Source organism: Escherichia sp. E14V7 (assembly GCF_004212225.1).
In the GTDB taxonomy this organism is placed as follows: Bacteria; Pseudomonadota; Gammaproteobacteria; order Enterobacterales; family Enterobacteriaceae; genus Escherichia.
This window is the reverse complement of the sequence record NZ_RHJJ01000013.1, coordinates 1-115,343: the sequence shown is the minus strand read 5'-3', so window position 1 is coordinate 115,343 and position 115,343 is coordinate 1. Positions and strand designations below refer to the sequence as shown.

Below are 115,343 nucleotides of genomic sequence, written 5' to 3'. Positions count from 1 at the left end.
GCTATATTTCCGGGCAAATGCCTGCTGATTGCTGTCATCAATATTGGTGCCATTGAAAGATACCCACGAGAACCAGCGGTTATCTTCTTGCGCGTAGCGGCCAAGCCAGTTGATCCACTGCGTGGCGGTCTGCTCATCGGATTGTGTATGTACGCTCGGCATCGAGAAGTCTGACAACAATGCCTGGCGATACAGCGGACTGGTAAAGCCATCTGACGAGAATAAGCCCAACTGATAGCCTTGCTGGTTGAGCGCGGTAATTAACGCCGCAGGCGTACGGGTCGACAGAATACCGTCCATATAGCTTGGCGAGATACCATAGAACAAGCCAAAAATACCGTTGTCGGTGGTGTTGCCGGAACTCAAATGGCGCGTGAACGAAATATTATGTTCGGCAAAACCCGCCAGTGCAGGCATCTGCTTCTCGTAGCGTGAGTAGTTCAGGCCATCGACAGTAATCAACAACACATTTTGCCCGGTGCCCATATCGCGGTAGCGCAATTCGCTTAACGGATACTGTACGGAAACAGCGTCTGGATTGCCTTGCTCGATCAGACGGCGTTGATACTCCTGCGCATCAAGCAGACCATGCTTCTCAAGAAAACGTCGTGCCGTCATCGGGTACGAAAGCGGCAGGTTAGCGCGCTGCATGGTGATAGGGCGATAGAAGTTAGCATCGGCCCAGATATACACCATGTGTGAGGCGATAAAGGCGATAAATAAGAATGCGGCCAGCGGACGGGCGAAGCGTCGACGACGCGTCAGACTGCGCAGCTTTTGCCAGCTCCACGTCGCAAACACCAGTTCAATCAATAAAATAACTGGCACGCTGATAAACATTAGCTGCCAGTCGCGCGCCATCTCATTCTCGTCCGGATTGATAACCAACTGCCAGACGATGGGATTAAGATGGAGATGGAAACGGGTAAAGACTTCGCTGTCGATCAGTAACAGCGTCATTCCCACAGTGGCCAGAATGACGGACAAAAACCTCATTAGCCTCTGTGAGCCGACGATAAAGGTCAGCGGGAAGAGGATCAGCAAGTAGGTGGCGAACACCAGAAAGCTGAAGTGGCCGATAATGCTTACATAGGAATAAATACGACCCGCAAGCGTTGTCGGCCAGTCGGCGATAAACAGGTAACGACTGCCAATGACAAGTGAGAGCAGAATGTTGAACAGTGCAAACCAGTGCCCCCAGCTGACCATCTGGGAGACTTTTTCACGGTAGCGCTGACGATGAGTTACCATAACCTGTTATCTGTTTCCCTTAGTGCGCTTTGTCTTCGTTGATCGAGGACTGCAAAGCGCGGGCAAAAGAGTTGGCAATTGCCTGGCGTTGAGCCGGGGCAATGCTGGTATTGATAAGGTTAGTGACCATGTTGCCTAACACCATCAGGGAAAGGTCGGTCGGAGCCTTATGTTTTTCCAGTACGTTGAGCAGCTCTGCGAGCAATTGTTCAACCTGTTCATCACTGTAGCGGGAAATTTGTGGCATAAATCGAAATCAGTTAGTTGATGAAAGGGCAACATATTACCGTAGCAACGGTTTTTTTTCTGCTTTTTTATGCTTTCAATCATTCTCCTTACGCAGCCTTCTGTAAAATGGCCGCCATCTTTTATTGCGTCGCTTTACCGGTGGTGGTTGAATACCGCCCGGTCTTAAAGGAGAGTTTATCATGAGTCTGGATATCAACCAGATTGCTCTGCACCAGCTTATCAAGCGTGATGAGCAGAACCTTGAGCTGGTGTTGCGCGATTCATTGCTGGAACCGACGGAAACCGTCGTTGAGATGGTGGCAGAGCTGCATCGGGTCTATAGCGCCAAGAACAAAGCCTACGGATTGTTCAGCGAAGAGAGTGAACTGGCGCAGACGCTGCGCTTGCAACGTCAGGGCGAAGAGGACTTTCTGGCATTTAGCCGCGCGGCAACCGGTCGCCTGCGTGACGAACTGGCAAAATATCCGTTTGCTGATGGCGGTTTCGTCCTGTTTTGCCACTATCGTTATCTGGCAGTTGAGTATTTGCTGATTTGCGTGCTGAGCAATCTAAGCAGTATGCGCGTCAACGAAAATCTCGACATCAACCCGACCCATTATCTTGATATCAATCATGCGGATATTGTGGCGCGTATTGATTTAACTGAGTGGGAAACCAATCCGGAATCGACACGCTACCTGACTTTCCTGAAAGGGCGAGTCGGACGCAAAGTGGCGGATTTCTTTATGGATTTCCTCGGTGCCAGCGAAGGGTTGAACGCCAAAGCGCAAAACCGCGGTCTGTTGCAAGCGGTTGATGATTTCACTGCCGAAGCGCAACTGGATAAAGCAGAGCGACAGAACGTGCGCCAGCAGGTTTATAGCTACTGTAATGAGCAGCTGCAGGCCGGCGAAGAGATTGAACTGGAATCGCTGTCGAAGGAGCTGGCAGGCGTCAGCGAAGTGAGCTTCACGGAGTTTGCTGCTGAAAAAGGCTACGAACTGGAAGAGAGCTTCCCGGCAGACCGTAGCACGCTGCGTCAATTGACGAAGTTTGCCGGTAGCGGCGGTGGCTTGACCATTAACTTTGATGCGATGCTGTTAGGTGAACGCATCTTCTGGGATCCAGCGACCGATACGCTGACCATTAAAGGTACGCCGCCGAATTTGCGCGATCAATTGCAGCGCCGGACGTCTGGCGGGAACTAAATCTCCAACGCGAATGTTTCTTTTTAGAGAAACAGTTGCGGGGTAATCACAATTCTTGTCAATCAGTGAGTAAGATAACTTGCTGATTGACCTTTCATTCGAAAATATTTTCTCTGTTATCATATTAAGTGTTGCAGTAAATATTTTTCTCTTCCTCTTTATTCGATAATAAATCGGTCTGGTAACTATTTCCGCCGTTTTTTGTGAGCTGTAACACTGGAAAAAACATTCTGTTTAATTATATTGAGTTTTCCTGGCGTTATATTTTGTTATTTGCTTTGCCTATATAAAATGCAAATATATTTTTAATGTCAATATTATTGCCGTTGTGTTTGACTCATTATATTAATCGTATGAATGATTTTAAGGATTCACCGCATGGAGCAAGAAAATCCTGAAGATAAAAAGTGTTGTCGACCGAATAAAACGTTCTCTTTAACCAGAAAGTTACTGGTATGTTTTATCTTTACCCTCATTGTATTCAGTGGCTGTTTATTTGTCGTCATGAACACGGTCATTCACAACACCAGCACTGACAGCTTTTGCCTGGGTTGTCATGAAATGAAAGACAACATCCTCACCGAGAGCTTCAAAAAATCCATTCATGGCAGTAATCGTACTGGCGTGAAGGTCGCTTGTGCTGATTGCCATATTCCTGATGAATTTGTCCCTAAGATGATCAGAAAAGCCCACGCCGTTAAAGAGGTTTGGGGTCATATGACAGGCGTAATTGATACGGCTGAAAAATTCGATGCACATCGTGGTGAAATGGCAAAAGCGGAATGGGCAAGAATGAAAGCAAATAATTCGCAGGAGTGCAGAAACTGCCACGATATTTCTAAATTACAGAAAAAATTTATGGCGCCGTTCCATGAGGCTTCTCTTAAAGAGGGGAAAACATGCATTGATTGTCATGCCGGCATTGCACATAAATTACCAGCAGTTGCAACAGCAGTTCATTAGTCATTAATACATGAATGTCATGTCTGTTTGGTTTCAAATAAAAACAAGAAGGGTTTCATGTTGATTTAAATTTTTATGCAAAAGGACCATGTTATGAGGAAACTAAAAAGGGGATTCTTATTAGCTGGGGTATTAACGGCGCTTTCCCTAAGCGCCTATGCTGACAGAAATATGAATAAGATCCCGCATATCAATCTGTCGAATCCATCCGTCGAACCAGTTAGTGAGAGAATAATCCAAACAGATGTTGTTGTTATTGGCGGTGGGCTTTCTGGCATGTCCGCAGGGTTGACTGCAGTACAGGGCGGAGCCAAGGTTGTTATTTTTGAAAAACTACCAAGCCTTGGAGGGGCAGGCGTTTATCCTGAAGGCAGTTTAGGCATTGGCACCCTTATGCAGAAAAAAGAGGGGAAAGGTGCCACGCTGAATCAAGCCTTTGGTAAGGCGATCGATTTCCATCACTGGCGAGCCAATGCCAGTGCATTGCACGCATTAATGAAAAACTCAGGCGAAACCATTGATTGGGTTGCCAGTAATGGCGTTGAGTTTACGACCTTAAAAACCACCATTTATCCTCAGTCAGATTCATTATGGACCTGGCATATGTATAAGCATAACGGTGCATCTGTTACTAAAAGCTTTTACAAGAAGATCCTTGATGGCGGTGGTCAAATCTACACCGAAACTCCTGTTAAGAAGATTATTCGCGATAAACAAAGCGGTGATGTCGTTGGCGTCGAAGCGGTTAATAGCGTAACAGGGGAAAAAATCATTGCCTATGGTAAAGGTGTGATTGTGGCGACCGGTGGTTTTGCCAACAACCGTGACATGATTGAAAAATACATCACCGATGTGAATCAGAAAAACATGGTGCCGGTCAAACTACGTGGCCCCCTGATTGATGGACGCGAAGGCGATGGTATCAAAATGGGGCAAGACATTGGCGCTGATACTGCCGGGATGCAAACCATTGCTGGCAATAGCCCATATGTCGATCAAGACCCTCCTATCCGTCAGTTTAATGGCGCGGATTACCAAAAACAGGCCAGAACATCATTAAGCCAGCCATTCCTGTGGATTAACCGACAAGGCGAGCGTTTCTTTGATGAGTCACTCGGTTCCAGTTTTACCCTCGTTTATAACGCTATCACCATGAATGGCGGAGTCATGTATTCCGTCTGGGATGACGCAATGCGTCAGAAGATGGTTAACGAAGGGCCGGTCACGCCGTTTAACGCCATTGTGTTGCCAGGGCAACCGATGAAGGCGCTGGATCAGGCGATCGAGATCGGCATGAAAGAAGGGTGGTTGTTTAAAGGTGAAACGTTGGACGATCTGGCAAAACAGATCAATGTTCCTGCAGACAATCTGAAAGCGACGATTGCGAAAGTAAACAAGTATACGGATGAAGGTTTCGATCCTGACTGGGGGCGCAAGAAAGAGCATCTGTTTAAATTTCAGGATAAAGGACCGTATTACGCCGTGAAAGGTATTCGGGCTTATTTCCTGACGCTGGGTGGTTTGAAAATGAACAGCGATCTGCAGGTCTACGATACCAATGAGAAGATTATTCCGGGTCTGTATGTTGTCGGGCAGGATATGGGCGGTCTGTATGACAGCTCCTATGATTTGGTACTTGAAGGATCGGCTTCTGGCTTTGCGTTGACGTCGGGACGTATGGCAGCGAAACATATTATAAGCACCAGAATGCAGGCACAGGGAGGTGGCAAATGAACAAGCTATTGAAGAACATTGTCACAATCATTCTTGCTGGCGTAATGTGCACCGTTATCGGTATGGTTTCTGCCAGTGCACAAGAGATTGTTGGCATGAAAATGCACAAGACCATTGGTCTGGAATGTAATAACTGCCATGTTGATGATGTTAAAGCCAACAAGAATATGACGCCAACGTGCGTTAGCTGCCATGCGCCTGGTGAGCGTTATTATCATGGTAAGAAGGATTCAGAAGGTAACTCAGTGTTAAAAGAGTATCCGGAGTCGGGTAAAACACGAGTAGCTTCTTTCCATAACTCTCATGGCGGGGAAATTCGCTGTACGGTATGCCATACGTCACATGAGAAGGAACCACAGCCACTCTATTGCAACAACTGCCATCAGTTTGATGTGAAGATTAAGTAGTGCAGGTATTTGTCAGTCGCTAAAAAAGAAAACGGCCCGTAAAGGCCGTTTTCTTTTGTTCAACTTATTCAGCGATTAAGCGCGAACGAAGTCGATGTGCTGCAGCTTCGGTTTGTACGGATGACGCTGTACGTCCTGAGCTTTAACTTTGATTTCTTTACCGTCAACAACGATGGTCAGAACTTCGCTGTAGAATTCAGCTTTAGCTTGCATGTTCATGACTTTGTCGTGATCCAGCTCGATAGCCAGCGGCGCTTCTTTGCCACCGTAGATGATTGCCGGGAACTTGTTAGCGGCACGCAGGCGGCGGCTCGCACCCTTACCCTGCTCTTTACGTACTTCTGCGTTGATAGTAAACATTTCTTTCTCTCTTAAATGATTCCTGCTACAGGCGACCCAGCAACAGGTAAGTGATCTGCTTTGCGTATGCAAAAGCGGGCGAGATTCTATACTCAATCGCCTTATACATCAATCAAAACTACCATTAACCGCGTAATTCGTGCGCCCGCCGAAAACGACCTTCGTAATCGAATATTTTTTCACGCACCTGCCAGTACTGGCCTTTCATTCGTGCGACGACGAAATCCGGATGGCGCAGCAACGCTTGTTGGGCGAGGATATCGGCAGCGGTTATCCAGCGCAAAGGGATGCCCGGTGTACGCGTATGTGGGCGGATAAAAAGTTGTTCGAAGACAGTACGCTGGGCGGGCGTTTGCAGACGGAAACGCTCACTCACATCAGCGCCGTCTTCATCGTAATAGGTGATTTTCAACCATTCGCCTTTCTCGTCGTGCCCATGCTGCAAAGACATGCCGCTACAGCGTAATACCAGGGCGTCTTTCAGTCGTAGCGCCGCTTTTAACATATCATCCGGGTCAACCAGAATGGTGTCACATTCGCGGCAACGGCGGGCGGCAATATCATTTTCTGCGTTACATTGCGGACAATTTTTAAAACGGAAACGGAAGTCACACTGTTCGCGATGACCGTCGCCATCTTCAAACCATCCCTGACAGCGGCGACCAAAGTGTTCAATCAATGTCCCATCGGCGGTCGTTTTGCCCCAAAAGGTGTTGGCAAAGCCACATGCAGGGCAAAAAACCTGCACCGGGACGTTGTCACTTTTGCCTTTCGGTGTACCAACTTCCGGTGCGTAGAGGTCATGAGGATTGCCCGCATAATCGAGAATTAAGCAATCTGTTTTACCCGGCGCCAGACGCAGACCGCGCCCGACAATTTGTTGGTAAAGGCTCACTGATTCGGTAGGGCGCAGAATGGCGATAAGATCGACGTGCGGGGCGTCAAATCCGGTGGTCAGTACCGCGACGTTGACCAGATAGCGAAAACGCTGGGCTTTAAAATTTTCAATTAATACATCGCGCTCAGCGCCGGGCGTGTCGCCAGTAATCAGTGCAGCATCTTCTGCGGGTAGCAAACCGACAATCTCTTTTGCGTGTTCAACCGTCGCGGCGAAAATCATCACCCCTTTACGCTTTTCGGCGAACTCCATAATCTGGCTGATGATGTGCGGTGTAATGCGTTGCTGTTTTTTCAATTCCCGGTTGAGATCAGCTTCGCTGAACAGCCCGTTACTCTGTGCCTGCAAGCGGCTGAAATCGTATTGCACTACCGGCATATCCAGCCGTTCTGGCGGCGTCAGATAGCCATGTTTAATCATATAACGCAGCGGCAGCTCATAAATGCAGTCACGGAAAAGGGCTTTCTCGTCGCCGCGTACCATGCCGTGATAATGGAACTGATAAATCCAGCCTTTGCCCAGTCGAAAAGGCGTGGCCGTCAGCCCCAGCAGGCGTAAGTGGGGATTCACTTTTGTCAGGTGAGTGAGGATTTGCTGATACTGGCTCTCTTCGTCGTCACCAATACGGTGGCATTCATCGACAATTAACAGCGAAAATTCACCCTGAAAGGCATCAAGATTACGGGCGACCGATTGCACGCTGCCAAATACCACTTTACCTTGGCTCTCCTTGCGTTTTAGCCCGGCGGCAAAAATATCGGCTTCCAGCCCCAACGCCTGGTATTTAGCATGGTTCTGCGCCACCAGTTCTTTGACATGTGCCAGCACCAGAACACGACCACGCGCCAGCCGTGCCAGTTCGGCAATCACCAGGCTTTTACCTGCTCCGGTAGGCAGCACGATAACGGCAGGGGTTTTATGACGACGAAAATGGTTGAGCGTGGCATCCACGGCTTCTTGCTGGTATGGACGAAGTGTAAAAATCATGGTTTAGCGTAGGTAGATTAATCTGCTAATAGTATGCCACGGATCTTTTTCCCTTGAGGGAAGTTATTAGACCGCTATACTGGGCAGACAACAGTTCTGATTTTCGGGTCTATGCCCGACCTCCGTTTTTACAGGCAAAATCACACACATGCGACTTGATAAATTTATCGCACAGCAACTCGGTGTTAGCCGTGCTATTGCCGGGCGTGAAATCCGCGGCAATCGTGTCACCGTTGATGGCGAAATCGTCCGCAATGCAGCGTTCAAACTGCTCCCTGAACACGATGTTGCTTATGATGGCAATCCGCTGGCGCAGCAACACGGCCCGCGTTATTTCATGCTCAACAAGCCCCAGGGCTATGTTTGCTCAACTGATGACCCGGATCACCCAACGGTGCTCTATTTTCTGGATGAACCTGTGGCGTGGAAACTGCACGCAGCGGGGCGGTTGGATATTGATACCACCGGTCTGGTGCTGATGACTGACGACGGTCAGTGGTCGCATCGCATTACTTCTCCGCGTCATCATTGCGAGAAGACCTATCTGGTGACGCTGGAATCACCCGTAGCTGACGATACGGCAGAGCAATTTGCTAAAGGCGTACAGCTGCATAACGAAAAAGATCTCACTAAGCCAGCGGTGCTGGAAGTGATTACCCCTACGCAGGTCCGTCTGACCATCAGTGAAGGGCGTTATCATCAGGTGAAACGCATGTTCGCCGCCGTGGGTAACCACGTGGTTGAGCTGCATCGTGAACGCATTGGCGGTATTACTCTGGATGAAGATTTAGCCCCAGGTGAATATCGTCCATTAACTGCAGAAGAAATTGCCAGCGTCGGTTAACACTTTCATTTTATTCAGGAGCCCGTTGTGACCACTCGACAGCATTCGTCGTTTGCTATTGTCTTTATCCTTGGCCTTTTGGCCATGTTAATGCCGCTGTCGATTGATATGTATCTGCCCGCGCTGCCAGTGATTTCAGCGCAGTTTGGTGTGCCAGCGGGCAGCACGCAGATGACCCTGAGTACTTATATTCTGGGTTTTGCGTTGGGGCAGTTAATTTACGGGCCGATGGCGGATAGCTTCGGGCGCAAGCCGGTTGTCCTCGGTGGTACGCTGGTGTTTGCCGCGGCGGCGGTGGCGTGCGCGCTGGCGCAAACCATCGATCAGCTGATTGTGATGCGTTTCTTCCACGGTCTGGCTGCGGCTGCGGCCAGCGTGGTTATCAACGCTTTGATGCGCGATATCTACCCGAAAGAAGAGTTCTCGCGGATGATGTCGTTTGTCATGCTGGTGACCACCATTGCACCGTTGATGGCACCGATTGTTGGCGGTTGGGTGCTGGTGTGGTTGAGCTGGCATTACATCTTCTGGATCCTCGCTGTGGCGGCAATTCTGGCTTCGGCAATGATCTTCTTCCTGATCAAAGAAACGTTACCGCCGGAGCGTCGCCAACCGTTCCACATTCGTACCACTATAGGTAACTTTGCTGCGCTGTTCCGCCATAAGCGTGTCCTGAGTTATATGCTGGCCAGTGGTTTCAGCTTTGCCGGGATGTTCTCGTTCTTAAGCGCCGGACCGTTTGTCTACATTGAAATCAACCACGTTGCGCCGGAAAACTTTGGTTATTACTTTGCGCTAAACATTGTTTTCCTGTTCGTGATGACCATCTTTAACAGCCGTTTCGTTCGCCGTATTGGCGCGTTAAATATGTTCCGCTCGGGGTTATGGATACAATTTATTATGGCGGCGTGGATGGTTATCAGCGCGCTACTGGGGCTGGGATTCTGGTCGCTGGTGGTTGGCGTTGCGGCGTTTGTGGGCTGCGTATCGATGGTGTCTTCTAACGCGATGGCGGTCATTCTGGATGAGTTCCCCCATATGGCGGGAACTGCGTCGTCGCTGGCAGGAACCTTCCGTTTTGGTATTGGCGCCATTGTTGGTGCACTGCTTTCGCTGGCGACGTTTAACTCTGCATGGCCAATGATCTGGTCCATTGCTTTCTGTGCGACCAGTTCCATTCTCTTCTGTCTTTACGCCAGTCGACCGAAAAAACGGTGATCTATTGCACAACGGGGAAGCTAAAAGGCTTCCTTTGTTGATGCATGTCAACCGCAAATCTATCATTCCCCCGATATATGTTTATTTTATGTAAACTCAATTTATGTAAAAAGTCACATCATTGTAGTTAAAAAGGTTGAGTTAGATCGCAGAAACGGGTACATATAGCCCCGCAAACGTGACCACGCCCGCAGATATCATTTAAATCAGAACAATAGCGGCCACGCAGGCGAGGCATCAATCTTTACGATCTGTTGAAGGACAGATTGTTGATGATGTGTTAAAATTAATGTAAATAAATTGTGAAGTAAATGTGCTTCCGGGGAAAATAAGTGACTTCATTACAACTCTCAATCGTCCATCGACTGCCGCAGAACTATCGTTGGTCTGCTGGTTTCGCAGGTTCGAAAGTTGAACCGATTCCGCAAAATGGACAGTGCGGCGACAACAGCCTGGTGGCGCTTAAATTACTTAGCCCGGATGGCGATAACGCATGGTCGGTGATGTACAAACTAAGTCAGGCATTAAGCGATATTGAAGTTCCGTGCTCTGTTCTCGAGTGCGAAGGTGAGCCATGTCTGTTTGTGAATCGTCAGGACGAGTTTGCGGCGACGTGCCGACTGAAAAATTTTGGTGTGGCCATTGCCGAACCTTTCTCAAACTACAATCCATTTTAAGCGTCAGCTCAACGCCAGTAGCTGACGCGTATACTCCTGCTGCGGTGCGGCAAACACGCGCGCGCACGGTCCTTGTTCCACCACTTCTCCCTGTCGCAGCACGATAACCTGATGACATAACGCGCGGACAACGTGCAAATCATGGCTGATAAACAAATAGGCCAGTTGATGCTTTTGTTGCAATGATTTCAATAGCGTCAATATTTGCGCCTGTACCGTTTTGTCGAGCGATGATGTTGGTTCATCAAGAATGATCAGCGAAGGCTTAAGAATCAATGCCCTGGCAATCGCAATACGTTGCCGCTGACCACCCGAGAACTCCGCCGGATAACGGTGGCGCGTTTCAGGATCTAACCCCACTTCATGCATCACGGCTATCACTTGTTCTTCGCGTTGTGCGGCAGAAAGCGTCGGCTGGTGAACCCGTAAGCCTTCCTCAATAATCTGCAAAACGTTGAGTCGTGGGTTGAGCGAGGAGTTTGGATCCTGAAATACCACCTGAATGCGATGACGAATAGGTAACAGCTGGCGGCGATTTAAATTTTGCAATGGCTGACCGTCAAAGACGATGCTGCCCTGAGAGTTAATCAACCGCAGCAGCGCCAGCCCCGTTGTGCTTTTGCCGGAACCGGACTCGCCCACTAAACCCAGCGTTTCACCCGCCCGTAGCGTAAAACTGACGCTTTTCACCACCACATTATGATCGACGACGCGCTTCAGGAGCCCTTTGCGAATGGGGAAGGCGACCTGAAGCTGTTCAACATCAAGCAACGTTGAGGCCGGTTCTGGCAACGGCACCGGGTCGCCTGACGGTTCGCTGTTGAGTAGCTTTTGCGTATAAGGATGTTCAGGGGAGGCAAAGAGCGTAACGGCGTTATTTTGCTCCACACAGCGACCGTTTTGCATTACCGCCACACGGTGGGCCAGTTTTCTGACAATGCTGAGGTTATGAGTAATAAACAGCATGCCCATATTCAGCTCGCCTTGCAGTTCGCGCAAAAGCTGCAAAATCTGCGCCTGGACAGAGACGTCCAGTGCGGTGGTTGGTTCATCGGCAATTAATAATTCCGGTCGCGTTAACAGCGCCATCGCAATCATCACCCGCTGGCGTTCGCCGCCGGAGAGCTGATGCGGGTAATCTGTCAGCCGTTTTGCCGCCTGACGGATACCGACGCGATCAAGGCAGTTAAGAATTTCGCCACGAGCCGCCTCCCGACGCATTCCTCGGTGGAGTGAAAGCACTTCATAAAGCTGTTTTTCCAGTGTATGCAATGGATTTAATGACACCATCGGCTCCTGGAAAATCATGGCAATCTTATTTCCCCGCACGCCACGTAATGTTTGCTCATTGGCATGAAGCAGCGATTCTCCATGAAAACGGATATCGCCAGAGAGATATTCAACCGGCGGGGAAGGGAGCAGACGTAAAATTGACAGCGCGGTAACGCTTTTGCCAGAACCTGACTCACCCACCAGCGCCAGCGTTTCGCCAGCCTCAATCTGTAGTGAAACATCATTCACTACGGTACGAACAGTTTGCTGATGGCGAAAACCCACCGACAAATTTTCAATCGCTAACAGAGTTTGCGTCATGCTACACCGCCTTATTAGGATCAAATGCGTCGCGGACGGCTTCACCAATAAAGATCAGCAAAGACAACAATATCGCCACCGACAAGAAGGCAGTGATCCCAAGCCACGGAGCCTGAAGGTTATTTTTCCCTTGTAGCAGCAGTTCGCCGAGTGATGGTGAACCGAGCGGCAGACCGAAGCCGAGGAAATCGAGCGAGGTCAGGGTGGTTATCGAACTACATAAAATAAACGGTAAAAAGGTGAGGGTCGCGACCATGGCATTAGGCAACATATGACGCAGGATAATACTGCGATCGCTGACGCCAAGCGCCTGCGCCGCGCGGATGTAGTCGAAATTACGGGTACGTAAAAACTCCGCCCGCACCACGCCGACCAGACTCATCCAGCCAAACAAGACAGTAATTGCCAGCAGCCACCAGAAGTTAGGCTGTACGACGCTGGAAAGCAGAATAATCAAAAACAGCGTCGGCATCCCCGACCATACTTCAATAAAGCGTTGCCCCCAGAGATCGACTTTACCGCCGTAATAGCCTTGTAGCGCCCCCGCCAGCACGCCCATCACGCTGGAACAGAGAGTCAGCATCAGGCCAAACAGAACCGAGATCCGCGTGCCATACAGAATGCGTGCCAGCACATCGCCACCGTTGGCATCCGTTCCCAGCCAGTTTTGCCGGGAAGGTGGGGAGGGGAAGGGCTTGTCGGTGGAAAAGTTGATACTGGTAGCGCCAAAGCGAATCGGCGCCCACAGTACCCAGCCTTTATCTTCCAGCCGTTGTTTCAGCCACGGGTCCTGATAATCAGCCTGACTTGCCAGCGGGCCGCCAAAATCACTCTCACTGTAGTTTTTCAGCAACGGGAAATACCAGCTGCCGTCATAACGTACCAGCAATGGCTTATCGTTGGCGATCAGTTCAGAACACAAACTCAAACCAAACAAGATGAGGAAAATCCATAACGACCAGTAGCCGCGGCGATTATGACGAAAACGCGCCCAACGGGCCTGATTGACGGGGCTGAGTCGCGACATTAGCGTCCCTCAAAATCAATACGAGGATCGACCAGCGTATAGCTGATGTCGCTGACAATATTCAGCAGCAGGCCAATCAGGGTGAAAATGTACAGGGTGCCAAACATCACCGGATAATCGCGCGAGACGGTCGCTTCGTAGCCCAGTAAACCGAGGCCATTGAGCGAAAACATCACCTCAATCAGCAGTGAGCCGGTGAAAAACATGCTGATAAAAGTCGCCGGAAAACCGGCAATCACCAGCAGCATGGCGTTGCGGAACACATGTTTCCAGAGAATATTTTTCTCACTTACCCCTTTCGCACGCGCGGTCACCACGTATTGCTTACGCACTTCATCAAGGAATGAGTTTTTTGTCAGCATGGTCAGCGCCGCAAAACCGCCAATCACTGTAGCCAGCACCGGCAGCGTGATATGCCACAGATAATCGGTGATTTTCTGATACCACGGCAGCAAATCAAAGTTAGCGGAAACCAGGCCGCGTAGAGGGAACAGGTCGAAATAGCTGCCGCCCGCGAAGAAGACAATCAGCAGGATGGCGAACAAAAAGGCTGGAATGGCGTAGCCGATGATGATAAATGCGCTACTCCAGACGTCAAAGCGGCTGCCGTTATAAACGGCTTTGCGAATACCCAGCGGAATCGACACCAGATAGATAATCAGCGTGCTCCACAATCCGAGGGTGATGGAAACAGGCAGACTGTCTTTAATCAGCGTCAGCACCGAAGCGCTGCGAAACAGGCTGTCGCCAAAATCAAAGCGAATGTAGTCCCAAAGCATTTTGAAATAACGTTCGTGGATCGGCTTATCGAAACCGTAGCGATGGGTGATCTCAGCGATCACTTCTGGATCTAACCCGCGTCCGCCACGGTAATTACTGTCGCTGATATTGCCGACGCCCGTTTGCGCATGGCTGGCACGAACGCCTTCGCCGCCTGCGCCGGGTAATACTCCGGCATGACCAAACTCAATGGCGGCGATGGCCTGGTCGACGGGACCGCCAGGCGCAATTTGCACGATGAAAAAGTTGATGGTGATAATCGCCCATAATGTTGGGATCACCAGCAACAGACGGCGAATCAGGTAAGCGCCCATCTACTCTCCCTGTTTGCTGGCGGACGGCAGTTTGGCCGCTTTATTGACGTCATACCACCAGGTATCGATACCGAGGCTATAGATGGGGCGCACGGCCGGCTGGGAGAATTTATCCCACCAGGCGAGACGGTCTTCCGCCATGTACCACATCGGCAACATGTAATAATTCCACGTTAATACGCGATCCAGGGCGCGCCCCAGAGGCAGTAATTTTTCCTTATTTCCCTGGGCGGCAATAATTTGGTTAATTAGCGAGTCGATAACCGGGCTTTGCACGCCGGGGGCATTATAAGTGGAGTTGATATATTCCGATGACCAGGAAATCTGTAAATCGGAACTGGGCCACGGCATCGCCCGCCACACGCGCGGCATCATGTCATAGTCGCGGCTGCGCATTCGGTTGGTGATTTGCGAGTTATCCACTTTGCGAATGTCCATGTTGATACCCAGCCGTTGCAGGCTATGTTGGAACGGCAATACCCACTGACTATTGCTGCTTGCAGGAAGCAATAATTCAAAGCTGAGTGGCTGGCCTGTGGTGGCATTAACGCGTTGCTGACCTTTCAGCACCCAGCCTGCATCGTTGAGAAGTTTGTCGGCTTTTAACAGGTTGTCACGGTCGTAGCCATCGCCTTTGGACACTGGTGGCTGGTAGATTTGCGTGAACACTTCTGGCGGTAGATCTTTTTTCATTGGCGCCAAAAGCACCAGCTCAGCGGCGTCGGGGTAATTTCTGGCCGCGTATTCGGTATTCTGAAAATAACTGTTCGTGCGACTCCAGGAATTGTAAAACAACGCCTTATTCATCCATTCAAAGTCAAAGGCGAGGGTGATGGCTTCCCGGACCCGGCGATCGCTGAATACCGGTCGTTGAATATTAAACGCCAGCCAGCGCGTATCCTGGGCTGATTCGTTCTTTTGCTCATCTTTGATAATGTATTTTTTATCGAAATTCTTACCGGTATAGCGCGTGGCCCAGTTTTTGGCGTCGTTTTCCATGCGTAAATCAAAGGCGCCAGCTTTAAACGCTTCGAAGGCAACATTATCGTCGAGATAATAATCGTAGCGAATGGTATCGAAATTCCAGCGACCACGATTTACCGGTAAATCGGCCGCCCAGTAATCTTTCACGCGGGAATAGACAATATTTTGCCCCATTTTCCAGGACGTAATGCGGTACGGACCACTGGCAAGCGGAGGCGTAGAGAGCGGGTCGCTAAGTTTATGATCCTTCCAGTACTTTTCTGGAAATACCGGCAGCGAAAACAGACTCAGCATATCTTCTTTGCCTGGTTTGGCTAATTCAATACGCACGGTTAATGGCGCTATGGCTTTGACCGTAGTGCCTTTGTATACCAGGCGAAACTGTGGCACGCCCTCGGTCATAAATTTTTGAAAAGTAAACTCAACGTCGCGTGCGGTAATCGGCGAACCATCATGAAAACGGGCGCGCGGATTGATAGCGACTTCTACCCAGGAATAATCGTCAGCATAGCGTGCGCTTTCGGCAATCAGCGGATAATAACTGCCGGGTTCGTCATCGGAAGTGGTAAATAGCGTGTCGTACAGTTGCTCGGTGCGTGCGCCGGGGTTTCCGCGTAGTGCATAGCGGTTAAAATTATCGAAGGTACCAATGGAGGATAACGTTATTTGCCCGCCCTTCGGCGCAGCGGGATTCACATAATCAAAATGGTTGAAATTAAAAGCATACCGGGGTTCTCCCAGCACCGCAAAGGCATAGCTTTCCTTGATAGCTTGCGCCTGCGCACCGAAGGTGAACAGGGTGATAAACAGCAGCAGTATGCGCACAATCATCTGCAACGGATTTCCTTTTACTCATCATTAGCCGCAATCCGGCATGCTTCAACTATGAATAATAAGGGACACAAGCACACCTTACCACTGCGGCGTATGCGGTTTCTCCAGCCAGCGGACAAAATCATCTATCGGTAAGGGGCGGCTAATCCAATAGCCTTGCAGGAAATTAACACCGCGCTCACGTAGCCAGCGCGCCTGTTCCGGTGTTTCGACACCTTCAGCAACCGTCAGCATATTGAGACGTTTCGCCAGCGTGAGCACCGCGTCAAGCACCGGAGATGTGACCGTTTCCGTACCTATAGCATTGATAAATCCACGGTCAATTTTCAGATACTCGAGCGTGAAGCGTTCCAGATAGATAAGCGCGCTGTGTCCGGTGCCGAAGTCATCAATAGCAATTTCCACGCCGACAGAGTGCAGCCAGGCGAACAGTTTCGTGGCTTCATGCTCTTTCAGCATATCGCGTTCGGTTATCTCCAGTACAATCTGGAAATGGTGCGCGGGTAGGGAGGCGAGCAGCCGATGTATATCCGCTTTAAAGCTCTCGCTGTGCAGATGTTCCGGTGCGATATTAATGCCAAACTTTATGCCCACCGGCAGTACGTTTTGTAATTCAGCCGCATCACGGGCTATAAGCTCAAACAGATGCTGGGTTAGCGGCACGATCATCTTTTGCGATTCGGCATATTGAATGAAGGCATCCGGCGGGATTTCACCTGCAACAGGGTGACGCCAGCGTAGCAGCACTTCCAGGCCCGTGACCCGCAGCGTTGGTGTATCAACCACCGGCTGATACACCAGGTAAAATTGCTCACGTTTGATGGCAGCCATAATTTCTCTGCCAGGGCGCATACGCACACTCATCAGGTAATAGCAGAGCAGGCCAACGACAGTTCCACTCATACCGCCCAGTAAAAACGCATACCACACATCGTTCCATGTCCAGTCATCAGCATAAAGACGCACAGTCAGCGGAATGCCTGTTATTTTGGTTTCGCGTACTGGTTTGCCGGATAACTCACGGACGTTCATCAAATGCGACGAAAATGTCGAAAGCACGGTATCGCCAATAATGAGTGCGATTCCGTCGAAATCTTGCTGACGAGAGCTATAGAGAAGATATGGCGTCAGGTGCAGGTTTAATGCTGCAAAAACGCCGCTATTTTTCAATAAAGGGTTGCGATACCAGATGACGATAGCGGGTTTGTTGGGCACCATTGGCGTGCCAGGCAACATCGCCATATCGACGTCTTTGTTAATATCGAGCGCCGGGATCAACTCATTGAGCGGTATATCCATCTCCCCCGTCGCTGATGAACAAAAGCTCTTTTTATCTTTCACCAGCACAAATGTGCGAACATTCATGCTAAACGCCGCGCGGGCAGTTAGTTCAGGGTTAGCCTGCTGACAGGTATCTAAGGTGAGCGGCTGTAGGCGGTCAGTGGTTAATTTCAGGTCGGCGAAGTAGGTATCGAGATACTTTTGTACGTCGGTAATCAGTGTATCGTATTTGACTTCGTGTTTATGCCAGGCAACCAAAAACTGAAGACAGCTGACCAGTATTGCAATCATCACGCCCGCAATAATGCAGGTAAGCAGGATCTTACGTCCGGAAGAGGGAGCGCGTATGAACATGGTTCCGTTAATATTCCCGAGATTACGACAACGCTGAAGTGGAAGAGAATGACGGGACTATAGCCTGGTTCAAGGCACGGAAACATCATTTTCTATGATGAATGAAAACAAAAAAGCACTGCTTAAGCAGTGCCTTCAGTTAACTCGTCAGGATAGCCAAGGGATTGCATCCAAACGGTTTATTAGCTGCGGCTAAGAACCCGACGTGCTTCGTTGTAACGCTTTTTCCAGTACGGCTCATTCATGCTGGAAATAATAACACCACTGCTGGTGGAAGCATGAACGAACTGATTGTTGCCGATATAAATACCGACATGGCGTCCAGTTGAACCGGCACGGAACAGAACTAAGTCACCTGTACGTAAATTACTACGGGAAACTGACTTGCCCATTTCCTGCTGTTCATAAGTTGAACGAGGAAGTTCTAAGCCAAATTGTTCGCGGAATGTACGCTGTACGAAACCAGAACAATCGATACCTTTTTTCGTGCTGCCACCCAGACGATAACGTACGCCTTTCCAGTCAGCATACTGATCCATAATTCGCGATTTTACGTCGACATTACGAACCAGATTTTCAAATTCATCCTGAGAAGCTTGCAGTGATGATGTTTCACTACCCACTGCACGTGTCTCAGGATGCATATTCTTTGCGGTGTTATTTGCACTACATGCAGAAAGCAGAACCGCTACTGCAATCGCGGGAATCCCGCGCAAGATATATCTCAAAATCGGTTGAGATTTGACCATGTTGTTTGTTTTCCCTTGAAGTCCTTAACGACAAATATCGTTATAAAAAAATGCCAAGCGACACGAGACTAATTACCTGGGCACGTTGAAACAATTCCTTAAGGCCAAATCTGTGGACTAACGCACAAAATTATATGCTGTGAGGATAATCTACCGCCGAGGCAAAACGTGTTCGAGATTACCCGATTGACGCGGTCTTGGCGAGCGGTTTTACATGATTTTTTATAAGAAAAAGTGATACAGAAAGTTAATAAACGGGATTGGTCAATTAAAGTACTATTGTCTAAAAGATGCGCAATCCATTCATTTGCTTAGAGAATGATCATTTCACTTAATGAACGAGAGCAAAGTCGCACATCATCAGGATTATCCCTACTATGAAAATAAACCTGATGATGTTAATTACTGTGAGTTATTTGTTTTATGAATGTTTATTTTTTCCAGGCAGTGATTTGTCAAAAAAGGCGATTAATTGATCACTTAAAGGTGTCATTAGCCACCAGGGCAACCCAATCAATATCACCGTCATGGAACCGACAATGATATCGGTAAACCAATGTGCGCCAATCATCACTCTGGGAAATGCAAAAACCACAAATATAATAAGGGCGATTACTCCTGCGACTTTTCCGAAATATCGCCACATAAAAGCGGAAAAAATAAGCAGCATCATGCCATGATCGCCGGGAAAACTATCTCGTGAGGCATCTTTCGTTGGAACAGATAGCAGTTCGCTGACGCGGTTAATATCTGTAAAGGTCAATGTCGGACTGGCCCGTTTTACCGGAATAAATGCCTGGCCCAACTGGTTTAATACCACTGCGGTTAACAGCATGACCAGACCAATAATCACAATACGCCGTCTGCCGGGTGCGTTTTCTTTCAGCCAGAAACTCAGCATCAGTATTCCCATCGCCAGCAGTGAACAACCGTCGAAGGCGCGATTATTAGTCAACGCAACCAGCCATAAAAAAGTCTTGCTTTCGACCAGTTTCTGATTAAAAAAATAAAAAATATCCGCGTCAATCGGCAACCAGAATCCATGATTGACGGGAATGTACCAGGAAAGAAACAGCGCGAGGCCGACAATATTTAACAGCACTATTTGCGGCAAATTTTTGATCATATTTTCTCTAATTATCTTACTGAAAAACGCAGGCAACCTTACGCGTTGGTCGCTAAACGAAGCTTCAACAGCGCGCTCTGTAAGGCATTCCAGTCAGTTTCGTTGCTGGAAATCAGCTCAATGCGGCTATCTGGTGGTGCAACGTTTTGCGTTTCAATGTGCAGGTCATCGCCCTGACGGTTGATGCGCACAAGACCTTCTGGTATCCGCATCACGCCTTTTACGCGTCCGACCGGCGCAAGTCGCGCCCATTCCAGAATGCCAATGGTGTCGAACACGGTATCAGCGTCGAATATCCAACCGCAGGCCTGGTGTCCTTGTCCGCTATTCAGACTGCGACGCCAGCGTTGATGCTCTGGCAGGCTTAATGCCGCTAATCCTTTTTTCTCGTTATGTTGATGCGAATGGGCAGCGCTGGCGGGCAACTCAGTTAAATTTCGACGAGGTAAATCCAGAAGATGACCTTCAATTTGCCCATGATCGCTGTGAATTAATTGCCGTTCGCCACCGTTTTGTTGCCACCAGCGTTGTAACGCTTGCTCGCTTTCTGGCGTAGCACGGTCGGATTTATTGGCGACAATGATGTCTGCGGCAGCCAGTTGATCACGGAAGTTTTCATTACCGACGCTTTTTTCGTCCAGCAGCAGGCGCGGATCGAGAATGCACAACGTGGCGCGCAGATCGATCCACGGTTCATAGACCGGCGCGGTTAACAGATCGAGGATCTGTTTCGGATGACCCAGTCCGGTCGGCTCTATCAGCAAGCGGTCTGGTTTTCCCTGGCGCAGTAAGGTATTCAACCCTACCTGCATGGGTAACCCATTAACGCAGCACATGCAGCCGCCGGGGATCTCTTTCAGCAATGCGCCGCTATCGGCGAGCAAAGCACCATCAATTCCGACTTCCCCAAATTCATTAACCAGAACCGCCCATTTTTCGTTGGGATTTTTGTGGGCTAGCAGATGAAGAATAGAGGTTGTTTTCCCGCTGCCGAGAAAACCGGTGATGAGGTTGGTCCTGGTCACAACGGCTCCGCAATAATCAGATGAGTTAACTGTGCGTTAATCCTGGCTAAAAAAGGCGGAAAAGAGAAGAGAGCGGGCGGACTAAGCGATGCTCCATCCGCTTTAACCGCAGAAATCGTTAAATTTTGAGGGTGTTTAATAGCGCCTGATGCGCGCCGAACTGCGCGATTTGTTGCCAGGCTTGTTCGATGGCCTGCACAAAATGCGGGTTATCTGGTAGGTCATCACCGAATACTTCACGCAAAGAAAGCAGGGCGGTGACGCGTTGTTCACTGCTACTGCCCGCAACGAGGTTGTGAATTTTATCGTAAAGCGGATCGCGGACATCGATAGCTTTTCCGGCATCATCTACGCCGCTCACATAGCGCATCCAACCTGCGACGCCTAATGCCAGTAACGGCCAGTTTGTTTCGCGAGCCAGATGGATGCGAATCCCTGCCAACATGCGTTGCGGTAATTTTTGACTGCCATCCATCGCGATTTGCCAGGTCTTATGTTTCAGCGCTGGATTGGCAAAACGTTCAATTAACGTATCCGCATAGTATGTTAAATCGACATCTTTAATCCGTAGCGTTGGCGCTTGCTCATCCAACATTAATGTTCTGGCGGCATGGCGAAATGCGCGGTCCTGCATGCAATCACTAATATGGGCGAATCCAGCCAGGTAGCCCAGATAAGCGAGAAAAGAGTGGCTGCCATTAAGCATGCGCAGTTTCATCTCTTCCCACGGCAGGACATCATCCACCATTTGTACACCTGCGATTTCCCAGGCTGGGCGCCCTGCGACGAAGTTATCTTCCACCACCCACTGGATAAACGGCTCGCAGCTAATTGCACAGGGATCATTCACGCCCAGATATTGGCTAATTTCTGCCAGTGATTCTTCCGTTGCTGCCGGGACAATGCGGTCGACCATGGTTCCCGGAAAGCTGACGTGTTCTTTTATCCACTCGGCAAGTTCTGGAGAGCGTTTTTCAGCCATCCCCAGCACCGCATTTTTCACCACATGACCATTGTTGGGAATATTATCGCAGGAAAGTACGGTAAACGGCGCAAGGCCACGTTCACGACGGCGTTTCAGCGCTTCGACAAGAATGCCTGGCGCGGAGTGAGGTTCTTCCGGGCTTTGTAAGTCATGAATAATCCGCGAATTATTGGTATCAAGCGCCCCGGTGGCCGGGTCGATACAATAACCTTTTTCGGTAATGGTCAGGGACACAATTGCCACCTGCGGTTCGCAAAACTTCTCAATAATCGCCGCTAAGGAATCCAGTTTTGCATTCAGGCATTCATGAACGGCCCCGACAATAATCGCCTGATTGCCGTCTGCGCCTTTCTCCAACACGGTATATAAATGATCCTGTTCGCGAAGTTGGCTCATTAGCCGATCGCCGCTGAACAAACTGATTTCACAGATCCCCCAATCGCTGCTCTGGGCATTCAGCACACGGTCGGTCAGTAACGCCTGATGTGCGCGGTGAAAGGCTCCAAAGCCAAAATGAACGATACGGGATTTCAATTGCTGGCGATCGTAACGTGGAGTGTGAATGTGAGGCGGGAACGTAGTGGAGGCAATTGTGTTCATAGAAGTCACGTCTTAGTAACGATTGATTAACAACGCTAGTGTAAAGTTATATGACAGCAATTGAAATTGGTCTGGATTGTTAATGCGATGAAGTGTGAGGACGATCAATTTACAAGTGAATATTGCAGGCGAAAGGTGTTCAGGAAGCGCAAAATGAAGGATTGGTATAATAAATTAAAAAAGGGACAGTCTGAGCTGTCCCTTTTCTGAATGTGGCTGAAGTTAGTCAGCACGCCCCATATAACGGCGTTCTTCGATATGGATACGAATTTTTTCGCCCGGGCTTAAGTATTCTGGTACCTGAATCACCAGGCCGGTGCTCAAGGTCGCCGGTTTGTTACGGGCACTGGCAGAAGCGCCTTTGATGCCAGGAGCGGTTTCAACGATTTCCAGATCAACGGTCTGCGGCAGTTCAAGCGCCAGCAGTTGACCGTCCCAGGTCAGAACCTGCATGTCTGGCATGCCGCCTTCCGGCATAAACAGCAGTTCTTCTTCAATCTGATCTTTGGTGAAGGTATACGGGGTATAGTCTTCTTTATCCATAAAGACATATTCGTTGCCATCGACGTAGGAGAAGTCAACGTAGCGGCGGGTCAGCGTCACGGTATCAACGATATCATCGCCTTTAAAGCGTTCTTCCACTTTCAGCCCGGTACGGACGTCTGAAAAACGCATTTTGTACAGCGTAGCGGCACCGCGGGCGGTAGGCGACTGAATATCAATGTCCTTAACCAGCAGCAGTTTGCCGTTGTAATTCAGTACCATACCTTTTTTAATTTCGTTCGCTCTTGGCATCGAAAAATTCCTGTTGTCGAAAATGTCAAAAATATCGCGACAAACTACTCGCGACGGGCCTTTCAGGCAAGTGGTATTCGCACTTTTGCTGGTGCCAAAAAGGTGGTAATGTGCGCGCTCCTCAATCCGGTGGTTAACCTTAAGAGAACAACGTATGGAATGCCGTCCGGGTTGCGGGGCGTGTTGCACCGCCCCCTCAATCTCCAGTCCTATTCCCGGTATGCCAGATGGCAAGCCCGCCAATACGCCCTGCATTCAGCTTGATGAACAGCAACGCTGTAAAATTTTCACATCTCCACTACGGCCGAAAGTTTGCGCAGGCTTGCAGGCCAGTGCTGAAATGTGCGGTAACACGCGTCAGCAGGCCATGACCTGGCTTATCGATCTGGAAATGCTGACCGCGCCTTAAACATCTTTAATCCGCAGTAAGCAAAACAGAGTGGCGATAATCATCACCATCGCAAACCAGAACACAGCGTGATAATTCCAGATCTCGGCGACGATGCCCGCCACTGATCCTGCGATGATCCAGCCCACGCGCGAAGTGTTGGTATAGAGCGTGGTGGCTGAACCTGCCTGACCGGGCATCAAATCCTGAAAATAGAGCATCCCGATGCCGCCCAGAATGCCAATAAAAATAGCATTTAGCAGCTGCAAGCCCAACAGAATGACAGGTGAATGCGCCATCAGCATTCCTGCGTAAAAACAGACGCCACCCACGGCAGCAACGCGCATTAAGAAACGCTTACCCAGACGTTTGGCGAAATATCCGGCAATCAACATCGTCGGGATTTCCAGCCCGGCGGCGGTTCCCATCATCACACCTGCCAGTTTCTCGGGAAGATGCAGTTCGTTGATAATAAATAGCGGCATGTTGATGATGTACAGGCTGTTCGAGCCCCACATCAATGTACAAATGACAAACAGCAACAGCGTATCGCGACGGTTACGGCGCGGCGCTTCAACCGTGCCGGTCGCCAGCGGAAACTCTTTTTGCACCGACGGTAAAAACAACCACACCATCACGCCGCAGACAATAAACGCCACCGCCGCGCTGAGATACATTACCGTAAAGCTGAATCCCATCGCTAAGGCATACGCCAGCGGCGGGCCAATGACCCACGCTAACGATACCTGAGCGCGTAAAAAAGAGCTGAACATCACCGCTTCACGCCCGGTTTTGTCGGCATGTTCACGAGCAAGAGCAAACATTTGCGGGTTGGCGGTAGAACCAAAACTGCTTAAAAAAACGCCGACGAATAACAAAACAAAGTAGTTGCGATTCCAGGCAAAAAGGGTACAGGCCAGCATGCCTAACAGGCAGCAAAAGACAATCAGTGATTTACGATCGCCGCGTTTATCAGAGCGTCCGGCGAGAAACTGACTGACCAGAATTCCGATAACGGCGCTGCCGGTAAAGAAGAATCCCACCATCGCCGGGCGCGCGTGCACTTCATCAGTGAGGAAAATACTTAGCGTCGGGGTTTGCAGGGCGCCTGCAATACCGGTGAGAAAGGCAACAATTAAAAACGCCGCTGACGTCAGGTCAAACGATTTCGCGCTGGAAACTGCGGGGGAGTTATGCATGCTGGTCGATCAGTGAAAGATGAAGACGCGGAGTTTACGCTGCCTGTCAGAAAATAAACAGTCAGTGAAATCAAACTCGCCACGAATAATCAAAATGGCATTTCACTCTTGCTGATCCTCAGCTGACGCCGTCGAAATGCTAATGCTGATGGCTAATTTCACTGTCAGCATTTCAGATTTTTGGCAAAAAAATGTGCAGCACATCAAACTTTTGGACATAATTTAGCGGCTTCCCTTGCGTGCTGAAGAAGAAGTATTATTCTTCATTGAAACGTTTCAGCGCGATCTTGTCTTTAATCCTAAGCCAGGTTGGCGCTTTTTTTCTCATAGAAGCTGAATCGTTTCAATTCAGCAAGAGAGGAGAACTATGTTCCAGTTATCCGTACAGGACATCCATCCGGGCGAGAAGGCCGGAGACAAAGAAGAGGCTATTCGCAAGGTCGCCGCGGCGCTGGTGCAAGCCGGTAATGTAGCGGAAGGCTACGTCAATGGCATGCTGGCACGCGAACAGCAAACCTCAACCTTTCTCGGCAACGGGATTGCTATTCCACACGGTACTACCGACACCCGCGATCAGGTGCTGAAAACCGGCGTTCAGGTATTTCAGTTCCCGGAAGGCATTACCTGGGGTGAAGGTCAAGTTGCGTACGTGGCTATCGGTATTGCCGCCAGCTCCGATGAACATCTGGGCTTGCTGCGCCAACTAACCCATGTACTGAGCGATGATTCCGTTGCTGAACAACTGAAGTCAGCAACAACAGCAGAAGAACTTCGCGCATTGCTGATGGGCGAAAAGCAGAGTGAGCAGCTGAAGCTCGACAACGAAATGCTGACGCTGGATATCGTCGCCAGCGATCTGCTGACTCTTCAGGCGCTGAACGCTGCGCGTCTGAAAGAAGCGGGCGCAGTTGACGCTACCTTCGTCACCAAAGCCATCAACGAGCAGCCATTAAATCTCGGGCAAGGCATCTGGCTGAGCGATAGCGCCGAAGGTAATCTGCGTAGCGCGATTGCGGTAAGCCGTGCGGCAAATGCTTTTGATGTGGACGGCGAAACGGCTGCCATGCTGGTGAGTGTGGCGATGAATGACGATCAGCCCGTCGCGGTTCTTAAGCGTCTCGCCGATTTGCTGCTCGACAATAAAGCTGACCGCTTGCTGAAAGCAGATGCGGCAACGCTGCTGGCACTGCTGACCAGCGATGATGCGCCGACCGACGACGTGTTAAGCGCGGAGTTTGTGGTGCGCAATGAACACGGCCTGCATGCCCGTCCAGGCACCATGTTGGTCAATACCATTAAACAATTTAACAGTGATATTACCGTGACAAACCTTGATGGCACCGGCAAACCGGCAAACGGACGTAGTCTGATGAAAGTTGTAGCACTTGGCGTTAAGAAAGGTCATCGCCTACGCTTTACCGCCCAGGGACCAGATGCTGAACAGGCGCTGAACGCCATTGGCGACGCCATCGCCGCAGGTCTTGGGGAGGGCGCGTAATGAGCAGACGTGTTGCTACGATCACCCTTAATCCGGCTTATGACCTTGTTGGTTTCTGCCCGGAAATTGAACGCGGCGAAGTGAACCTGGTAAAAACCACCGGTCTGCATGCGGCGGGTAAAGGTATCAACGTTGCCAAAGTTCTGAAAGATCTGGGGATTGATGTCACTGTTGGCGGCTTCCTCGGTAAAGATAACCAGGATGGGTTTCAGCAATTGTTCAGCGAGCTGGGCATTGCAAACCGTTTCCAGGTTGTACAGGGGCGCACCCGTATTAATGTCAAGTTGACGGAAAAAGACGGCGAAGTGACCGACCTCAACTTCTCGGGTTTTGAAGTCACTCCAGCCGACTGGGAACGTTTTGTGACGGATTCTCTGAGCTGGCTTGGTCAGTTCGATATGGTCTGTGTTAGCGGCAGTTTACCATCAGGCGTCAGCCCGGAAGCCTTCACCGACTGGATGACTCGCCTGCGTAGTCAGTGTCCTTGCATTATCTTTGATAGTAGTCGTGAAGCGTTAGTGGCAGGTTTGAAAGCGGCACCGTGGCTGGTGAAACCTAACCGCCGCGAGCTGGAAATCTGGGCTGGCCGTAAACTGCCTGAAATGAAAGATGTGATTGAAGCTGCGCATGCGCTGCGTGAACAAGGTATCGCGCATGTCGTTATTTCACTGGGTGCCGAAGGCGCGCTTTGGGTTAATGCCTCCGGCGAATGGATCGCCAAACCACCGTCAGTCGATGTCGTAAGCACCGTTGGCGCAGGGGATTCTATGGTTGGTGGCCTGATTTATGGCTTGCTGATGCGTGAATCCAGTGAACACACTCTGCGTCTGGCGACAGCTGTTGCTGCCCTGGCGGTAAGTCAAAGCAATGTGGGTATTACCGATCGTCCGCAGTTGGCCGCAATGATGGCGCGCGTCGACTTACAACCTTTTAACTGACAGCAGGAGAGGCATAATGAAAACGCTGCTGATTATTGACGCTAATCTCGGTCAGGCACGCGCCTATATGGCGAAGACCCTGCTGGGCGCGGCGGCGCGAAAAGCAAAACTGGAAATCATCGATAATCCGAACGACGCCGAAATGGCGATTGTTCTCGGTGATTCCATCCCGAATGACAGCGCGCTGAACGGTAAAAATGTCTGGCTGGGCGATATTTCCCGGGCAGTTGCGCACCCTGAGCTGTTCCTGAGTGAAGCCAAAGGCCATGCGAAACCTTACACTGCGCCGGTCGCTACGACAGCACCGGTTGTTGCGAGTGGTCCGAAACGCGTAGTTGCGGTGACTGCTTGCCCGACCGGGGTGGCGCACACTTTTATGGCGGCAGAATCCATTGAAACCGAAGCGAAAAAACGTGGCTGGTGGGTGAAAGTTGAAACTCGTGGCTCTGTAGGCGCGGGTAATGCCATCACCCCTGAAGAAGTGGCTGCGGCGGATCTGGTGATTGTGGCGGCAGATATTGAAGTCGATCTGGCGAAATTTGCTGGTAAACCGATGTATCGCACCTCTACCGGTCTGGCGCTGAAGAAAACCGCGCAGGAACTGGATAAAGCCGTTGCTGAAGCGACGCCTTACGAACCAGCAGGCAAAGCTCAAACGGCGGCGACTGAAGGCAAGAAAGAGAGTGCAGGCGCGTATCGTCACTTGCTGACGGGCGTTTCCTACATGTTGCCGATGGTGGTTGCTGGCGGTCTGTGTATCGCGCTTTCTTTTGCTTTTGGTATCGAAGCGTTTAAAGAGCCGGGTACGTTGGCAGCGGCGCTGATGCAGATTGGGGGCGGTTCAGCCTTTGCGCTGATGGTGCCGGTACTGGCAGGTTATATTGCCTTCTCTATTGCCGACCGTCCGGGCCTCACGCCTGGCCTGATTGGCGGTATGCTGGCGGTCAGCACTGGTTCTGGTTTCATTGGCGGTATTATTGCGGGCTTCCTGGCTGGTTACATTGCGAAGTTAATCAGTACGCAATTGAAACTGCCGCAGAGTATGGAGGCGCTGAAACCGATCCTGATCATTCCGCTGATTTCCAGTCTGGTGGTTGGTCTGGCGATGATCTACCTGATCGGTAAACCGGTTGCTGGCATCCTCGAAGCTCTGACTCACTGGCTGCAAACGATGGGGACCGCGAATGCGGTTCTGCTGGGGGCGATCCTCGGTGGCATGATGTGTACTGATATGGGCGGCCCGGTTAACAAAGCGGCATACGCGTTCGGTGTGGGTCTGCTGAGTACCCAAACCTATGGCCCAATGGCAGCGATTATGGCGGCAGGTATGGTGCCACCTCTGGCAATGGGGCTGGCAACGATGGTGGCGCGTCGCAAATTCGACAAAGCGCAGCAGGAAGGCGGCAAAGCAGCTCTGGTACTGGGACTGTGCTTTATTTCGGAAGGTGCAATTCCGTTTGCTGCTCGTGATCCGATGCGCGTGCTGCCGTGCTGTATCGTTGGTGGGGCGCTGACTGGCGCAATCTCAATGGCGATTGGTGCGAAACTGATGGCACCGCACGGTGGTCTGTTTGTTCTGCTGATCCCTGGCGCTATTACGCCGGTACTGGGTTACCTGGTAGCAATTATTGCCGGTACGCTGGTGGCGGGTTTGGCTTATGCCTTCCTGAAACGTCCGGAAGTGGACGCGGTAGCGAAAGCCGCATAATAAAACGTGAACAACAGGGCAGAAATTTCCTGCCCTGTATCATTTGATGATCGCAAGGTGATTGACAAGTTCTTGAAGGTAACTATATGAATTTATATGGTTTATCTTTAAGTGAAAACCTGAAATCTTCATCGAACATCAACGTTATTTCCTCAAGGGCAGATTAATTTCTGCCCTTTTTTATTGTTCCTGTTCTGTGCATCCCATCACAAATTCCTCGTTTTTTTAATCCATGCATTTAATAGCGTTTTGTGAGCCTGTTCAAATCTGCCCATTTTGCCCATCTGGCGGCAATTTACTTTAAGTAAAACATGCATACTATGAGCACATGTTTAAATATGAACACATGTTTAAACGTTATTGGCAGTACCTATATTCTTGTGGATTGACAGAGTTGGTAATTTTTTACCAGGGGACGTGCTATGCGCGAAAAGGAATATGTCGTAATTATAGGTTCGGCGAATATTGATGTCGCCGGATATTCACATGAATCATTAAATTATGCGGATTCAAATCCAGGGAAAATAAAATTTACTCCTGGTGGAGTAGGGCGCAATATCGCGCAAAATCTGGCGTTGCTGGGGAACAAAGTCTGGCTACTTAGCGCTGTAGGCAGTGATTTTTATGGCCAATCGCTCCTGACGCAAACCAATCAATCCGGTGTTTATGTCGAGAAATGCCTGATTGTGCCAGGGGAAAATACGTCGAGCTATTTATCATTGCTCGATAATACCGGTGAAATGCTGGTTGCTATAAATGACATGAATATTAGTAACTGTATTTCTGCGGAATATCTCGCACAGCACCGTGAATTTATCCAGGGAGCAAAGGTCATTGTCGCTGACTGTAATATCAGTGAAGAGGCGTTGGTCTGGATTCTGGATAATGCCGCCGACGTACCTGTATTTGTCGATCCGGTTTCGGCCTGGAAATGTGTCAAAGTGCGCGATCGGCTAAGTCAGATCCACACCCTGAAGCCAAACCGTCTTGAAGCGGAAACCCTGAGCGGGATTGCGCTGTCAGGGCGTGAAGATGTCGCAAAAGTTGCCGCCTGGTTCCATCAACATGGCCTGAACCGCCTGGTACTGAGTATGGGCGGAGACGGTGTTTACTACAGTGAAATCGGCGGTGAAAACGGCTGGTCTGCACCGATTAAAACCAATGTCATTAATGTTACCGGAGCGGGCGATGCCATGATGGCAGGTCTTGCTTCGTGTTGGGTCGACGGAATGCCGTTTGCCGAATCTGTTCGTTTTGCACAGGGATGTTCGTCAATGGCGCTCTCCTGTGAATACACCAATAACCCAAATTTATCGATTGCCAACGTTATATCGTTAGTGGAGAACGCAGAATGTCTGAATTAAACATTTCCCCTGAATTATTACAAATTTCCCCGGAAGTTCAGGATGCTTTAAAAAGCAAAAAACCAGTTGTTGCGCTGGAATCGACCATTATCTCTCACGGTATGCCGTTTCCACAAAATGCCCAGACGGCAATTGAAGTAGAAGAAACTATTCGTAAACAGGGCGCTGTACCTGCCACTATCGCCATTATTGGTGGCGTGATGAAAGTGGGGTTAAGCAAAGAAGAAATTGAATTGCTGGGTCGTGAAGGACATAACGTAACCAAAGTTAGCCGTCGCGATTTACCTTTTGTTGTTGCGGCTGGGAAAAATGGCGCAACCACCGTTGCTTCAACGATGATTATTGCGGCGCTTGCCGGAATTAAAGTATTTGCCACCGGTGGTATTGGCGGTGTGCATCGCGGGGCGGAACATACCTTCGATATTTCTGCCGATTTGCAAGAACTGGCGCACACCAATGTCACCGTAGTGTGTGCCGGAGCAAAATCTATTCTCGATTTAGGCTTAACTACCGAATATTTAGAAACTTTCGGTGTACCGCTAATTGGCTATCAGACCAAAGCGCTGCCTGCGTTTTTCTGCCGCACCAGCCCGTTTGACGTCAGCATTCGTCTCGACAGTGCCACAGAAATTGCCCGTGCGATGGCGGTGAAATGGCAAAGCGGGCTGAACGGTGGCCTCGTGGTAGCGAACCCGATCCCGGAACAGTTTGCTATGCCGGAACACACTATCAATGCGGCGATCGATCAGGCGGTAGCTGAAGCTGAAGCGCAGGGCGTTATTGGTAAAGAAAGTACGCCGTTCTTGCTGGCGCGCGTTGCTGAACTGACCGGCGGTGACAGCCTGAAATCCAACATCCAGCTGGTGTTCAACAACGCCATTCTGGCGAGTGAAATTGCCAAAGAATACCAGCGTCTCGCGGGTTAATTTCTGACGGGCAGAAAGCCGTCGCCCGTACTGATCATACATACCGAAACCTGGCGCTGACGCCGGGTTTACTGGCATGAAGGGAAAATCATTATGGATATAATGAGAAGTGTTGTGGGGATGGTGGTGTTACTGGCAATAGCATTTGTGTTGTCGGTGAATAAAAAGAGCATCAGTTTGCGCACGGTTGGAGCCGCGCTGCTGCTGCAAATCGCTATTGGTGGCATCATGCTCTATTTTCCGCCGGGAAAATGGGCAGTAGAACAGGCGGCATTAGGCGTTCATAAAGTGATGTCTTACAGTGATGCCGGTAGCGCCTTCATTTTTGGTTCGCTGGTTGGGCCGAAAATGGATGTTCTCTTTGATGGCGCAGGCTTTATCTTCGCCTTTCGCGTACTTCCGGCGATTATCTTCGTTACCGCGCTCATTAGCCTGCTTTATTACATTGGCGTGATGGGGCTGCTGATTCGCATTCTTGGCAGTATTTTCCAGAAAGCCCTTAACATCAGCAAAATCGAATCTTTTGTTGCGGTTACCACTATTTTCCTCGGGCAAAACGAGATCCCGGCGATCGTAAAACCGTTTATCGATCGTATGAATCGCAACGAGCTGTTTACCGCAATTTGTAGCGGGATGGCGTCCATTGCTGGTTCGATGATGATTGGTTATGCCGGAATGGGCGTGCCGATTGACTACCTGTTAGCGGCATCGCTGATGGCTATCCCCGGCGGTATTTTGTTTGCGCGTATTCTTAGCCCGGCAACCGAGCCTTCGCAGGTGACATTTGAAAACCTGTCATTCAGCGAAACGCCGCCAAAAAGCTTTATCGAAGCGGCGGCGAGCGGTGCGATGACCGGGCTGAAAATCGCCGCTGGTGTGGCGACGGTGGTAATGGCGTTTGTCGCAATTATTGCGCTGATCAACGGCATTATCGGCGGAATTGGCGGCTGGTTTGGTTTCGCCAATGCTTCTCTGGAAAGTATTTTTGGCTATGTGCTGGCGCCACTGGCGTGGATCATGGGGGTAGACTGGAGCGATGCCAACCTTGCGGGTAGTCTGATTGGGCAGAAACTGGCGATAAACGAATTTGTTGCTTACCTGAGTTTCTCACCGTATCTGCAAACGGGTGGCACGCTGGAAGTGAAAACCGTGGCAATTATCTCCTTTGCGCTGTGTGGTTTTGCTAACTTTGGTTCTATTGGCGTTGTCGTTGGGGCGTTTTCGGCTATTTCGCCAAAACGTGCTCCGGAAATCGCCCAGCTTGGTTTACGGGCGCTGGCAGCAGCGACGCTTTCCAACCTGATGAGTGCGACTATTGCCGGGTTCTTTCTTGGGCTGGCGTAATGCTCGATTTGTAGTCCGGATAAGACGTATCCGGCAATCGCACTATTGCCAATAATTTTTACTGCATCATCCCGGAGAATTTATTCTCCGGGTCCATTTCCAGCGCCAATCCTAACAGCTGTTTTCTGTTTTTAATTAAATACCCTTTCTGACTTTTAATTAATAAACCGTCGTGAATGAATTGCGCGAGAACATATAACAGGTGCCGATAAGAAACACCCAAATACTCTGCCGCTTGTGTGTGTTTTTCGTGATAAAGATCACCTTCTTGCGAGAGTAATATAAATGCTGCCAGGCGATTCACTAACGGAAATGATTGGTTCTGCGTTAGCGATACAATATTACGATAATTTTTATGACTTAAGGTGACGCAGAGTTTTCGTAAAAATAGCGTGTCGTTTAATAACAGCGGACGGTAATGTTTCATGGGGAGCGCAATACACCAACACTCTTCAATAGCCTGTACCGCACGCGGTTCATGATCTTTATCGATTAACTCAATCTCGCCAATAAAACAGGGCGCGGCAAAGAAATCAATCAGCGACACGCGACCATTAGCTAGCGTGGCGTAAAGTCTGGCACGGCCTCGCGTCAGGTAAAACAGCCAGGACGGCTGTTGCCCTTCCTGCACAATGTAGTCACGCGCTAAAAAATGAAACAGCCGCGTATCGGCTGAAACATCCGTTGAAAAGCAATCCTTAAACGCGGATTCACTCATCAATTGCTGCTTAAGATCATTATTGTGGATTTCTTTCACGATGTTTATCCGCTATGAGATTTCTCATATTTAGCATACGTACGCTGTTGTTAAGATTCAATCATCGGCCCGGTCGAATTTTCTTTGCTGTAGAAAAAATAACGCAACTGGAAACAGAGGAAATAAACAATGGAAAAGAGAAAAATTATTCTGGATTGTGATCCGGGTCATGATGATGCTATTGCCATAATGATGGCTGCGAAACATCCGGCGATTGATTTATTAGGTATCACTATTGTGGCGGGTAATCAGACGCTTGATAAAACATTAATTAATGGCCTGAATGTTTGCCAGAAACTGGAGATTAATGTTCCGGTTTATGCGGGGATGCCGCAGCCCATTATGCGTCAACAAATTGTTGCCGATAATATTCACGGTGAAACCGGACTGGATGGCCCGGTATTCGAGCCGCTAACCCGTAAAGCTGAAAGCACCCATGCGGTGAAATATATCATCGATACCCTGATGGCAAGCGATGGCGATATCACTCTTGTGCCGGTTGGTCCGTTGTCAAACATCGCGGTGGCAATGCGCATGCAACCCGCAATCCTGCCCAAAATCCGTGAAATTGTACTGATGGGCGGCGCTTATGGTACTGGCAACTTTACGCCATCTGCCGAGTTCAACATCTTTGCTGACCCGGAAGCCGCACGCGTGGTGTTCACCTCCGGCGTTCCGTTGGTGATGATGGGCCTCGATCTCACCAACCAGACCGTTTGCACCCCTGACGTGATTGCACGGATGGAAAGGGCAGGCGGCCCTGCCGGGGAGCTGTTCAGCGACATCATGAACTTCACTCTCAAAACCCAGTTCGAAAACTACGGTCTGGCTGGCGGCCCGGTGCATGACGCCACCTGCATCGGTTATCTGATTAACCCTGATGGCATTAAAACCCAGGAGATGTACGTCGAAGTGGACGTCAACAGTGGCCCTTGCTATGGGCGTACCGTCTGCGACGAGCTGGGCGTTCTTGGCAAGCCCGCCAATACCAAAGTCGGCATCACTATTGATACCGACTGGTTCTGGGGATTAGTCGAAGAGTGCGTTCGCGGCTACATCAAAACCCATTAAGTGTTGATAACAAGCCGGGTCAGTATCGCAAAATGCAGGCCCGGCTAGTTCTGATGGGCAGAAAGCCGTCGCCCAAAATGACATGAAGAGATAATCACTATGGATGTCATGAGAAGTGTTCTGGGAATGGTGGTATTGCTGACGATTGCGTTTTTACTGTCAGTAAACAAGAAGAAGATCAGCCTGCGTACCGTTGGCGCGGCGTTAGTATTACAGGTCGTGATTGGCGGCATTATGCTTTGGTTACCGCCAGGGCGTTGGGTCGCTGAAAAAGTCGCTTTTGGCGTCCATAAAGTGATGGCGTACAGCGACGCGGGTAGCGCATTTATCTTCGGTTCTCTGGTCGGACCGAAAATGGACACCTTATTTGATGGCGCAGGATTTATCTTTGGTTTCAGGGTATTACCGGCAATTATCTTCGTCACTGCACTGGTGAGTATTCTCTACTACATCGGTGTGATGGGGATTTTAATTCGCATTCTCGGCGGTATATTCCAGAAAGCATTAAATATCAGCAAGATTGAGTCATTCGTCGCGGTCACTACCATTTTCCTCGGGCAAAACGAAATTCCGGCGATTGTGAAGCCTTTTATCGATCGTCTGAATCGCAATGAGCTGTTTACAGCTATTTGCAGCGGGATGGCCTCAATTGCTGGTTCGACAATGATTGGTTACGCTGCACTGGGCGTACCTGTGGAATATCTGCTGGCGGCATCATTAATGGCGATCCCCGGCGGGATCTTGTTTGCCCGCCTGCTAAGCCCGGCTACGGAATCTTCGCAGGTTTCCTTTAATAACCTCTCTTTCACCGAAACACCGCCAAAAAGCATTATTGAAGCGGCAGCGACCGGGGCGATGACCGGGTTGAAAATCGCTGCGGGTGTGGCAACAGTGGTGATGGCATTTGTTGCCATCATTGCGTTAATTAACGGTATTATCGGCGGCGTTGGCGGCTGGTTTGGTTTTGAACATGCCTCGCTGGAGTCCATTTTAGGTTATCTGCTGGCCCCGCTGGCGTGGGTGATGGGTGTTGACTGGAGTGATGCAAATCTTGCCGGGAGTTTGATTGGGCAGAAGCTGGCGATCAATGAATTTGTCGCTTATCTCAATTTCTCGCCATATCTGCAAACGGGTGGCACTCTGGATGCAAAAACCGTGGCGATTATTTCTTTTGCTCTGTGCGGTTTCGCTAACTTTGGTTCTATCGGGGTAGTGGTTGGGGCATTTTCTGCGGTTGCGCCACACCGTGCGCCGGAAATCGCCCAGCTTGGTTTACGGGCGCTGGCGGCGGCGACGCTTTCCAACCTGATGAGTGCGACCATTGCCGGGTTCTTTATTGGTTTAGCGTAGTGCGCGATTTATGAGCCGGATAAGACGCGTTAAGCGTCGCATCCGGCAACATTGTTACACCATTGGCACTAATGAAAGCGCGTTATCGGCAGACAGGGTAGGGTTGTTTAAGCTGCCGCTGGCGCGCGAAATTGCCGCGCAGGCCATCGCAAAACGGGCGCTATCACGGAAACTGCTTCCTTCCAGAAAGCTATACACCAGGCCCGCCATAAAACCATCGTCAGCACCAAAACTGTCTACCGTCGTATGTGCTGGCGGAGTCAGCAAAAATTGTTCACCATCCTTTTCGCTGCAATAAACTGACTCATCGGGCAAATAAACAAACAGATGCTGAACACCTTGCTGATGCAACGCATTCACTGCGGCATTACGATCAGCATCGCTGGTTATTGGCTGGCCCCATAAAATTTCCAGCTCTGGCAAAGTGGGTTTCAGAGTGTGAATATGCGCCAGCCAGTGTTTGATTTTGCCCGCTTTAAATTCTGAAACGGTATCGACAAACACCGGGATTTCATCGGCAAGGGTGAAGACCCACTCCAGCGCCTCGGCAGTCAGGTTACAATCTGCCAGCACCACGCCCGCATGATGAAGTAAATCGCGCGACCCGTTCAGTAGTTGCGGTGTCAACTGTTCCAGCAGATGGGTATCGTTAATCGCCAGCACGGTTTCATCGTCTCGATTGGCAATTGCCAGATACGTCGATGTGCTTTGGCCGTGTAAACGAACACAGCCGGAGACATTCACTCCGGCGCGGCGCGTCTCTTCCAGGAGCATTTCGCCATAAAAGTCATCGCCAATCACCGAGAGTAAATGGACGTCGCGGCCTAACAGCGCCAGATTGTGGGCGATGTTGCGCCCAACGCCGCCCGCCGAGCAATGAATCGTACCGGGATTAGAGGCCGCTTGCGGATAACGGATATCCGCCATCCCGCGAATATCCATATTGATTGTTCCCACCACCACGCAATATTCCTGCTCGGTGAGAATGTAACCTTTGCCTTTAATCCGCCCTTTGCGCATTAAATCCATAATATGCGCCGCAACGCGCGAACGGCTAATTTGCAGCATATCCGCAATTTCATTCTGCTGAATCAGCGGGTTACGCCGTAAAATTGCAAGGATCTCCTTCTCCCGGTTGTTCATTTTCAGGCTACCGCTTTTTCAGTTTGTTGCGCTTTCAGCCAGGCGATCTCTTCTGCCCAGATATCCGGGTTGATGGTTTCAAGGATCAGCGGAATGCCGTCGAAACGGTCGTCCTGCATGATCCAGCGGAACGCATCATGACCGATATTGCCTTCACCGAGGCTATGATGGCGGTCAACGCGGCTGCCAAAGGCGCTTTTCGCATCGTTAAGGTGCATCCCGCGCAGATATTTAAAGCCGACAATACGGGCAAAATCCGCGAATGTTTTCTCGCATTCGGCTGGAGTACGCAAATCATACCCGGCAGCGAAAGCATGGCAGGTATCAATGCAGACGCCGACGCGGGATTTATCTTCCACGCCGTCGATAATCGCCGCGAGATGTTCGAATTTAAACCCTAAATTGCTGCCCTGACCGGCGGTATTTTCAATCACCGCGGTCACACCTTGTGTTTTATCCAGTGCAATGTTGATGGATTCGGCAATACGCGCAAGGCAATCCTCTTCTGAAATCTGCATCAGATGGCTGCCAGGGTGGAAGTTGAGCAAAGAAAGTCCCAGTTGTTCGCAACGCTGCATTTCATCTATAAAGGCATCGCGCGATTTTTCCAGAGCTTCAGCGACCGGATGTCCGAGGTTAATCAGATAACTGTCGTGGGGAAGAATTTGCGCCGATGTGTAGTGATATTTTTCACAGGCGGCTTTGAATTCATCGATGGTTTGCGTCGTGAGCGGTGCGGCACGCCACTGACGTTGGTTTTTGGTGAACAAGGCAAACGCGGTTGCGTCGATTTCGGCGGCGCGAATTGCGGCATTTGCCAGACCGCCAGCAGCACTAACGTGCGCTCCAATGTATTTCATGCGAGGACTCCTGTTAAACCCGCTGGAGGAAAACGGTAATGATAGCGGGTTAACAGGAGCAAGATGTAGTGGTTTATGCGATGACGCTTTGAATCACATAGTTAATTGCACCACCACCAACAATCAGCCAGGCAAACAGTACCAGTGCCATCAGCAGAGGTTTCGCCCCGGCTTTTTTCAGCGCGCTGACGTGAGTGGTCAGACCCAGCGCCGCCATCGCCATTGCCAGCAGGAAGGTATCCAGCGTTACCAGCATGTTCACCACGCTCTGCGGTAACAGGTGGAACGAGTTAAAGATGGCAACTACGATGAACAAGATGGCAAACCACGGAATAGTGATTTTGCTTTTCTCGCCGCTGTTCGCCCCAGACAGCTGTTTAACACGCGCCGCCAGCAGGATGAGGAACGGAGCCAGCATCATCACGCGCAGCATTTTGGAAATAACTGCTGCGTTTTCTGCATCCGGGCTGATGGCATGACCTGCCGCCACCACCTGCGCCACTTCGTGCACAGTAGAACCAATGTAGATACCGAAAGTTTCCGGGCTAAACCATTGAGACATCAGCGGATATATCGCCGGGTAGAGGAAAATCGCGACGGTCCCGAAGATAACAACGGTTGCAACAGCCACGGTTACTTTACTGGCTTCCGCTTTCACTACCGGCTCAGTCGCCAGTACCGCTGCAGCACCACAGATACTGCTACCGGCACCGATCAACCAGCTGGTGTGCTTATCCAGACCAAACACTTTCTGCCCCAGGAAGCAAGCCAGCAGGAAGGTACTGGACAGCGTCAGCACGTCAATGATGATCCCACTGATACCGACATCGGCAATTTGCGAGAACGTCAGACGGAAGCCATAAAGAATGATACCCAGACGTAATAAATATTGCTTGGCAAACAGCACGCCACCGTCACAGCTTTTCCAGATGTGCGGATAGATGGTGTTGCCTAAAACCATCCCCAACAAGATTGCGAGGGTGAGGGCACTAAACCCGGCACCCGCAATCGCGGGAATGGAACCACCCCACAGGGCGACCCCGGTGATAACTGCACTCAGGGCTAACCCCGGAATAAAATGCCACAGTGTACGATGTTGTTTCTGTAAGGTGATATTCGTCATAACCCTCTCCTTTAACCGGGCATAAGGTTACGACTAACTGGTTTAAAAATAAAATTGATTATATATTTATAATTAATCTTTATAAGTGGTAAGCGACTATGCACATCACCCTCCGGCAGTTGGAAGTTTTTGCAGAAGTATTGAAAAGTGGATCAACCACCCAGGCGTCGGTGATGCTGGCGTTGTCGCAATCAGCAGTGAGCGCAGCCTTGACCGACCTGGAAGGGCAGCTTGGCGTGCAACTGTTTGATCGCGTGGGGAAAAGACTGGTTGTTAATGAACACGGGCGGCTGCTCTATCCGCGTGCGTTGGCACTGCTTGAACAGGCGATTGAAATCGAACAACTGTTTCGCGAAGACAACGGCGCGATTCGTGTCTATGCCAGTAGTACCATCGGTAACTACATTCTGCCTGCAGTCATCGCCCGGTATCGCCATGATTATCCGCAGTTGCCGATTGAACTGAGCGTTGGGAACAGCCAGGACGTGATGCAAGCGGTGCTGGATTTCCGCGTTGATATTGGCTTTATTGAAGGACCGTGCCACAGCACTGAAATCATTTCTGAACCGTGGCTGGAAGACGAGCTGGTGGTTTTCGCCGCGCCGACTTCGCCGTTGGCCCGTGGTCCGGTCACTTTAGAACAGCTGGCCGCTGCGCCGTGGATCCTGCGTGAACGCGGTTCCGGCACGCGGGAGATTGTCGATTATCTGTTACTGTCGCATTTACCGAAGTTTGAGATGGCGATGGAATTAGGTAACTCCGAGGCAATCAAACATGCGGTGCGTCATGGGTTGGGAATTAGTTGCCTGTCGCGAAGGGTCATTGAAGATCAATTGCAGGCTGGCACATTAAGTGAAGTTGCTGTCCCTCTGCCGCGCCTGATGCGTACGTTGTGGCGTATACATCATCGGCAGAAACACCTTTCCAACGCGTTACGGCGCTTTCTGGAGTACTGTGATTCCTCCACTTTGCCGCGTTAATCCGTTGTACAGAAACCTACGGGGGCTGTGTCGATTTTGTGACGCAGCACCACCGGTATACATTCGCCAGAAAAGAGATTGGTTGCTTTACTTATAATCCCTGGGCGATCATGAAGGTGTCTTATAAAAGCGTATTTCTACCGGAAGGATTGCAAATCGTCTGCTACAATCGCGCCTCATTTTTAAGATGGATAGCATTTTCGTATGGTTTCCGAAACTAAAACCACAGAAGCGCCGGGCTTACGCCGTGAATTAAAGGCGCGTCACCTGACGATGATTGCCATTGGCGGTTCCATCGGTACGGGTCTTTTTGTTGCCTCTGGCGCAACGATCTCTCAGGCAGGTCCAGGTGGGGCGCTGCTCTCGTATATTCTGATCGGCCTGATGGTTTACTTCCTGATGACCAGTCTTGGTGAACTGGCGGCATATATGCCGGTTTCTGGTTCCTTTGCCACTTACGGTCAGAACTATGTTGAAGAAGGCTTTGGCTTCGCGCTGGGCTGGAACTATTGGTACAACTGGGCGGTTACTATCGCCGTTGACCTGGTGGCCGCTCAGTTGGTCATGAGCTGGTGGTTCCCCGACACCCCGGGTTGGATCTGGAGTGCGCTGTTCCTCGGCGTTATCTTCCTCCTGAACTACATTTCAGTTCGTGGCTTTGGCGAGGCGGAATACTGGTTCTCACTGATCAAAGTCACCACGGTCATTGTCTTTATCATCGTCGGCGTGATGATGATTATCGGCATCTTCAAAGGCGCACAGCCTGCGGGCTGGAGCAACTGGACGATTGGCGAAGCACCATTTGCTGGTGGTTTTGCGGCGATGATCGGTGTGGCAATGATTGTCGGCTTCTCTTTCCAGGGAACCGAGCTGATCGGTATTGCTGCAGGCGAGTCTGAAGAACCGGCGAAAAACATTCCACGCGCGGTACGTCAGGTGTTCTGGCGAATCCTGCTGTTCTATGTGTTCGCAATCCTGATCATCAGCCTGATCATTCCATACACCGATCCGAGCCTGCTGCGTAACGATGTTAAAGACATCAGCGTCAGCCCGTTCACCCTGGTGTTCCAGCATGCGGGTCTGCTCTCTGCGGCGGCGGTGATGAACGCGGTTATTCTGACGGCGGTGCTGTCAGCGGGTAACTCCGGTATGTATGCGTCTACTCGTATGCTGTACACCCTGGCGTGTGACGGTAAAGCGCCGCGCATTTTCGCTAAATTGTCGCGTGGCGGCGTACCGCGTAACGCGCTGTATGCGACCACGGTAATTGCGGGTCTGTGCTTCCTGACCTCCATGTTTGGTAACCAGACGGTATACCTGTGGCTGCTGAACACCTCCGGTATGACAGGCTTTATCGCCTGGCTGGGAATTGCGATCAGCCATTATCGTTTCCGTCGCGGTTATGTGCTGCAGGGGCATGATATTAACGATCTGCCGTACCGTTCAGGCTTCTTCCCGCTGGGACCGATCTTCGCTTTTGTGCTGTGCCTGATTATCACTCTGGGCCAGAACTACGAAGCGTTCCTGAAAGACACTATCGACTGGGGTGGCGTAGCGGCAACCTATATTGGCATCCCGCTGTTCCTTATGATCTGGTTTGGCTATAAGTTGATTAAAGGAACCCACTTCGTACGCTACAGTGAAATGAAGTTCCCGCAGAACGATAAGAAATAAGTTTTACCCCTTCCTTAATAAAGCCCTCTCAACCGAGAGGGCTTTTTCTTTTCATTAGTATTCATACGGATATAAAATTTAACATTTGGATTGATAATTGTTATCGTTTGCATTATCGTTACGCCGAAATCAAAAAAGGCTGACAAATCAGAGGCTGTTCAGGCTTTTGGGATGATCACCTGCATACAAAAAAGTCTACCGCGATGCTGCCGTACGCAAGGGGACATGAAGAAGATGTGAGCGATAACCCATTTTATTTTCGTAGTTACCTCATGGAGATATGGAATGTTTAGGTTGAACCCTTTCGTACGGGTCGGGCTGTGTTTGTCCGCAGTTTCATGTGCATGGCCTGTGTTAGCGGTTGATGATGATGGCGAAACGATGGTAGTCACGGCATCTTCCGTTGAACAAAACCTCAAAGATGCGCCCGCCAGTATCAGTGTCATTACCCAGCAAGATTTGCAACGTAAACCAGTGCAAAATTTGAAGGATGTCCTCAAAGAAGTGCCGGGCGTACAACTGACTAACGAAGGGGACAACCGTAAGGGCGTCAGTATTCGTGGTCTGGATAGCAGCTACACCCTGATTCTTGTCGATGGTAAACGTGTTAACTCGCGCAATGCCGTCTTCCGCCATAATGACTTTGACCTGAACTGGATCCCGGTCGATTCCATCGAACGTATCGAAGTGGTACGTGGCCCGATGTCTTCACTGTATGGTTCCGATGCGCTCGGCGGCGTGGTGAACATCATCACCAAAAAAATCGGCCAGAAATGGTCAGGCACTGTAACGGTAGATACCACCATTCAGGAACATCGCGATCGCGGTGACACCTACAACGGCCAGTTCTTCACGAGTGGACCGCTGATTGACCGCGTGCTGGGAATGAAAGCTTACGGTAGCCTGGCAAAACGTGAAAAGGATGACCCGCAGAGTTCCTCTACTACCGACACGGGAGAAACGCCGCGTATTGAAGGCTTCTCCAGCCGCGACGGCAATGTCGAATTTGCCTGGACACCGAATCAAAATCACGATTTTACCGCTGGTTACGGTTTTGACCGCCAGGATCGTGATTCCGACTCGCTGGACAAAAACCGCCTCGAACGCCAGAACTACTCCGTAAGCCATAATGGGCGCTGGGATTACGGCACCAGCGAACTGAAATATTATGGTGAGAAAGTCGAGAACAAAAACCCAGGCAACAGTAGCCCGATTACTTCCGAAAGTAACACGGTCGATGGTAAATACACGCTGCCGCTAACGGCTATCAATCAGTTTGTCACGGTGGGTGGTGAATGGCGCCACGACAAACTTAGCGATGCGGTGAACCTGACCGGTGGCACCAGCACTAAAACGTCCGCCAGTCAGTACGCGCTGTTTGTGGAAGATGAATGGCGGATCTTCGAGCCGCTGGCGCTGACGACCGGCGTGCGTATGGACGATCACGAAACCTACGGCGAACACTGGAGTCCGCGTGCCTATCTGGTCTATAACGCCACCGATACCGTAACAGTAAAAGGCGGCTGGGCGACGGCTTTTAAAGCACCTTCGTTATTACAACTTAGCCCCGACTGGACGACCAACTCCTGCCGTGGCGCATGCAAGATTGTGGGGAGCCCGGATCTGAAACCAGAAACCAGCGAAAGTTGGGAACTGGGGCTTTACTACATGGGCGAAGAAGGCTGGCTGGAAGGGGTTGAATCCAGCGTTACCGTTTTCCGTAACGATGTGAAAGATCGTATTAGCATCAGCCGTACATCTGACGTCAATGCTGCGCCGGGTTACCAAAACTTTGTTGGTTTTGAAACGGGGGCAAACGGTCGACGTATACCGGTGTTCAGTTACTACAACGTCAATAAAGCACGTATCCAGGGCGTGGAAACCGAACTGAAAATTCCGTTCAACGATGAATGGAAGCTGTCACTCAACTACACCTACAACGATGGACGCGATGTTAGCAACGGTGAAAACAAACCGCTATCCGATCTGCCGTTCCATACCGCTAACGGTACGCTGGACTGGAAACCGCTGGCGCTGGAAGACTGGTCGTTTTATGTTTCTGGTCACTACACTGGTCAGAAACGAGCCGACAGCGATACCGCTAAAACGCCAGGTGGCTATGTGATCTGGAATACCGGCGCGGCCTGGCAGGTGACCAAAGACGTCAAACTGCGCGCAGGCGTGCTGAACCTGGGCGACAAAGATCTGAGTCGTGATGACTACAGCTATAACGAAGACGGACGTCGTTACTTTATGGCAGTGGATTATCGCTTCTGATGAGGAGATGCCCGGCGAACCGGGCGAACTTTCACTTCAGTAAATACTGCGCATGGAAGCGCAGATGATCCTCTATAAAAGAAGCAATGAAGTAGTAACTGTGATCATAACCAGGTTGAATACGTAGCGTCATCGGCCACGCTTTCTGGCGCGCGGCTTCTGCCAGTACTGCAGGTTGCAGTTGGTCAGCAAGAAACTGATCATTATCACCCTGATCAATAAGCGTCGGGATCGCATCCTGCGTGTTACTGGCATACATCAGCGCGCAACTGTCCCATTCCAGCCATGCATTTTTGTCCTCACCTAAATAGGTGCTAAACGCTTTGATTCCCCACGGGACGCAGCACGGATTCACAATCGGCGCAAAGGCCGAAACGCTGGTGTATTTGCCAGGATTTTTCAGCGCCATAATCAATGCGCCATGACCCCCCATCGAATGGCCACTAATAGCACAGCGATCGCTGACGTTAAATTGCGATTGAATCAGCGTCGGTAATTCATCGCGCAGATAATCATACATCCTGTAATGCGTCGCCCACGGCGCTTGCGTGGCATTAAGATAAAACCCCGCACCCTGGCCTAAATCGTAGCCATCATCGTTAGCAATCAGTTCGCCGCGCGGGCTGGTGTCTGGCATCACCAGCACAATCCCCAGTTCTGCCGCTACGCGCTGAGCGCCTGCTTTGGTGGTGAAGTTCTCGTCATTGCAGGTTAAACCTGAAAGCCAGTACAGCACAGGCGGAGGGGCGTTGTCGCGGGGCGGTGGGAGAAAGATGCTGAACGTCATCGGGCAATTTAAGGTACTGGAGTCGTGCCGCCAGCGTTGCTGCCAGCCTTCAAAACAGCGGTGCTCTTCGAGCATTTCCATGCGTGGCTCCTTGTTGTGTTGTTTGCATTTTAGTCATCATACCGTTTATTCAATGCGCTGTGAGTAACTTTCACTTCCGCATATGCATAACGATGTTTTAACATCTAACGCTGAAAGGCAGCGGCAATTACAATAATTATCGCTGTGAATACTGGATTATGTGCGCCACCTCACGCACAATAATCGGGCTGCTAATCAGCTTAATAACTTTGCCCCCACGCAGGGCGGAGGCGTCACACCTGCAGGAGAAAACATAAATGCCATCACTCAGTAAAGAAGCGGCCCTGGTTCATGAAGCGTTAGTTGCGCGAGGACTGGAAACACCGCTGCGCCCGCCCGTGCATGAAATGGATAACGAAACGCGCAAAAGCCTTATCGCCGGTCATATGACTGAAATCATGCAACTATTGAATCTCGACCTCGCTGATGACAGTTTGATGGAAACGCCGCATCGCATCGCTAAAATGTATGTCGATGAAATTTTCTCCGGTCTGGATTACGCCAATTTCCCGAAAATCACCCTCATTGAAAACAAAATGAAGGTCGATGAAATGGTCACCGTGCGTGATATCACCCTGACCAGCACCTGCGAGCACCATTTTGTCACTATCGATGGCAAAGCGACGGTAGCCTATATCCCGAAAGATTCGGTGATCGGCCTGTCGAAAATTAACCGCATCGTGCAGTTCTTTGCCCAGCGCCCTCAGGTGCAGGAACGTCTGACTCAGCAAATCCTCATTGCGCTGCAAACGCTGCTGGGGACCAATAACGTGGCTGTCTCCATCGACGCGGTGCATTACTGCGTGAAAGCGCGTGGCATCCGCGATGCAACCAGCGCCACGACAACGACCTCCCTCGGTGGTTTGTTCAAATCCAGTCAGAATACGCGCCACGAGTTTCTGCGCGCTGTGCGTCATCATAACTGATTAAAAGGCAGGAACCATGGAGCGCAACGTCACGCTCGATTTTGTTCGCGGCGTCGCCATTCTGGGGATCCTGCTATTAAACATCAGCGCCTTTGGTTTACCAAAGGCGGCTTATCTCAATCCCGCCTGGTATGGCACTATTACCCCGTCCGACGCCTGGACCTGGGCGTTTTTGGATCTCATCGGCCAGGTAAAATTCCTCACGCTTTTTGCGCTGCTGTTTGGCGCGGGCCTGCAAATGTTGCTGCCGCGTGGCAGACGCTGGATCCAGTCGCGGTTAACACTGTTAGTCTTGCTGGGATTTATTCACGGTTTATTGTTCTGGGATGGCGATATCCTGCTGGCTTACGGGCTGGTGGGCTTAATCAGTTGGCGACTGGTGCGCGATGCGCCATCGGTAAAAAGTTTATTTAATACTGGCGTGATGCTGTATCTGGTGGGGATTGGCGTTTTGCTGTTGCTGGGGTTGATTTCTGACAGCCAGACCAGCCGCGCCTGGACGCCAGATGCATCGGCCATTTTGTATGAAAAATACTGGAAACTTCATGGCGGCGTTGAAGCGATCAGTAACCGCGCCGATGGCGTAGGCAACAGTTTACTGGCACTGGGCGCGCAGTATGGCTGGCAACTGGCGGGGATGATGTTAATTGGCGCGGCGCTGATGCGCAGCGGCTGGCTGAAAGGGCAGTTCAGCTTACGTCACTATCGTCGTACCGGTTTTGTGCTGGTGGCAATTGGTGTGCTGATTAACCTTCCTGCTATCGCACTGCAATGGCGGCTGGACTGGGCGTATCGCTGGTGTGCCTTCTTACTTCAAATGCCGCGTGAACTTAGCGCGCCGTTTCAGGCAATTGGCTATGCGTCGCTGTTTTATGGCTTTTGGCCGCAATTAAGCCGCTTTAAGCTGGTGCTGGCAATCGCCTGCGTCGGACGGATGGCGCTAACCAATTATCTACTGCAAACGCTGATTTGTACCACGCTGTTTTACCACCTCGGTTTGTTTATGCAGTTTGACCGCCTGGAGTTGCTGGCGTTTGTCGTTCCGGTATGGCTGGCGAACCTGCTTTTCTCTGTTATCTGGCTGCGTTACTTCCGTCAGGGGCCGGTGGAATGGCTCTGGCGTCAGTTAACCTTGCGCGCTGCCGGACCTGCATTATCTAAAACATCCAGATAACGATCTGGATCACATTCATTAACAAAATGGCTGTAACCGTTTCCATTGCTGTGACTCGATTCACGAAGTCCTGTATTCAGTGCTGACAAAATAGCCGCCAGCAAGCAGTAACCTACTGCATTCTCATAACAGGTAGTGAATATGATCACCATTCGTGATGTAGCGCGTCAGGCTGGCGTCTCTGTGGCAACGGTTTCCCGGGTGCTCAATAACAGCACGCTGGTCAGTGCCGACACGCGTGAGGCAGTTATGAAAGCGGTGAGTGAGTTGGATTATCGGCCAAATGCCAATGCACAGGCGCTGGCAACTCAGGTGAGCGATACCATCGGTGTGGTGGTCATGGATGTTTCAGATGCATTTTTCGGCGCATTGGTTAAAGCCGTCGATCTCGTTGCCCAGCAACATCAGAAATATGTGTTGATTGGCAATAGCTATCATGAAGCGGAAAAAGAGCGTCACGCCATTGAGGTGTTAATTCGCCAGCGTTGTAACGCGTTGATCGTTCATTCAAAAGCGTTAAGTGACGACGAGCTGGCGCAATTTATGGACAACATTCCCGGCATGGTGCTCATCAATCGGGTTGTGCCAGGCTATGCCCATCGCTGTGTTTGTCTGGATAATATCAGCGGTGCCAGAATGGCGACGCGCATGTTGCTGAATAACGGTCATCAACGTATCGGCTATCTCTCTTCCAGCCACAGCATTGAAGATGACGCAATGCGTAAAGCGGGCTGGATAAGCGCGTTGAAAGAGCAGGATATTGTTCCGCCGGAAAGCTGGATTGGCACGGGTACGCCAGATATGCCAGGCGGCGAGGCGGCGATGGTTGAACTACTCGGGCGCAATCTACAACTTACCGCTGTATTTGCCTATAACGACAATATGGCCGCTGGCGCTCTGACGGCATTAAAAGATAATGGCATTGCGATTCCGTTACATCTCTCAATCATTGGTTTCGATGATATCCCCATTGCTCGTTACACCGACCCGCAATTAACGACTGTGCGTTACCCCATTGCTTCGATGGCAAAATTAGCCACGGAACTGGCCTTGCAGGGGGCAGCAGGCAACATTGATCCGCGTGCCAGCCACTGTTTTATGCCGACGTTAGTGCGCCGCCATTCTGTCGCAATACGCCAGAATGCGGCGGCGATCACTAACTGAGCAAATCAGGGGATGTAACCGCTTTCAATTTGTGAGTGATTTCACAGTATGTTAACAATGTGGTAGCTATGATTGCACCGTTTTAACGTTGTAACTTGTATGTAACAGCGAATAATCGCTTTTATCGAGGTTATGGCGTCATAACAACAATTAGAGCCGTTTTATGGAGCGTTACCGGGCATGGACGAACGGATTTTTAAAAATGAGCTTCGGCGTTCAGTAACACTTCATTAACCATACTGGCCCGCCGAGCATTTATCTCAAGCACTACCCTGCATAAGAAAAACCGGAGATACCATGAATAAGAAGGTGTTAACCCTGTCTGCTGTGATGGCCAGCATGTTATTCGGCGCCGCTGCACACGCTGCTGATACCCGTATTGGTGTGACGATTTATAAATATGACGATAACTTTATGTCTGTTGTGCGTAAGGCTATCGAACAGGATGCGAAAGCAGCACCAGACGTCCAGTTGCTGATGAATGATTCACAGAATGACCAGTCCAAGCAGAACGATCAGATTGACGTGCTGTTGGCGAAAGGGGTGAAGGCGCTGGCAATCAACCTGGTTGACCCGGCAGCTGCGGGTACGGTGATTGAGAAAGCGCGCGGGCAAAACGTGCCGGTGGTTTTCTTCAACAAAGAACCTTCCCGTAAGGCACTGGATAGCTACGACAAAGCCTACTACGTTGGTACTGACTCCAAAGAGTCCGGCATTATCCAGGGCGATCTGATTGCTAAACACTGGGCGGCGAATCAGGGTTGGGATCTGAACAAAGACGGTCAGATTCAATTCGTACTGCTGAAAGGCGAGCCGGGCCATCCGGATGCAGAAGCACGCACCACTTACGTGATTAAAGAGCTGAACGATAAAGGCATCAAAACTGAACAGTTACAGTTAGATACCGCTATGTGGGACACTGCTCAGGCGAAAGATAAGATGGACGCCTGGCTGTCTGGCCCGAACGCCAACAAAATCGAAGTGGTTATTGCTAACAACGATGCGATGGCAATGGGGGCGGTTGAAGCGCTGAAAGCACACAACAAGTCCAGCATTCCGGTGTTTGGCGTCGATGCGCTGCCAGAAGCTCTGGCGCTGGTGAAATCCGGTGCGCTGGCGGGGACCGTACTGAATGATGCCAACAACCAGGCGAAAGCGACTTTTGATCTGGCGAAAAACCTGGCCGATGGCAAGGGCGCTGCTGACGGCACCAACTGGAAAATCGACAACAAAGTGGTTCGCGTACCTTATGTTGGCGTAGACAAAGATAACCTGGCTGAATTCAGCAAGAAATAAGACTGAACGGGCGCAATAGTTTATTGCGCCCTTATTGTATGACCAACAAGGTAAAATTATATGGTCAGCTCAACGACTCCGTCATCAGATGAATACTTGTTGGAAATGAGCGGTATCAACAAGTCTTTTCCTGGTGTTAAGGCACTTGATAACGTTAATTTAAAAGTCCGACCACACTCTATCCATGCGTTAATGGGGGAAAACGGTGCGGGAAAATCAACATTATTAAAATGCCTGTTTGGTATTTATCAAAAAGATTCCGGCACCATTTTATTCCAGGGTAAAGAGATCGATTTTCATTCTGCCAAAGAAGCACTGGAAAATGGTATTTCGATGGTACACCAGGAGTTAAACCTGGTATTACAACGTTCGGTGATGGACAACATGTGGCTGGGGCGATATCCCACCAAAGGCATGTTTGTTGATCAGGACAAAATGTACCGCGAAACTAAAGCGATTTTTGATGAACTGGATATTGATATCGATCCGCGTGCGCGCGTCGGCACATTATCCGTTTCGCAAATGCAGATGATCGAAATTGCTAAAGCGTTTTCCTATAACGCGAAAATTGTGATTATGGATGAACCGACTTCTTCGTTAACCGAAAAAGAGGTCAATCATCTGTTTACTATTATTCGTAAATTAAAAGAACGCGGCTGCGGTATTGTCTATATCTCGCATAAAATGGAAGAGATTTTCCAGTTATGTGATGAAGTCACCGTATTGCGCGACGGTCAGTGGATCGCTACCGAACCGCTGGAAGGGCTGACGATGGACAAGATCATCGCCATGATGGTTGGTCGTTCTCTTAACCAGCGTTTCCCGGATAAAGAAAACAAGCCGGGCGAAGTGATCCTCGAAGTGCGTAACCTGACGTCACTACGCCAGCCATCGATTCGCGATGTCTCGTTTGACTTGCATAAAGGGGAGATCCTCGGTATTGCCGGGCTGGTGGGGGCGAAACGTACCGATATTGTTGAGACGTTATTTGGCATTCGCGAGAAATCTGCTGGCACCATTACGTTGCACGGCAAAAAGATCAATAACCATAATGCCAACGAAGCCATAAACCACGGATTCGCGTTGGTAACTGAAGAACGCCGTTCAACGGGAATTTATGCCTATCTGGATATTGGCTTTAACTCATTAATTTCCAATATTCGCAACTACAAAAATAAAGTTGGCTTGTTGGATAACTCGCGGATGAAAAGCGATACCCAGTGGGTGATTGATTCGATGCGGGTAAAAACGCCAGGGCATCGGACGCAAATTGGTTCGCTCTCAGGTGGTAATCAGCAAAAGGTGATTATTGGTCGCTGGCTGCTAACGCAACCAGAAATATTAATGCTCGACGAACCGACGCGCGGTATTGATGTCGGAGCGAAGTTTGAAATTTATCAGTTAATTGCCGAACTGGCGAAGAAAGGCAAGGGGATTATTATTATCTCATCTGAAATGCCAGAGTTGTTAGGGATAACAGACCGTATTCTGGTTATGAGCAATGGTCTCGTTTCCGGAATTGTCGATACAAAAACAACAACGCAAAACGAAATTCTGCGTCTTGCGTCTTTGCACCTTTAAGATTAGGGGCTTCCCATGAGTGCGTTAAATAAGAAAAGTTTTCTTACTTACCTGAAAGAGGGCGGTATTTACGTCGTTCTTTTAGTTTTGCTGGCGATTATTATTTTCCAGGACCCAACGTTTTTAAGTTTGTTGAACTTAAGTAATATTCTCACCCAGTCATCGGTGCGTATTATTATCGCGCTCGGCGTGGCAGGGTTAATTGTCACCCAGGGGACTGACCTTTCTGCTGGTCGTCAGGTAGGGCTGGCGGCAGTGGTAGCAGCGACGTTATTGCAGTCGATGGATAACGCCAACAAAGTGTTCCCGGAAATGGCGACGATGCCGATTGCGCTGGTTATTCTGATTGTCTGTGCTATTGGCGCGGTTATCGGTTTGATCAACGGACTGATTATCGCCTATCTCAACGTAACGCCGTTCATAACCACTCTCGGCACGATGATCATCGTTTATGGCATTAACTCGCTCTATTACGACTTTGTTGGAGCGTCGCCTATTTCAGGTTTCGACAGTGGTTTTTCCACTTTTGCCCAGGGATTTATTGCGCTGGGGAGTTTCCGTCTCTCTTACATCACCTTCTACGCCCTGATTGCGGTGGCATTCGTCTGGGTGCTGTGGAACAAAACCCGTTTTGGTAAGAACATTTTTGCCATTGGCGGTAACCCGGAAGCGGCGAAAGTTTCTGGTGTCAACGTCGGCCTGAACCTGCTGATGATCTACGCGTTGTCTGGCGTGTTCTATGCCTTCGGCGGGATGTTAGAAGCCGGACGTATCGGCTCTGCCACCAACAACCTCGGCTTCATGTATGAGCTGGATGCTATCGCGGCGTGCGTGGTGGGCGGCGTATCGTTCAGCGGCGGTGTGGGGACGGTGATTGGCGTGGTTACCGGGGTAATTATCTTTACGGTCATTAACTACGGCCTGACGTACATCGGCGTAAACCCGTACTGGCAGTACATCATCAAAGGGGCGATTATTATCTTCGCCGTGGCGCTGGATTCACTGAAATACGCACGTAAGAAGTGATGTGATTGTGGGTATTGCCGGATGCAACGCTGGCGCGTTTTATCCGGCCTACAATGAGCACAACATACTGATTTATATGGTTTTGTAGGCCGGATAAGGCGTTCACGCCGCATCCGGCGACAGGAGCCAAATGCCGGATGAAATGCTGGCGCATTTTATCTGGCCTACAATGAGCACAACATACTGATCTATATGGTTTTGTAGGCCGGATAAGGCGTTCACGCCGCATCCGGCAATCGGAGCCAAATGCCGGATGCAACGCTGGTTTTACAACGTTACCGGGTGTTCTTTCTCTCCTTTCTTAAACTTCACTTCCCCGAGATCGATACAACCCACCGGGCAAACATGACCGCAAAGCAAACAACCAACGCATTTTTCGGTATTACAATGCGGCGTACGCGTTTTCTCGTTCCATTCCATCGCCTGATGACCGCCGTCGTAACAGGAAATATAACAGCGTCCACAGCCAACACATTTATCAAGATTGATACGGGGATAGACAATATAACTGCGGTCTAAATCTTCTGCCGGAACAATATTATGATTCGCCAGACCTACCATCTCCTGCAACGAATCAAATCCCTGATCGACAAGGTAATGCGACAACCCGCTCGCCATATCTTCCACTATCCGATACCCGTACTGCATAATGCCGGTGGTCACCTGCAAGGTTGCCGCGCCGAGCAATAAAAACTCCGCCGCATCTTCCCAGGTTTCAATACCGCCGATACCGCTGATCGGGAAATCGCGCAGCTCTGGATGCGTGCGCATTTGCTGAATAAAGCGTAGGGCGATCGGTTTCACCGCTTTACCGGAATAACCGGAAATGCTCGATTTGCCGTTAACGATCGGCATACCAATTTTCTGATTAAGATCGATATTGGTGATGGATTTGACGGTGTTAATCGCTGCAATGCCATCTGCGCCGCCGCGCTTCGCCGCCAGCGCCACTTCGCACATATCACCGATATTCGGCGTCATCTTCGCCAGCATTGGCAGCGTGGAACCACGTTTCACTGCCCGACAATATTTTTCTACCAGCTCCGGGCTTTGCCCGACATCGCTACCCATTGCATGGGAGGTCATCTGCGGACAGGAGAAGTTACACTCGATCATATCGGCGCCAGCTTCTTGCACCAGACGCGCCAGATCTTCCCATTGCTGTTCATTTTCCCCCATGATCGAAGCGATCAATACTTTGTCCGGGTAATCTTCTTTCAGCCGACGCAGGGCGGCCAGATTCTCTTCCAACGGATGTTCAGCAATCTGCTCCATATTTTTGAAGCCGATAAAACCGGTATCTTCTTTCACCAGATGATCAAAACGCGGTGAGACTTCATTAGCGATAAAAAAGCCGATCGTTTTGAACACCACGCCACCCCAGCCGGTGTCGTAGGCTTTGGCGCACATCTCGTAGCAATTGCCAACCGGTGAAGAAGAGAGGCAGAACGGGTTGGGAAACTTCACGCCGCAAAAGGTAATAGAAAGATCTTTCGTTAACATGAGCAAGCTCCCTCTAAATAGTGATGGATCGCCTCGGCGGCTTCTTTCCCGGTTTTCACTGCATAAACCACGGTTTTGTCGCCCTCAACAATATCGCCAGCGGCAAACAGTTGCGGGTCACGGGTCTGGTAATTTTGCGTTTCGATGGTGTTGCGCTGTGGTTCCAGCGCCGCAAACGCGGCAAGTTCGGCATGCTGACCTACAGCGAGAATAATTTTGTCCGCCGCCATCGTCAGTTCGCCCGGTAAACGAACATGTTTAAACGTCACTTTATTGCCGTCTACAGCCACTGGCGTAAAGCCATCGATAATCGATACCCCCAATTTCTGAGCGCTGGTGAACTCTTTCTTGCTTGCCGGAAACTCATCTAACTCTTCACGCGCAACGCAGGTCACCGCCGGGCAACCAAGAACTTTCAGTGTGCTGGCAACGTCCATCGCGACATCGCCGCCGCCAATAATTAATGCGCTCTGTGGGATGCTGATATCGCCCTGCGCCTGTCGTGCACGTTGCAAGAAGTCGACGGCAATCTCAACGTCGCTATGTTCAAACAGCGGCAGACCAGAACCGCTCGATAACCCCACGGTGACCAGTACCGCTCGGTTTTCCGCTTTCAATTGTTCCAGCGTGAGTGTTTTACCAATCTCGCAATTGCACTTTATGGTCACCCCCATTTTTTCGATACGGGCGATTTCTGCATCCAGCACTGATTGCGGCAAACGAAATTGCGGAATGCCATTACGTAGCCAACCACCTGGCTGTGCTTCTTTTTCATAAATCGTGACGTCGTATCCCCGGTTGGTCAGTGTCACACTCGCTTGTAGCCCGGCAGGGCCTGCACCAATAATCGCCACTTTGCCGAGCGTTTTACTGCCGGGCTGATAAATCTCCATTCCGGTTTGCTGTTCGAAATCAGTAACAAAACGCTGTAAGCGGCCAATATCAATCGGGTCGTCGACACCGGCACGGGTACAACCTCGCTGGCATAATTTTTCCGTAGGGCATACTCTGGCGCAAACGGCACCGAGCGCGTTATTTTCGCGAATTGTCTCGGCAGCACCTTTAAAATTACGAAAATAAATTGAGCGAATAAATTTTCCCGGATCGGTTTGCGCCGGGCAAGCCTGACTACAGGGCGCGTCGTGACATAATAAACAGCGAGAGGCTTCTTTAATCGCCAGTAAAGGCGTAAAAGCCGGAGTGAGTTCATCCAGATAATTTTGTTGCGGCATGTGATCTTCCTTAATGCTATAGGTAATTAAGGCGAGCGTTTAGTAAATAATAATGTACTGATATTAAGGCTAAGCGTGCGGGGAAATTTAAACTGTGAAAGGATTCACAAATAGCTGCGGTTAAGAATGTGATATCCGCAGCTTATCAGGTGAAGTAATAATTATTCTCAATAATTAACTGGAGAGAGGAATATTAACGATAGAAAATAAGATAAATAATCATGCCCATAGATAAAATTCCGAAACCACAATACGCCACCATATAAGCAAAGAAGAGTCCCGGATTTTTTTCGCGCCAGACATACACCGGTTCCGGCGAATTTTTAACCCGTTTATCAATCGCGCCAGCACGCCAGCCTTTCCACGCTTCGCGAAAACAAAATACAGGGATTAGGAAAAAAACGGCAACGACAAAAAACTGCTGTACATCCATAACTACTTTCCTTGTTTCTTTTGTAATTCAAGTAACTGCTCGGGCGTGACGGCGGGATAGCCCTGCGCATCTTCCGGCACTTGATGCATTGCCGGAATAGGGACCAATGGACCTAAAAAACGCGGCTCACGTTTAAAAATATAAAGGTCAGCCAGCGCGCCGAAACGGGCGGCAAATTCGCGAATACGGACAGACCACATATCTTTTGGCGATGGTACGGCATAACACTGGGCCTGAATACCCATATGTAAAGCGATAAATAATGCCCGTTCACAGTGAAAACGCTGGGTGATAATAATGAAATCGTTAGTATCGAACACTTTGCGCGTGCGTACGATGGAATCCAGTGTTCGGAAGCCCGCGTAATCGAGAACAATATCAGAGGGGTCGACGCCAGCGGCTATTAAATCTTTGCGCATGGTCATCGGCTCGTTATAACTTTGCAACGCGTTATCGCCGCTAAGTAATAGATAGTTCACCTTACCGCTGTTATAGGCATTAATCGCCCCCTGAATACGGTAGCGGTAATACTGATTAATGACTCCGGTGCGATAATACTTTGCTGTGCCAAGCACCACGCCGACCTGACGGTAGGGGAGATCCTGCAACTCGTCGTAGATATAAGGTGCGGTTTTCCAACTCATCCAGCGATCGAGGCCGAGCACAGTCAACAGCAGCAAGCCGATCATGACTAACAGGCTGTAGAACAGACGCTTTAACATGCAGAAGACTCGATCTCGGGAAATTTTTATCAGGCTACTTTACCCGCTGCTTTTGCGCAAGAAACGGTAAACTGTTTGCCGGGATTTTCGACATCAGGAGAGCGCTGGCAAGCCTGATGCAACGCTTATCAGCGTGCCAGACCTGTAGGCCGGACAAGGCGTTCCCGCCGCATCCGGCACCAGGCTTAAGCGAGAAGAACGCGGTCGATACTGTGACAGCCGAGAGCTTTCAGCGTTGCGGAGGTTGCATCCCACTGAATCAACGGCGCATCGGCTTTTTCTGCCAGAACCGCGCGCTGGATATCCGGGTAATCATAACCCTTGAGATTCAACAGAATTAACGCACCCTGCAACGGCGGCAGAGTCGGGTTGAATGCGGCGTTTTCAGCGTAGCTGCCGCTGAAAATACGACCGTCTTTGCATTCCAGCGCTACACCGCTTGGTGACTTACTGTAAGGCATGTGCGAACGGTTTGTCGCGGCAATCGCCGCCTGAGAAAGCGCATCACCAGTTAACGCAAAGCCGTGATCCTGCTCGTCCATCAGCAGCGTTTTTATCTCCAGATCTTTTGGTCCAAAGGCATCCGGCAGATAGTCACGCAGTGCGTGCGCCTCGCGACCCGGCAGATGAATACGCAGATCCAGACCGCTGTTCAGTTCATTCATAAACTGACGGCAGTGACCACAAGGCGTGTAGTTAACGGTGATGGCCGCGAGAGCTTTCTCACCGCTTAACCAGGCGTGGCTGATAGCACTTTGTTCGGCATGAACAGTTTGCTGCATTGTTGCACCAATAAATTCCATATTGGCACCGAAATACCATGTACCACTCACGCCGCGTGCAATAGCGCCAACGTTAAAATTCGACAATGGCGTACGCGCACAGGCCGCAGCCAGCGGTAGCAGTGCGAAAGCCAGCGCGTCTTCGTCCAGCCCGGTTGCGCTCTTAAGCGAAGAGACTTGCTCCTCGGTCAACAAAGCGGGGAAGTACTTGTCTGCCAGAATAGGTTCCAGCGCAGATTGCAAGTTATCCGCAAGTTGGGCAAAAGCAGTTTGAAAACGTGGATGCATGGCGTTGCCTCATAATCATGTAATGGGATAACAGTTTACGAACCTGCTATGGCTTTATATGTGATCTGAATCTCATTAATTATGCAACGCGTGAAACGTACATCAAAAATGCGCGACGCATCGCAAATTTTAGCCCATTACTGCCAGAATAATTGGGAAAAGGAACGGCGCGATCAGCGAAGTAATAATCCCGCATAACACCAGCGCCAGCGAACTAAATGCGCCTTCCTGATAATCCAGCTCAGCACAGCGCGCCGTACCGAGGGCGTGGGAAGCCGTCCCCATCGCCAGACCGCGCGCCGCTTTGGTACGAATACGCATTGCATTAAGTAACGTATGACCAAAGACCGCGCCGAGGATCCCGACGAAAATGACACAAACTGCGCTGATTGCCGGAATACCGCCAATACTGCCGCCGACAGCCATCGCAATTGGCGTGGTGACTGATTTCGGTAATATTGACGCAGCAATTTCCGGTGAAGCCCCCATCAACAATGCCACGCAAGTCCCTGTCACCATCGCTACCACGCTGCCGATAAAACAGATGGTGATGATTGATTTCCAGCGGGCGCGGATTTGATGCAACTGTTCATATAAAGGATAGGCCAGTGCGACGACCGCCGGTTGCAGCAGATCGTTTAGCACTTCGCTACCTTTAAAGTAGCTGTCGTAAGAGATGCCGGTCAGCATTAAAAAAGGAATGATCACCACCATTGCCACCAGCAACGGGTTAAGCAAGGGAAACTTATACCGCGCCGCCAGCTTGCGGGCGGCAAAAAAGACAATCAACGTCAGCGGTAATGACCACCAGATATTTGCCATCATTCTTCTGATCCTTTCTGACCTACGACCTTACGTTCACCGTGCACCAGTTGAGAACTCCAGCTCACCACCAGAAAAACCACCAGCGTACTGACTGCACAGGAAACCACTACCGGGCCAAACTGCGCGCGTAGTAAATCAAAATATTGCATTACGCCTACGCCAATCGGCACAAACAATAGCGCCATATAGCGAATTAAAACGTAACACCCCGGATTGACCCACTTCGCCGGAAGAATTTGCAAGGCCAGCAGGACAAACAGGATCAGCATCCCGATAATGCTGCCCGGAATGGTTACCGGTAGCAGGGATGCAATGAAAATGCCTGCATACAGGCAGGCATAAATCAGGACGAAAGCGCGTAAATATTGCCAGATAATGTTCAGTGTCTTACTCATAATCAACACCCCAGATGAGATGGATTCATCATACAATTAATTCATAAAATGTGCTACAGATCACATTAAGAATTCATCGCTATTTTTCGTGCCTGGGTATGACGATGTGAGCAGCGAACTCAGGCAAATCTGCTTTTTCGCAACAGAAAGTGTGTTTGCCATAGATCAAGCATAGAGAGGGATTGCAGCTTTGCCGCAATCCCTCTCGGCAGACCTTTAATCCGCTGACCGGAGGCGCTAACATAGCGCCTCATTTTTTTGCGGGTGATGATATGCGTGTGTTACTGGCGCCAATGGAGGGGGTACTTGACTCTCTGGTGCGCGAATTGCTGACTGAAGTTAACGACTACGATCTGTGCATCACTGAGTTTGTTCGCGTGGTGGATCAACTGCTGCCGGTAAAAGTTTTTCATCGCATTTGTCCTGAGCTACAAAACGCCAGCCGTACTCCTTCAGGTACGCTGGTGCGCGTACAGTTGCTGGGGCAGTTTCCGCAATGGCTGGCAGAGAACGCCGCCCGTGCGGTGGAATTAGGTTCCTGGGGCGTGGATCTTAACTGCGGCTGCCCGTCGAAAACGGTTAACGGCAGCGGCGGTGGGGCAACGTTACTGAAAGATCCCGAACTCATCTACCAGGGAGCGAAAGCGATGCGCGAAGCCGTACCGGCGCATTTGCCCGTCAGCGTGAAAGTGCGTTTGGGCTGGGACAGTGGCGAGAAAAAATTTGAAATTGCCGATGCTGTTCAACAGGCTGGCGCTACGGAGCTGGTGGTGCATGGGCGGACAAAAGAGCAGGGGTACCGCGCGGAGCATATCGACTGGCGGGCGATTGGCGAGATTCGCCAGCGGCTGAATATTCCGGTGATTGCCAATGGTGAAATCTGGGACTGGCAGAGTGCGCAACAATGCATGGCTATCAGCGGCTGCGACGCGGTGATGATTGGGCGCGGGGCGCTCAATATTCCCAACCTGAGTCGGGTGGTGAAATATAACGAACCGCGAATGCCGTGGCCGGAGGTCGTTGCATTGCTGCAAAAGTATACCCGTCTGGAGAAACAGGGAGATACCGGCTTATATCACGTCGCGCGGATTAAGCAGTGGTTGAGTTATTTACGTAAAGAATATGATGAAGCAACGGGATTATTTCAGCATGTGCGGGTGTTGAATAATTCCCCTGATATTGCAATGGCTATTCAGGCAATTGATATCGATAAGCTGCGATAATAGTGGAATCGCAGCTTATAAGGGACAATGAATCGCTTATTCAGCTTCATCATCTTGTTGCGCTCCTTTCATGAGCTAAGCCACATATTGCTACTGGCGCAAGGAGCGCGCAGGGGGCGGCCAATCGCCGCCGCCCCCTGCACCCCCGGGCTCTGGCGAACAAAATCGCCGCTGCGCGGTACCTTCAGCTTATCCCCTTCGGCTACCGGGTCGGGCGCGAGGTAACGTCCTTGTAAGACGCGCCCTCAGCCCACATCCATGTGGGCTGCCCCGGCCTTCGGGGAACGCTTCAGCGATTTTGACGCCACCAACACCGGAGCTGTTTGCAAATCAAGTACACAAAACATCTAATTACTGGCCTGACAACTTATATGCCACATCTGATTTTTAAAATATCATCTTAAATACGCCAGTCACCACCAGTAGCCCAATCAGGAAAATAATCAATACTGCCCAGAGTATAATTTTCATTGGCGTTCCTTTATTTGTGAATGCTGAATAAGTATAGGAAAAAATGAAACTCTTTGCCGTCATTCATAAATAATTAAGATAAATCAGAGGATATCATTCACTTACTGTATATTTTTCTGGATATGTCGTTTTATTTCCGCTGATGTATTGCCACGCGAAACTAAAAAATATATCGCCACACACGGTAATCTCCGCGCACCGTTTCTTACCTGATTATTCCCCATGAATCGTGATTCAATTAATGCAGCAAGCGTCTGTTTTCCGCTTTTAATTTTGTTGGCTGGATGTGCGCCTGTGCACGAAACTCGCCAGGCGTTAAGCCTGCAAACGCCTGCCACGCAAGTGGACACGGCGTTACCTGCGGCATTGAAAAACGGTTGGCCAGACAGCCAGTGGTGGCTGGAATACCACGATAATCAACTCACTTCTTTAATTAATAATGCAATACAGAACGCGCCGGATATGCAGGTGGCTGAACAGCGCATTCAACTGGCTGAAGCGCAGGCGAAAGCAGTAGCGACCCAGGATGGCCCGCAGGTAGATTTTTCTGCGGATATGCAACGGCAAAAAATGTCGGCTGAAGGGTTAATGGGGCCGTTTGCCCTGAACGATCCTGCTGCCGGTACCACGGGGCCGTGGTATACCAACGGTACTTTTGGTTTAACGGCGGGCTGGCATCTTGATATTTGGGGAAAGAATCGGGCGGAAGTTACTGCTCGCCTGGGGAATGTTAAAGCACGGGCGGCTGAACGTGAGCAGACCCGACAATTGCTGGCTGGCAGCGTGGCACGCCTGTACTGGGAGTGGCAAACCCAGGCAGCTTTGAACACTGTATTGCTGCAAATCGAAAAAGAGCAGAACACCATTATTGCGACCGATCGCCAGCTCTATCAGCGTGGAATTACCTCTTCGGTTGAAGGTGTGGAAACCGATATTAATGCCAGTAAAACCCAGCAACAGCTCAACGATGTCGCGGGTAAAATGAAAATCATCGAGGCGCGATTAAGTGCGCTCACCAACCATCAGAAAAGCGCATTGAAGCTGCATCCGGTCACGTTGCCGAAAGTGGCAAGCCAGCTTCCTGATGAACTGGGATATTCCTTGCTGGCCCGGCGGGCAGATTTGCAGGCGGCGCATTGGTATGTCGAGTCGTCGTTAAGTACCATCGACGCAGCAAAAGCGGCATTTTATCCCGACATCAATCTGATGGCCTTCCTGCAACAGGATGCTTTGCATTTAAGCGATCTTTTTCGTAGCTCCGCCCAACAGATGGGCGTCACGGCGGGGCTGACATTGCCGATATTCGACAGCGGCAGACTTAATGCCAATCTTGATATTGCGAAAGCCGAAAGCAACTTGTCGATTGCCAACTACAACAAAGCAGTGGTCGAGGCGGTGAATGATGTGGCGCGGGCGGCGAGTCAGGTGCAGACACTGGCAGAGAAAAACCAGCATCAGGCGCAAATTGAGCGTGATGCCATGCGTGTGGTGGGGCTGGCACAGGCGCGATTTAACGCGGGCATCATCGCGGGTTCCCGCGTCAGTGAAGCCAGAATTCCGGCGCTTCGCGAACGAGCCAACGGCCTGCTTTTGCAAGGGCAATGGCTGGATGCCTCCATTCAACTCACCAGTGCGCTGGGCGGGGGCTACAAACGCTGAGGATATGCGCCTTCTATACTTAACGTTTAGCCAGCGTTAGGTGGAGAACTCAATGGCGCAGGTCGCGATTATTACCGCTTCTGATTCAGGGATAGGTAAAGAGTGCGCGTTATTACTGGCGCAGCAGGGGTTTGATATTGGCATTACCTGGCACTCTGATGAAGCAGGGGCAAAAGATACCGCCCGTGAGGTGGTTAGCCACGGTGTACGTGCGGAGATCGTGCAGCTGGATCTCGGTAAACTGCCAGAAGGAGCACTGGCGCTGGAGAAACTTATTCAACGGCTGGGGCGCATTGATGTGCTGGTGAATAATGCGGGCGCAATGATCAAAGCGCCGTTTCTTGATATGGCTTTTGATGAGTGGCGAAAGATTTTTACCGTTGATGTCGATGGTGCATTTTTATGCTCGCAAATTGCTGCCCGCCAGATGGTGAAACAAGGGCAGGGCGGTCGCATCATCAACATTACGTCGGTACATGAACATACGCCGCTGCCGGATGCCAGCGCCTACACAGCCGCTAAACATGCGCTCGGCGGGTTAACTAAAGCAATGGCGCTGGAGTTAGTGCAGCACAAGATTCTGGTGAATGCGGTCGCGCCTGGCGCGATTGCCACGCCGATGAACGGAATGGATGACGGCGATGTGAAGCCTGATGCAGAGCCTTCGATCCCCCTGCGACGTTTCGGCGCAACGCAAGAGATTGCCAGCCTGGTGGCCTGGCTATGTTCCGAAGGCGCCAATTACACCACCGGGCAGTCGCTGATTGTCGATGGCGGTTTTATGCTGGCAAATCCGCAGTTTAAGCCGGAGTAGTGCAATGAGGTGAGTGGCTATTTCAATAGGTAATATTTTGTAGGCCTGATAAGACGCGCAAGCGTCGCATCAGGCATGGTGCACCGAATGTCGGATGCGGCGCGAACGCCTTATCCGACCTACAGGCCGCATCATGAGATAACTGCTTTACGCCTGATTATCCGGCTTTTTCTTCCCGCGCCGTTTCAGCCACCAGCGAACACCAACCACCAGAGCCACAACCAGAATCAACCAAACCCAGTGCTTCAAATGTTGGTCAAGTTCGTGCAACCACGGCGCAATCACCTGGCCACCTGCGTAGCCAATGGTGGTAAAAATCAGCGCCCAGGCAAATGCGCCGAGAATATTCAGCGGTAGAAATATTTTCGGCGGTAGCTGACTAGCGCCAATCAGCGTCGGACCAATCACCCGAAAGCCATACATAAAACGTGTACCAATAACAAACAGATACGGATGACGTTGGATCAGCTTCTGCGCCCGTTCAATTTTATCCTGATGTTTTGATAAACGTCGTAACAGCTTGCCGCCAAACCGCCGCCCGCACAGATAAAGCGCCTGGTCGCCAATCATGCCGCCAAGTGCTACGGAAAGTACCACTAGCGGGAATTTCAGCAGCCCCTGATGCGCGGCAACACCACCGAGCAAGGTGACGGTTTCACCTTCAGCCAGACTGCCAAGTACCAGCGCGGCATAACCATATTGTGAAATAAGTGTATTAATATCCATAGGCCAGTCTGTCTCCCTTTGGTTACCTGTAAGCATACACCCAGTAAATTATTCACGCAGAAAAAGCCCCTCAGGGTAGTGCACTAATTTTGTGGTTGAATAAAAATTAATCACAAGCTGACTTATACTTGAACTGTCAGGTTCATGAACTCACAACAAGGGGGCGGTATGAGCCATGTCTGGGGACTGTTTTCCCATCCCGATCGTGAAATGCAGGTGATTAATCGTGAAAACGAAACGATTTCTCATCACTACACCCACCACGTTTTGCTGATGGCGGCGATTCCGGTGATTTGCGCCTTCATTGGCACCACGCAAATCGGCTGGAATTTTGGCGATGGCACTATCCTGAAGTTATCCTGGTTTACCGGACTGGCGTTGGCTGTCTTGTTTTATGGCGTGATGCTGGCTGGGGTCGCGGTGATGGGGCGGGTCATCTGGTGGATGGCGCGCAATTACCCACAGCGCCCGTCGCTTGCGCACTGTATGGTCTTCGCGGGATACGTCGCGACGCCGCTGTTTCTAAGCGGTCTGGTAGCGCTTTACCCGCTGGTCTGGCTGTGTGCTCTGGTCGGCACGGTGGCGCTGTTTTACACGGGGTATCTGCTTTATCTCGGTATTCCAAGCTTCCTGAATATTAACAAAGAGGAAGGTCTTAGCTTCTCCAGTTCGACACTGGCGATTGGTGTGCTGGTACTGGAAGTCCTGCTCGCCCTTACCGTCATACTTTGGGGGTACGGTTATCGTCTGTTCTAGAAAGTTCTTTTGCGTTGCATTGCTGGCGTAAATGTCAGCAATGCAGCATTTCCTCACGATTCTCCTTTGACGACCGCACTTTTTGCTCGTTATGATGGCTTCGCTAGCCTCAGTAAATCCTTACTCCGGCGGTGCGCAACCCGTGCGCGTGAACCACTATTTGAATGCTCATCATGCCGAAATTTCGAGTTTCTTTATTTAGCCTGGCCCTGATGCTGGCTGTGCCTTTTGCGCCGCAGGCCGCTGCGAAAACGGCAGCCGCTACCACCGCTTCGCAGCCGGAAATTGCTTCCGGTAGCGCGATGATTGTTGATCTTAATACCAACAAAGTGATCTATTCGAACCACCCGGATCTGGTGCGTCCGATTGCCTCAATCACCAAATTAATGACTGCGATGGTTGTGCTGGATGCACGACTGCCGCTGGATGAGAAACTAAAAGTAGACATCAGCCAGACGCCGGAGATGAAAGGGGTCTATTCGCGCGTACGACTGAACAGTGAAATCAGCCGTAAAGATATGCTGCTGCTGGCGTTGATGTCTTCGGAAAACCGCGCGGCGGCGAGCCTGGCACATCATTATCCTGGCGGTTATAACGCATTTATTAAAGCAATGAATGCGAAAGCAAAAGCTCTCGGGATGAATAACACGCGCTTCGTTGAACCGACCGGGCTATCTGTGCATAACGTTTCGACTGCCCGTGATCTGACCAAATTGTTGATTGCCACCAAACAATATCCGTTGATCGGTCAGTTAAGTACCACCCGTGAAGATATGGCGACCTTCTCTAACCCGTCGTATACGCTGCCATTCCGCAATACTAACCATCTGGTGTATCGCGATAACTGGAATATCCAGCTAACCAAAACGGGCTTTACCAATGCCGCAGGGCATTGCCTGGTGATGCGCACGGTTTTCAATAATAAACCGGTGGCGCTGGTGGTGATGGATGCGTTTGGCAAATATACCCATTTTGCCGATGCTAGCCGCCTGCGTACATGGATTGAAACCGGCAAAGTGATGCCCGTTCCGGCAGCGGCGTTGAGTTATAAAAAACAAAAAGCCGCCCAGATGGCGGCGGCAGGGCAGACGGCACAAAACGATTAAGTTTGCTTGCCCGTAGGCCGGAGAAGGCGTTGACGCCGCATCCGGCATTCGTTGCCCGTGCCTGATGCGATGCTTGCGCATCTTATCAGGCCTACAAATGTGACGCGCCCGTAGGCTGGAGAAGGCGTTCACGCCGCATCCGGCATTCGATGCCCGTGCCTGATGCGATGCTTGCGCATCTTATCAGTCCTGCAAACGTGACGCGCCCGTAGGCCGGAGAAGGCGTTGACGCCGCATCCGGCATTCGATGCCCGTGCCTGATGCGATGCTTGCGCATCTTATCAGGCCTACAAACGTGACGCGCCCGTAGGCCGGATAAGGCGTTTACGCCGCATCCGGCATTTGATGCCCATGCCTGATGCGATGCTTGCGCATCTTATCAGGCCTACAAATGTGACGCGCCCGTAGGCTGGATAAGGCGTTGACGCCGCATCCGGCATTCGTTACCCGTGCCTGATGCGATGCTTGCGCATCTTATCAGTCCTGCAAATGTGACGCGCCCGTAGGCTGGATAAGGCGTTGACGCCGCATCCGGCATTCGTTACCCGTGCCTGATGCGATGCTTGCGCATCAGGCATCCAGCCGTATTTACTCCACTTCTTGCCAGTTTTTCCGCTTACTGGTTTTACCGATCCCCGGATTCATACTGTTGGTCGGATCGTTTTCACGATAAAACTTCTGCAACGTCTCCGGTGCTTTATACAAATGACCGACGTTATGCTCGGCAGGATATTGCGCGCCGCGCTGGCGTAACAATTCCAGCATCTGTTCCTTCAGCGCATGCACATCCACGCCTTTCTTAACGATGTAATCCTGGTGGAAGACGTAGCACATAAAATGCCCGTAATAGAGCTTATGCACCAGCTGGCTGTCGATTTCCGGCGGCAGATGTTCATACCACTCGGTGTCATTACGCCGCAGAGCAATATCCAGCGCCAGAATGTCTTCGACTTCATCGGAATGCACGGCCTGATAACGTATCGCTGCGCCTGCCGCCGCGAAACGGTGCAAAAACGCTTTACTGCCTTCTTCCGGCGTACAGACAAAGAAATCGCCTTCGGCCTGTTTGAAAAAATCTACCAGCCAGGATTTTGCTTCGCCCACGCCATCCCCCGCCATTTTTAACAGCAGATGATGTTCATATTTATCGCGCCAGCTTTTCATGCGTGGCGGCAAATGACTGGGGAACAAATGACTGAATTTCTGCATTGCGAGATCGGTAAAGTGTGGTCGGAAGAACTTCACCTTCTCCAGTATCGCATCGGTACGTCCCTTGATATTAAAGAATAACGGCATCTTGTCGGTGCCTAGCTTGTCGATCATCAGAAAGGTATCTTTGCCGTATTTTTCCGCGATATCGTAGATATCCCGATGCATATATTCGCCGGCAACCGGCAGATTCTCGAAATTAGCCAGAATATGGCGGCGGATCTCGGTCAGTACTTCCGGCTGGTTGGTGCCGATATAAAACACCTGCTGGTTTTTTTCCGCTTCAAAGGTATCCAGACGCACTGCGAAAACTGCCAGTTTGCCAGCGCAACCGGAGGATTCAAACAGGCGATCCGGGTCAGCGTTATAACGTGCGGGCGTGTCGGCTTCAATATCTCGTACACGGTGGACATAGTCATAATCGTGGGCGTGACGACCATCGTGACGCACATCGTCATCTTTGATGCGATCGTCATCCAGCTTGCTAAGGATCTGCTCCGGCGTTTCACCTAGATCAATTCCCAGATGGTTAACCAGCGTCAGCTTGCCGTTTTCATCTATGCGTGCGAATAACGACATTTCGGTATACGCCGGACCACGCTGCACCAGCGAACCACCAGAGTTATTACAGATGCCGCCGATAACCGATGCGCCAATACACGATGAACCAATCACCGAGTGCGGTTCGCGACCTAATGGTTTGAGGGCTTTCTCCAGCGAATAGAGCGTGGTGCCAGGATACGCCAGCACCTGTTCGCCCTTACCGAGAACATGCAGCTTGTCGAGGCGCTGGGTGCTGATGATCACGATATCGCGATCATAATCGTTACCATTTGGCGTGGAGCCTTCGGTCAGACCGGTATTGGCGGCCTGCATCAGAATAATTTTGTCGGCGGTGACGCAGGCTTTCAGCACCCGCCACAATTCCAGTAGCGAGCCTGGAAGAACAACGGCCAGCGCGTCACCCTGACCGGAGCGGAAGCCCTTGCGATAGCGGGCCGTTTTTGCGGGATCGGTGAGCAGGTGTGAAGAACCGACCAGACGGGCAAGTTCATTCAAAAAGGTTTTATTATCAGTTGTTGTCATGGAAGACATTTTCCACTCCTTGTGGTGGCGAAAAAACATCACAAACTAGAATAGCGCCTTGTATGACAATTCAGCGAGTGAATATTTTGAAAATTCAGACAATAAACTGAGCTTTCTTTTTCTCTCTCCATCAGGCTTATGGCAAACTACCGCTTTTGCACCATTTTCGCTGCCACGTCGGGCAACAGAGGAAGAATAATCCATATGAAATGGCTATGTTCAGTAGGTATCGCGGTGAGTCTGGCCCTACAGCCAGCACTGGCGGATGATTTATTCGGCAACCATCCATTAACGCCCGAAGCGCGGGATGCGTTCGTCACCGAACTGCTCAAGAAAATGACGGTTGATGAGAAAATTGGTCAGCTGCGCTTAATCAGCGTTGGTCCGGATAACCCGAAAGAGGCGATCCGCGAGATGATCAAAGACGGGCAGGTGGGGGCGATTTTCAACACCGTCACACGCCAGGATATCCGCGCCATGCAGGATCAGGTGATGGAACTGAGCCGCCTGAAAATTCCTCTCTTCTTTGCCTACGACGTGCTGCACGGTCAGCGCACCGTCTTCCCGATTAGCCTCGGTCTGGCGTCCTCTTTTAACCTCGACGCAGTGAAAACCGTCGGGCGCGTTTCAGCTTATGAAGCGGCGGACGATGGCCTGAACATGACCTGGGCGCCGATGGTTGATGTCTCGCGCGATCCTCGCTGGGGTCGTGCTTCCGAAGGTTTTGGTGAAGATACATATCTCACCTCAATTATGGGTAAAACCATGGTTGAAGCGATGCAGGGTAAAAGCCCGGCGGATCGCTACTCGGTGATGACCAGCGTCAAACACTTTGCTGCTTACGGCGCGGTAGAAGGCGGTAAAGAGTACAACACCGTCGATATGAGCCCGCAGCGTCTGTTTAATGACTATATGCCGCCGTACAAAGCGGGGCTGGACGCAGGCAGCGGCGCGGTAATGGTGGCGCTGAACTCACTCAACGGCACGCCTGCAACTTCTGATTCCTGGCTGCTGAAAGATGTTCTGCGCGATCAGTGGGGCTTTAAAGGCATCACCGTTTCCGATCATGGCGCAATCAAAGAGTTGATCAAACACGGTACGGCGGCAGACCCGGAAGATGCGGTGCGCGTGGCGCTTAAGTCCGGGATCAACATGAGCATGAGCGACGAGTATTACTCGAAGTATCTGCCCGGTTTGATCAAGTCCGGCAAAGTGACGATGGAAGAGCTGGACGACGCCGCCCGCCACGTATTGAACGTTAAATATGATATGGGGCTGTTTAACGACCCATACAGCCATCTCGGTCCGAAAGAGTCTGACCCGGTGGATACCAATGCTGAAAGCCGCCTGCACCGCAAAGAAGCGCGTGAAGTGGCGCGCGAAAGCCTGGTGTTGCTGAAAAACCGTCTCGAAACGTTACCGCTGAAAAAATCAGCAACCATTGCGGTGGTTGGGCCATTGGCGGACAGTAAACGTGATGTGATGGGCAGCTGGTCCGCAGCCGGTGTTGCCGATCAATCCGTGACTGTGCTGACCGGGATTAAAAATGCCGTCGGTGAAAACGGTAAAGTGCTGTATGCCAAAGGGGCGAACGTTACCAGTGACAAAGGCATTATCGATTTCCTGAATCAGTATGAAGAAGCAGTCAAAGTCGATCCGCGCTCGCCGCAAGAGATGATTGATGAAGCGGTGCAGACCGCGAAACAATCTGATGTGGTAGTGGCTGTGGTCGGTGAAGCCCAGGGGATGGCGCATGAGGCTTCCAGCCGTACCGATATCACTATTCCGCAAAGCCAACGTGACTTGATTGCGGCTTTGAAAGCCACCGGAAAACCGCTGGTGCTGGTGCTGATGAACGGTCGTCCGCTGGCGCTGGTGAAAGAAGATCAGCAGGCTGATGCGATTCTGGAAACCTGGTTTGCGGGTACGGAAGGGGGTAATGCGATTGCCGATGTGTTGTTTGGTGATTACAACCCGTCCGGCAAGCTGCCGATGTCCTTCCCGCGTTCGGTCGGGCAGATCCCGGTGTACTACAGCCATCTGAATACCGGTCGTCCGTATAATGCCGACAAGCCGAACAAATACACTTCGCGTTATTTTGATGAAGCTAACGGGGCGCTTTATCCGTTCGGCTATGGTCTGAGCTATACCACTTTCACCGTCTCTGATGTGAAACTTTCTGCGCCGACCATGAAGCGTGACGGTAAAGTGACCGCCAGCGTGCAGGTGACGAACACCGGTAAGCGCGAAGGGGCGACGGTAGTCCAGATGTATTTGCAGGATGTAACGGCTTCCATGAGTCGCCCGGTGAAACAGCTGAAAGGTTTTGAGAAAATCACCCTGAAACCGGGCGAAACTCAGACCGTCAGCTTCCCAATCGATATTGAGGCGCTGAAGTTCTGGAATCAACAGATGAAATATGACGCCGAGCCTGGCAAATTCAACGTCTTCATCGGTACCGATTCCGCACGCGTTAAGAAAGGCGAGTTTGAGTTGCTGTAATGCTTTAGTAAGGGCGCGACGTTTGCGCCCTTTGCCTGATGTTCATATCTTAACTTGCTGAATTTTCGCCCTTTGTAGGCCGGATAAGGCGCTCGCGCCGCATCCGGCAGGAAACGCCGGACCGAATATGCCCTTTAAGTATTTATCTGATTCTGCAACTGAATCCTTCCGCTCAGGCTAACCCTGTCATTATCAACTATGCTTTTCTCTTAATTCGCTGAAAACAACAGTAAAAGAATGAGGAAAGCATCATGCCACTCTCAAAGGTCTGGACAGGTTCACTGGTTATGTTGGCAGTCGTGAGCCTGCCGCTACAGGCGGCTTCCCCCGTTAAAGTTGGTTCGAAAATCGATACCGAGGGCGCGCTACTCGGCAACATCATCTTACAGGTACTCGAAAGCCACGGCGTACCGACGGTCAATAAAGTCCAGTTGGGAACCACTCCTGTGGTGCGCGGGGCGATTACTTCCGGCGAACTGGATATCTATCCGGAATATACTGGCAATGGCGCTTTCTTCTTTAAAGATGAAAACGATGCAGCGTGGAAAAATGCCGGGCAAGGCTACGAGAAAGTCAAAAAGCTCGATGCAGCGCAAAACAAGTTAATCTGGCTGACGCCCGCGCCTGCGAATAACACCTGGACCATCGCCGTGCGTCAGGATGTTGCAGAGAAAAACAAACTCACTTCGCTTGCCGACCTGAGCCGTTATCTGAAAGAGGGCGGCACCTTCAAACTGGCGGCCTCAGCAGAGTTTATCGAACGCGCCGATGCGTTACCCGCTTTTGAAAAAGCCTATGGCTTTAAACTCGATCAGGATCAGTTGCTGTCACTGGCCGGTGGCGACACGGCGGTGACGATCAAAGCCGCTGCCCAGCAAACCTCTGGCGTTAATGCGGCGATGGCTTACGGCACTGACGGCCCGGTTGCGGCGCTGGGGCTGCAAACCTTAAGCGATCCGCAAGGCGTGCAACCTATCTACGCGCCTGCACCAGTGGTGCGTGAGTCGGTGCTGAAAGAGTATCCGCAAATGGCACAGTGGCTACAGCCAGTCTTCGCCAGCCTCGATGAAAAAACATTGCAGCAACTGAATGCCAGCATTGCAGTGGAAGGACTGGATGCCAAAAAAGTGGCTGCCGACTACCTGAAACAAAAAGGGTGGACGAAGTAATTTCCCGTGACTTATCTACGTATTAATCCTGTTCTGGCGCTGCTGCTGTTGCTGACGGCAATCGCAGCGGCGCTGCCGTTTATCACTTACGCGCCTAATCGTTTAGTCTCGGGTGAAGGGCGTCATCTCTGGCAGCTGTGGCCGCAAACGATCTGGATGTTGGTGGGCGTTGGTTGCGCCTGGCTGACCGCCTGTTTTATTCCCGCTAAAAAAGGCTGCATTTTTGCACTCATTCTGGCGCAATTCGTCTTCGTATTGCTGGTGTGGGGAGCAGGAAAGGCGGCGACACAACTGGCGCAAAATGGCAGTGCGCTGGCGCGTACCAGCCTCGGCAGTGGTTTCTGGCTGGCTGTGGCGCTGGCATTGCTGGCCTGTAGCGATGCCATCCGCCGGATCACCACGCATCCGCTGTGGCGCTGGTTGTTGCATATGCAGATTGCCATTATTCCGCTGTGGTTGCTGTACTCCGGCACGCTTAACGATCTCTCGCTAATGAAAGAATACGCCAACCGTCAGGATGTGTTTGATGACGCGCTGGCACAGCATTTGACGTTGCTGTTTGGTGCGGTGCTGCCTGCGCTGGTGATTGGTGTGCCGCTGGGCGTCTGGTGCTACTTTTCCACTGCGCGGCAGGGGGCGATTTTTTCTCTGCTCAATGTCATTCAGACCGTGCCTTCGGTGGCGCTCTTTGGCCTGTTGATTGCGCCGCTTGCCGCGCTGGTTACTGCCTTTCCGTGGCTGGGTACGGTTGGTGTGGCAGGAACAGGCATGACGCCAGCACTGATAGCGTTGGTGCTCTATGCCCTGTTGCCTCTGGTGCGTGGCGTGGTAGTCGGCTTGAATCAGATCCCGCGTGATGTGCTGGAGAGCGCCAGAGCGATGGGGATGAGCGGGGCGCAGCGATTCCTGCATGTTCAGTTACCGCTGGCGCTGCCGGTATTTCTGCGCAGCCTGCGGGTGGTGATGGTGCAAACTGTAGGCATGGCGGTGATTGCGGCATTAATCGGCGCAGGCGGTTTTGGTGCGCTGGTTTTCCAGGGGCTGTTAAGCAGTGCCATTGATTTAGTGTTGCTGGGGGTGATCCCGGTAATTGTTCTGGCGGTGCTTACCGACGCGCTGTTCGATTTGCTTATCGCACTGCTGAAGGTGAAACGTAATGATTGAATTTAGCCATGTCAGCAAACTGTTCGGCGCACAAAAAGCCGTTAACGATCTCAATCTCAATTTTCAGGAAGGGAGTTTTTCGGTGCTGATTGGCACCTCTGGCTCCGGCAAATCCACCACACTGAAAATGATTAACCGCCTGGTGGAGCATGACAGCGGAGTGATCCGCTTTGCCGGAGAAGAAATTCGCTCGCTGCCAGTACTGGAGTTGCGCCGCCGGATGGGCTATGCCATTCAATCTATTGGCCTGTTTCCCCACTGGAGCGTGGCGCAAAACATCGCCACCGTGCCGCAATTACAAAAATGGTCGCGGGCGCGGATTGACGATCGTATCGACGAACTAATGGCGTTACTGGGGCTGGAACCGAATTTGCGTGAGCGTTATCCGCACCAGCTTTCCGGCGGTCAACAGCAACGTGTGGGGGTGGCGCGCGCGTTGGCTGCCGATCCGCAAGTCTTACTGATGGATGAACCCTTTGGCGCGCTGGACCCGGTAACGCGCGGCGCGTTGCAACAAGAGATGACGCGCATTCACCGTTTGCTGGGGCGCACCATTGTGCTGGTCACTCATGATATTGATGAAGCACTACGGCTGGCAGAACATCTGGTGTTAATGGATCACGGTGAAGTGGTGCAGCAGGGCAATCCGCTGGCGATGCTGACTCGTCCGGCAAACGATTTTGTCCGCCAGTTTTTTGGGCGCAGCGAACTGGGTGTGCGTCTGTTGTCATTGCGTAGCGTAGCGGATTACGTGCGCCGCGAAGAACGGGCTGAAGGTGAGGCGCTGGCAGAAGAGATGACGCTACGCGATGCGCTCTCCCTGTTTGTTGCGCGGGGATGCGAAGTGCTGCCGGTGGTCAACACGCAGGGCCAGCCTTGCGGCACGCTGCATTTTCAGGATCTGCTGGTGGAGGCGTAATCGAATGAAGATATTGCGCGATCCGCTGTTCTGGCTCATTGCTCTGTTTGTGGCACTGATCTTCTGGCTGCCTTACAGCCAGCCGCTGTTCGGTGCTTTATTTCCGCAACTGCCGAGGCCCGTTTATCAGCAAGAAAGTTTTGCAGCTCTGGCACTGGCTCATTTCTGGCTGGTGGGAATTTCGAGTTTATTTGCGGTGATCATTGGCACTGGTGCTGGAATTGCTGTCACTCGCCCGTGGGGCGCGGAATTTCGCCCGATGGTGGAAACTATTGCCGCCGTTGGGCAGACTTTTCCGCCCGTCGCGGTGCTGGCGATTGCCGTTCCGGTGATTGGGTTTGGCCAGCAACCGGCGATTATCGCGCTGATCCTTTACGGCGTGCTCCCCATCTTGCAGGCGACACTTGCCGGGCTGGGAGCGATTGATGCCAGCGTGACCGAAGTTGCCAAAGGCATGGGAATGAGCCGTAGTCAGCGACTGTGCAAAGTCGAGTTACCGCTGGCTGCGCCGGTGATTCTGGCGGGCGTGCGGACTTCGGTGATTATCAACATTGGCACGGCGACGATCGCCTCAACGGTTGGGGCCAGTACGCTGGGTACGCCCATCATCATCGGGCTTAGCGGATTTAATACCGCTTATGTGATTCAGGGGGCGTTACTGGTGGCACTGGCGGCGATCATCGTAGACCGCCTGTTTGAACGGCTGGTGCAGGCGCTTAGCCAGCACGCAAAATAAAGGTATAACCTGCGAGCATTACGCCACCGATACCGCCTAACGCCATAAACAGGAACAGGGTGATAACCCCAATTTTAGCTATGCGCATAATGCACTCCTTATGTTAACGAAAGGATTGTACAGTAAAGCGCATTTGTTAACGAATCATTAAATGCCGAGTGAGAAAATATCATGCCCTTGTTCCTGCCAACTGGTGAGTTGCTGCTGTTGGGCGGAGGTTCGATTTTCACCGCACCACACCAGCAATGTACGGCCTTCAAACAGTTCAGGGCGTAGTTGATTGAGCGAGTGGGCGAGGACATCAATGCGCCATCCTTGTTGACTGGCAATCCAGCCCTCCAGCCACAGACGGGTGGTATCCTGAATATTCCAGCCAACCACCAGCGCATCTTTGCCCTGTTTTTTACGTGCCGAAGCCAGGCAAATGGCGATGTAGTTGATCAGTACGCCGTCCAGAATCGCCAGCAGTGCCTGGAGAGTCGGTTGTTGGCACTGAAGCCGTCGGCGCAGAGGAATGAACAGATGTGTGGTGAGCGTCTGGGCGGGATAATCCTGACCACGCTCTTTGATCCACATTCGCAGACTTTGCAGGTTGCCACTTTGCAGGTAACTAAGCAGAGTTTCTTGCTGATCGCGCCAGCCGTTCTGCACATCAACATTCTCATTACTGAGTAGCATTTTAACTTTGCTGACCTGCACACCGTTGTCGATCCAGCGTTTGATCTCCCGGATCCGGTCGATATCGGCATCGTTGAACAGGCGATGACCGCCGTCTGTGCGCTGCGGTTTTAACAGCCCATAACGCCTCTGCCACGCGCGTAACGTGACAGGGTTGATATCACAAAGCAACGCCACTTCACCAATCGTGTAAAGCGCCATCGTCCCACCCTTGCTTGCGAGGTCCCAGCATAACTGTAGACGTTCTTTTATGAACCAGGTAGTTTTGGCCGTTTTTTGATCTCGATTAGGATGATTTTGTTTTTGCCAGGTTGTTTTGAGTGATCGTACTCACGATTTTTCATTTTTCTGCAACAGTTCAAAGAAAGTTGAACGCGAGCAATGTATGTTACGCGTTTTAAAGGGACGTGTGGTTTGCGGGTATGTACGATTTTAATCTGGTGTTGCTGCTGCTTCAGCAGATGTGCGTTTTTCTGGTCATTGCGTGGTTGATGAGTAAAACGCCATTATTCATACCATTAATGCAGGTCACTGTTCGTCTGCCGCATAAATTTCTCTGCTATATCGTCTTTTCCATCTTCTGCATCATGGGCACCTGGTTCGGGTTACACATCGACGACTCGATTGCTAATACGCGAGCGATTGGCGCGGTGATGGGCGGCTTACTCGGCGGTCCGGTAGTGGGCGGACTGGTTGGTCTGACCGGCGGGCTACATCGATATTCGATGGGGGGCATGACTGCGCTGAGTTGCATGATCTCGACGATCGTCGAAGGATTGCTCGGTGGGCTGGTACATAGCATCCTGATCCGCCGCGGGCGTACCGATAAAGTCTTTAACCCCATTACCGCTGGTGCCGTCACGTTCGTCGCGGAAATGGTGCAAATGCTGATAATCCTGGCGATTGCCCGACCTTATGAAGATGCGGTGCGTCTGGTGAGTAATATCGCTGCGCCGATGATGGTAACCAACACCGTGGGCGCGGCGCTGTTTATGCGCATTTTGCTTGATAAGCGCGCGATGTTTGAAAAATACACCTCAGCTTTTTCCGCTACCGCGCTGAAAGTTGCGGCCTCGACGGAAGGCATTTTGCGCCAGGGCTTTAACGAAGTGAACAGCATGAAGGTGGCCCAGGTGCTGTATCAGGAGCTGGATATTGGCGCGGTAGCGATTACCGATCGCGAGAAACTGCTGGCCTTTACTGGTATTGGTGACGACCATCATTTACCAGGTAAACCGATTTCTTCGGCTTATACCTTAAAAGCCATTGAAACCGGAGAAGTGGTCTACGCCGATGGCAACGAAGTGCCTTATCGTTGCTCTTTGCATCCGCAGTGCAAGTTAGGCTCAACGCTGGTGATCCCTCTGCGTGGTGAAAATCAGCGGGTGATGGGTACCATCAAATTGTATGAAGCTAAAAATCGGCTGTTCAGCTCGATCAACCGCACGCTGGGTGAGGGGATTGCACAACTGCTTTCGGCGCAGATCCTCGCCGGGCAGTATGAGCGGCAAAAAGCGATGCTCACCCAGTCAGAGATCAAACTGCTTCACGCCCAGGTCAATCCCCATTTTTTGTTTAATGCACTTAACACCATCAAAGCCGTGATCCGCCGTGACAGCGAACAGGCCAGTCAGCTGGTGCAGTATCTTTCCACTTTTTTCCGCAAAAACTTAAAGCGGCCTTCGGAGTTTGTTACTCTCGCTGACGAAATTGAACATGTGAATGCTTATCTGCAAATTGAAAAGGCGCGTTTCCAGTCGCGGTTGCAGGTCAACATTTCTATTCCGGAGGCGTTATCTCAGCAGCAGTTACCCGCATTTACCCTGCAACCAATAGTGGAAAACGCCATCAAACATGGGACATCACAACTGCTGGAAACAGGACGAGTGGCAATTAGCGCCCGACGTGATGGGCAACATTTAATGCTGGAGATCGAAGACAATGCTGGTTTGTATCAACCAGCAACCAATGCCAGCGGGCTGGGGATGAATCTGGTGGATAAGCGTTTACGTGAACGGTTTGGCGATGACTATGGGATAAGCGTCGCCTGTGAGCCTGATAGTTACACCCGAATAACGTTACGACTGCCATGGAGGGATGAGGCATGATTAAAGTCTTAATTGTTGATGATGAACCGTTAGCACGGGAAAACCTGCGTGTGTTTCTGCAGGAGCAGAGTGATATTGAAATTGTCGGCGAATGTTCAAACGCCGTAGAAGGGATCGGCGCGGTGCATAAACTGCGCCCGGATGTGCTGTTTCTCGATATCCAGATGCCGCGTATCAGCGGTCTGGAAATGGTTGGCATGCTTGACCCGGAACATCGCCCGTATATTGTTTTTCTCACTGCGTTTGACGAATACGCTATAAAAGCCTTTGAAGAACATGCGTTTGATTATCTATTGAAGCCGATTGATGAAGCGCGGCTGGAGAAAACTCTGGTGCGTTTGCGACAGGAGCGCAGCAAGCAGGATGTTTCGCTGTTACCGGAAAATCAGCAGGCGCTGAAATTTATCCCTTGTACCGGTCATAGTCGTATTTATTTGCTGCAAATGAAAGACGTGGCGTTTGTTAGTAGTCGAATGAGCGGTGTTTACGTTATCAGCCAGGAAGGGAAAGAGGGCTTCACAGAATTAACTTTGCGCACGCTGGAGAGCCGCACCCCGCTACTGCGCTGCCATCGACAGTATCTGGTTAACCTCGCGCATTTACAGGAGATTCGCCTGGAAGATAACGGTCAGGCTGAGTTGATTTTGCGTAATGGATTAACCGTCCCTGTCAGCCGCCGTTATCTGAAAAGTTTAAAAGAGGCGATTGGCCTGTAAAAGACTGCTAAAATGGCTTTTTGCCTCATTAACACCCGAAGGCCTCATGCTAAGTAACGATATTCTGCGCAGCGTGCGCTACATTTTGAAAGCCAACAATAATGACCTGGTGCGTATCCTGGCGCTGGCTAATGTTGAAGCCACCGCGGAACAGATCGCCGTCTGGCTACGTAAAGAAGACGAAGAGGGTTTTCAGCGTTGTCCGGACATTGTTTTGTCTTCATCCCTGAATGGTTTGATTTACGAAAAACGCGGCAGGGATGAGTCTGCTCCGGCACTGGAGCCGGAACGTCGCATTAATAACAACATCGTGCTGAAAAAATTGCGCATTGCGTTTTCACTGAAAACCGATGACATTCTGGCGATCCTGACCGAACAACAGTTCCGTGTTTCGATGCCGGAAATTACTGCGATGATGCGTGCACCGGATCATAAAAACTTCCGTGAATGCGGCGATCAATTCTTGCGTTATTTTCTGCGTGGACTGGCAGCGCGCCAGCATGTGAAGAAAAGCTAAGACGGGCATGGCGGCCATGCGAAGAACATGGCCGCCGACAAATTATTTCACTTCTTTAAAACCAGCAGCAGCCATGACCAGTTCAATCTGCTTCATGCTGACACCTTTGCTGGTATCTTCATCACCCATCTTGATACCGGAAATGCCCTGCAGGGCTTTCAGATCAACTTTTTCCATATCGATATTTACATTTTCCTGCGCGTAAGTATCGGTATAGGTTAATTTTTCTTCAACGCCCGGAATGTTTTTGTATTTGGCGCTTAATGGCTCAAGTTTCTTAGCTGCATCTTCTTTGGTGGTTGCACCAATGGTTGCAAACTGAATTTTGGTTTCTGAAGATTGCTTAATCACTTTGTCGCCTTTGTAGACATAAGTAATGGCAATTTCAGTACCGTTCAGATTAGCGCTAAATTTCTTAGATTCTTCTTTGTCACCGCAGCCTGCGAGAGAGAAAACCAGAACAGATGCAACTACGAGGGAAAACAGCTTGTTGAAAGCCTTCATGTAAAACTCCATTTTATCAAAATCAGGAAACTGGTGACTCTCACCAGGGCGCTATAGGATATGCCTAATATAACGGCTTGAGCAGTCCGGAAATGGAGTAGAACTCTTAATAAAAAGCATTTTCTCCTTCCAGGTACTCAAGCAACGGTAATAATTGTTCGCAAAGTAAAACGCAACTATTCAATGTTTCTATTAGTGTCTCACCTTCCGTATGACGCCATTGATTCAACACATGCGCCAGCCGATAAAACCCCGCCGCGGTTAAATCTATTGCCAGCAACTCAGCCTGGCTAATGATGCTCTGTTCCTGATAGCGCCAGCCGTTGTGTAGCAATTGAATGAGCAACGCCTGACAGCGCATCAGCAACTGATGAGCGGTGGATGGCGCAGGAAGAACGCACGCTGAAGGTAGTGCTGCAACAGGCGCAGTTTCAGCATCCAGCGCCCAGGCTCTGGTTTGCGTCATCATGACTCGAGGTTCCAGCGTTAACTGTCCTTCAACAAAACTGACGAATCCAGAAACCAGACACACAGGATCATCCTGCTGTTGTAAAAGTGCCGCCATGCGTTCAGTGGCAAAGGGCGCGCAGGCAGAGGCTGGCAGCGATAACGTCAGCACATTATTTTCACCTTCGCCGCTAATCACCTGCGCATCCAGCGTCTGGCGGCTGCTGTCCCATCCCAGCGAAATACACTCCGCCACCGGCAGAATAAATAAATTATCCACCTGATTAAGCGGCCGGACGCAGACTGGCGGACGCTGGCGTAAGTATTCCCGCAAAGCCACAATGCCGGGCTGGCGCAACGGTGCACTCAGCATTTGCCAGGCATCGGGCGACAGTGGGACAACGCTACTTAAGCGGTTGCGAGTAGCTAACAGCAGCTCACCTTCGGCACTGCGACGCGCGGCTTGTGAAACAATTTGCCCACCTGCCAGTGCGCCAGCCTGAAAACTAAACAGCCGACGTGTGGCTGCCGGTGAGTTTTCCTGTTCGCTTCTCGGCCAACTGCGCGAAAGGTGCAAAATACTGCCGGTGTCGGGATCGGTGAACCAGATGCGTAAACCATACTGCTCATTATCCTGCCAGCAACGCATACCTAAAGACACCAGCCGCAGATGATCAAGCTTTGCTTCTCCGGCAATGCCTGCGCCAACCACCGTGCGCCACGGCATGGGAGGAATTTCACCAACACTGTCGCGGCGTGCCATTTTTTGTGCACTGTTCAAGCGACTGGTTAACGCCGCAAGCTGACGCAAGCATTCTCCGGCGTGGTAGTGGCTGGCGCGGGCGTGGAAGGCATCAACGCTTGCGCGCAGTTGCCGTAGCGATTCACTCACCCAGCGCCAGTTGCAGGTCTCTGCCGCCTGCAATGCGCGGTTGAATGCTGCCTCGTAATGGATGAGCGGCTGGCTGATACCGCCAAGCCATAATGCCTGGCTTAATTGCTGAACATATTGACGGCACGCGTTGCCCTCGTTGCTGGCAAATGGGTCATCATTCGCGGCAACTTGCTCGCTGCGCATCTGCCAGATCAAATGGGTAAATTCTGTTTGCTGCGCTTTGGCCTGGACAAAGGCCTGTACCGCCAGCACGACATGTTCGCAAAGTGTTCCTTCAATGCAATCACAGCGCGCGAAGCGAATACTGCTGCGGGAATAAAAACGTACGTCACTCATCGGCATTCGGGCAGAGGGAATTTCTCCCGGCGCACAGAACAACTCAATGGTGATGCCTTTAGCGACAATAGCTTGTGCACGTTTACGGGTGACATCGGGTAGGGTTGCCAGCTCTCCCAGCCAGATTGCTGGATCCCACTCTTCTTCTTTTTCCGTGGGCTGGGCGGTAGCGCAAAGTCGTTGATAACTTAACACCAGCATCACGCGATGACGGCACATGCCGCTGGCCCCGCAAGTGCACTGAGCCTCTTTCAGTGCCTGACCGTTCGCCAGCTGGGTACGGACACCGTCACTGAACGTGGCGAGTAAAACACCGTTCTCATGGCTGATTTCCGGAATGTTGCCATTTTCCAGTTCCTTAAGACTGCGCTTCACAAAACCGGCATTGCTTAACGCCGTCAGCGCCTGCGGTGTCAGTTCTAATAATTCCGGACGTAGTGAATTCATGACTGAAGATTCTCCGCCAGCCATGATGCCAGCTCGCCCGGCGTCATCGCGGCTATTTGTGCGCCGACATTAACCAGCGCCTGGGCCGTATCGTGGTCATAGCATGGCGTTGCTGTGCTATCGAGCGCTGCCAGTCCCAGCACTTTGATACCGCTCTGGACACACTTTTTCACCTGATGCGTCAGCAATGATGATGAACCCCCTTCATAAAAATCGCTCACGAGGATAATGACGCTTTTTGCTGGTTGTTCAATAAGTTGCCGACCATACTCTACGGCACTGGCGATATTGGTCCCGCCGCCCAACTGTACTTTCATTAATAACTCTACCGGATCGGCAACGTCTGCCGTGAGATCAACCACGCTGGTGTCAAACGCCACCAGATGGGTACGAATGCCGGGTAACTGCCATAAACAGGCCGCCATCACCGCAGAGTGGATCACCGAATCGACCATCGATCCGCTTTGATCAACCAGTAAGACCAGTTGCCATTGTTCACTGTGGCGCTTAATACGGCTGTTAAAGCGGGGGGATTCGATATACAGCTTGCCATGTAGCGGGTGCCAGTGTTGCAGGTTGGCGCGCAGAGTACTTTTGAAATCGAAATTACGCGCCAGTGGAATAAATGAGCGACGGCGGCGATCGCGGACACCAGAAAAAGCCTGGCGAACTTCCTTTGCCAGTCGCGCCATAATTTCTTCCACTACCTGGCGCACTATCCGGCGGGCGGCAACCAGCACTTCAGGATTCATCAGATGTTTGGTGTGCAAAACGGCGCGTAGCAGGCTTTCAGAAGGCTGCATACGTTCCAGCACGTCGAGATTCGTCACCACATCTTCAATGCCGTAGCGCAGCACGGCATCGCTTTCCAGCCGCTCAATCACCCGTTGCGGAAACAGCGTGTGAATACTGTTGATCCACTCAGGCGTGGTGAGATTTGAGCTACCCAATCCACCGGAACGTTCACCACGCTGGAGCCGGTCAGGATCGCGCCCGTACAGCCACTCCAGCGCGTGGTCTATTTGTCGGGCGTTGTCATCCAGTCCACAAAGCGTCGTTTCTGCCGCTTCGCCAAGAATCAATCGCCAGCGTTGTAGCTCACGGGTGGTCAGAAGATCGTTCAGTTCAGACATGGAAAACTCCCCAGTGTTGCAGCGATGCCAGTGCCTGCTGTTCGAGTTGTTGATGATGTGCAATGGCTTGCGGTGGGCAATGCAACGGCATTTGCAGCGCCGAAACGGGAAGTTGCGCCAGTTGATAATGCTCAAGCACCTGATGCGCCAGCGTCCCACGTTCTCGTGGCGGTAGCCAGGCCATCGCCGCGCGTAAATCGGGCAGGGCGTTGATAAAATCGGCGTCACTTAGTTGATTTAAATGACTGCTGAAACCGGCGATAAATGCCGGCTGACAGGCCAGTTGATGGCGGGCCAGCGCCAGCAAACCGTGCAGCGCCTCGCCGGATTGTGCCGGGGATAACTGCGTCAGCATCGCCAGCGCCGCTTCGGCACTGGCGTTGGGATGTTCCAGACGCATCAGTGCGCCAAGAGCCGCGCCGCGATCCAGTGCCGGGGCATGAACCGCCTGACTGCGGCGCTCCAGTAAGGCCACCGCCGCAGAAAGAGAAACGCCGGGGAGCTGCACACCGCTATGCAGATCGCGCAGGATATGACACAACGCTTGCCAGCTATGCAGGTGAGCGTGAAACTCCTTTTCATCCGGTCTTCCGTTAGATTCACACAGCCACAGCGTGCGATCGATAGCCGCGCATAACGTCGTTTGTAATATCTGCGCGCCTTGCATACCGCTAATTTCATCCAGCCGCCATAAGGCATATAGCACTTCCAGCGCCTGGCCCATTTCGGCAAATTGATTTTCCTGGGCGATTAATAATGTGAGTTGTTCCAGTAATTGTTGACTGAAGGACGCCAGACCCGCTAACGCCGCCTGGCTAAGACATGTGGTGATACTGCCGATTCCGCCCGCTTCCAGCATATCGGCTTCTAATTTATTGCGTGCGGCTTCCTGGAGTGTGGCACCAAAACAGGCGGCCTCAATCAATGCCGCATGTTGGCTAAGCGGGCGAGTTAATTTCCAGCGTTCTTCACCGTTACCTGCAAGTGTCAGTGTACTTCCCTGCTGGCGCACAATCCCTGGGATCTCCAGTATTGCCAGCCGATGTAACACCTGACTTTGCGCTAGTCCATTGGGGTTAAAGCGATTTAAGGTAAGCTCCGCCGGAAGAGTGATTTTGCTACGTTCCAGTTCGCAGGTGACATCTTTTGGCAGAGGCGGTTGTGGCGTAGAAGGGGCAAGTTTACCGAATCCGTCACCCGCTAATGTGTCTATCAACGTTAGCAGAATCGGATCGGTATCGGGATGAATAACGCCGCGATAGCTCCACGGCAACGGCGCATTCAGGGCTTCTTTAATCAGCGATCCTGCTATGGCATCCAGCCAGTCAGTGCGTAACGGTAGTGTATGACCGCGCAACTGTGCCAGTGCCATCGCATGCAGATGAGCGGCAGCCATATCCGCGGTTGAAGCAGGCAAGTGATGCTGGCGCAAACGGGTAAGAACCGTTTTTAGCAGTTGTTCTCCCGCCTGCCGCAAGCCCCACTGCCAGCACCAGTTTTGCCAGACCGGGGCAGGCATACCGGAAAGGTATCCAGCCAGCACATCAAGGCGCTTTTCACTGTATGGCGTGAGATAGCAACCTGTAACGGCCTCATCCTGTGAGGGCAATTCTGGCTTGTTAATTTCCTGCGGACATTCGCGCCACATTTTTGCCAGTGCAGGAGCGTGCCAGCCGCCGCAGACGACTAACACGTCGCCATTATTTTGCTGCATCGCCCATGCAATCCAGCGGGCCATAAAGGCTTCGCGCTGACGATTGAGTGCATCGCCGGGGGAGTCGCCCCGCAGTTGGGCAAAATAGTGCGCCAGTGCAGAGGGTAATGCAGTTTGCTGGCTTTCATCTTCGAACAAGTGATCCCACAGGGTGTCGCTGTTATCCATGCGGGTGGCACGCAGCAGCAAGGTCTGGCTTTCCTCTTGCGTATCAGGCGAATCGTCCTCTTCTTCACTCTGCGCCCAGCAAGGCAAATCGATGAAGTAAGCTTGTGCCTGAATACGACGTGCGGCTTGTAGCGCCTGCCACTCCGGCGAAAATTCAGCAAATGGCGTCCAGGCACCACGCCCGGGGGCCGCACCGTCCTGATACTGGCAATAACTGTAAATAGCTACCGGAAGCTGGTGGGCTAACAACAGTTCGTCTACCCGGTCATTAAAATCAGCCGGGCCTTCAATCAACACGTATCGTGGCCGCTGGCTTTCGATTAACGATTTCACCAGCCGGGCGCAGGCCGGACTATGATGCCGGATGCCGACAATTAACGGCTCGCTCATGCATCTTTCCTCACGGCAGGCGGTGGCGGGCTTGATAATAAGCCTGCCAGTGAGCTTCTTTATGTGTGGAGACACGCTGTTCGAAGTAACGGCGCAGACGAGCGCGATCTTCTTCGTTATCTTTGACGATGGTTCCGGCAATACAGTCCACCAGATCGGCTGGCTCACCTGCGCGATTCGCTAAAAACCAGGCGCGGACGCCCACGGCGTGGGCCACGTTCACGGCTTCAGCGGTGGACATAATCGCTGTCAGTGTATCCATTGACGTTTTCTTTTCGCCGTTGGCACGCAGATCGCGGAAGGTGCGTACCAGTAACTTCAGTACCGCGTCAGGCACTTTATGCGGAATACCGCTATGGGCCAGCAAACGCGCCGAAGCACTGGCGACCAGTTCCAGCTCCTGGGCGAAATCCATAATCGGAAAGACAGTTTCAAAATCGAAGCGACGCTTTAGCGCGGCACTCATCTCATTGACGCCGCGATCGCGGGTATTGGCAGTGGCAATAATATTAAAGCCTTCTCGCGCATAGAGCTGACTGGCTTCACCGGTGAGTTCCGGCACCGTCATAACCCGGTCAGAAAGCATACCTAACAGACAGTCTTGCACTTCCAGCGGTGTACGCGTTATCTCTTCAAAACGGACAATTTTGCCGTCGCGCATTCCCTGGTAAAGCGGGGCTGGGACCAGCGCTTCCGTTGACGGACCATGGTTGATAAGCAGGGCGTAGTTCCAGCCGTACTTGATTTGATCTTCGGTGGTTGATGCGCCGCCCTGAATAGTTAACCTGGCATCGCCGCTAATAGCGGTTGCCAGTAATTCAGACAGGAGAGATTTTGCGGTACCCGGTTCCCCCACCAACATCAAACCGCGTCCGGTGGCAAGAGTGACTAACATACGTTCGACAGCGGAGGGACTAATCACGACTTTACGGCTAATATTTTGCGCTTCGTCGCCAAGGATAAAAGCACGGGCCGCGGGCAAACTTAACTGCCAACCGGGCGGGCAAGGTGCGTTATCATTTTGTTTTAATTTTGCCAGTTCATCGGCGTATAACACAGCAGCAGGCGGACGCTGCAGATGATTATTCTGCGGTGACATATATTCATCCCTGAAATGTATTAATAAAATAAACGATATTTTACGCGCAATAAATGTTTGGCGCATTAGTTGTTTGAGCGGAAAATATCTGGAAAGCAGATCACAGGAAATAAAAAAACCTGCTGGTGAGGCAGGTTCTTTTATTTACTACAATGACGCTAACTTGCTGATTGTGCAACATTTCGTACCAACGAATAAATTATAACCATATCCACACTCCATTGCAATTCAGTGAGTGAGATTTATAATCCTGCCCGTTGGGAGGTTGTGCCGGATCGGACCAATTTTAAGTCCTGGCTGCCGGACGGGTGGTGCCGCAGGCGGTGCCCTGATCCGGAGAGCAACGTTTCGTACCAACATACGTAAACCAGTATCGACAGGCAGTGTAAGGGTAAGGTGCTGGTGTTGCGCTCCTTAATAAGGAGAGCGGATGGACACGCTGACACAAAAGTTAACCGTGCTCATTGCAGTACTGGAGCTATTAGTGGCTCTGTTACGGTTGATTGATTTGTTGAAGTAACGGGCAAATTGAAACGCATTTAAGGGGGAATACCGTTTCCCCCTTTAATAAAGCTTTACTTGCCATAGTTCAAGTTGCATGTGCTGCTACTTGAATTATTTAGAGTATATTATTCTATTTCTTGGTTGAATATATTCTGTAGTTCACGATTAAAAATTGCTATTACCATTTCAGGTGATTCACCTCGTAATCTCCGCTCATCAATACACTCATCTCTTATATAAATCAATGCATCATTTATTAGCGGGTCGGCATCATTAAATGTTGGACGTAGCCGGAATCGCTCCAGTCGATAGACGGAACCTGTAAATAATTCAGAGCACTTATGGATCTCAAGTCTGAAGGAAAACGGATCTTCAGGTACAGGGACCTCATAATCGTAAATAGCAACCAGCTCTTTTTGCACGATCATCGCTTTTCCCGGTGGTAAGTCGTGTTGATAACGGGCAGTCGCATCACTGCCCACTGTGTTTTAATGGAAAATGACGTCGGGTGCGCTTAACGCCTCACTCAAATCAAACACATCAAGTTCGGCAAAAGTGACGGATTTATTGTCACGGTACACTCGAAGAGAACGGAAACTCATTAGCGCTTTGCTATCAACATTGTAGTGGTTAAAACCAGGTGAAAACTTAAGGACCAGCCGGTACACGCCCAAATCATAGACAAATGCGTCCTCATAGCCTGACTCCCAGCCTTTGTATCGCATTCCCATAAGTTGCCCAACGGTAGCGGATTTACCTTCCCAGCGAGTCAGGCTGTTACTGGTTGACTCGTCAGGCGTGAGCAGCACCGTGCGTCGTGTCAACTGGCGAAGTGGCGGTATAATTTCGTAATCGGCAAAAAGCTGTGCAAATTCACTGCGCATTTCTGCTGTCATTTCTAACGGGTGGGCAATGCCAATCAGAGCGTCCGCAGGCAGGTCAATGGGCTCATCTTGTGCATTGCAGAATTCCCCCTCTGCGGCCACACGAAAGGCGTTGAGTAAATGTCGCGGTTCATTTGCCAGATAAACGCCCCATATCAGTCGCTGGGTAACCAGGCGAGTAAATGGATGATTAACAAAGAGAGAATGAAAATCTGCCAGCGACCAGCGTCGGGTGGTGCGCAGGGCAGTTTCAAGACGCGGGAGCAGGTTTTTGCTCACCTGAGTGGCATCTTTTTTTAGCCCTTTTAATCGGGCCAGTGCCTCGGGCGCTTTCAGTTGATCGTCATCGGCGCGCAACCGGGGAACACTTTTCTGGCGAACGTTTTGTTGATCGTAGATAACCGGGTTGAGGTTTTCATCGAAGCGAACGGTAAACTGCCGTGGACCAAAATCAAAAATCAACGCCTGCGGCTCATCAAGGCCCAGTGATGGGACTAATCTGTCCGCTAACTCTTCCTGGCTTAGCCCGCGATTTTCTGCGACCACCTGAAGTAATTCCGCCGCGTTATCACGTAAGGGGCGGGATTTCGCCCGTTGCGATATATGATGCAGCTGTATCAGCGCCATATCATTATTCATCAGGGTGAGTATATTCAGACCACTGACAGCACGGGCAGATTTGCCTTCTTGTGGCCAGGCGAGGATCTGTGTCGTTAGATCCCGTGCCGTGCTTTCGTCGCCAAAGAGACTTAACGCCAGAAATGCCCAGTTGTCTTTTGCGGGGGCGCCAGCTTGTTGCCATGCGGTGAAGAGATCCCAGGCAAAAGTGGCCAGCGTTTGCGGTTGGCAGAACGTTTTCAGTTGTTCCAGCCCGCTATAAAAACGTCCACCCTGGGTAAAGCGCAGCATTTCGCCGATAATTTCCAGAGCGTCATCGGTAACAGGCTGATTATTAGTGATAAGGCGCGGCCTGGACCACATTGTCGGATGCCAGAAATCAGGAGCTTTTGGAATGCGTGCTGGGTAAATCTCTATTGGACTCTGTTTAAGTAATTGCTCCAGGGCAGGCCATACATCAGCGCGTTGCCAGCGGTTTGCCACAGTTTGCAGCAATTCGCCATGTCCCTGTTCGTACAGTAAACGCAGGGCAAGTAATGCGGCTTCACTATTATCGCTGGGTTTGGTAAAGACAAGAGGGATAAGTGCAGTAGCCGTATGTTCCGGCCATTGTAAAATCCACTGGCGAGCCAGATTACGCTGGCCCGCAAAACGGTGCCAGATGCGGGCAACAGGCAGCGCCAGTTCTGTTGCGCCAAAATGAATCAGCAGTGGAAATATCTCTTTTGGATGTCGGGCAAAGGCGGTGTTTAATCCTGGCAAAGCATCGGTACCCAGCACACTTAACAGATATTCCACCCCGATGTAATGAAAATCAGCCTCGACAATTTGTTGCCAGCACGATACCGCCATTTCGCGCGGCATCTGCGCGATAAGGTACAGATTCCAAATCCCCCAACGCTGTTCATTACCATAGTAAAATCCGTGCTGAAAAGTTCGCCACCCTCCCATCAACGCAATGCTATCTTGTGCCAGTAATGCATTGGTGGCTTCTTCCCGGTACTGTTTAGATTTGGCCTGATGCGCGTGATAAGTACGCAATAGTCCTATTGATGTGTATTCTTGCAGTTGCTGAGCATCAAAGGCATCCAACTGTCCATTAAGAAGACGCTTATTAAATTCCAGGCTATGAACGTCAAAACCTAATTCCCGCAAGAAGGTATCCGCCCCTCTGTTAGCAAGACGTTCGTCAAAAGACATGGTGCTAAAATGGTCAATTGCAGTTTGCTGTTCCGGCGTCCAGTGTTTATTCAGCGACCTGTACGTTTGCGGTGCAAGCGTAAGATCAGGCAGCGAAAAGTGAGGTATGGAAGTCTTTTTCTTCCGCCCACGCCACGGTGGTGAAACGAGGATTTCAGGCATTTGGCTGTTATCGGTGCTATCAATAACCGGTTTGGGCGGTGCCGATAAATAACTATTCAGCACTGTCCGGGCTTGAATACTTAACCACGGTATGACGTCTTCTGCCAGTTGTGGCTGCGATGCCATCAGCGTTTGTAACAGCGTATGCCAGAACTCATCTCGAACTTTTTGCTGTGCAGGCAGCTTTTTGTCTTCGATGATTGGATAACCAGGGCGTGCAGGTGGTTCTTTTAATGCCAGCAGTTCGGCCAGTGCGGCGAGCGTCGCATGGGGGAAGTTTTTACTGTATTTAGCCACACGTTGCAGGCTGGGTTTGTTTTTATCAGCAACTAACAGCAAAGTGCGGATGACTTGCGGATGGTTAATTTGTACCAGCAGACTGCCGCAATCTTCTTTATGGGCATACATTGCCAGGCGCGGAACGGCTGCCAGTCCTTGTTCGCGCAAAAGGGCAGCGCAGGCCGCGTAGCCGAAGTGGTTTTCATGCGACATGTAGCTGGCTTCGCGATCGCTAAATATATCCTGGCTCCAGTAGCGTTCGAGTTTTCTCACCGCCTGGGGGTCAGTAGCAACAACTTTTAACCACTCCTTAGAATGATAATGAGTCCGCGGGCATTCAAGGCTTACCAACTCATTGGCGATTTCTGGTTTTTCGGGGAGGATCAGCGCAATAAAAGGGCGGCGAACTTTGGTTATTCTTGGCAGTGCGGCAATGAGTTTGTCGGCGCAACGCTGCCAGCAGCTTTCCTCTGCCAGAGAGAGGTGTTTACGCAGTCGGAGATCGAATTCGTTATAGGTTTCTGAGCGATAACCATAGCCATAGTCCTCGTTCTGATACTGCAATGTGACTACCAGAGGATCACTCTCATAACACCGTGCAATAAACTGGCGTGCAATCACCACCTCAGTCGCATATTCCAGCCCCTCTTGTTGGACGATTTCGTCGAGCAACTGTTGGCTGTCCTTTTGCGCGATACAGGCTAGCGCCGCCATTGTGCGGGCCGGGACTGAGGGTTTGTGTTCGCCGATCAAGTTGATGGCCTGCGTAATGGCGGACTGCCACTCCAGTGAAAAATTTTCATAACGCCAGACAATGTTTTTTTTCTTCTCAGCTTTTTGTAGCAATTCATCACCCAGTGTCTGAATGATGCTTTCAGTGATAACAGGCACCGGTTCGCCCGGCCAATTGCGATGGCTGAGTGGTGTTTTGCCTTTTTTATATTTCAGTTCCACTTGGGCGTTATCCGCCAGCCACGGTAATTCCTTGTCCATGCTCTTTCCTTATTCAAACAGAGCTTCAATATCGTTAATCAACTCGCTGGCGGTGATGGCATCGAGCACGAAGAACTGTGCTTCCTGTGTTGAATTACTTCCCCAGCCATAGCTTTCTGCTTTGCCTTCCCATAGCCACAGCTTGCTTAAGAGTTGCTCGGCGCTAAGTTCGGCTGGCGACATACCAACTGCAAAGCCTTCATCGATTTCCATGATTAACGACCAGCGGCCCAGAGGTTTGATCATCCAGCCGATCCAGCCACCGTCCTGCGGTTCACCACGCATCCAGCCTTTATTTGCCAGCCCCATTACCCGACCACTCGGGCATTTTCTGCCTGCCCAGCGTGTCAGTTCGCTGGCATTGCGCTCGGCTTCTGTCAGCGCGTAACTGTTACGATCAAGCTGGCGGAACGGTGGTAACAGTTCGTAGTCGGCAAAAAGCTGCCCGAAGGCGGCAGCATCCGTCGGTGATATTTCCAGAACGTGAGGAATACCAATAGAGATATCGCCTTCCGGCAGGGTGAAAAGATCATCGTCAGCGGTGCTGTAGCTGTTATCTTCCGCTACGCGAAAGCAAGCCAGTAGCTGGTTTTCGGTGCTATAAACGCCCCAAATCAGACGGCGGGTTAAGTGGCGGACCAGCGGATGCTCAACCAGGAAGAGCTGAAAGTTTTCCGGTGACCAGCGGCGACGCAGGCACATGGCGGATTCCAGCCTTGCTACCTGCTGGGCGGCGACGGTACGCGCATCTTTTTTCAGCAATTTGTAGCGGTTAACAGCATCGTTCGCCTGTGATTCATCATCGCTTTTGTTTGGTTTGGGCAGGTCTTTCAGACGACTGCCGGAAGCGTCACGCACAAACGGTTTTAAGGTTTCATCAAAGCTGACGGTGAACTGGCGTGGGCCGAAATCCAGCAGCAACGAACCGTTATCATCCAGACCGAGATCCGGTGCTAACCGATCTTCAAGCTCCGCCACCGTGAGTTCGCGGCTCTCGGCAATGTTGGCAATTTTTTCTTTTGCCCGCTCCTGTAATGCTTTGAATTTCAGTTTCTGGGCGATGCCGTTAAGCTGCATCAGGGCGATATCGCTGCCGATAGCAGCGAGAATATCCAACCCAACGGTGGCGCGTTTATGCTGGGATTCACCAGGCCAGGCGCGTATTAATGGCGTCAGTTTGCGGGCGGTGTCATCGTTGCCGAGAACACCTAACGCAGTGAACGCCCAGCTCTCTTTCGACGGTGCTCCCGCAGTCAGCCAGGCGGTAAACAGATCCCAGGCAAATTCAGCCAGTGAGTCGGCGGTACAAGCGTCTTTCACCTGCAATAATCCCGGATACAGCACCTCTTCCTGAGGGAAGCGGAGCATTTCGCCGAGGTGGAGGAGGGCGCTATCTGGCAGTACCTTGCTGCTATTTTTGAGTTTCGGGCGAGTCCATAATGGAGGTTGATAAAACAACGGTAAAGGGGGAATTTTCGCTGGGTATTTACCCATAGGATCGCTGTCGTTATTTTTATTTTGAATTGCCCAGGGCGGTGAGACTAGTACCATTGGTAGAATTTCTGAGTTTGCAAAATCTTCATTGCGACTATTCAGCAATTGCTGACATTGTTGCAATAAATTTGCCGCTTGCGACGATAATCCGATGACTAATTTTTCGACCAATAAAGGATTTGCATTAAGTAATGAAACCAGCAATGTATGTTTGCGTTTATCATCTTTTTTTACCAATGCTTCGGCTAATGCCGCTATCGTGGCAGAAGGAAAATTTTCGGCACTTTTTATTAGTCGTTCATAACAGCGTTTATTAGTATCGGCGGCTTCGATGAGTGCCGTAATGGCCAACGGATGATTAATACATTTCAGTACGTCACCGCAATTATCTTCTTCAGCATAGGGAGCCAGGCGAGCCAGTGCCGCTATACCTTGCTCCCGTAATACCGTAGCTGACCAACTGGCACCATAGGTGTTAAATACATCAATGTATTGATAGTTCTCCAGTATTTCGAGCGTGAATGGATCTGTCGCTACCAGTTTCAACATTTCAAGTTGTGGAACATCTGCGACCTGGTGTAAACGATGTACGATCTCATGGGCCACTTCGGGTATTTCTGGCATTAAAATGGCAATTAACGGTTGGCGATAGAGTGATATATCTGGTAACGCAACGAGTAATTTTGCAATGCAATTTTGCCATACTTCTTCTTCTGCTAGTGATAAATGTTTACGCAGACGTAAACTAAATTTGTCGTTATTCCTTCTATAACTGTCCTTGCTGCTATCTGCATAATTAATAAAGAAAGTCAAATGTTCATCTTTATAGTCAAAATCGAAATCAATTTGCCACCAGAAGATGACAGTTTCAGTTGCGTATTCGATACCGAAGGTGCTAACAATTTCATCCAGCAACTCGGATGAGGTTTCATCATTCCAGCCCTGACAAAAACATATTTCCAGAAAAGTTAGTACCGCCATAGTACGCGCGGGTATCTCAGTCTTTTGGGCCTTAATTAAGCTGATTGCCTGGCTAATCGCATCAGCCCATTCATCAGAGCATGAGCTGTAATCGAAAGTCAGATTTTTATAATAGTGATAAGTACGATTTGCTAGCCGGGAAATTAAATTTTGTTTCTCGGGTTTGGTCGGTTTTTTTACTGGTTCCCCAGGCCAAAGGCGGTGGCTGAGTGCATAGCGGGCAATATTCGGGGGAAGAATAATGGGATCGTTGTCTGCCAGCCAGGGTAAACTGTTAGTTTCCATTTGATGCTTTATTGAGGCGTTTTCCTCTGTGACGAGGACTTTCTTTGCTGAGGCGTCATGTGAGTTAGCGTTTGAGTCTACTTGCTCCACATACCCCTTCTTCACCTTCTCCGCAACCAGCTTCAGTTCCGCTTTTTCCGCCGCCGCAGTATATGCAAAGCTTTTTACCTGACTTTGCCCGTTGGTGCCGACTTTGCCCCAACTGATATGCAGCTCGTTGTCTTGCTGCTCAACCGCCCAGAATTTATGTGATTTTTCGTCCTGATAAATATAGGTTTTCATTGCTAAATCCTTTTAATCAAACAGTGATTCGATGTCGTTAATCAGCTCGCTGGCGGTGATGTCGTCGAGCACGGAGAAAGTGGGGGAGGATTGTTTACCGTAGCGATCATAAGAGGCAGTGATTTTTACGCTTTCGACAGGCAGCAGGTCGCTATACCCCGTTTCGCCATAAATTAATGAAAAAGGTTCTGTTTCAAGTTCGAGATCGCCATAAGGAGTAGATTTGCGCATCGCGTAAACGCTGCCGCTTTCTTCCAGACGTTGCCAGCCTCGGCGTTCCAGCCCGACAATGCGCCCGGCCTGGCAAAGACGTCCTTGCCAGCGTATCAATTCATGGGAATCACGTTCATTATCAGCAAGGTGGTAATAACCACGATCGAGTTGGCGGAACGGAGGAAGTAGTTCGTAATCAGTATAAATTTGCCCAAATGCAGCGGCGGATTCAGGAGATATTTCCAGCACATGCGGAATACCGATGTTTCCTGCTGGTAACGTGAATAGCTCTTCCTGCGCATCGCTGTAAGTGCTGTCTTCTGCGACCCGGAAGCAGGCAATCAGCGTGTTTTCCTCAGTATATACTCCCCATAACAGCCGTCGGGTTAAGTGACGTACCAGCGGATGCTCCACCAGAAACAGGCGGAACTGCTCTGCCGTCCAGCGTCTGCGTTGGCACATAGCCTGCTCCAGACGATCAATCTGCTGGCTGGCTATGGCTCGCGCATCTTTCTTCAATTGTTTAAAGAGGTTAACGGCGTCAGTTGCCAGTGTTTTATCATCGCTCTGGTTTGGTTTAGGTAAATCTTTCAGGACTTTGTCGTTTGCGTCGCGAACCACGGGTTTCAAGGTTTCGTCAAAACCAACGGTAAATTGACGTGGGCCGAAATCCAGTGTCAGCGAGCCACTGCTATCAAGTCCTAAATCCGGTGCCAGGCGGTCTTCCAGTTCAGCCATAGTCAGCCCACGGTTTTCAGCGACCATGTTGATTTTGTCACTCGCATGTTCCTGCAATGCGGCGAATTTAATTTTTCGCGCGATGCCATTAAGCAGCATCAGCGCAATATCGCTGCCAATATCAGCTAATACATCCAGCCCGGAAACCGCGCGTTTATGCTGGGATTCACCCGGCCATGCGCGGATGAGTGGGGTTAATTTACGCGCGGTGTCGTCATTGCCTAAAATCCCAAGCGAAGTAAATGCCCAGTTTTCTTTTGCGGGTGCGCCAGCTTCTGTCCAGGCGGTATACAGATCCCAGCCAAATTCAGCCAGTGATTCGCGGGTGAAGGTTTCTTTGATGATCGCAAGCCCTGCGTAGGGGGTAATGTCGCGTGGAAAGCTCAGCATTATGCCGAGGTGGCGCATAGCGTCATCGGACAGAGGCAGGTTGTTACTTTTCAGCCGTGGTCTGCGCCATAAGGTGAACTGATAAAAGCCGGGCAGTGGGGCGATTTTAGCGGGATATTCTTCCAGTGGGTCGCTATCAAATAATGTTGCCAGCGCAGCTAAAACATCAGGTTGGTTATACCCCCGGGCGATTTCCTCAATCGTTTCTCGCTGGTTTAATTTCACTAGCAGGCGGAGCGCCTGGCGGGCACAATCACGATCTTTTCCTTTTTTGCCCAAGGCCACAGGAAGTAGCCCGGCGGCAGCATGGCGCGGGTAGTCAGTTAGCCAGTTTCGCGCATCTTCATAAGACATTTTTTTCTGTAGCTGTTGCGCCATCGGTAAGGCCAGTTCACTGACACCGAGGAAGAAGGTGAAGAAGCACAGGCGTCGTGGATTACGTTGCAGACAGGTCATAAATGCAGGTATGGCGGCGCGACCAAAAATTGCCAGAATATTTTCCTCACCAGAGTAGTTATCTTCTTTGACTATCTGGTTAAGAAAAGAAATGGCCTGTTGACCAGGCAGGTAACAGAGGGCAATGAGATTCCAGCTTTTATATGCATTGTCATGGTATTGCGCAAATTCAGCATTGAGTGCTGGAAAATCGAAGCGTAGCAGGGCATCAACGGCACTTTGTGGCGCCGGAATTTTTTCGTATATTTTTTCTCCGCTCTCCCGCCATTTGTCAAAACCAAGACACCACAGAATTTGCTGTTCTGGTGTGAGGGGGACTAAGTGTGTCTCCCAGCTTGCTTTTTCCATCGGCGGCAGGTCGGTAAACAATGTCTGTTTTGTTGCCTGCTGTTGGGCTATTTGCTGGAAGCGGGTGACAAGGTATGTACGGGTTAGTTTTTTGGCAATCTCTGGAGTGATATCCGAAACAGAAGGAACTGGAAGCACAGGAAGATCAAACACCGGCGTATTTTTCTTTTTCTCTTTGGTCATCCAGGGCGGCGAAACAAATAACTCCGGCAACATATCCACAGTGGCATATTCACATTCTTCAGCGACTGGCTGCGGACGACATTCAGATAAGATGCCTGCCGCCTTAGCATTAACCCAGGGAATGACGTCGCATACTAACTCTGGCGTGGCGGTAATCAGTTTGACAAGTGCGTTGCGCCACTGTGCATCTTCATGTATAGCCAGCAAAGTTGCATAAGCGGCAATAGCCGCAGCGGGATGTTTCTGACAGGCTTTGCTTAAGTATTCCAGGTGCTTTTTCTTGCCAATTACACCGAGGATCAGAATTTGAATCGCATCCGGGTGATTCGTTTTCCATAGCCATTTGACAAGATCTTCAGTCTCGCTGATGCGCTCGAAGAGATAAGTGGGATTGTCAGAATGCTCTTCCGTAAACTCAGTAAGTATACGGCCTGCACCGCGAATTCCATTATTTGCCAGCAACATTGCCAGATAAGCGCGAAAATCACGATATAACGGTGGGAAATCGTATTTTTCTGCTGTAGTCAGAGCGGCGTCATCGGTTACCACCAGTCTTAACCAGGTCATCGCCGGAACGTTTTGGTCTGCATAGCGTAGAGCCATAGCATTGGCGATATCCGGGCGTTCAGGGAGCAGTAACGCCGCAAAAGGTTGCCGTGCGGGGGAGAGCGAGGGAATAGCCGCAAGTACTTTATCTACACAGCGTTGCCACTCATCTTCTGAAGCGAGTGAAAGATGATGACATAGACGTTGATGCCAGTTCGGTAGTGATTCTGCTTCGTGAGCTGGAGGAATAATGGTCGTGACGACGCCTTTTACTGATTTATATTTTAGTTGAAGAGCGAGAAGGGCAATTTCAACGGCACTTTCCAGACCACAGCGAATGACTAAGTCATCGACCAGTTCATCTGCAGAGTAAGAGTTCCTAAAGTGCCAGAGTAATGCTGCGTCAGACTGCGCACTCCCTGTCTGTAGATTATCCCGGATTCGCAACTGTAATTCGGCAAACGCCTGCTTCCAGTTTTCCGGATAAGAACTGTAGTATTGTTTTAAATCATATGCATTGGTGTTATCTGCAATACGCTTCCATATCTCTCCTTTATTGCGCGGATAATTAATTTCTCTTGGCCTGCGGCGATGAGGAAAAGCAAATCGATTAATATCGTCAGTGACCGGAATGACTGCATTATCAGCCAGCCATGGGCGTTTATTTTGACTCACAGGGGGAGTTTTAACTTCAGGAGTGGCTTTGGTGACTGGAGGGATATATACGTTTGCCGAATCGCCTTCCACATAGTCTTTTTTCGTTTTCTCTGCGATCAGCTTCTGTTCCGCTTTTGCCGCCGCAGCAGCATCAGCAAAACTTTTTACCTGGCTTTGCCCGTTGGTGCCGACTTTGCCCCAACTGATATGCAACTCGTTGCCTTGCTGCTCCACCGCCCAAAATTTATGTGATTTTTCGTCCTGATAGATAAAGTGTCTCATTCTGCATCCCTGTAATTTTATCCAGTTGAATGCAGATGCTACCAGTATTTATGCGGGTTAGAGAGAGACAAAATCGCAAGAAAACAACTTTAGGAATTTATAAAGAAAAGGCGCTGTCGATGCAGCGCCTTGAAGGGGGATTATTTCACCTGATGGCCTGGTTTAGCACCAGCATCCGGGCTTAGCAGGAAGATATCTTTCCCGCCAGGACCGGCAGCCATCACCATGCCTTCAGAGATACCAAAGCGCATTTTACGTGGTGCCAGGTTGGCCACCATAATGGTGTGACGACCAATCAGTGCCTGCGGATCCGGGTAAGCAGAACGAATGCCGGAGAAGACATTACGTTTTTCGCCGCCGAGATCCAGCGTCAGGCGCAGCAGTTTGTCAGAACCTTCAACAAACTCTGCGTTTTCAATCAGCGCCACGCGCAGGTCAACTTTGGCGAAGTCGTCAAAGGTGATGGTTTCCTGAATCGGATCATCTGCCAGCGGGCCAGTAACTGGTGCAGCAGTGGCTTTCACTTCTTCTTTAGAGGCTTCCACCAGAGCTTCAACCTGTTTCATATCGATGCGGTTATACAGCGCCTTGAACGGATTCACTTTGTGGCCCAGCAGCGGTAGCTGGATACCATCCCAGGTCAGTTCCGTATTCAGGAATGCTTCTGCACGCACGGTCAGTTTCGGCAGTACCGGCTTCAGGTAAGTCATCAGCACGCGGAACAGGTTGATGCCCATTGAGCAAATCGCCTGCAGGTCAGCATCGCGACCTTCCTGTTTTGCGACTACCCACGGAGCCTGTTCATCGACATAGCGGTTAGCCAGGTCAGCCAGTGCCATGATTTCGCGCACTGCTTTACCAAATTCACGGCTTTCCCACGCTTCACCAATCACTTCAGCGGCATCGGTAAAGGTTTTGTACAGCTCAGGGTCAGCCAGCTCGCTTGCCAGCACACCGTCAAAACGCTTGTTGATAAAGCCCGCATTACGGGAGGCCAGGTTAACCACTTTGTTAACGATATCGGCATTCACGCGCTGAACGAAATCTTCCAGGTTGAGATCGATATCATCAATGCGCGAAGACAGTTTTGCAGTGTAGTAGTAACGCAGGCTGTCGGCGTCAAAATGATTCAGCCAGGTGCTGGCTTTAATAAAGGTGCCGCGAGACTTGGACATTTTCGCGCCGTTCACCGTCACATAGCCGTGAACAAACAGGTTGGTCGGCTTGCGGAAGTTGCTACCTTCCAGCATGGCAGGCCAGAACAGGCTGTGGAAGTAAACAATATCTTTACCGATGAAGTGATACAGCTCGGCGGTGGAATCTTTCTTCCAGTATTCGTCGAAGCTTACGCTGTCGCCGCGCTTGTCGCACAGATTCTTGAATGAACCCATATAGCCAATCGGCGCGTCCAGCCAGACGTAGAAATATTTGCCCGGCGCGTTCGGAATTTCAAAACCGAAGTACGGCGCGTCGCGGGAGATATCCCACTGTTGCAGGCCGGATTCAAACCACTCCTGCATTTTATTTGCCACTTGCTCCTGCAACGCGCCGCTGCGGGTCCATGCCTGCAACATTTCGCTGAAAGAAGGCAGATCAAAGAAGAAGTGTTCGGAATCACGCATTACCGGCGTAGCGCCAGAAACCACCGATTTCGGTTCGATCAATTCAGTCGGGCTATATGTTGCGCCGCAGACTTCGCAGTTATCGCCGTATTGATCAGGTGCTTTACATTTCGGGCAGGTGCCTTTCACAAAACGGTCCGGCAGGAACATGCCTTTTTCCGGATCGTACAACTGAGAGATGGTGCGGTTTTTAATAAAACCGTTCTCTTTCAGGCGGCTGTATATAAGCTCCGACAGCTGACGGTTCTCTTCGCTGTGCGTAGAGTGGTAATTGTCGTAGCTAATGTTAAAGCCTGCGAAATCAGTCTGATGCTCCTGACTCATTTCGCCAATCATCTGCTCCGGTGTGATACCAAGTTGCTGGGCTTTCAGCATGATTGGCGTACCGTGGGCATCGTCGGCGCAGATGAAGTTGACCTCGTGGCCGCGCATTCGCTGGTAACGGACCCAGACATCAGCCTGGATGTGCTCCAGCATATGGCCGAGGTGGATTGAGCCGTTGGCGTACGGCAGTGCGCACGTTACCAGAATTTTCTTCGCGACTTGAGTCATAGTAGGCATTACTTCTTTGTAGTGAAAAGGGCTTAGATAGTACCAAATGGGGCATGGTTACGTAAGTCCTGTGCAAGCATCTTATGATGCATTATTAGGTAAGTACTTAGCTGTTAACTTCAGGTAAACTAATAGCGATAAGTTATCTTTATAAATAAGGAGTCGGGATGAACGAACAATCCCAGGCCAAATCACCAGAAGCCCTGCGCGCAATGGTCGCCGGGACACTGGCCAATTTTCAGCACCCAACCCTCAAGCATAACCTCACTACGCTAAAAGCGTTGCACCATGTTGCCTGGATGGACGACACGTTGCATGTGGAACTGGTTATGCCGTTTGTCTGGCATAGTGCGTTCGAAGATTTAAAAGAGCAATGTAGCGCCGAATTGCTGCGTATCACTGGGGCGAAAGCTATCGACTGGAAACTGTCGCATAACATTGCCACTCTGAAACGAGTGAAGAATCAGCCGGGTATTAACGGCGTGAAGAACATCATTGCGGTCAGTTCCGGCAAAGGCGGCGTGGGTAAATCCTCCACTGCGGTAAACCTGGCGCTGGCACTGGCGGCGGAAGGGGCGAAAGTCGGCATTCTGGACGCCGATATCTACGGCCCATCAATCCCAACCATGCTGGGCGCAGAAAACCAGCGTCCGACGTCACCAGACGGCACCCATATGGCACCGATTATGTCTCATGGCCTGGCAACCAATTCAATTGGTTATCTGGTCACTGACGACAATGCGATGGTATGGCGTGGTCCAATGGCCAGCAAGGCGCTAATGCAGATGTTGCAAGAAACCTTATGGCCAGACCTCGACTATCTGGTGCTCGACATGCCGCCAGGAACTGGTGACATTCAGCTGACGCTGGCGCAGAACATTCCAGTAACCGGTGCAGTAGTGGTAACAACGCCGCAGGATATCGCGCTGATTGATGCCAAAAAAGGCATCGTGATGTTTGAAAAGGTCGAAGTTCCTGTGCTCGGTATTGTCGAGAACATGAGTGTGCATATTTGCAGTAACTGTGGTCACCATGAGCCGATTTTCGGCACTGGCGGCGCAGAGAAACTGGCAGAGAAATACCACACGCAACTGCTGGGGCAGATGCCTTTACACATCTCCTTACGCGAAGATCTTGATAAAGGCACGCCAACGGTTATCAGCCGTCCGGAGAGCGAATTTACCGCTATCTACCGCCAGCTGGCAGACCGTGTTGCAGCCCAACTCTACTGGCAGGGCGAAGTCATCCCTGGCGAGATTGCCTTTCGCGCCGTATAACGCGTATTAACCTTTTAGGTTATTCTTCATTCACCGCATCAATGTTAAATTGATGCGGTGAATTTTTTTGCAGCTTTAATAACCCCTTTTTTAATGCCGCGAATATTCAGTGGATCTTAGTCCGAAACTGTACAAAGGCGATTGATTGTGCAAGCACTGTCTCTTTATCATCCCTCGTGGCTGTGTAGCGGATGTACAGCTATAGTTTGTTATGCACTCAATCTACCCGGCATAACCTTTACTACAGGGATAACGTTCAATGAATAAGTATTGGTTGTCAGGAGTTTTTTTTCTTGCTTATGGACTAGCATCACCCGCGTTCTCTTCTGATACTGCAACATTAACCATCAATGGCAGGATTAGTTCCCCTACATGCAGTATGGATGTTGTTAATAATCATCTTCAGCAACGTTGTGGGCGGTTGTTACAACGAGTTGAAACCAACTATCGCGCTTCTTCTACTGCAAAAGGCGTTACGACAGAAGTGGTTGCTGTGGGTAATAATGACAAACGTAAAATCGTGTTAAATCGTTACGATTAATTTGGCAACACCGTTTTAAGCATATTTAGAAAGCCAAAATCATTCTCGTGAATGATTTTGGCTTTTTTATTTATTTAATAAATGTTATTTACGGTAATTTGCGGTAATCAATCAGTTTCAAATATGTTTGTTATATGGGATTATGTGTTGTGATTATATTGTATTAGTTAATTTGTTTTAAATCAATAAAACAATATGTTTACATTGAAGCAACCTTTTTGGTGTGAGAAATTTGTTTCCAAGAGATACAGACTCTTAACAAAACAAAATAAACCTATTAAGGAACACATTATGAAACGTTCAATTATTGCTGCCGCTGTCTTGTCCTCTGTATTTATGAGTGCTGGTGTATTTGCTGAAGACGTCGACACCGGAACTTTAACCATTAAAGGAAATATTGCTGAATCTCCATGTACATTTGTTGCTGGTGGTGATTCAGTCAGTATTAATATGCCGACTGTACCAACCACTGTATTTGATGGTAAAGCGAAATATTCAACTTATGATGATGCGGTTGGTGTAACCAGCAGTATGCTGAAAATTACTTGTCCGAAGACTATTGATGGCGTAAAACTTTCATTGATCACCAACGAGAAAATTCTTGGTAATGATAAGGCAATATCCAGTAGTAATGACACAGTTGGATACTATCTCTATTTAGGGGATAGCAGTGACGTACTGGATATTTCCGCACCGTTTAATATTGAAAGTTATAAAACTGCTGACGGACAATATGCCATACCGTTTAAGGCAAAATATCTGAAGTTGACTGACAGTGGTGTTGCATCTGGTACTGTTAACTCTTCATTGGTTATGCGTGTTGCCCAGGATTAAACATTTAAAATAATCACCTTATTTTTTCAGCAACTTAAAATGGCCGCCATATTCATGGCGGTCAGCATAAATATAAGAGGCATTAAGATGAAAGGATTATTATCTTTACTCATCTCTTCTATGATATTTCCTGTGCATGCCGGAATGGTTATTTTCGGGACACGTATCATTTACCCGGCAGAGCAGAAAGAAGTCATGGTACAACTGATGAATCAGGGAAACCGCTCTTCGCTGGTGCAGGTATGGATTGATGATGGTGACACGTCTCTGCCGCCAGAAAAGATTCAGGTTCCTTTCATGTTAACGCCACCAGTAGTGAAAGTAGCGGCCAATTCTGGGCAACAAATAAAAATTAAAATCATGCCTAATAAATTACCTGTTAATAAGGAGAGTATTTTCTATCTAAACGTTCTGGATATTCCACCGAATAGCCCAGAAGATGAAGGAAAGAATGCGTTAAAATTTGCCATGCAAAACAGAATCAAGTTGTTTTACCGACCTGCAGGTGTTGCCCCAGTAAATAAAACGACCTTTAAAAAATTGCGGGTGAGTCGTAGCGGTAATAACGTAGTCATAAAAAATGACTCGCCAAATTGGGTAACGATTTCTGACGTTAAGGCTAATAACGTCAAAGTGAATTATGAAACTATCATGATTGCACCACTAGAAAGTCAGAATGTCAGTGTGAAAAATAATAATACGGATGGCTGGCAACTGACCATTATCGATGATCACGGCAACTATATTAGTGACAAAATTTAATCGCAGGAGCTTCCTATGTTGAGAATGACCCCGCTTGCATCAGCAATAGTCGCGTTATTGCTCGGCATTGAAGCACATGCAACAGAAGAAACCTTTGACACCCATTTTATGATGGGAGGAATGAAAGGTGAGCAAGTAACAAATTTGCGTCTTGATGATAATCAGCCTTTACCCGGCCAGTACGACATTGATATTTATGTCAATAAGCAATGGCGTGGAAAATATGAGATTATCGTAAAAGATAACCCAGATGAAACTTGCCTGACGCGTGAAATTGTAAAGCGGTTAGGTATAAATAGCGATAATTTGGCACGCGACAAACAATGCTTAACATTTGAGCAACTTGTACAGGGTGGAAGCTACGCCTGGGATATTGGAATTTTTCGTTTGGATCTTGCTGTCCCACAGGCCTGGGTCGAAGAACTGGAAAATGGTTACGTTCCGCCAGAAAACTGGGAACGGGGAATTAATGCGTTTTATACGTCTTATTATGTAAGTCAGTATTACAGTGACTATAAAGCCTCGGGTAATAGTAAGAGTACCTATGTGCGTTTTAACAGTGGGCTAAATTTGCTGGGATGGCAGCTGCATTCTGACGCCAGTTTTAGCAAAACGGATAATAATCCAGGGGAGTGGAAAAGCAACACACTGTATCTGGAGCGTGGATTTTCTCAAATTCTCGGTACTCTGCGTATTGGTGATATGTACACTTCAGCCGATATATTTGATTCCGTTCGCTTCAGCGGAGTTCGGTTATTTCGTGATATGCAGATGTTGCCAAACTCGAAGCAAAATTTTACCCCGCGGGTACAGGGGATTGCCCAGAGTAACGCGTTGGTAACTATTGAACAGAACGGTTTTGTCGTTTATCAGAAAGAGGTTCCACCTGGCCCATTTTCGATTAGTGATTTGCAGTTAGCGGGCGGAGGTGCGGATCTTGATGTGAGTGTTAAGGAAGCCGATGGATCAGTTACTACATATCTGGTGCCTTATGCGGCAGTACCTAATATGCTGCAACCTGGCGTATCAAAATATGATTTTGCAGCGGGCCGTAGTCATATTGAAGGTGCGAGCAAGCAAAGTGATTTTGTCCAGGCAGGTTATCAGTATGGTTTTAATAACTTATTGACGCTGTATGGCGGCACGATGGTTGCTAATAATTACTACGCGTTTACCCTCGGAACAGGTTGGAACACGCGCATTGGCGCAATTTCAGTCGATGCAACTAAATCGCACAGTAAGCAAGACAATGGTGATGTGTTTGACGGGCAAAGTTATCAAATTGCTTATAACAAATTTTTGAGCCAAACATCGACACGTTTTGGTCTGGCGGCCTGGCGTTATTCGTCGCGTGATTACCGCACGTTTAACGATTATGTGTGGGCAAATAATAAAGATAATTATCGTCGTGATAAAAACGATGTCTATGACATTGCCGATTATTACCAGAATGATTTTGGTCGCAAAAATAGCTTTTCCGCCAATATGAGTCAGTCATTGCCAGAAGGCAGGGGATCTGTGTCATTAAGTACTTTATGGCGTGATTACTGGGGGCGCAGTGGCAGTAGTAAAGATTATCAACTGAGTTATTCCAATAACTGGCGGCGGATAAGCTATACCCTCGCGGCAAGCCAGGCGTATGACGAGAATCATCATGAAGAGAAACGTTTTAATATTTTTATATCAATTCCCTTTGATTGGGGTGATGACGTTACGACGTCTCGTCGGCAAATATATATGTCTAACTCAACGACGTTTGATGATCAGGGTTTTGCCTCAAATAATACGGGATTATCAGGAACAGTAGGGAGTCGGGATCAGTTCAATTATGGTGTCAACCTGAGTCATCAACATCAGGGAAATGAAACGACAGCTGGAGCGAATTTAACCTGGAACGCGCCGGTGGCAACAGTGAATGGCAGTTATAGTCAGTCGAGTACTTATCGACAGGCTGGAGCCAGTGTTTCAGGGGGCATCGTCGCCTGGTCGGGTGGCGTTAATCTGGCGAACCGTCTTTCCGAAACGTTTGCTGTGATGAATGCGCCAGGAATTAAAGATGCTTATGTCAATGGGCAAAAATATCGCACAACAAACCGTAATGGAGTGGTGGTATACGACGGAATGACACCTTATCGGGAAAATCACCTGATGCTGGATGTGTCGCAAAGCGATAGCGAAGCAGAATTGCGCGGTAACCGGAAAATTGCCGCACCTTATCGCGGCGCGGTTGTACTGGTTGATTTTGATACCGATCAGCGCAAGCCCTGGTTTATAAAAGCGTCAAGAGCGGATGGGCAACCATTAACGTTTGGTTATGAAGTCAATGATATCCATGGTCATAATATTGGCGTTGTCGGCCAGGGAAGCCAGTTATTTATTCGCACCAATGAAGTACCGCCAGCGGTTAATGTGGCAATTGATAAGCAACAAGGGCTTTCATGCACAATCACCTTCGATAAAGAGATTGATGAAAGTAAAAATTATATCTGTCGGTGAGAGGTGGAATATGATTTTCAGAAATGGAATGTTACTAATTTTTATTTTATGGGCTAGTTTTACCTGGGCTGGATGTCGTACCACTGCATCATTAAATATTACTGATAGTATTAATGTGGGGGAGATTTTAGCGAATGAGGTTTCCTTTAGTAAAAGTGTTGTGTTTACTGGGATATCTTGTGATACGAGCACGGATAAAATAGTCTATAAAAATATCCAAAGTGATTGGGTTGAAGTCGGGCCTTTTGGTAATGGCGAAAAGTTAAAGGTTAAAATAGAGTCTTTAGGTAAAACCAGTGACACGATTGGGAAATCCAGCAATGCGCAGGCAGTATTACCCTATGTGGTTAAAATATCTAAAGGCACACCTGATTTTACTGGAGAAAGAAAACCTACCTGGTTTCTTTCAGATACTGTGATTGCAAATATTGGCGGTGAGTCATCTTCATCCATTGACTTTTGGTTGAGCATTTGTAAGACATTGAAGATTAACTGGTGTGTAAGTTATCTCACCAGTAAACTGGCGGGGGATACATTTACGCTTGGATTAAGTATTTCCTATTATCCTAAAAATACGACCTGTAAGCCTGAAAACACAATAATAAAAGTAGATGATATTGCCTTGTCCCAACTCAGAAGTCAGGGAAAGATTACGGCGAATAGTAAGGAAGGAATAATTACGTTGAAATGTGATAATCTTTTCGGCGACACAAAACAAGCATCGCGGAATATGGTCGTATATCTTTCCAGTAGTGACTTAGTTACAGGAAGCAATACAATTTTGCGCGGCAACATAGATAATGGTGTAGGATTTGTGTTGGATCTAAAAGAACCACCAAAAGGGACTGAAGCAGTCATCAAAATTTCTGCTAGCGGCGATCAGGGCGCGGCGACATCATTATGGAAAACAGATAAACCCGGGGCTTCTTTAAATAGTAATATTATTAATATATCTGTCCTGGCCAGTTACTATGTTTATGATAAAAATAAAGTAAAATCTGGCGCACTACAGGCAACCGCATTAATCAACGTGAAATATGACTAATAACAAGTAAGACGAGCAAGTGGCTAATAATAAAAAATAATAAGGTGTCTGCATTTCCCCCTCTCTCCGAGGGGGCTTTTTTTAGCGATGGTAAAAAATCTCACCGTCGTAGGCTTTAATGATTTTTCCGTCGGTATCATTGATCAGCACATATGCACCGCCCATATAGGTCCAGTGGGTTCCGGCGTCAGGTGCGGGCAGGTTACGCAACTGCCACTGCTTAATGTTGTATTCATCGGTACGGTACATTTCTGGTACGGTGTCACCTGGTTTGAAATGCTTGAAGTCAGCAATGAAACTGCTTAACTCATACTTCGAAATTCCCGAGGCATTGGTCGAACCCGCGGTGGCTGGTGCGGCCCATGCTGCGCTGGTTACCAGCAAAAGCGCACCCAGCAACATCTTATTTTTTATGGTCATATACTCTCCACTTTGGGGATCAGTAAAATCAGTCGCATATCTTTCCTGCCATACAATATAACCGACAAGCGATATTTTGTTAGTGATCCCATGATTTCGTAAAAAGTGTAAATGAAAGGATGCAGAAAAAGCATCCTCATTGAGCGAGATGTGAGCGGAATAAGCTGATTTAAGAATCATCCTGGGCTAAAGGGATAACGAATCCCAGATGATTGTTTTATCTCATAATACCCATAAAACCATGCACTCCCATATACAACCCGACTAAACCAATCAACAGACTGGAAAAATAGGGGGCGCGTTTAGCGAGAGTGTTAAATCCGCTCCAGCGTTTTGCAACCTGCTGAACACTGATTGCTGCGCCAACGCCTACGGTGACCAGCGTTAATGCCAGGCCGATGCTGAAACTGACGACCAGAGTTGCCCCCAATGTGAGGGCTTTCAACTGAATACAAATCAACAACACTGTTATTGCCGCAGGGCAGGGGATAAGCCCGCCGGTTAAGCCAAACAGCAAAATTTGCCAGTTGGTGACCTCTCTACCATCAAAGCGTCGTTTAATGTCACTGGCATGGGCCAGCGCATGAGCATCCTGATACTCGTCGCTCTGACCATGTTCGTGATGATGATCATGCTCGTGGTTGTGGTCGTGATGATGGTCATGATGGTGGTGCTCATGCATATTCTCCAGCCAGTTTTGTTCACCTCGCCAGGTGCGCCAGAACATCCAGAACGCGGTGCCAATAATGATCACCGCGGAAATCAACTGAAGCCACGGCTCCGCTGACTGTGCAGTAAAGCGTTTGCTGATCACCATCCCGCCAAAGGCAATCAACCAGACCACCGCGGTATGCGAAATGGTTGCTGCCAGTCCGAGCATCACCGCCTGTTTAATGGTGCCTTTGATGGCGATGATAAACGCCGCCATCATCGTTTTTGAGTGTCCTGGCTCCAGACCATGAAGTGCACCAAGTAAGATGGCGCTGGGGATGAAAAACCAGGCGTTTCCTTGCTGAAGAAGAGTGGTAAATTCGGTCATGATAATAATTCTTAGTATTAAGTCGGCGGCCTGATTCTACTCCCCCCCAGTACCTTATACTACCCCCCAGTAGATTAATAGTGCTATGATTTTCCATGATCTTGTTAACCAGGTGTTGCCATGTCTCATACCATCCGTGATAAACAGAAACTGAAAGCGCGTGCCAGTAAGATTCAGGGACAGGTTGTTGCGCTCAAGAAAATGCTCGACGAGCCGCACGAATGTGCTGCCGTACTACAACAGATTGCCGCTATCCGTGGTGCGGTAAACGGCTTGATGCGAGAAGTGATTAAAGGCCATCTGACGGAACACATTGTTCATCAGGGCGATGAATTAAAGCGTGAAGAAGATCTGGATGTCGTTCTGAAGGTGCTGGATTCTTATATCAAATAATTTATTAACGCGATTGTAAAACTGCGGTTTTTCCTCGTTTACAACGCGTGCGCTGGACATTACCATCCTCCTCTGCGATTTATCATCGCAACCAAACGACTCGGGGTGCCCTTCTGCGTGAAGGCTGAGAAATACCCGTATCACCTGATCTGGATAATGCCAGCGTAGGGAAGTCACAGACCATCAGGTCATTGCTTCTTCACGTTATGGCAGGAGCAAACTATGCAAGTCGACCTGCTGAGTTCCGCGCAATCTGCGCACGCGTTACACCGCTTTCACCAACACTCTCCCCTTGTGCACTGCATGACCAATGATGTGGTGCAAACCTTTACTGCCAATACCTTACTGGCGCTCGGTGCATCGCCAGCGATGGTTATCGAAGCCGAAGAGGCCAGTCAGTTTGCGGCTATCGCCAGTGCCTTGTTGATTAACGTAGGCACACTGACGCAGCCACGTGCGCAGGCGATGCGTGCTGCCGTTGAGCAGGCAACACGATCACAAACGCCCTGGACGCTTGATCCGGTTGCGGTTGGTGCACTCGATTATCGCCGCTGTTTTTGTCTGGAACTCCTGTCTCTTAAACCAAGCGCCATACGTGGTAATGCTTCGGAAATCATGGCATTAGCTGGCGTTGCTAATGGTGGACGGGGAGTGGATACCACTGACGCCGCAGCTAATGCGATACCCGCTGCACAAACACTGGCACGGGAAACTGGCGCAATCGTCGTGGTCACTGGCGAGGTGGATTATGTTACCGATGGTCGTCGCACCGTTGGCATTCACGGCGGCGATCCGTTAATGACCAAAGTGGTGGGAACTGGCTGTGCATTATCGGCGGTTGTCGCTGCCTGTAGTGCGTTACCAGGCGATACGCTGGGAAATGCCGCATCTGCCTGTCACTGGATGAAACAAGCCGGAGAACGCGCCGTCGCCAGAAGCGAGGGGCCAGGCAGTTTTGTTCCACATTTCCTTGATGCGCTCTGGCAGCTGACGCAGGAGGTGCAGGCATGAAACGAATTAACGCTCTGACGATTGCCGGTACTGATCCGAGTGGTGGTGCGGGGATTCAGGCCGATCTTAAAACCTTCTCGGCACTTGGCGCTTATGGTTGCTCAGTTATTACTGCACTGGTGGCGCAAAACACCCGTGGCGTACAGTCGGTGTATCGCATTGAGCCTGATTTTGTCGCCGCCCAGCTCGATTCGGTGTTCAGCGATGTGCGAATCGACACCACTAAAATCGGTATGTTGGCGGAAACCGATATTGTTGAAGCGGTGGCAGAACGGTTGCAACGTTATCAGATCCAAAACGTGGTACTCGACACCGTTATGCTGGCAAAAAGTGGCGATCCGCTGCTTTCACCTTCGGCGGTTGCCACGCTGCGCGGTCGATTATTGCCACAGGTTTCATTAATAACGCCAAACTTGCCCGAAGCTGCTGCCTTGCTCGACGCGCCACACGCGCGTAACGAACAGGAAATGCTGGAACAGGGACGTGAATTATTGGCGATGGGCTGTGGCGCAGTGCTGATGAAAGGCGGTCATCTGGATGATGAGCAAAGCCCGGACTGGCTGTTTACTCGTGAGGGAGAACAACGATTTACTGCACCGCGCATTATGACCAAAAACACCCACGGCACTGGTTGTACGCTCTCTGCGGCGCTGGCTGCACTACGCCCGCGCCATACAAACTGGGCTGACACCGTACAGGAGGCAAAAAGCTGGCTTTCTGCGGCGTTAACGCAGGCAGACACGCTGGAAGTTGGCCACGGGATTGGTCCGGTTCACCACTTTCACGCCTGGTGGTGAGCACCGTAGTATAGCTGCTTTGGCATTTTTCAGCTTTTTCGCGCTGAAATTCAGGGATGAAACCAATGCAGCTAAGAATCGCCAGTCGAAAAAAATTCACCGCTTTGATATGCGCTCTGGGGCTAATTTCCATCGTTGCGATTCATCCCCGTCAGACGGTGAATTTTTTCTATTCGACAGCAATTCAGATTAAAGACTACATCCACTTTTATGGTTATCGCCCGGTCAAATCTTTTGCTATTCGTATCCCTGCCAATTACACCATTCATGGTATTGATGTTTCACGCTGGCAGGAGCGGATCGACTGGCAGCGTGTAGCAAAAATGCGCGACAACGGTATTCGCTTGCAATTTGCCTTTATCAAGGCGACGGAAGGCGAAAAGCTGGTGGACCCGTATTTTTCGCGTAACTGGCAACTAAGCCGTGAAAATGGCCTGCTGCGTGGGGCGTATCACTATTTTTCTCCGTCGGTATCCGCTTCAGTTCAGGCCAGATTATTTCTGCAAACGGTGGATTTTGCCCACGGCGATTTCCCTGCCGTGCTGGACGTAGAAGAACGGGGAAAATTATCGGCAAAAGAATTACGCAAACGGGTAAGTCAGTGGCTAAAAATGGTCGAAAAAAGCACGGGGAAAAAGCCGATTATTTACTCCGGAGCCGTGTTTTATCACACGAATCTGGCGGGGTATTTCAATGAGTATCCGTGGTGGGTGGCGCACTATTATCAACGTCGTCCGGACAATGACGGCATGGCCTGGCGCTTCTGGCAGCATTCCGACCGTGGACAGGTAGATGGCATTAATGGTCCGGTGGATTTTAATGTGTTTAATGGCAAGGCGGAGGAATTGCAGGCTTTCGTTGATGGCATTAAAGAAACGCCTTAAATAACCAGCAGTGATATACTTCCTCCAGACTCCCCGGCAGGAAAAAGACAAATGGAACAAGCGCATACCCAGCTTATTGCTCAACTGAATGAGCGTATTTTAGCGGCGGACAACACGCCGCTTTATATTAAGTTTGCCGAAACGGTAAAAAATGCCGTGCGCAGCGGGGTGCTGGAACATGGCAATATTTTACCCGGCGAGCGTGATTTAAGTCAGTTAACCGGCGTTTCGCGTATTACGGTGCGCAAGGCGATGCAGGCGCTGGAAGAAGAGGGCGTGGTGACACGTTCGCGTGGTTACGGCACGCAGATCAACAACATCTTTGAATACTCGTTGAAAGAAGCGCGAGGATTTTCTCAACAGGTGGTGTTACGCGGTAAAAAGCCCGATACGCTATGGGTTAACAAGCGAGTGGTTAAATGCCCTGAAGAGGTGGCGCAGCAACTGGCGGTCGAAGCGGGCAGTGATGTCTTTTTATTGAAGCGTATTCGTTATGTCGATGAAGAAGCGGTATCGATTGAAGAGTCGTGGGTTCCGGCGCATTTAATTCATGATGTTGATGCCATCGGTATTTCTCTCTATGACTACTTTCGCAGTCAGCATATTTTTCCAAAGCGTACCCGTTCCCGCGTTAGCGCCCGGATGCCGGATGCCGAGTTTCAGTCACATATTCAGTTAGATAGCAAAATACCGGTGCTGGTGATCAAGCAAGTGGCGCTTGACCAACAGCAACGGCCTATTGAGTACAGCATCAGCCACTGTCGTAGCGATCTATACGTTTTTGTGTGTGAGGAGTAGTTCCTCGCGCGTCGGCGCGCAATCACCGCCGCGATTCCCGACAACCCACGATGCCACTGCATTGCCCAGTAATACGGCATCCGCCAGTGGCAGACCGGAGGCCAGCCCGGCAAGTACGCCACCTGCGTGGCTATCACCTGCGCCAATGGTGTCTACAACTTGCGTTGGAAATGCGGGAGCGCAGCCTGACGTGTTGTCGCTGAAATACCAAGCACCTTCTTTATCGAGACGAACGATCAACGACGCGGCAAATTTCTCCTGCCATTGCTTGCCAAGCGTTGTTATCTCTGCGGATAAAGCAAAACGTTCGGCGGCAATCTCAGCCTCTTGACGATTGAGTGACACGACAGGTCGACAGGCCATGATCCGCGCAAGTAATGCATCCGGGATATCACCAATACGTGGGCCAAAATCGATAAACGGCGTCACGTCTTGCAGCTCTTCCAGCCATTCCACTAACAATTCGCCGCAGGGCGAGGCCAGTTGATAACCGGAAAAATAGAGCAGGCTGCCAGGCGCAACGGTTAATCGCGCCAGCCATTCGCGATTCCACTGATTTTCCACACCACTGAATGACATAAAAGTGCGTTCGCCATCCGGCTCAACCAGCGCCAGACACCAGCCGTTATCGCCTTCAGCGTTATCGATCAGGCTGATTAACCCCTCTTTCGCCATCCGGTTGCGAATAATCTCCGCCCACACGCCCTGACCGAGCGGCAGGGCATTACCCGCTTCGATGCCGAGGCGCTTTAACGCCACGGCAATATTCAGTGCGCAGCCGCCAACGTTAACGCTCTGCTGTTTCAGTTCGATATCGCACCCACGCCAGGGCAGGGCGTAAGCGTCGGCGATCACATCAATGACCGCCGCGCCAATCACCATAACCGGCTGACGCGTGGTTAATTCAGGCAGCAGCGTGTGTAATCGAGCGCCGCTCATACCGCCTCCCGTTGTTGACGATATTTCGCCAGCGCTGTGGCATAGCGGTTGAAATCAAGCTGATTTACCGCATCCAGTTCCGCCTTTAACGCAGGATCGATAGCGTTAACGCCATGCAACGCGCCGCAAATTGCCGTCGCCATAGCACCGATGGTGTCTGTGTCGCCGCCAAGATTGGCGCACAGGACGGCGCAACGGTTCGGATCGGTTTGTGCCAGCTCAACCAGCGCAATGGCGCACGGCACGGACTCAATGGTGCTGGTGCCTGCGCCAACGACCTGGTAAAGCTGTTCGCTGGCGGATTCGGTGCCGTCGGCATTGCGCACAATTTTCAGCGCAATCTCCAGCCGCGCCGCCAGTGAGGCGCTGAACGTGGTGATGCGTTTTTGCTGTGCATGTCGCGCAATTGAAGGCAGGGAATCAACAATCGTTGACCAGCTTTCTCCGTCAATGGCACGAGAAATTGCCCACGCGATGACTACCGCACCTGCAACCGCCAGATCGGATTTATGGGTCGGGCTGGACGCCAGCGCCACATCATCAATAAAGGAATCAACATCGCGCGCCGGAAGCAAACAACCTAATGGCGAGACGCGCATCGCTGCGCCGTTGGTCACGCCGTTGTTTTCCAGTTCAGCAACGGGTTTACCGTCGCGAATGGCGTTAAGCGCAATCTTCGAGGTCGGGCCTAGCACGTTTTTGTTAAAGGCGTCGAAACGCAGCGCCCAGTCGAGAATATTACGCCCAATCAGATCCGGATCGATCTTGCCTTCACGTTCCAGTAACGCATTCGCCAGACACAGCGCCATCGAGGTATCGTCGGTGAATTCGGCGCGGTTAAAATAACAGGCCGCGTTATTCTCCTTTGGTCCAGGCAGAAAACGGTCAATCCAGCCAAAGTGTGCTTTAACGCGGCTGCGTGGCCAAAGCTCGGAGGGCATCCCCATCGCATCCCCTAACGCCTGCCCGTAAAGAGCACCGAGAATACGTTCTGTTTTCATTTAACTTCCCCTTGTGTCAACGCAATATCGCGATCATCGACCTTGATAGCCGTAATTTCGCTGTCGGATTCGCGGAAAAAAATCATGAACAGCACGGCGATAATGGCAATCATCACCGCGCCAAAAGTCCACATCCCGGCCCAGTTGAAGGTCAGCCCGTTTACCGGTTCCTGATAAGCAAACATCTTCTCCATCATCACTCCGCCAAGACGATAACCGAGCAAACTGCCGAAGCCCTGGCAGCAGAGCGTGATCAGCCCCTGCGCGGCGGTACGCATATGCACGGGGGCTTTTTTATCGACATAGATGTAAGCGGTAACGTAGTAAAAATCGTAACTTACGCCGTGCAGCAAAATGCCGAGGAACAGTAACGCGTAGGTAAAATATTCATCCGCACTACCGTAAATAAAGAAGCCATAACGGATCGCAGCGGTGACCAGACCAAGCAATAATACCTTTTTGATACCAAAGCGTTTGGTGAAAAACGGCAAAGCCAGCATAAAGAAGATTTCAGAGAACTGGCCGAGCGTCATCCAGCCAGTGGCGTTTTTCATGCCGACTTCAGTCAGATAACCGTTGGCAAAGATGTAATAGAACGCCAGTGGCATCGCAAACAGGAATGAACAGAAGAAAAAGACGAGGAAATTTTTATCGCGCAGCAGGATCAGCGCATCCAGGCCGAGCATGACTTTAATGTCCATTTTGCCGGTGCTTTTTGGCGGAGTGTCTGGCAGGAATAAGGCAAACGCACCGAGCAATGCGGAGCTTCCTGCGGTAATTAACAGCGGAATATTGGTCGGTGAGATATCGTCATATCCCAGCATCTGAGGCAGGAATCCGCAGACCAGGCCAGAGGCAATCCAGCCTATAGTCCCCAGTACGCGAATGCGCGGAAAATCACGCTCCACATCCGGGACGTTAGCAAACGCGATACTGTTAGTCAGCGCAATGGTCGGCATATAGGTTAGTGAGTAGGCCAGCAGTAACGGGAAGAACCCGGCAAAGGTGGTCTGTTGCGCGGCGAAATACATCAGCACCGCACCGGCGAACATCAATACCGCCAGTACTTTCTGCGCCGAGAAAAAGCGGTCAGTGATGGAGCCAACCAGAATAGGCGACAGTATCGCCGCAATGGCGGTACATGCATAGGACCAGCCAATTTCTCCGGCACTGAAACCGCTTTTACTTAGCCACAGCCACAATGGCACAAACCACGCGCCCCAGATAAACCATTCAACAAACATCATGAACGACAGCTTTGCTGTTGTTTTCATCTTTTAATTCCTTCATGACAGGTAATGTAAGGTACGCGCTGACAATACCACTTAACAATACCTTTTAAATACCTTTGCGGTGAAAGCTTGACCGCTGTAACACTTTTTCTGATGAATCGTGCCAACAGAAAACGCTGAAAAAACAGCCGAAAGATGGAAAAACTCGTCCGTAACGACCAGGATTATGATTGCCCGCAAAAGGTGGGCCAGGACAATCCATAGCCGATATCCAATCGGAATTTACGGGAGCATAGTAATGACAGATATTGCGCAGTTGCTTGGCAAAGACGCCGACAACCTTTTACAGCACCGTTGTATGACTATTCCTTCTGACCAGCTTTATCTCCCCGGACATGATTACGTAGACCGCGTGATGATTGACAATAATCGACCACCGGCGGTGTTACGTAATATGCAGACGCTCTACAACACCGGGCGTCTGGCTGGCACAGGATATCTTTCTATTCTGCCGGTTGACCAGGGCGTTGAGCACTCTGCCGGAGCTTCATTTGCCGCTAACCCGCTCTACTTTGACCCGAAGAACATTGTAGAACTGGCGATCGAAGCGGGCTGCAACTGTGTGGCGTCAACTTACGGTGTGCTGGCATCGGTATCGCGGCGTTACGCGCACCGCATTCCATTCCTCGTCAAACTTAATCACAACGAGACGCTAAGTTACCCGAACACCTACGATCAAACGCTGTATGCCAGCGTGGAGCAGGCGTTCAACATGGGCGCGGTGGCGGTTGGCGCGACCATCTATTTTGGCTCGGAAGAGTCACGTCGCCAGATTGAAGAAATTTCTGCGGCCTTTGAACGTGCGCACGAGCTGGGCATGGTGACAGTGCTGTGGGCCTATTTGCGTAACTCTGCCTTTAAGAAAGATGGCGTTGATTACCATGTTTCCGCCGACCTGACCGGCCAGGCGAACCATCTGGCGGCGACCATCGGTGCAGATATCGTCAAACAAAAAATGGCGGAAAATAACGGCGGCTATAAAGCGATTAATTACGGTTACACCGACGATCGCGTGTACAGCAAACTGACCAGCGAAAACCCGATTGATCTGGTGCGTTATCAGTTAGCTAACTGCTATATGGGGCGCGCAGGGTTGATTAACTCCGGCGGCGCTGCGGGCGGTGAAACCGACCTTAGTGATGCAGTGCGTACTGCGGTCATCAATAAACGCGCTGGCGGAATGGGGCTGATTCTCGGACGTAAAGCGTTCAAGAAATCGATGGCTGACGGCGTGAAACTGATTAACGCCGTGCAGGACGTTTATCTCGATAGCAAAATTACTATCGCCTGATACGTTTCATACGAACAGCACTGCCCCGTATGCCGGATAAGGCGTTTACGCCGCATCCGGCAACCTGTGCCTGATGCGACGCTGAAGCGTCTTATCATGCCTATACAGCACTACCTCGTGGGCCG

General features: G+C 50.4%; 96 protein-coding genes, 2 pseudogenes and 1 riboswitch (1 of these 99 running past the window's edge). Of the genes and pseudogenes, 50 read left to right on the top strand and 48 right to left on the bottom strand.

Annotation, left to right across the window (positions count from 1 at the left end; genetic code table 11):
* Window positions 1-1,251 carry the 5' portion of an LPS biosynthesis-modulating metalloenzyme YejM gene (gene yejM, locus D9741_RS14695; RefSeq protein WP_130217088.1) on the bottom strand. It extends 510 nt beyond the left edge of the window, so only the first 1,251 of its 1,761 coding nucleotides appear in the window; its start codon is at window positions 1,249-1,251; its stop codon lies off the left edge, out of view.
* 19 nt (window positions 1,252-1,270) lie between these two features.
* Window positions 1,271-1,498 (bottom strand): YejL family protein, encoded by a 228-nt coding sequence (locus tag D9741_RS14690; protein ID WP_001135667.1) that lies wholly within the window; start codon window positions 1,496-1,498, stop codon window positions 1,271-1,273.
* 181 nt (window positions 1,499-1,679) lie between these two features.
* On the opposite strand from D9741_RS14690, the gene yejK reads away from it, so the two are divergent.
* From yejK to D9741_RS14670, 4 genes are all read left to right on the top strand, one after another.
* Window positions 1,680-2,687 carry a nucleoid-associated protein YejK gene (yejK, locus tag D9741_RS14685; protein ID WP_130207118.1) on the top strand — a complete coding sequence of 336 codons (1,008 nt, stop codon included), beginning with the start codon at window positions 1,680-1,682 and terminating at the stop codon, window positions 2,685-2,687.
* A 378-nt stretch (window positions 2,688-3,065) separates the two neighbouring features.
* Entirely contained in the window at window positions 3,066-3,650 is a 585-nt protein-coding gene (locus D9741_RS14680; protein ID WP_130217090.1) for a NapC/NirT family cytochrome c, read from the top strand.
* Between the two features lie 93 nt (window positions 3,651-3,743).
* Window positions 3,744-5,384, top strand: coding sequence for an FAD-dependent oxidoreductase (locus tag D9741_RS14675; RefSeq protein WP_240725519.1), 1,641 nt, complete (start codon window positions 3,744-3,746; stop codon window positions 5,382-5,384).
* On the top strand, window positions 5,381-5,791 hold the full coding sequence (locus tag D9741_RS14670; RefSeq protein WP_130217092.1) for a cytochrome c3 family protein: 411 nt from the start codon (window positions 5,381-5,383) through the stop codon (window positions 5,789-5,791). The genes D9741_RS14675 and D9741_RS14670 overlap by 4 nt, the downstream gene beginning before the upstream one ends.
* A gap of 75 nt (window positions 5,792-5,866) precedes the next feature.
* On the opposite strand, the gene rplY is transcribed toward D9741_RS14670, so the two are convergent.
* Complete coding sequence (rplY, locus tag D9741_RS14665) at window positions 5,867-6,151, bottom strand: 50S ribosomal protein L25 (RefSeq protein ID WP_000494183.1); 285 nt, start codon at window positions 6,149-6,151, stop codon at window positions 5,867-5,869.
* A gap of 124 nt (window positions 6,152-6,275) precedes the next feature.
* Window positions 6,276-8,036, bottom strand: a complete 1,761-nt coding sequence (locus tag D9741_RS14660; protein ID WP_130217094.1) for a DEAD/DEAH box helicase — start codon at window positions 8,034-8,036, stop codon at window positions 6,276-6,278.
* A 148-nt stretch (window positions 8,037-8,184) separates the two neighbouring features.
* Between D9741_RS14660 and rsuA the strand changes: the two genes are divergently transcribed.
* The 3 genes from rsuA (at window position 8,185) to D9741_RS14640 (ending at window position 10,775) form a co-directional block, all read left to right on the top strand.
* Window positions 8,185-8,880, top strand: a complete 696-nt coding sequence (gene rsuA / locus D9741_RS14655) for a 16S rRNA pseudouridine(516) synthase RsuA (protein ID WP_130207114.1) — start codon at window positions 8,185-8,187, stop codon at window positions 8,878-8,880.
* A gap of 27 nt (window positions 8,881-8,907) precedes the next feature.
* Complete coding sequence (gene bcr, locus D9741_RS14650; protein WP_000213385.1) at window positions 8,908-10,098, top strand: multidrug efflux MFS transporter Bcr; 1,191 nt, start codon at window positions 8,908-8,910, stop codon at window positions 10,096-10,098.
* Between the two features lie 332 nt (window positions 10,099-10,430).
* Window positions 10,431-10,775 (top strand): YejG family protein, encoded by a 345-nt coding sequence (locus D9741_RS14640; RefSeq protein ID WP_064526789.1) that lies wholly within the window; start codon window positions 10,431-10,433, stop codon window positions 10,773-10,775.
* Window positions 10,776-10,778: 3 nt separating this feature from the next.
* On the opposite strand, the gene yejF is transcribed toward D9741_RS14640, so the two are convergent.
* The 10 genes from yejF to yeiP all read right to left on the bottom strand — a co-directional run bounded on the left by yejF (window position 10,779) and on the right by yeiP (window position 23,222).
* Complete coding sequence (yejF, locus tag D9741_RS14635; RefSeq protein ID WP_130217096.1) at window positions 10,779-12,368, bottom strand: microcin C ABC transporter ATP-binding protein YejF; 1,590 nt, start codon at window positions 12,366-12,368, stop codon at window positions 10,779-10,781.
* Between the two features lies 1 nt (window position 12,369).
* Window positions 12,370-13,395: an ABC transporter permease gene (locus D9741_RS14630; RefSeq protein ID WP_130217098.1), complete on the bottom strand. Its 1,026-nt coding sequence runs from the start codon at window positions 13,393-13,395 to the stop codon at window positions 12,370-12,372.
* On the bottom strand, window positions 13,395-14,489 hold the full coding sequence (locus D9741_RS14625) for a microcin C ABC transporter permease YejB (protein ID WP_130217100.1): 1,095 nt from the start codon (window positions 14,487-14,489) through the stop codon (window positions 13,395-13,397). The genes D9741_RS14630 and D9741_RS14625 overlap by 1 nt, the downstream gene beginning before the upstream one ends.
* Complete coding sequence (locus D9741_RS14620; RefSeq protein ID WP_130217102.1) at window positions 14,490-16,304, bottom strand: extracellular solute-binding protein; 1,815 nt, start codon at window positions 16,302-16,304, stop codon at window positions 14,490-14,492.
* Between the two features lie 81 nt (window positions 16,305-16,385).
* A complete protein-coding gene (locus tag D9741_RS14615) occupies window positions 16,386-17,942 on the bottom strand; it encodes a cyclic di-GMP phosphodiesterase (protein ID WP_130207104.1) in 1,557 nt (518 codons plus the stop codon).
* 182 nt (window positions 17,943-18,124) lie between these two features.
* The gene (gene mepS, locus D9741_RS14610; protein ID WP_000241011.1) at window positions 18,125-18,691 is read right to left on the bottom strand and encodes a bifunctional murein DD-endopeptidase/murein LD-carboxypeptidase; all 567 of its coding nucleotides are present in this window, start codon (window positions 18,689-18,691) and stop codon (window positions 18,125-18,127) included.
* A gap of 421 nt (window positions 18,692-19,112) precedes the next feature.
* Window positions 19,113-19,817, bottom strand: a complete 705-nt coding sequence (lpxT, locus tag D9741_RS14605) for a Kdo(2)-lipid A phosphotransferase (RefSeq protein ID WP_130217104.1) — start codon at window positions 19,815-19,817, stop codon at window positions 19,113-19,115.
* Between the two features lie 38 nt (window positions 19,818-19,855).
* Window positions 19,856-20,842, bottom strand: coding sequence for a zinc-binding GTPase YeiR (yeiR, locus tag D9741_RS14600; protein WP_130217106.1), 987 nt, complete (start codon window positions 20,840-20,842; stop codon window positions 19,856-19,858).
* Between the two features lie 118 nt (window positions 20,843-20,960).
* Window positions 20,961-22,427, bottom strand: coding sequence for a mannitol dehydrogenase family protein (locus tag D9741_RS14595; RefSeq protein WP_130217108.1), 1,467 nt, complete (start codon window positions 22,425-22,427; stop codon window positions 20,961-20,963).
* A gap of 222 nt (window positions 22,428-22,649) precedes the next feature.
* Window positions 22,650-23,222 carry an elongation factor P-like protein YeiP gene (gene yeiP, locus D9741_RS14590; RefSeq protein WP_001136827.1) on the bottom strand — a complete coding sequence of 191 codons (573 nt, stop codon included), beginning with the start codon at window positions 23,220-23,222 and terminating at the stop codon, window positions 22,650-22,652.
* Window positions 23,223-23,376: 154 nt separating this feature from the next.
* Here yeiP and D9741_RS14585 point away from each other — a divergent pair, with 154 nt between their 5' ends.
* Window positions 23,377-23,631 (top strand): YkgJ family cysteine cluster protein, encoded by a 255-nt coding sequence (locus tag D9741_RS14585; protein WP_064526801.1) that lies wholly within the window; start codon window positions 23,377-23,379, stop codon window positions 23,629-23,631.
* Here the strand turns inward: D9741_RS14585 and setB are convergent.
* The gene (gene setB, locus D9741_RS14580) at window positions 23,628-24,809 is read right to left on the bottom strand and encodes a sugar efflux transporter SetB (protein ID WP_130217110.1); all 1,182 of its coding nucleotides are present in this window, start codon (window positions 24,807-24,809) and stop codon (window positions 23,628-23,630) included. The two genes, D9741_RS14585 and setB, sit on opposite strands and share 4 nt — an antisense overlap.
* A gap of 367 nt (window positions 24,810-25,176) precedes the next feature.
* Here setB and fruB point away from each other — a divergent pair, with 367 nt between their 5' ends.
* The 6 genes from fruB (at window position 25,177) to D9741_RS14550 (ending at window position 32,587) form a co-directional block, all read left to right on the top strand.
* Entirely contained in the window at window positions 25,177-26,307 is a 1,131-nt protein-coding gene (fruB, locus tag D9741_RS14575) for a fused PTS fructose transporter subunit IIA/HPr protein (RefSeq protein WP_130217112.1), read from the top strand.
* Entirely contained in the window at window positions 26,307-27,245 is a 939-nt protein-coding gene (gene fruK, locus D9741_RS14570) for a 1-phosphofructokinase (protein ID WP_000091270.1), read from the top strand. The genes fruB and fruK overlap by 1 nt, the downstream gene beginning before the upstream one ends.
* Window positions 27,246-27,261: 16 nt before the next feature.
* On the top strand, window positions 27,262-28,953 hold the full coding sequence (gene fruA, locus D9741_RS14565) for a PTS fructose transporter subunit IIBC (RefSeq protein WP_130217114.1): 1,692 nt from the start codon (window positions 27,262-27,264) through the stop codon (window positions 28,951-28,953).
* Window positions 28,954-29,375: 422 nt separating this feature from the next.
* Entirely contained in the window at window positions 29,376-30,317 is a 942-nt protein-coding gene (locus D9741_RS14560; RefSeq protein ID WP_130217116.1) for a pseudouridine kinase, read from the top strand.
* The gene (gene psuG / locus D9741_RS14555; RefSeq protein WP_130217118.1) at window positions 30,305-31,243 is read left to right on the top strand and encodes a pseudouridine-5'-phosphate glycosidase; all 939 of its coding nucleotides are present in this window, start codon (window positions 30,305-30,307) and stop codon (window positions 31,241-31,243) included. Before D9741_RS14560 ends, psuG begins: the two co-directional genes overlap by 13 nt.
* 93 nt (window positions 31,244-31,336) lie before the next feature.
* Window positions 31,337-32,587: a NupC/NupG family nucleoside CNT transporter gene (locus tag D9741_RS14550; RefSeq protein ID WP_130217120.1), complete on the top strand. Its 1,251-nt coding sequence runs from the start codon at window positions 31,337-31,339 to the stop codon at window positions 32,585-32,587.
* A gap of 58 nt (window positions 32,588-32,645) precedes the next feature.
* On the opposite strand, the gene D9741_RS14545 is transcribed toward D9741_RS14550, so the two are convergent.
* Complete coding sequence (locus D9741_RS14545; RefSeq protein WP_130217122.1) at window positions 32,646-33,344, bottom strand: transcriptional regulator YeiL; 699 nt, start codon at window positions 33,342-33,344, stop codon at window positions 32,646-32,648.
* A gap of 129 nt (window positions 33,345-33,473) precedes the next feature.
* On the opposite strand from D9741_RS14545, the gene rihB reads away from it, so the two are divergent.
* Together rihB and D9741_RS14535 are read left to right on the top strand one after the other, a co-directional pair.
* On the top strand, window positions 33,474-34,415 hold the full coding sequence (gene rihB, locus D9741_RS14540; RefSeq protein WP_130217124.1) for a ribosylpyrimidine nucleosidase: 942 nt from the start codon (window positions 33,474-33,476) through the stop codon (window positions 34,413-34,415).
* Window positions 34,416-34,514: 99 nt separating this feature from the next.
* A complete protein-coding gene (locus D9741_RS14535) occupies window positions 34,515-35,765 on the top strand; it encodes a NupC/NupG family nucleoside CNT transporter (RefSeq protein WP_000382967.1) in 1,251 nt (416 codons plus the stop codon).
* Between the two features lie 54 nt (window positions 35,766-35,819).
* On the opposite strand, the gene D9741_RS14530 is transcribed toward D9741_RS14535, so the two are convergent.
* The 3 genes from D9741_RS14530 to D9741_RS14520 all read right to left on the bottom strand — a co-directional run bounded on the left by D9741_RS14530 (window position 35,820) and on the right by D9741_RS14520 (window position 38,891).
* A complete protein-coding gene (locus D9741_RS14530) occupies window positions 35,820-36,908 on the bottom strand; it encodes a sugar kinase (protein WP_130217126.1) in 1,089 nt (362 codons plus the stop codon).
* Between the two features lie 2 nt (window positions 36,909-36,910).
* Window positions 36,911-37,768, bottom strand: a complete 858-nt coding sequence (gene nfo / locus D9741_RS14525) for a deoxyribonuclease IV (protein WP_059271203.1) — start codon at window positions 37,766-37,768, stop codon at window positions 36,911-36,913.
* A 73-nt stretch (window positions 37,769-37,841) separates the two neighbouring features.
* Window positions 37,842-38,891: a YeiH family protein gene (locus tag D9741_RS14520; RefSeq protein WP_000182044.1), complete on the bottom strand. Its 1,050-nt coding sequence runs from the start codon at window positions 38,889-38,891 to the stop codon at window positions 37,842-37,844.
* A gap of 98 nt (window positions 38,892-38,989) precedes the next feature.
* Here D9741_RS14520 and yieE point away from each other — a divergent pair, with 98 nt between their 5' ends.
* From yieE to cirA, 3 genes are all read left to right on the top strand, one after another.
* Entirely contained in the window at window positions 38,990-39,871 is an 882-nt protein-coding gene (yieE, locus tag D9741_RS14515; protein WP_130207074.1) for a DNA-binding transcriptional regulator YeiE, read from the top strand.
* Window positions 39,872-40,075: 204 nt separating this feature from the next.
* Window positions 40,076-41,545 carry a lysine-specific permease gene (lysP, locus tag D9741_RS14505; protein ID WP_130207072.1) on the top strand — a complete coding sequence of 490 codons (1,470 nt, stop codon included), beginning with the start codon at window positions 40,076-40,078 and terminating at the stop codon, window positions 41,543-41,545.
* A gap of 285 nt (window positions 41,546-41,830) precedes the next feature.
* Window positions 41,831-43,822 (top strand): catecholate siderophore receptor CirA, encoded by a 1,992-nt coding sequence (gene cirA, locus D9741_RS14495; RefSeq protein WP_130217128.1) that lies wholly within the window; start codon window positions 41,831-41,833, stop codon window positions 43,820-43,822.
* Between the two features lie 31 nt (window positions 43,823-43,853).
* On the opposite strand, the gene yeiG is transcribed toward cirA, so the two are convergent.
* The gene (gene yeiG, locus D9741_RS14490; protein WP_130217130.1) at window positions 43,854-44,690 is read right to left on the bottom strand and encodes an S-formylglutathione hydrolase; all 837 of its coding nucleotides are present in this window, start codon (window positions 44,688-44,690) and stop codon (window positions 43,854-43,856) included.
* A gap of 257 nt (window positions 44,691-44,947) precedes the next feature.
* On the opposite strand from yeiG, the gene folE reads away from it, so the two are divergent.
* The 6 genes from folE (at window position 44,948) to mglC (ending at window position 51,857) form a co-directional block, all read left to right on the top strand.
* On the top strand, window positions 44,948-45,616 hold the full coding sequence (gene folE / locus D9741_RS14485; protein WP_001139613.1) for a GTP cyclohydrolase I FolE: 669 nt from the start codon (window positions 44,948-44,950) through the stop codon (window positions 45,614-45,616).
* Window positions 45,617-45,632: 16 nt separating this feature from the next.
* Window positions 45,633-46,790: a DUF418 domain-containing protein YeiB gene (gene yeiB, locus D9741_RS14480; protein WP_130217132.1), complete on the top strand. Its 1,158-nt coding sequence runs from the start codon at window positions 45,633-45,635 to the stop codon at window positions 46,788-46,790.
* A gap of 141 nt (window positions 46,791-46,931) precedes the next feature.
* Complete coding sequence (gene galS / locus D9741_RS14475; protein ID WP_130207064.1) at window positions 46,932-47,954, top strand: HTH-type transcriptional regulator GalS; 1,023 nt, start codon at window positions 46,932-46,934, stop codon at window positions 47,952-47,954.
* Between the two features lie 297 nt (window positions 47,955-48,251).
* Window positions 48,252-49,250 (top strand): galactose/glucose ABC transporter substrate-binding protein MglB, encoded by a 999-nt coding sequence (gene mglB, locus D9741_RS14470; RefSeq protein ID WP_001036964.1) that lies wholly within the window; start codon window positions 48,252-48,254, stop codon window positions 49,248-49,250.
* 60 nt (window positions 49,251-49,310) lie between these two features.
* Complete coding sequence (gene mglA, locus D9741_RS14465; RefSeq protein WP_130217134.1) at window positions 49,311-50,831, top strand: galactose/methyl galactoside ABC transporter ATP-binding protein MglA; 1,521 nt, start codon at window positions 49,311-49,313, stop codon at window positions 50,829-50,831.
* Window positions 50,832-50,846: 15 nt separating this feature from the next.
* Window positions 50,847-51,857 (top strand): galactose/methyl galactoside ABC transporter permease MglC, encoded by a 1,011-nt coding sequence (gene mglC, locus D9741_RS14460; protein ID WP_001275110.1) that lies wholly within the window; start codon window positions 50,847-50,849, stop codon window positions 51,855-51,857.
* A 267-nt stretch (window positions 51,858-52,124) separates the two neighbouring features.
* Here the strand turns inward: mglC and preA are convergent, their stop codons facing one another.
* The 7 genes from preA to D9741_RS14425 form a co-directional block, all read right to left on the bottom strand.
* Window positions 52,125-53,360, bottom strand: coding sequence for an NAD-dependent dihydropyrimidine dehydrogenase subunit PreA (gene preA, locus D9741_RS14455; RefSeq protein WP_130217136.1), 1,236 nt, complete (start codon window positions 53,358-53,360; stop codon window positions 52,125-52,127).
* On the bottom strand, window positions 53,354-54,592 hold the full coding sequence (preT, locus tag D9741_RS14450) for an NAD-dependent dihydropyrimidine dehydrogenase subunit PreT (RefSeq protein ID WP_130217138.1): 1,239 nt from the start codon (window positions 54,590-54,592) through the stop codon (window positions 53,354-53,356). Before preT ends, preA begins: the two co-directional genes overlap by 7 nt.
* A 193-nt stretch (window positions 54,593-54,785) precedes the next feature.
* The gene (locus D9741_RS14445; protein ID WP_130217140.1) at window positions 54,786-55,025 is read right to left on the bottom strand and encodes a DUF2542 family protein; all 240 of its coding nucleotides are present in this window, start codon (window positions 55,023-55,025) and stop codon (window positions 54,786-54,788) included.
* Between the two features lie 2 nt (window positions 55,026-55,027).
* Window positions 55,028-55,747 (bottom strand): outer membrane permeability protein SanA, encoded by a 720-nt coding sequence (gene sanA, locus D9741_RS14440; RefSeq protein WP_130207054.1) that lies wholly within the window; start codon window positions 55,745-55,747, stop codon window positions 55,028-55,030.
* Window positions 55,748-55,932: 185 nt separating this feature from the next.
* On the bottom strand, window positions 55,933-56,817 hold the full coding sequence (cdd, locus tag D9741_RS14435; RefSeq protein WP_130217142.1) for a cytidine deaminase: 885 nt from the start codon (window positions 56,815-56,817) through the stop codon (window positions 55,933-55,935).
* Window positions 56,818-56,946: 129 nt separating this feature from the next.
* Window positions 56,947-57,642, bottom strand: coding sequence for a CidB/LrgB family autolysis modulator (locus tag D9741_RS14430; protein ID WP_130207051.1), 696 nt, complete (start codon window positions 57,640-57,642; stop codon window positions 56,947-56,949).
* Window positions 57,639-58,037: a CidA/LrgA family protein gene (locus D9741_RS14425; RefSeq protein ID WP_001295452.1), complete on the bottom strand. Its 399-nt coding sequence runs from the start codon at window positions 58,035-58,037 to the stop codon at window positions 57,639-57,641. Before D9741_RS14425 ends, D9741_RS14430 begins: the two co-directional genes overlap by 4 nt.
* Before the next feature lie 272 nt (window positions 58,038-58,309).
* Here D9741_RS14425 and dusC point away from each other — a divergent pair, with 272 nt between their 5' ends.
* Entirely contained in the window at window positions 58,310-59,260 is a 951-nt protein-coding gene (gene dusC, locus D9741_RS14420; protein ID WP_130217144.1) for a tRNA dihydrouridine(16) synthase DusC, read from the top strand.
* Between the two features lie 387 nt (window positions 59,261-59,647).
* Here the strand turns inward: dusC and yohP are convergent, their stop codons facing one another.
* Complete coding sequence (yohP, locus tag D9741_RS23610) at window positions 59,648-59,731, bottom strand: small membrane protein YohP (RefSeq protein ID WP_000691708.1); 84 nt, start codon at window positions 59,729-59,731, stop codon at window positions 59,648-59,650.
* Window positions 59,732-59,953: 222 nt separating this feature from the next.
* On the opposite strand from yohP, the gene mdtQ reads away from it, so the two are divergent.
* Window positions 59,954-61,390 carry a multidrug resistance outer membrane protein MdtQ gene (gene mdtQ, locus D9741_RS14410; protein WP_130217146.1) on the top strand — a complete coding sequence of 479 codons (1,437 nt, stop codon included), beginning with the start codon at window positions 59,954-59,956 and terminating at the stop codon, window positions 61,388-61,390.
* A gap of 52 nt (window positions 61,391-61,442) precedes the next feature.
* The gene (locus tag D9741_RS14405) at window positions 61,443-62,204 is read left to right on the top strand and encodes an SDR family oxidoreductase (protein ID WP_130217148.1); all 762 of its coding nucleotides are present in this window, start codon (window positions 61,443-61,445) and stop codon (window positions 62,202-62,204) included.
* Between the two features lie 147 nt (window positions 62,205-62,351).
* Here the strand turns inward: D9741_RS14405 and D9741_RS14400 are convergent, their stop codons facing one another.
* Complete coding sequence (locus tag D9741_RS14400; RefSeq protein ID WP_130217150.1) at window positions 62,352-62,930, bottom strand: DedA family protein; 579 nt, start codon at window positions 62,928-62,930, stop codon at window positions 62,352-62,354.
* A 168-nt stretch (window positions 62,931-63,098) separates the two neighbouring features.
* Between D9741_RS14400 and D9741_RS14395 the strand changes: the two genes are divergently transcribed.
* A complete protein-coding gene (locus D9741_RS14395; RefSeq protein WP_001295454.1) occupies window positions 63,099-63,686 on the top strand; it encodes a Yip1 family protein in 588 nt (195 codons plus the stop codon).
* 173 nt (window positions 63,687-63,859) lie between these two features.
* Entirely contained in the window at window positions 63,860-64,792 is a 933-nt protein-coding gene (gene pbpG, locus D9741_RS14390; protein ID WP_130207042.1) for a D-alanyl-D-alanine endopeptidase, read from the top strand.
* A gap of 588 nt (window positions 64,793-65,380) precedes the next feature.
* Here pbpG and dld read toward each other — a convergent pair.
* Window positions 65,381-67,096: a D-lactate dehydrogenase gene (dld, locus tag D9741_RS14385; RefSeq protein WP_130217152.1), complete on the bottom strand. Its 1,716-nt coding sequence runs from the start codon at window positions 67,094-67,096 to the stop codon at window positions 65,381-65,383.
* Window positions 67,097-67,291: 195 nt separating this feature from the next.
* On the opposite strand from dld, the gene bglX reads away from it, so the two are divergent.
* The 5 genes from bglX (at window position 67,292) to yehW (ending at window position 73,577) form a co-directional block, all read left to right on the top strand.
* Window positions 67,292-69,589, top strand: coding sequence for a beta-glucosidase BglX (gene bglX / locus D9741_RS14380; RefSeq protein ID WP_000871488.1), 2,298 nt, complete (start codon window positions 67,292-67,294; stop codon window positions 69,587-69,589).
* Between the two features lie 251 nt (window positions 69,590-69,840).
* Complete coding sequence (osmF, locus tag D9741_RS14375) at window positions 69,841-70,758, top strand: glycine betaine ABC transporter substrate-binding protein OsmF (protein WP_130217154.1); 918 nt, start codon at window positions 69,841-69,843, stop codon at window positions 70,756-70,758.
* 6 nt (window positions 70,759-70,764) lie between these two features.
* Window positions 70,765-71,922 (top strand): glycine betaine ABC transporter permease YehY, encoded by a 1,158-nt coding sequence (yehY, locus tag D9741_RS14370; protein ID WP_130217156.1) that lies wholly within the window; start codon window positions 70,765-70,767, stop codon window positions 71,920-71,922.
* On the top strand, window positions 71,915-72,841 hold the full coding sequence (gene yehX / locus D9741_RS14365; protein WP_130207032.1) for a glycine betaine ABC transporter ATP binding protein YehX: 927 nt from the start codon (window positions 71,915-71,917) through the stop codon (window positions 72,839-72,841). The genes yehY and yehX overlap by 8 nt, the downstream gene beginning before the upstream one ends.
* A gap of 4 nt (window positions 72,842-72,845) precedes the next feature.
* Window positions 72,846-73,577: a glycine betaine ABC transporter permease YehW gene (yehW, locus tag D9741_RS14360; RefSeq protein ID WP_130217158.1), complete on the top strand. Its 732-nt coding sequence runs from the start codon at window positions 72,846-72,848 to the stop codon at window positions 73,575-73,577.
* On the opposite strand, the gene D9741_RS14355 is transcribed toward yehW, so the two are convergent.
* Both D9741_RS14355 and mlrA read right to left on the bottom strand, forming a co-directional pair.
* Entirely contained in the window at window positions 73,558-73,665 is a 108-nt protein-coding gene (locus D9741_RS14355) for a protein YohO (RefSeq protein ID WP_064526871.1), read from the bottom strand. The genes yehW and D9741_RS14355 overlap by 20 nt on opposite strands.
* Before the next feature lie 59 nt (window positions 73,666-73,724).
* Window positions 73,725-74,456, bottom strand: coding sequence for an HTH-type transcriptional regulator MlrA (mlrA, locus tag D9741_RS14350; protein ID WP_130207028.1), 732 nt, complete (start codon window positions 74,454-74,456; stop codon window positions 73,725-73,727).
* A gap of 221 nt (window positions 74,457-74,677) precedes the next feature.
* Between mlrA and btsS the strand changes: the two genes are divergently transcribed.
* From btsS to D9741_RS14335, 3 genes are read left to right on the top strand one after another with little or no spacing between them, the layout of a single operon-like run.
* Window positions 74,678-76,363 (top strand): two-component regulatory system sensor histidine kinase BtsS, encoded by a 1,686-nt coding sequence (gene btsS, locus D9741_RS14345; protein WP_130217160.1) that lies wholly within the window; start codon window positions 74,678-74,680, stop codon window positions 76,361-76,363.
* A complete protein-coding gene (gene btsR, locus D9741_RS14340) occupies window positions 76,360-77,079 on the top strand; it encodes a two-component system response regulator BtsR (RefSeq protein ID WP_130207024.1) in 720 nt (239 codons plus the stop codon). Before btsS ends, btsR begins: the two co-directional genes overlap by 4 nt.
* A 46-nt stretch (window positions 77,080-77,125) precedes the next feature.
* On the top strand, window positions 77,126-77,596 hold the full coding sequence (locus D9741_RS14335) for a DUF1456 family protein (RefSeq protein WP_130217162.1): 471 nt from the start codon (window positions 77,126-77,128) through the stop codon (window positions 77,594-77,596).
* Window positions 77,597-77,638: 42 nt separating this feature from the next.
* On the opposite strand, the gene D9741_RS14330 is transcribed toward D9741_RS14335, so the two are convergent.
* From D9741_RS14330 to metG, 11 genes and pseudogenes are all read right to left on the bottom strand, one after another.
* On the bottom strand, window positions 77,639-78,100 hold the full coding sequence (locus D9741_RS14330) for a YehR family lipoprotein (RefSeq protein WP_130207020.1): 462 nt from the start codon (window positions 78,098-78,100) through the stop codon (window positions 77,639-77,641).
* Window positions 78,101-78,206: 106 nt separating this feature from the next.
* Window positions 78,207-80,225, bottom strand: coding sequence for an SWIM zinc finger family protein (locus D9741_RS14325; protein WP_130217164.1), 2,019 nt, complete (start codon window positions 80,223-80,225; stop codon window positions 78,207-78,209).
* Complete coding sequence (locus tag D9741_RS14320; RefSeq protein WP_130217166.1) at window positions 80,222-81,358, bottom strand: VWA domain-containing protein; 1,137 nt, start codon at window positions 81,356-81,358, stop codon at window positions 80,222-80,224. The genes D9741_RS14325 and D9741_RS14320 overlap by 4 nt, the downstream gene beginning before the upstream one ends.
* A complete protein-coding gene (locus D9741_RS14315; protein ID WP_130217168.1) occupies window positions 81,351-83,630 on the bottom strand; it encodes a DUF5682 family protein in 2,280 nt (759 codons plus the stop codon). Before D9741_RS14315 ends, D9741_RS14320 begins: the two co-directional genes overlap by 8 nt.
* A gap of 10 nt (window positions 83,631-83,640) precedes the next feature.
* Complete coding sequence (locus tag D9741_RS14310; RefSeq protein ID WP_130217170.1) at window positions 83,641-84,729, bottom strand: MoxR family ATPase; 1,089 nt, start codon at window positions 84,727-84,729, stop codon at window positions 83,641-83,643.
* A gap of 629 nt (window positions 84,730-85,358) precedes the next feature.
* On the bottom strand, window positions 85,359-85,661 hold the full coding sequence (gene yehK, locus D9741_RS14305; RefSeq protein ID WP_130217172.1) for a protein YehK: 303 nt from the start codon (window positions 85,659-85,661) through the stop codon (window positions 85,359-85,361).
* Between the two features lie 60 nt (window positions 85,662-85,721).
* Complete coding sequence (locus tag D9741_RS14300) at window positions 85,722-89,369, bottom strand: DUF4132 domain-containing protein (protein WP_130217174.1); 3,648 nt, start codon at window positions 89,367-89,369, stop codon at window positions 85,722-85,724.
* Between the two features lie 9 nt (window positions 89,370-89,378).
* Window positions 89,379-92,411 (bottom strand): WGR and DUF4132 domain-containing protein, encoded by a 3,033-nt coding sequence (locus tag D9741_RS14295; RefSeq protein WP_130217176.1) that lies wholly within the window; start codon window positions 92,409-92,411, stop codon window positions 89,379-89,381.
* A 12-nt stretch (window positions 92,412-92,423) separates the two neighbouring features.
* A pseudogene (locus tag D9741_RS23845) lies at window positions 92,424-93,500 on the bottom strand (DUF4132 domain-containing protein); the annotation flags it as partial.
* Window positions 93,501-96,032: 2,532 nt separating this feature from the next.
* Window positions 96,033-96,224, bottom strand: a pseudogene (locus D9741_RS23840) (WGR domain-containing protein); the annotation flags it as partial.
* A gap of 140 nt (window positions 96,225-96,364) precedes the next feature.
* Window positions 96,365-98,398, bottom strand: coding sequence for a methionine--tRNA ligase (metG, locus tag D9741_RS14285; RefSeq protein ID WP_130217180.1), 2,034 nt, complete (start codon window positions 98,396-98,398; stop codon window positions 96,365-96,367).
* Between the two features lie 167 nt (window positions 98,399-98,565).
* Between metG and apbC the strand changes: the two genes are divergently transcribed.
* The 6 genes from apbC to D9741_RS14255 all read left to right on the top strand — a co-directional run bounded on the left by apbC (window position 98,566) and on the right by D9741_RS14255 (window position 105,353).
* Window positions 98,566-99,675: an iron-sulfur cluster carrier protein ApbC gene (gene apbC, locus D9741_RS14280; protein ID WP_130217182.1), complete on the top strand. Its 1,110-nt coding sequence runs from the start codon at window positions 98,566-98,568 to the stop codon at window positions 99,673-99,675.
* Window positions 99,676-99,934: 259 nt separating this feature from the next.
* The gene (locus D9741_RS14275; RefSeq protein ID WP_130217184.1) at window positions 99,935-100,216 is read left to right on the top strand and encodes a DUF2574 family protein; all 282 of its coding nucleotides are present in this window, start codon (window positions 99,935-99,937) and stop codon (window positions 100,214-100,216) included.
* Window positions 100,217-100,507: 291 nt separating this feature from the next.
* Complete coding sequence (locus D9741_RS14270) at window positions 100,508-101,050, top strand: fimbrial protein (protein ID WP_130217186.1); 543 nt, start codon at window positions 100,508-100,510, stop codon at window positions 101,048-101,050.
* A gap of 87 nt (window positions 101,051-101,137) precedes the next feature.
* Window positions 101,138-101,812 (top strand): fimbria/pilus periplasmic chaperone, encoded by a 675-nt coding sequence (locus tag D9741_RS14265; RefSeq protein WP_130217188.1) that lies wholly within the window; start codon window positions 101,138-101,140, stop codon window positions 101,810-101,812.
* A gap of 15 nt (window positions 101,813-101,827) precedes the next feature.
* Complete coding sequence (locus tag D9741_RS14260) at window positions 101,828-104,308, top strand: fimbrial biogenesis outer membrane usher protein (RefSeq protein WP_130217190.1); 2,481 nt, start codon at window positions 101,828-101,830, stop codon at window positions 104,306-104,308.
* Window positions 104,309-104,318: 10 nt separating this feature from the next.
* Entirely contained in the window at window positions 104,319-105,353 is a 1,035-nt protein-coding gene (locus D9741_RS14255) for a fimbrial protein (RefSeq protein ID WP_130217214.1), read from the top strand.
* 81 nt (window positions 105,354-105,434) lie between these two features.
* Here D9741_RS14255 and rcnB read toward each other — a convergent pair whose 3' ends face one another.
* Window positions 105,435-105,773, bottom strand: coding sequence for a Ni(II)/Co(II) efflux transporter accessory subunit RcnB (gene rcnB, locus D9741_RS14250; protein ID WP_000153060.1), 339 nt, complete (start codon window positions 105,771-105,773; stop codon window positions 105,435-105,437).
* A 217-nt stretch (window positions 105,774-105,990) separates the two neighbouring features.
* The gene (locus D9741_RS14245) at window positions 105,991-106,812 is read right to left on the bottom strand and encodes a nickel/cobalt efflux protein RcnA (RefSeq protein WP_130217192.1); all 822 of its coding nucleotides are present in this window, start codon (window positions 106,810-106,812) and stop codon (window positions 105,991-105,993) included.
* A 120-nt stretch (window positions 106,813-106,932) separates the two neighbouring features.
* Between D9741_RS14245 and rcnR the strand changes: the two genes are divergently transcribed.
* From rcnR to D9741_RS14220, 5 genes are all read left to right on the top strand, one after another.
* A complete protein-coding gene (gene rcnR / locus D9741_RS14240) occupies window positions 106,933-107,205 on the top strand; it encodes a Ni(II)/Co(II)-binding transcriptional repressor RcnR (protein WP_000019944.1) in 273 nt (90 codons plus the stop codon).
* Between the two features lie 91 nt (window positions 107,206-107,296).
* Window positions 107,297-107,393, top strand: a riboswitch (TPP riboswitch).
* Window positions 107,394-107,427: 34 nt separating this feature from the next.
* Window positions 107,428-108,216: a hydroxyethylthiazole kinase gene (thiM, locus tag D9741_RS14235; protein ID WP_130217194.1), complete on the top strand. Its 789-nt coding sequence runs from the start codon at window positions 107,428-107,430 to the stop codon at window positions 108,214-108,216.
* Window positions 108,213-109,013, top strand: coding sequence for a bifunctional hydroxymethylpyrimidine kinase/phosphomethylpyrimidine kinase (gene thiD / locus D9741_RS14230; protein ID WP_130217196.1), 801 nt, complete (start codon window positions 108,213-108,215; stop codon window positions 109,011-109,013). Before thiM ends, thiD begins: the two co-directional genes overlap by 4 nt.
* Window positions 109,014-109,078: 65 nt before the next feature.
* On the top strand, window positions 109,079-109,897 hold the full coding sequence (locus tag D9741_RS14225) for a glycoside hydrolase family 25 protein (RefSeq protein WP_130217198.1): 819 nt from the start codon (window positions 109,079-109,081) through the stop codon (window positions 109,895-109,897).
* Window positions 109,898-109,948: 51 nt separating this feature from the next.
* Complete coding sequence (locus D9741_RS14220; RefSeq protein ID WP_000434034.1) at window positions 109,949-110,695, top strand: GntR family transcriptional regulator; 747 nt, start codon at window positions 109,949-109,951, stop codon at window positions 110,693-110,695.
* Here the strand turns inward: D9741_RS14220 and D9741_RS14215 are convergent.
* The 3 genes from D9741_RS14215 to D9741_RS14205 are packed head-to-tail and all read right to left on the bottom strand — an operon-like array spanning window position 110,669 to window position 113,909.
* A complete protein-coding gene (locus tag D9741_RS14215) occupies window positions 110,669-111,634 on the bottom strand; it encodes a carbohydrate kinase family protein (RefSeq protein WP_130217200.1) in 966 nt (321 codons plus the stop codon). The genes D9741_RS14220 and D9741_RS14215 overlap by 27 nt on opposite strands.
* On the bottom strand, window positions 111,631-112,635 hold the full coding sequence (locus D9741_RS14210) for an ADP-ribosylglycohydrolase family protein (protein WP_130217202.1): 1,005 nt from the start codon (window positions 112,633-112,635) through the stop codon (window positions 111,631-111,633). The genes D9741_RS14215 and D9741_RS14210 overlap by 4 nt, the downstream gene beginning before the upstream one ends.
* Window positions 112,632-113,909, bottom strand: coding sequence for a nucleoside permease (locus D9741_RS14205; RefSeq protein WP_130206976.1), 1,278 nt, complete (start codon window positions 113,907-113,909; stop codon window positions 112,632-112,634). The genes D9741_RS14210 and D9741_RS14205 overlap by 4 nt, the downstream gene beginning before the upstream one ends.
* Window positions 113,910-114,165: 256 nt before the next feature.
* On the opposite strand from D9741_RS14205, the gene fbaB reads away from it, so the two are divergent.
* Entirely contained in the window at window positions 114,166-115,218 is a 1,053-nt protein-coding gene (gene fbaB / locus D9741_RS14200; RefSeq protein ID WP_000129551.1) for a class I fructose-bisphosphate aldolase, read from the top strand.
* The last annotated feature ends 125 nt before the right edge of the window (window positions 115,219-115,343 follow it).

Coding starts and splice junctions, on each gene's coding strand:
- yeiP (WP_001136827.1), bottom strand. CDS start 23,222: ATGCCAAGAGCGAACGAAATTAAAAAAGGTATGGTACTGAATTACAAC.
- D9741_RS14560 (WP_130217116.1), top strand. CDS start 29,376: ATGCGCGAAAAGGAATATGTCGTAATTATAGGTTCGGCGAATATTGAT.
- btsS (WP_130217160.1), top strand. CDS start 74,678: ATGTACGATTTTAATCTGGTGTTGCTGCTGCTTCAGCAGATGTGCGTT.
- fruB (WP_130217112.1), top strand. CDS start 25,177: ATGTTCCAGTTATCCGTACAGGACATCCATCCGGGCGAGAAGGCCGGA.
- D9741_RS14680 (WP_130217090.1), top strand. CDS start 3,066: ATGGAGCAAGAAAATCCTGAAGATAAAAAGTGTTGTCGACCGAATAAA.
- D9741_RS14630 (WP_130217098.1), bottom strand. CDS start 13,395: ATGTCGCGACTCAGCCCCGTCAATCAGGCCCGTTGGGCGCGTTTTCGT.
- preT (WP_130217138.1), bottom strand. CDS start 54,592: ATGCCGCAACAAAATTATCTGGATGAACTCACTCCGGCTTTTACGCCT.
- lysP (WP_130207072.1), top strand. CDS start 40,076: ATGGTTTCCGAAACTAAAACCACAGAAGCGCCGGGCTTACGCCGTGAA.
- D9741_RS14585 (WP_064526801.1), top strand. CDS start 23,377: ATGGAATGCCGTCCGGGTTGCGGGGCGTGTTGCACCGCCCCCTCAATC.
- fruA (WP_130217114.1), top strand. CDS start 27,262: ATGAAAACGCTGCTGATTATTGACGCTAATCTCGGTCAGGCACGCGCC.
- D9741_RS14270 (WP_130217186.1), top strand. CDS start 100,508: ATGAAACGTTCAATTATTGCTGCCGCTGTCTTGTCCTCTGTATTTATG.
- bglX (WP_000871488.1), top strand. CDS start 67,292: ATGAAATGGCTATGTTCAGTAGGTATCGCGGTGAGTCTGGCCCTACAG.
- thiD (WP_130217196.1), top strand. CDS start 108,213: ATGAAACGAATTAACGCTCTGACGATTGCCGGTACTGATCCGAGTGGT.
- rplY (WP_000494183.1), bottom strand. CDS start 6,151: ATGTTTACTATCAACGCAGAAGTACGTAAAGAGCAGGGTAAGGGTGCG.
- D9741_RS14675 (WP_240725519.1), top strand. CDS start 3,744: ATGAGGAAACTAAAAAGGGGATTCTTATTAGCTGGGGTATTAACGGCG.
- D9741_RS14550 (WP_130217120.1), top strand. CDS start 31,337: ATGGATATAATGAGAAGTGTTGTGGGGATGGTGGTGTTACTGGCAATA.
- D9741_RS14660 (WP_130217094.1), bottom strand. CDS start 8,036: ATGATTTTTACACTTCGTCCATACCAGCAAGAAGCCGTGGATGCCACG.
- metG (WP_130217180.1), bottom strand. CDS start 98,398: ATGACTCAAGTCGCGAAGAAAATTCTGGTAACGTGCGCACTGCCGTAC.
- fruK (WP_000091270.1), top strand. CDS start 26,307: ATGAGCAGACGTGTTGCTACGATCACCCTTAATCCGGCTTATGACCTT.
- osmF (WP_130217154.1), top strand. CDS start 69,841: ATGCCACTCTCAAAGGTCTGGACAGGTTCACTGGTTATGTTGGCAGTC.
- D9741_RS14535 (WP_000382967.1), top strand. CDS start 34,515: ATGGATGTCATGAGAAGTGTTCTGGGAATGGTGGTATTGCTGACGATT.
- lpxT (WP_130217104.1), bottom strand. CDS start 19,817: ATGATCAAAAATTTGCCGCAAATAGTGCTGTTAAATATTGTCGGCCTC.
- apbC (WP_130217182.1), top strand. CDS start 98,566: ATGAACGAACAATCCCAGGCCAAATCACCAGAAGCCCTGCGCGCAATG.
- yejK (WP_130207118.1), top strand. CDS start 1,680: ATGAGTCTGGATATCAACCAGATTGCTCTGCACCAGCTTATCAAGCGT.
- fbaB (WP_000129551.1), top strand. CDS start 114,166: ATGACAGATATTGCGCAGTTGCTTGGCAAAGACGCCGACAACCTTTTA.
- D9741_RS14520 (WP_000182044.1), bottom strand. CDS start 38,891: ATGACGAATATCACCTTACAGAAACAACATCGTACACTGTGGCATTTT.
- D9741_RS14220 (WP_000434034.1), top strand. CDS start 109,949: ATGGAACAAGCGCATACCCAGCTTATTGCTCAACTGAATGAGCGTATT.
- D9741_RS14595 (WP_130217108.1), bottom strand. CDS start 22,427: ATGAACACAATTGCCTCCACTACGTTCCCGCCTCACATTCACACTCCA.
- setB (WP_130217110.1), bottom strand. CDS start 24,809: ATGCATAACTCCCCCGCAGTTTCCAGCGCGAAATCGTTTGACCTGACG.
- D9741_RS14530 (WP_130217126.1), bottom strand. CDS start 36,908: ATGAACAACCGGGAGAAGGAGATCCTTGCAATTTTACGGCGTAACCCG.
- D9741_RS14205 (WP_130206976.1), bottom strand. CDS start 113,909: ATGAAAACAACAGCAAAGCTGTCGTTCATGATGTTTGTTGAATGGTTT.
- D9741_RS14355 (WP_064526871.1), bottom strand. CDS start 73,665: ATGCGCATAGCTAAAATTGGGGTTATCACCCTGTTCCTGTTTATGGCG.
- D9741_RS14430 (WP_130207051.1), bottom strand. CDS start 57,642: ATGATGGCAAATATCTGGTGGTCATTACCGCTGACGTTGATTGTCTTT.
- D9741_RS14260 (WP_130217190.1), top strand. CDS start 101,828: ATGTTGAGAATGACCCCGCTTGCATCAGCAATAGTCGCGTTATTGCTC.
- yeiG (WP_130217130.1), bottom strand. CDS start 44,690: ATGGAAATGCTCGAAGAGCACCGCTGTTTTGAAGGCTGGCAGCAACGC.
- yehW (WP_130217158.1), top strand. CDS start 72,846: ATGAAGATATTGCGCGATCCGCTGTTCTGGCTCATTGCTCTGTTTGTG.
- yehK (WP_130217172.1), bottom strand. CDS start 85,661: ATGATCGTGCAAAAAGAGCTGGTTGCTATTTACGATTATGAGGTCCCT.
- folE (WP_001139613.1), top strand. CDS start 44,948: ATGCCATCACTCAGTAAAGAAGCGGCCCTGGTTCATGAAGCGTTAGTT.
- thiM (WP_130217194.1), top strand. CDS start 107,428: ATGCAAGTCGACCTGCTGAGTTCCGCGCAATCTGCGCACGCGTTACAC.
- D9741_RS14620 (WP_130217102.1), bottom strand. CDS start 16,304: ATGATTGTGCGCATACTGCTGCTGTTTATCACCCTGTTCACCTTCGGT.
- yeiB (WP_130217132.1), top strand. CDS start 45,633: ATGGAGCGCAACGTCACGCTCGATTTTGTTCGCGGCGTCGCCATTCTG.
- D9741_RS14315 (WP_130217168.1), bottom strand. CDS start 83,630: ATGAGCGAGCCGTTAATTGTCGGCATCCGGCATCATAGTCCGGCCTGC.
- cirA (WP_130217128.1), top strand. CDS start 41,831: ATGTTTAGGTTGAACCCTTTCGTACGGGTCGGGCTGTGTTTGTCCGCA.
- sanA (WP_130207054.1), bottom strand. CDS start 55,747: ATGTTAAAGCGTCTGTTCTACAGCCTGTTAGTCATGATCGGCTTGCTG.
- rcnB (WP_000153060.1), bottom strand. CDS start 105,773: ATGACCATAAAAAATAAGATGTTGCTGGGTGCGCTTTTGCTGGTAACC.
- rihB (WP_130217124.1), top strand. CDS start 33,474: ATGGAAAAGAGAAAAATTATTCTGGATTGTGATCCGGGTCATGATGAT.
- yohP (WP_000691708.1), bottom strand. CDS start 59,731: ATGAAAATTATACTCTGGGCAGTATTGATTATTTTCCTGATTGGGCTA.
- btsR (WP_130207024.1), top strand. CDS start 76,360: ATGATTAAAGTCTTAATTGTTGATGATGAACCGTTAGCACGGGAAAAC.
- D9741_RS14265 (WP_130217188.1), top strand. CDS start 101,138: ATGAAAGGATTATTATCTTTACTCATCTCTTCTATGATATTTCCTGTG.
- pbpG (WP_130207042.1), top strand. CDS start 63,860: ATGCCGAAATTTCGAGTTTCTTTATTTAGCCTGGCCCTGATGCTGGCT.
- cdd (WP_130217142.1), bottom strand. CDS start 56,817: ATGCATCCACGTTTTCAAACTGCTTTTGCCCAACTTGCGGATAACTTG.
- yieE (WP_130207074.1), top strand. CDS start 38,990: ATGCACATCACCCTCCGGCAGTTGGAAGTTTTTGCAGAAGTATTGAAA.
- dusC (WP_130217144.1), top strand. CDS start 58,310: ATGCGTGTGTTACTGGCGCCAATGGAGGGGGTACTTGACTCTCTGGTG.
- D9741_RS14320 (WP_130217166.1), bottom strand. CDS start 81,358: ATGTCTGAACTGAACGATCTTCTGACCACCCGTGAGCTACAACGCTGG.
- D9741_RS14325 (WP_130217164.1), bottom strand. CDS start 80,225: ATGAATTCACTACGTCCGGAATTATTAGAACTGACACCGCAGGCGCTG.
- D9741_RS14330 (WP_130207020.1), bottom strand. CDS start 78,100: ATGAAGGCTTTCAACAAGCTGTTTTCCCTCGTAGTTGCATCTGTTCTG.
- rcnR (WP_000019944.1), top strand. CDS start 106,933: ATGTCTCATACCATCCGTGATAAACAGAAACTGAAAGCGCGTGCCAGT.
- D9741_RS14445 (WP_130217140.1), bottom strand. CDS start 55,025: ATGGATGTACAGCAGTTTTTTGTCGTTGCCGTTTTTTTCCTAATCCCT.
- D9741_RS14275 (WP_130217184.1), top strand. CDS start 99,935: ATGAATAAGTATTGGTTGTCAGGAGTTTTTTTTCTTGCTTATGGACTA.
- D9741_RS14405 (WP_130217148.1), top strand. CDS start 61,443: ATGGCGCAGGTCGCGATTATTACCGCTTCTGATTCAGGGATAGGTAAA.
- mlrA (WP_130207028.1), bottom strand. CDS start 74,456: ATGGCGCTTTACACGATTGGTGAAGTGGCGTTGCTTTGTGATATCAAC.
- D9741_RS14215 (WP_130217200.1), bottom strand. CDS start 111,634: ATGAGCGGCGCTCGATTACACACGCTGCTGCCTGAATTAACCACGCGT.
- D9741_RS14245 (WP_130217192.1), bottom strand. CDS start 106,812: ATGACCGAATTTACCACTCTTCTTCAGCAAGGAAACGCCTGGTTTTTC.
- D9741_RS14255 (WP_130217214.1), top strand. CDS start 104,319: ATGATTTTCAGAAATGGAATGTTACTAATTTTTATTTTATGGGCTAGT.
- D9741_RS14210 (WP_130217202.1), bottom strand. CDS start 112,635: ATGAAAACAGAACGTATTCTCGGTGCTCTTTACGGGCAGGCGTTAGGG.
- D9741_RS14395 (WP_001295454.1), top strand. CDS start 63,099: ATGAGCCATGTCTGGGGACTGTTTTCCCATCCCGATCGTGAAATGCAG.
- yejF (WP_130217096.1), bottom strand. CDS start 12,368: ATGACGCAAACTCTGTTAGCGATTGAAAATTTGTCGGTGGGTTTTCGC.
- preA (WP_130217136.1), bottom strand. CDS start 53,360: ATGTTAACGAAAGATCTTTCTATTACCTTTTGCGGCGTGAAGTTTCCC.
- D9741_RS14300 (WP_130217174.1), bottom strand. CDS start 89,369: ATGGACAAGGAATTACCGTGGCTGGCGGATAACGCCCAAGTGGAACTG.
- D9741_RS14335 (WP_130217162.1), top strand. CDS start 77,126: ATGCTAAGTAACGATATTCTGCGCAGCGTGCGCTACATTTTGAAAGCC.
- galS (WP_130207064.1), top strand. CDS start 46,932: ATGATCACCATTCGTGATGTAGCGCGTCAGGCTGGCGTCTCTGTGGCA.
- D9741_RS14615 (WP_130207104.1), bottom strand. CDS start 17,942: ATGTTCATACGCGCTCCCTCTTCCGGACGTAAGATCCTGCTTACCTGC.
- dld (WP_130217152.1), bottom strand. CDS start 67,096: ATGTCTTCCATGACAACAACTGATAATAAAACCTTTTTGAATGAACTT.
- mepS (WP_000241011.1), bottom strand. CDS start 18,691: ATGGTCAAATCTCAACCGATTTTGAGATATATCTTGCGCGGGATTCCC.
- mglB (WP_001036964.1), top strand. CDS start 48,252: ATGAATAAGAAGGTGTTAACCCTGTCTGCTGTGATGGCCAGCATGTTA.
- rsuA (WP_130207114.1), top strand. CDS start 8,185: ATGCGACTTGATAAATTTATCGCACAGCAACTCGGTGTTAGCCGTGCT.
- mdtQ (WP_130217146.1), top strand. CDS start 59,954: ATGAATCGTGATTCAATTAATGCAGCAAGCGTCTGTTTTCCGCTTTTA.
- yehX (WP_130207032.1), top strand. CDS start 71,915: ATGATTGAATTTAGCCATGTCAGCAAACTGTTCGGCGCACAAAAAGCC.
- D9741_RS14295 (WP_130217176.1), bottom strand. CDS start 92,411: ATGAAAACCTATATTTATCAGGACGAAAAATCACATAAATTCTGGGCG.
- D9741_RS14225 (WP_130217198.1), top strand. CDS start 109,079: ATGCAGCTAAGAATCGCCAGTCGAAAAAAATTCACCGCTTTGATATGC.
- psuG (WP_130217118.1), top strand. CDS start 30,305: ATGTCTGAATTAAACATTTCCCCTGAATTATTACAAATTTCCCCGGAA.
- D9741_RS14425 (WP_001295452.1), bottom strand. CDS start 58,037: ATGAGTAAGACACTGAACATTATCTGGCAATATTTACGCGCTTTCGTC.
- mglC (WP_001275110.1), top strand. CDS start 50,847: ATGAGTGCGTTAAATAAGAAAAGTTTTCTTACTTACCTGAAAGAGGGC.
- D9741_RS14625 (WP_130217100.1), bottom strand. CDS start 14,489: ATGGGCGCTTACCTGATTCGCCGTCTGTTGCTGGTGATCCCAACATTA.
- D9741_RS14690 (WP_001135667.1), bottom strand. CDS start 1,498: ATGCCACAAATTTCCCGCTACAGTGATGAACAGGTTGAACAATTGCTC.
- D9741_RS14400 (WP_130217150.1), bottom strand. CDS start 62,930: ATGGATATTAATACACTTATTTCACAATATGGTTATGCCGCGCTGGTA.
- nfo (WP_059271203.1), bottom strand. CDS start 37,768: ATGAAATACATTGGAGCGCACGTTAGTGCTGCTGGCGGTCTGGCAAAT.
- mglA (WP_130217134.1), top strand. CDS start 49,311: ATGGTCAGCTCAACGACTCCGTCATCAGATGAATACTTGTTGGAAATG.
- D9741_RS14670 (WP_130217092.1), top strand. CDS start 5,381: ATGAACAAGCTATTGAAGAACATTGTCACAATCATTCTTGCTGGCGTA.
- D9741_RS14310 (WP_130217170.1), bottom strand. CDS start 84,729: ATGTCACCGCAGAATAATCATCTGCAGCGTCCGCCTGCTGCTGTGTTA.